This is a genomic window from Janthinobacterium glycogeni (assembly GCF_051380725.1).
In the GTDB taxonomy this organism is placed as follows: Bacteria; Pseudomonadota; Gammaproteobacteria; order Burkholderiales; family Burkholderiaceae_D; genus Janthinobacterium.
On sequence record NZ_JBNYXP010000001.1, the window covers coordinates 624781 to 740123 of the forward strand.

The 115343-nt window shown below is 62.7% G+C and carries 96 protein-coding genes and 1 tRNA gene (1 of these 97 running past the window's edge); 40 read left to right on the plus strand and 57 right to left on the minus strand.

The features are described 5' to 3' along the window. Positions 1 to 102: 102 nt before the first annotated feature. Positions 103 to 1356, plus strand: a complete 1254-nt coding sequence (locus ACQ4W4_RS02940; protein WP_326459312.1) for a DUF2863 family protein — start codon at positions 103 to 105, stop codon at positions 1354 to 1356. A 325-nt stretch (positions 1357 to 1681) separates the two neighbouring features. On the opposite strand, the gene ACQ4W4_RS02945 is transcribed toward ACQ4W4_RS02940, so the two are convergent. Beyond that, entirely contained in the window at positions 1682 to 2146 is a 465-nt protein-coding gene (locus tag ACQ4W4_RS02945) for a CYTH domain-containing protein (RefSeq protein ID WP_436540707.1), read from the minus strand. A gap of 12 nt (positions 2147 to 2158) precedes the next feature. After that, positions 2159 to 3280 (minus strand): M14 family metallopeptidase, encoded by a 1122-nt coding sequence (locus tag ACQ4W4_RS02950; protein WP_436540708.1) that lies wholly within the window; start codon positions 3278 to 3280, stop codon positions 2159 to 2161. 299 nt (positions 3281 to 3579) lie between these two features. Between ACQ4W4_RS02950 and ACQ4W4_RS02955 the strand changes: the two genes are divergently transcribed. Both ACQ4W4_RS02955 and ACQ4W4_RS02960 read left to right on the plus strand, forming a co-directional pair. After that, a complete protein-coding gene (locus ACQ4W4_RS02955; protein ID WP_436540709.1) occupies positions 3580 to 4242 on the plus strand; it encodes a TetR/AcrR family transcriptional regulator in 663 nt (220 codons plus the stop codon). A gap of 97 nt (positions 4243 to 4339) precedes the next feature. Continuing rightward, positions 4340 to 4711, plus strand: a complete 372-nt coding sequence (locus ACQ4W4_RS02960; RefSeq protein WP_436540710.1) for a hypothetical protein — start codon at positions 4340 to 4342, stop codon at positions 4709 to 4711. 60 nt (positions 4712 to 4771) lie between these two features. Here the strand turns inward: ACQ4W4_RS02960 and scpC are convergent, their stop codons facing one another. Beyond that, entirely contained in the window at positions 4772 to 6268 is a 1497-nt protein-coding gene (gene scpC / locus ACQ4W4_RS02965; RefSeq protein ID WP_436540711.1) for a succinyl-CoA:acetate CoA-transferase ScpC, read from the minus strand. Positions 6269 to 6429: 161 nt separating this feature from the next. Between scpC and ACQ4W4_RS02970 the strand changes: the two genes are divergently transcribed. Then, entirely contained in the window at positions 6430 to 7323 is an 894-nt protein-coding gene (locus tag ACQ4W4_RS02970; protein ID WP_436540712.1) for a LysR substrate-binding domain-containing protein, read from the plus strand. A gap of 65 nt (positions 7324 to 7388) precedes the next feature. Here the strand turns inward: ACQ4W4_RS02970 and fucP are convergent, their stop codons facing one another. Beyond that, positions 7389 to 8693, minus strand: a complete 1305-nt coding sequence (fucP, locus tag ACQ4W4_RS02975; RefSeq protein WP_436540713.1) for an L-fucose:H+ symporter permease — start codon at positions 8691 to 8693, stop codon at positions 7389 to 7391. A 436-nt stretch (positions 8694 to 9129) separates the two neighbouring features. On the opposite strand from fucP, the gene ACQ4W4_RS02980 reads away from it, so the two are divergent. Next, positions 9130 to 9363, plus strand: a complete 234-nt coding sequence (locus ACQ4W4_RS02980; RefSeq protein WP_077407407.1) for a DUF3563 family protein — start codon at positions 9130 to 9132, stop codon at positions 9361 to 9363. Positions 9364 to 9460: 97 nt separating this feature from the next. Further along, on the plus strand, positions 9461 to 9988 hold the full coding sequence (locus ACQ4W4_RS02985; RefSeq protein WP_436540714.1) for an NADPH-dependent FMN reductase: 528 nt from the start codon (positions 9461 to 9463) through the stop codon (positions 9986 to 9988). Positions 9989 to 10046: 58 nt separating this feature from the next. Here the strand turns inward: ACQ4W4_RS02985 and ACQ4W4_RS02990 are convergent, their stop codons facing one another. The 4 genes from ACQ4W4_RS02990 to ACQ4W4_RS03005 all read right to left on the minus strand — a co-directional run bounded on the left by ACQ4W4_RS02990 (position 10047) and on the right by ACQ4W4_RS03005 (position 14809). After that, the gene (locus ACQ4W4_RS02990) at positions 10047 to 11753 is read right to left on the minus strand and encodes a lactate permease LctP family transporter (protein WP_436494648.1); all 1707 of its coding nucleotides are present in this window, start codon (positions 11751 to 11753) and stop codon (positions 10047 to 10049) included. Positions 11754 to 11856: 103 nt separating this feature from the next. Then, entirely contained in the window at positions 11857 to 13302 is a 1446-nt protein-coding gene (locus ACQ4W4_RS02995; RefSeq protein ID WP_436540715.1) for a LutB/LldF family L-lactate oxidation iron-sulfur protein, read from the minus strand. Next, entirely contained in the window at positions 13299 to 14015 is a 717-nt protein-coding gene (locus tag ACQ4W4_RS03000) for a LutC/YkgG family protein (protein WP_436540716.1), read from the minus strand. The genes ACQ4W4_RS02995 and ACQ4W4_RS03000 overlap by 4 nt, the downstream gene beginning before the upstream one ends. Beyond that, entirely contained in the window at positions 14012 to 14809 is a 798-nt protein-coding gene (locus tag ACQ4W4_RS03005; RefSeq protein WP_436540717.1) for a (Fe-S)-binding protein, read from the minus strand. Before ACQ4W4_RS03005 ends, ACQ4W4_RS03000 begins: the two co-directional genes overlap by 4 nt. Before the next feature lie 152 nt (positions 14810 to 14961). On the opposite strand from ACQ4W4_RS03005, the gene ACQ4W4_RS03010 reads away from it, so the two are divergent. From ACQ4W4_RS03010 to ACQ4W4_RS03045, 8 genes are all read left to right on the plus strand, one after another. Continuing rightward, positions 14962 to 15663, plus strand: a complete 702-nt coding sequence (locus tag ACQ4W4_RS03010) for a FadR/GntR family transcriptional regulator (protein WP_436540718.1) — start codon at positions 14962 to 14964, stop codon at positions 15661 to 15663. Between the two features lie 81 nt (positions 15664 to 15744). Further along, positions 15745 to 16158 carry a hypothetical protein gene (locus ACQ4W4_RS03015; RefSeq protein WP_436540719.1) on the plus strand — a complete coding sequence of 138 codons (414 nt, stop codon included), beginning with the start codon at positions 15745 to 15747 and terminating at the stop codon, positions 16156 to 16158. Positions 16159 to 16432: 274 nt separating this feature from the next. After that, complete coding sequence (locus ACQ4W4_RS03020) at positions 16433 to 17191, plus strand: TorF family putative porin (RefSeq protein ID WP_436540720.1); 759 nt, start codon at positions 16433 to 16435, stop codon at positions 17189 to 17191. 57 nt (positions 17192 to 17248) lie between these two features. After that, a complete protein-coding gene (locus ACQ4W4_RS03025) occupies positions 17249 to 19339 on the plus strand; it encodes a methyl-accepting chemotaxis protein (protein ID WP_436540721.1) in 2091 nt (696 codons plus the stop codon). A gap of 622 nt (positions 19340 to 19961) precedes the next feature. Further along, complete coding sequence (locus ACQ4W4_RS03030) at positions 19962 to 20321, plus strand: hypothetical protein (RefSeq protein ID WP_436540722.1); 360 nt, start codon at positions 19962 to 19964, stop codon at positions 20319 to 20321. A 216-nt stretch (positions 20322 to 20537) separates the two neighbouring features. After that, complete coding sequence (locus tag ACQ4W4_RS03035) at positions 20538 to 21155, plus strand: hypothetical protein (protein WP_436540723.1); 618 nt, start codon at positions 20538 to 20540, stop codon at positions 21153 to 21155. 116 nt (positions 21156 to 21271) lie between these two features. Continuing rightward, on the plus strand, positions 21272 to 22300 hold the full coding sequence (locus ACQ4W4_RS03040) for an acyl-CoA dehydrogenase family protein (protein ID WP_436540724.1): 1029 nt from the start codon (positions 21272 to 21274) through the stop codon (positions 22298 to 22300). An 84-nt stretch (positions 22301 to 22384) separates the two neighbouring features. Next, positions 22385 to 22546, plus strand: a complete 162-nt coding sequence (locus ACQ4W4_RS03045; RefSeq protein WP_436540725.1) for a hypothetical protein — start codon at positions 22385 to 22387, stop codon at positions 22544 to 22546. Between the two features lie 324 nt (positions 22547 to 22870). Here the strand turns inward: ACQ4W4_RS03045 and ACQ4W4_RS03050 are convergent. From ACQ4W4_RS03050 to ACQ4W4_RS03070, 5 genes are all read right to left on the minus strand, one after another. Further along, positions 22871 to 22947 (minus strand) — tRNA-Pro (locus tag ACQ4W4_RS03050). Between the two features lie 103 nt (positions 22948 to 23050). Further along, entirely contained in the window at positions 23051 to 23665 is a 615-nt protein-coding gene (locus tag ACQ4W4_RS03055) for a TetR/AcrR family transcriptional regulator (RefSeq protein WP_070219162.1), read from the minus strand. Positions 23666 to 23728: 63 nt separating this feature from the next. Beyond that, complete coding sequence (adeC, locus tag ACQ4W4_RS03060) at positions 23729 to 25177, minus strand: AdeC/AdeK/OprM family multidrug efflux complex outer membrane factor (RefSeq protein WP_436540726.1); 1449 nt, start codon at positions 25175 to 25177, stop codon at positions 23729 to 23731. 1 nt (position 25178) lies between these two features. After that, positions 25179 to 28343: an efflux RND transporter permease subunit gene (locus tag ACQ4W4_RS03065; RefSeq protein WP_436540727.1), complete on the minus strand. Its 3165-nt coding sequence runs from the start codon at positions 28341 to 28343 to the stop codon at positions 25179 to 25181. A gap of 15 nt (positions 28344 to 28358) precedes the next feature. Beyond that, positions 28359 to 29579 carry an efflux RND transporter periplasmic adaptor subunit gene (locus ACQ4W4_RS03070; RefSeq protein WP_436540728.1) on the minus strand — a complete coding sequence of 407 codons (1221 nt, stop codon included), beginning with the start codon at positions 29577 to 29579 and terminating at the stop codon, positions 28359 to 28361. A gap of 421 nt (positions 29580 to 30000) precedes the next feature. Between ACQ4W4_RS03070 and ACQ4W4_RS03075 the strand changes: the two genes are divergently transcribed. Together ACQ4W4_RS03075 and ACQ4W4_RS03080 are read left to right on the plus strand one after the other, a co-directional pair. Further along, the gene (locus tag ACQ4W4_RS03075) at positions 30001 to 31515 is read left to right on the plus strand and encodes a DUF7125 family protein (protein WP_436540729.1); all 1515 of its coding nucleotides are present in this window, start codon (positions 30001 to 30003) and stop codon (positions 31513 to 31515) included. A gap of 8 nt (positions 31516 to 31523) precedes the next feature. Then, complete coding sequence (locus ACQ4W4_RS03080; RefSeq protein ID WP_436540730.1) at positions 31524 to 33065, plus strand: hybrid sensor histidine kinase/response regulator; 1542 nt, start codon at positions 31524 to 31526, stop codon at positions 33063 to 33065. Between the two features lie 3 nt (positions 33066 to 33068). Here the strand turns inward: ACQ4W4_RS03080 and ACQ4W4_RS03085 are convergent, their stop codons facing one another. Next, a complete protein-coding gene (locus ACQ4W4_RS03085; RefSeq protein ID WP_436540731.1) occupies positions 33069 to 34955 on the minus strand; it encodes an MFS transporter in 1887 nt (628 codons plus the stop codon). A 245-nt stretch (positions 34956 to 35200) separates the two neighbouring features. Here ACQ4W4_RS03085 and ACQ4W4_RS03090 point away from each other — a divergent pair, with 245 nt between their 5' ends. Both ACQ4W4_RS03090 and ACQ4W4_RS03095 read left to right on the plus strand, forming a co-directional pair. Then, positions 35201 to 38389: a DUF2339 domain-containing protein gene (locus tag ACQ4W4_RS03090; RefSeq protein WP_436540732.1), complete on the plus strand. Its 3189-nt coding sequence runs from the start codon at positions 35201 to 35203 to the stop codon at positions 38387 to 38389. Further along, positions 38386 to 39840, plus strand: coding sequence for a DUF3999 domain-containing protein (locus ACQ4W4_RS03095; RefSeq protein ID WP_436540733.1), 1455 nt, complete (start codon positions 38386 to 38388; stop codon positions 39838 to 39840). Before ACQ4W4_RS03090 ends, ACQ4W4_RS03095 begins: the two co-directional genes overlap by 4 nt. 77 nt (positions 39841 to 39917) lie before the next feature. On the opposite strand, the gene ACQ4W4_RS03100 is transcribed toward ACQ4W4_RS03095, so the two are convergent. Further along, entirely contained in the window at positions 39918 to 40661 is a 744-nt protein-coding gene (locus ACQ4W4_RS03100; protein WP_436540734.1) for a helix-turn-helix domain-containing protein, read from the minus strand. Positions 40662 to 40821: 160 nt separating this feature from the next. Between ACQ4W4_RS03100 and ACQ4W4_RS03105 the strand changes: the two genes are divergently transcribed. The 3 genes from ACQ4W4_RS03105 to ACQ4W4_RS03115 are packed head-to-tail and all read left to right on the plus strand — an operon-like array spanning position 40822 to position 42467. Continuing rightward, entirely contained in the window at positions 40822 to 41244 is a 423-nt protein-coding gene (locus tag ACQ4W4_RS03105; RefSeq protein ID WP_436540735.1) for a hypothetical protein, read from the plus strand. A gap of 19 nt (positions 41245 to 41263) precedes the next feature. Beyond that, on the plus strand, positions 41264 to 41677 hold the full coding sequence (locus tag ACQ4W4_RS03110; protein WP_326456810.1) for a hypothetical protein: 414 nt from the start codon (positions 41264 to 41266) through the stop codon (positions 41675 to 41677). Positions 41678 to 41681: 4 nt separating this feature from the next. Further along, positions 41682 to 42467, plus strand: a complete 786-nt coding sequence (locus ACQ4W4_RS03115; RefSeq protein WP_436540736.1) for a DUF2145 domain-containing protein — start codon at positions 41682 to 41684, stop codon at positions 42465 to 42467. On the opposite strand, the gene ACQ4W4_RS03120 is transcribed toward ACQ4W4_RS03115, so the two are convergent. From ACQ4W4_RS03120 to ACQ4W4_RS03145, 6 genes are all read right to left on the minus strand, one after another. Next, positions 42464 to 43510: an AbrB family transcriptional regulator gene (locus ACQ4W4_RS03120; RefSeq protein ID WP_436540737.1), complete on the minus strand. Its 1047-nt coding sequence runs from the start codon at positions 43508 to 43510 to the stop codon at positions 42464 to 42466. The genes ACQ4W4_RS03115 and ACQ4W4_RS03120 overlap by 4 nt on opposite strands. A gap of 2 nt (positions 43511 to 43512) precedes the next feature. Then, the gene (locus ACQ4W4_RS03125; RefSeq protein WP_436540738.1) at positions 43513 to 44586 is read right to left on the minus strand and encodes an ABC transporter ATP-binding protein; all 1074 of its coding nucleotides are present in this window, start codon (positions 44584 to 44586) and stop codon (positions 43513 to 43515) included. A gap of 20 nt (positions 44587 to 44606) precedes the next feature. Next, the gene (locus ACQ4W4_RS03130) at positions 44607 to 46397 is read right to left on the minus strand and encodes an ABC transporter permease (RefSeq protein WP_436540739.1); all 1791 of its coding nucleotides are present in this window, start codon (positions 46395 to 46397) and stop codon (positions 44607 to 44609) included. A 69-nt stretch (positions 46398 to 46466) separates the two neighbouring features. Next, positions 46467 to 47564 carry an ABC transporter substrate-binding protein gene (locus tag ACQ4W4_RS03135; RefSeq protein ID WP_436540740.1) on the minus strand — a complete coding sequence of 366 codons (1098 nt, stop codon included), beginning with the start codon at positions 47562 to 47564 and terminating at the stop codon, positions 46467 to 46469. A 43-nt stretch (positions 47565 to 47607) separates the two neighbouring features. Continuing rightward, complete coding sequence (locus tag ACQ4W4_RS03140) at positions 47608 to 48603, minus strand: Bug family tripartite tricarboxylate transporter substrate binding protein (protein WP_436540741.1); 996 nt, start codon at positions 48601 to 48603, stop codon at positions 47608 to 47610. Between the two features lie 3 nt (positions 48604 to 48606). Further along, entirely contained in the window at positions 48607 to 49668 is a 1062-nt protein-coding gene (locus tag ACQ4W4_RS03145; protein ID WP_436540742.1) for a porin, read from the minus strand. Positions 49669 to 49882: 214 nt separating this feature from the next. Here ACQ4W4_RS03145 and ACQ4W4_RS03150 point away from each other — a divergent pair, with 214 nt between their 5' ends. The 4 genes from ACQ4W4_RS03150 to ACQ4W4_RS03165 all read left to right on the plus strand — a co-directional run bounded on the left by ACQ4W4_RS03150 (position 49883) and on the right by ACQ4W4_RS03165 (position 53330). Then, positions 49883 to 50605, plus strand: a complete 723-nt coding sequence (locus ACQ4W4_RS03150) for a response regulator (protein ID WP_436540743.1) — start codon at positions 49883 to 49885, stop codon at positions 50603 to 50605. Continuing rightward, a complete protein-coding gene (locus ACQ4W4_RS03155) occupies positions 50602 to 52122 on the plus strand; it encodes a sensor histidine kinase N-terminal domain-containing protein (RefSeq protein ID WP_436540744.1) in 1521 nt (506 codons plus the stop codon). Before ACQ4W4_RS03150 ends, ACQ4W4_RS03155 begins: the two co-directional genes overlap by 4 nt. A 148-nt stretch (positions 52123 to 52270) precedes the next feature. Beyond that, on the plus strand, positions 52271 to 52831 hold the full coding sequence (locus ACQ4W4_RS03160) for an outer membrane beta-barrel protein (RefSeq protein WP_436540745.1): 561 nt from the start codon (positions 52271 to 52273) through the stop codon (positions 52829 to 52831). 145 nt (positions 52832 to 52976) lie between these two features. Continuing rightward, positions 52977 to 53330 (plus strand): ribonuclease E inhibitor RraB, encoded by a 354-nt coding sequence (locus ACQ4W4_RS03165; RefSeq protein WP_436540746.1) that lies wholly within the window; start codon positions 52977 to 52979, stop codon positions 53328 to 53330. A gap of 161 nt (positions 53331 to 53491) precedes the next feature. Here the strand turns inward: ACQ4W4_RS03165 and ACQ4W4_RS03170 are convergent, their stop codons facing one another. Together ACQ4W4_RS03170 and ACQ4W4_RS03175 are read right to left on the minus strand one after the other, a co-directional pair. Next, the gene (locus ACQ4W4_RS03170) at positions 53492 to 54814 is read right to left on the minus strand and encodes a homoserine dehydrogenase (protein WP_436540747.1); all 1323 of its coding nucleotides are present in this window, start codon (positions 54812 to 54814) and stop codon (positions 53492 to 53494) included. A gap of 86 nt (positions 54815 to 54900) precedes the next feature. Then, positions 54901 to 56130, minus strand: a complete 1230-nt coding sequence (locus ACQ4W4_RS03175; protein WP_034750427.1) for a pyridoxal phosphate-dependent aminotransferase — start codon at positions 56128 to 56130, stop codon at positions 54901 to 54903. A gap of 423 nt (positions 56131 to 56553) precedes the next feature. On the opposite strand from ACQ4W4_RS03175, the gene ACQ4W4_RS03180 reads away from it, so the two are divergent. The 10 genes from ACQ4W4_RS03180 to ACQ4W4_RS03225 all read left to right on the plus strand — a co-directional run bounded on the left by ACQ4W4_RS03180 (position 56554) and on the right by ACQ4W4_RS03225 (position 67368). Further along, complete coding sequence (locus tag ACQ4W4_RS03180) at positions 56554 to 56946, plus strand: Mth938-like domain-containing protein (protein ID WP_070260554.1); 393 nt, start codon at positions 56554 to 56556, stop codon at positions 56944 to 56946. Further along, entirely contained in the window at positions 56943 to 58616 is a 1674-nt protein-coding gene (locus ACQ4W4_RS03185; RefSeq protein WP_436540748.1) for a glycosyltransferase family 39 protein, read from the plus strand. Before ACQ4W4_RS03180 ends, ACQ4W4_RS03185 begins: the two co-directional genes overlap by 4 nt. A gap of 205 nt (positions 58617 to 58821) precedes the next feature. Next, positions 58822 to 59958, plus strand: coding sequence for a DegT/DnrJ/EryC1/StrS family aminotransferase (locus tag ACQ4W4_RS03190; protein WP_436540749.1), 1137 nt, complete (start codon positions 58822 to 58824; stop codon positions 59956 to 59958). An 11-nt stretch (positions 59959 to 59969) separates the two neighbouring features. Then, the gene (locus ACQ4W4_RS03195; RefSeq protein ID WP_436540750.1) at positions 59970 to 60965 is read left to right on the plus strand and encodes a glycosyltransferase; all 996 of its coding nucleotides are present in this window, start codon (positions 59970 to 59972) and stop codon (positions 60963 to 60965) included. Continuing rightward, entirely contained in the window at positions 60965 to 61882 is a 918-nt protein-coding gene (locus ACQ4W4_RS03200) for a formyltransferase (RefSeq protein WP_436540751.1), read from the plus strand. Before ACQ4W4_RS03195 ends, ACQ4W4_RS03200 begins: the two co-directional genes overlap by 1 nt. A 21-nt stretch (positions 61883 to 61903) precedes the next feature. After that, a complete protein-coding gene (locus ACQ4W4_RS03205) occupies positions 61904 to 62956 on the plus strand; it encodes a bifunctional UDP-4-keto-pentose/UDP-xylose synthase (protein WP_070290550.1) in 1053 nt (350 codons plus the stop codon). Beyond that, entirely contained in the window at positions 62956 to 63915 is a 960-nt protein-coding gene (locus ACQ4W4_RS03210) for a polysaccharide deacetylase family protein (protein ID WP_436540752.1), read from the plus strand. The genes ACQ4W4_RS03205 and ACQ4W4_RS03210 overlap by 1 nt, the downstream gene beginning before the upstream one ends. A 75-nt stretch (positions 63916 to 63990) precedes the next feature. Then, entirely contained in the window at positions 63991 to 64461 is a 471-nt protein-coding gene (locus ACQ4W4_RS03215) for a peroxiredoxin (RefSeq protein ID WP_034750445.1), read from the plus strand. 289 nt (positions 64462 to 64750) lie between these two features. Then, positions 64751 to 66562: a PhoH family protein gene (locus ACQ4W4_RS03220; RefSeq protein WP_099410066.1), complete on the plus strand. Its 1812-nt coding sequence runs from the start codon at positions 64751 to 64753 to the stop codon at positions 66560 to 66562. A 137-nt stretch (positions 66563 to 66699) separates the two neighbouring features. Then, positions 66700 to 67368: a site-2 protease family protein gene (locus tag ACQ4W4_RS03225; RefSeq protein WP_436540753.1), complete on the plus strand. Its 669-nt coding sequence runs from the start codon at positions 66700 to 66702 to the stop codon at positions 67366 to 67368. Between the two features lie 234 nt (positions 67369 to 67602). On the opposite strand, the gene ACQ4W4_RS03230 is transcribed toward ACQ4W4_RS03225, so the two are convergent. Next, positions 67603 to 69999, minus strand: coding sequence for an NACHT domain-containing protein (locus ACQ4W4_RS03230; protein WP_436540754.1), 2397 nt, complete (start codon positions 69997 to 69999; stop codon positions 67603 to 67605). A 945-nt stretch (positions 70000 to 70944) separates the two neighbouring features. On the opposite strand from ACQ4W4_RS03230, the gene ACQ4W4_RS03235 reads away from it, so the two are divergent. Continuing rightward, complete coding sequence (locus tag ACQ4W4_RS03235; RefSeq protein WP_436540755.1) at positions 70945 to 71886, plus strand: bestrophin family protein; 942 nt, start codon at positions 70945 to 70947, stop codon at positions 71884 to 71886. A gap of 83 nt (positions 71887 to 71969) precedes the next feature. Next, positions 71970 to 72170, plus strand: a complete 201-nt coding sequence (locus tag ACQ4W4_RS03240) for a heavy-metal-associated domain-containing protein (RefSeq protein ID WP_436540756.1) — start codon at positions 71970 to 71972, stop codon at positions 72168 to 72170. A 44-nt stretch (positions 72171 to 72214) separates the two neighbouring features. Here the strand turns inward: ACQ4W4_RS03240 and ACQ4W4_RS03245 are convergent, their stop codons facing one another. The 8 genes from ACQ4W4_RS03245 to ACQ4W4_RS03280 form a co-directional block, all read right to left on the minus strand. Then, positions 72215 to 72943: a glutathione S-transferase gene (locus ACQ4W4_RS03245; RefSeq protein WP_436540757.1), complete on the minus strand. Its 729-nt coding sequence runs from the start codon at positions 72941 to 72943 to the stop codon at positions 72215 to 72217. 21 nt (positions 72944 to 72964) lie between these two features. Beyond that, positions 72965 to 73384: a Cu(I)-responsive transcriptional regulator gene (cueR, locus tag ACQ4W4_RS03250; protein ID WP_070311137.1), complete on the minus strand. Its 420-nt coding sequence runs from the start codon at positions 73382 to 73384 to the stop codon at positions 72965 to 72967. 1 nt (position 73385) lies between these two features. Further along, complete coding sequence (locus ACQ4W4_RS03255; RefSeq protein ID WP_436540758.1) at positions 73386 to 75821, minus strand: heavy metal translocating P-type ATPase; 2436 nt, start codon at positions 75819 to 75821, stop codon at positions 73386 to 73388. 105 nt (positions 75822 to 75926) lie between these two features. Beyond that, positions 75927 to 76682 (minus strand): FecR family protein, encoded by a 756-nt coding sequence (locus ACQ4W4_RS03260; protein ID WP_436540759.1) that lies wholly within the window; start codon positions 76680 to 76682, stop codon positions 75927 to 75929. Then, entirely contained in the window at positions 76651 to 81756 is a 5106-nt protein-coding gene (locus tag ACQ4W4_RS03265; protein WP_436540760.1) for a two-partner secretion domain-containing protein, read from the minus strand. The genes ACQ4W4_RS03260 and ACQ4W4_RS03265 overlap by 32 nt, the downstream gene beginning before the upstream one ends. A 16-nt stretch (positions 81757 to 81772) precedes the next feature. After that, positions 81773 to 83383, minus strand: a complete 1611-nt coding sequence (locus tag ACQ4W4_RS03270) for a ShlB/FhaC/HecB family hemolysin secretion/activation protein (protein ID WP_436540761.1) — start codon at positions 83381 to 83383, stop codon at positions 81773 to 81775. A gap of 209 nt (positions 83384 to 83592) precedes the next feature. Further along, the gene (locus tag ACQ4W4_RS03275; RefSeq protein WP_436540762.1) at positions 83593 to 85848 is read right to left on the minus strand and encodes a CHASE2 domain-containing protein; all 2256 of its coding nucleotides are present in this window, start codon (positions 85846 to 85848) and stop codon (positions 83593 to 83595) included. Further along, the gene (locus tag ACQ4W4_RS03280) at positions 85845 to 87467 is read right to left on the minus strand and encodes a GAF and HD-GYP domain-containing protein (protein ID WP_436540763.1); all 1623 of its coding nucleotides are present in this window, start codon (positions 87465 to 87467) and stop codon (positions 85845 to 85847) included. Before ACQ4W4_RS03280 ends, ACQ4W4_RS03275 begins: the two co-directional genes overlap by 4 nt. A gap of 198 nt (positions 87468 to 87665) precedes the next feature. On the opposite strand from ACQ4W4_RS03280, the gene ACQ4W4_RS03285 reads away from it, so the two are divergent. Beyond that, positions 87666 to 88562 carry an MBL fold metallo-hydrolase gene (locus ACQ4W4_RS03285; RefSeq protein ID WP_070290539.1) on the plus strand — a complete coding sequence of 299 codons (897 nt, stop codon included), beginning with the start codon at positions 87666 to 87668 and terminating at the stop codon, positions 88560 to 88562. Between the two features lie 169 nt (positions 88563 to 88731). Here the strand turns inward: ACQ4W4_RS03285 and ACQ4W4_RS03290 are convergent, their stop codons facing one another. The 8 genes from ACQ4W4_RS03290 to ACQ4W4_RS03325 all read right to left on the minus strand — a co-directional run bounded on the left by ACQ4W4_RS03290 (position 88732) and on the right by ACQ4W4_RS03325 (position 93775). Continuing rightward, on the minus strand, positions 88732 to 89745 hold the full coding sequence (locus tag ACQ4W4_RS03290) for an inorganic phosphate transporter (RefSeq protein WP_099410056.1): 1014 nt from the start codon (positions 89743 to 89745) through the stop codon (positions 88732 to 88734). 39 nt (positions 89746 to 89784) lie between these two features. Then, complete coding sequence (locus ACQ4W4_RS03295) at positions 89785 to 90411, minus strand: DUF47 domain-containing protein (RefSeq protein WP_010400015.1); 627 nt, start codon at positions 90409 to 90411, stop codon at positions 89785 to 89787. A gap of 91 nt (positions 90412 to 90502) precedes the next feature. Continuing rightward, the gene (locus ACQ4W4_RS03300) at positions 90503 to 91888 is read right to left on the minus strand and encodes a replicative DNA helicase (protein ID WP_034750488.1); all 1386 of its coding nucleotides are present in this window, start codon (positions 91886 to 91888) and stop codon (positions 90503 to 90505) included. 135 nt (positions 91889 to 92023) lie between these two features. Next, positions 92024 to 92479, minus strand: a complete 456-nt coding sequence (rplI, locus tag ACQ4W4_RS03305) for a 50S ribosomal protein L9 (RefSeq protein ID WP_034783456.1) — start codon at positions 92477 to 92479, stop codon at positions 92024 to 92026. Positions 92480 to 92506: 27 nt separating this feature from the next. Further along, a complete protein-coding gene (gene rpsR, locus ACQ4W4_RS03310) occupies positions 92507 to 92797 on the minus strand; it encodes a 30S ribosomal protein S18 (protein ID WP_010400024.1) in 291 nt (96 codons plus the stop codon). 25 nt (positions 92798 to 92822) lie between these two features. Continuing rightward, positions 92823 to 93122, minus strand: a complete 300-nt coding sequence (gene priB, locus ACQ4W4_RS03315) for a primosomal replication protein N (RefSeq protein WP_034783455.1) — start codon at positions 93120 to 93122, stop codon at positions 92823 to 92825. 20 nt (positions 93123 to 93142) lie between these two features. Then, positions 93143 to 93532 carry a 30S ribosomal protein S6 gene (gene rpsF / locus ACQ4W4_RS03320; RefSeq protein ID WP_034750499.1) on the minus strand — a complete coding sequence of 130 codons (390 nt, stop codon included), beginning with the start codon at positions 93530 to 93532 and terminating at the stop codon, positions 93143 to 93145. Between the two features lie 42 nt (positions 93533 to 93574). Then, positions 93575 to 93775, minus strand: a complete 201-nt coding sequence (locus tag ACQ4W4_RS03325; protein ID WP_436540764.1) for a hypothetical protein — start codon at positions 93773 to 93775, stop codon at positions 93575 to 93577. A gap of 32 nt (positions 93776 to 93807) precedes the next feature. Here ACQ4W4_RS03325 and lexA point away from each other — a divergent pair, with 32 nt between their 5' ends. After that, on the plus strand, positions 93808 to 94443 hold the full coding sequence (lexA, locus tag ACQ4W4_RS03330; protein WP_034750502.1) for a transcriptional repressor LexA: 636 nt from the start codon (positions 93808 to 93810) through the stop codon (positions 94441 to 94443). Positions 94444 to 94660: 217 nt separating this feature from the next. Here lexA and ACQ4W4_RS03335 read toward each other — a convergent pair whose 3' ends face one another. The 16 genes from ACQ4W4_RS03335 to leuC form a co-directional block, all read right to left on the minus strand. Then, positions 94661 to 95902, minus strand: coding sequence for a cystathionine gamma-synthase family protein (locus tag ACQ4W4_RS03335; protein WP_436540765.1), 1242 nt, complete (start codon positions 95900 to 95902; stop codon positions 94661 to 94663). A 43-nt stretch (positions 95903 to 95945) separates the two neighbouring features. Next, positions 95946 to 97469, minus strand: a complete 1524-nt coding sequence (gene purF / locus ACQ4W4_RS03340; protein ID WP_436540766.1) for an amidophosphoribosyltransferase — start codon at positions 97467 to 97469, stop codon at positions 95946 to 95948. Between the two features lie 38 nt (positions 97470 to 97507). Next, positions 97508 to 97996 (minus strand): CvpA family protein, encoded by a 489-nt coding sequence (locus tag ACQ4W4_RS03345; RefSeq protein ID WP_152250139.1) that lies wholly within the window; start codon positions 97994 to 97996, stop codon positions 97508 to 97510. Positions 97997 to 98016: 20 nt separating this feature from the next. Continuing rightward, positions 98017 to 99009 carry an SPOR domain-containing protein gene (locus tag ACQ4W4_RS03350; protein ID WP_436540767.1) on the minus strand — a complete coding sequence of 331 codons (993 nt, stop codon included), beginning with the start codon at positions 99007 to 99009 and terminating at the stop codon, positions 98017 to 98019. A 24-nt stretch (positions 99010 to 99033) separates the two neighbouring features. After that, positions 99034 to 100332: a bifunctional tetrahydrofolate synthase/dihydrofolate synthase gene (folC, locus tag ACQ4W4_RS03355; protein WP_436540768.1), complete on the minus strand. Its 1299-nt coding sequence runs from the start codon at positions 100330 to 100332 to the stop codon at positions 99034 to 99036. A 101-nt stretch (positions 100333 to 100433) separates the two neighbouring features. Then, positions 100434 to 101306 carry an acetyl-CoA carboxylase, carboxyltransferase subunit beta gene (gene accD / locus ACQ4W4_RS03360; protein ID WP_010400390.1) on the minus strand — a complete coding sequence of 291 codons (873 nt, stop codon included), beginning with the start codon at positions 101304 to 101306 and terminating at the stop codon, positions 100434 to 100436. 197 nt (positions 101307 to 101503) lie between these two features. Further along, positions 101504 to 102301, minus strand: a complete 798-nt coding sequence (gene trpA, locus ACQ4W4_RS03365) for a tryptophan synthase subunit alpha (RefSeq protein WP_436540769.1) — start codon at positions 102299 to 102301, stop codon at positions 101504 to 101506. Positions 102302 to 102386: 85 nt separating this feature from the next. Then, positions 102387 to 103637: a tryptophan synthase subunit beta gene (gene trpB / locus ACQ4W4_RS03370; RefSeq protein ID WP_436540770.1), complete on the minus strand. Its 1251-nt coding sequence runs from the start codon at positions 103635 to 103637 to the stop codon at positions 102387 to 102389. Further along, positions 103630 to 104313 carry a phosphoribosylanthranilate isomerase gene (locus ACQ4W4_RS03375; protein ID WP_436540771.1) on the minus strand — a complete coding sequence of 228 codons (684 nt, stop codon included), beginning with the start codon at positions 104311 to 104313 and terminating at the stop codon, positions 103630 to 103632. Before ACQ4W4_RS03375 ends, trpB begins: the two co-directional genes overlap by 8 nt. A 21-nt stretch (positions 104314 to 104334) precedes the next feature. After that, positions 104335 to 105138, minus strand: a complete 804-nt coding sequence (gene truA / locus ACQ4W4_RS03380) for a tRNA pseudouridine(38-40) synthase TruA (RefSeq protein ID WP_436540772.1) — start codon at positions 105136 to 105138, stop codon at positions 104335 to 104337. 173 nt (positions 105139 to 105311) lie between these two features. Next, entirely contained in the window at positions 105312 to 107777 is a 2466-nt protein-coding gene (locus tag ACQ4W4_RS03385) for a motility hub landmark protein FimV (protein ID WP_436540773.1), read from the minus strand. 255 nt (positions 107778 to 108032) lie between these two features. Further along, complete coding sequence (gene asd / locus ACQ4W4_RS03390) at positions 108033 to 109160, minus strand: aspartate-semialdehyde dehydrogenase (RefSeq protein ID WP_071653756.1); 1128 nt, start codon at positions 109158 to 109160, stop codon at positions 108033 to 108035. A 45-nt stretch (positions 109161 to 109205) separates the two neighbouring features. Then, on the minus strand, positions 109206 to 110276 hold the full coding sequence (leuB, locus tag ACQ4W4_RS03395; protein WP_436540774.1) for a 3-isopropylmalate dehydrogenase: 1071 nt from the start codon (positions 110274 to 110276) through the stop codon (positions 109206 to 109208). A gap of 10 nt (positions 110277 to 110286) precedes the next feature. Beyond that, entirely contained in the window at positions 110287 to 110934 is a 648-nt protein-coding gene (gene leuD / locus ACQ4W4_RS03400) for a 3-isopropylmalate dehydratase small subunit (RefSeq protein WP_436540775.1), read from the minus strand. Positions 110935 to 110985: 51 nt separating this feature from the next. Continuing rightward, entirely contained in the window at positions 110986 to 111108 is a 123-nt protein-coding gene (locus tag ACQ4W4_RS03405) for an entericidin A/B family lipoprotein (protein WP_010400408.1), read from the minus strand. Positions 111109 to 111176: 68 nt separating this feature from the next. Next, positions 111177 to 112580, minus strand: coding sequence for a 3-isopropylmalate dehydratase large subunit (gene leuC, locus ACQ4W4_RS03410; protein ID WP_436540776.1), 1404 nt, complete (start codon positions 112578 to 112580; stop codon positions 111177 to 111179). A gap of 350 nt (positions 112581 to 112930) precedes the next feature. On the opposite strand from leuC, the gene ACQ4W4_RS03415 reads away from it, so the two are divergent. Beyond that, entirely contained in the window at positions 112931 to 114052 is a 1122-nt protein-coding gene (locus tag ACQ4W4_RS03415; RefSeq protein WP_436540777.1) for a S41 family peptidase, read from the plus strand. 35 nt (positions 114053 to 114087) lie between these two features. On the opposite strand, the gene ACQ4W4_RS03420 is transcribed toward ACQ4W4_RS03415, so the two are convergent. Continuing rightward, a protein-coding gene (locus ACQ4W4_RS03420; RefSeq protein ID WP_436540778.1) for a chemotaxis protein CheA crosses the window boundary here: on the minus strand, positions 114088 to 115343 show its 3' portion. The gene runs 631 nt beyond the window's last position; the window shows 1256 of its 1887 coding nt (coding positions 632-1887); its start codon lies beyond the right edge, outside the window — the gene reads right to left on this strand; the stop codon is at positions 114088 to 114090.

The window sequence follows — 115343 nt, forward strand, 5'->3', positions numbered from 1 at the left end:
CTTACGTATTGCGTGCGGCTGAATCCTCTACAATACGGTTATAAGGGTTTATCATTGTTTGACTGATCCATTTTTTTCACTTTCCGAGACTCTTATCCCGCTATGCGTCGTCCTTCCAAAGATTCATCCCATAAACTGACTGCCGACAGCCAGCGCCTGGTCACCTTTGCCCAGGCGATCGTACAGGCAGCCAGCCGTCTCGAAGAGCGGTCCTGGGAACACAGCCTGGATACGCAGCTCCAGAAATTACTCAAAACCGGCCACCAGGACACCATCGACAATACCCTGGGCAGCCTGTTCAAGGAAGACTTGAACGCCTACGACGTGCTGATGGACTGCGTTGAAGCCGTCAGCGAATCGACCGTCATCACGCATGAAGACGTGCGCTACGACGCCCTGCTGGTGGCCGTGCCCATCCTCGCGTGGACGCGCTTTTCCATCGCTTCCGGCCCCATGGCCGGCGACGCGCACGGCGTGCTGTCCGCGCATTTCGCCGCCCACCTGCTGGCCGACGGCACGAAGATGGCCATGGCGCCGACCCTGTATTCGATCGACCAGTTGCCGCGCAGCCACGTCGAAACCTATGCCAAGACGCAGAAGCTGGCGCTGGCCGCCCTGAAAGGCACGGCCGTCAAGCCATCGAGCAAAGAGGCGGAAACGGCACCGTTCCTGGCCGACACGCGCTACCTGCTGGTGGCCGTGGTGGCGCCCGCCGGCGCGCCGCTGTTCCGCTGGCAGACGCCGGCCAGCCAGCTCGACTTCATCGCCGAGCGCAGCGCCGCCCTGGAACAATGGCGCGCGCAGGCCACGCCGACCATCGCCCGCCTGCTGCCTGGCTGCGGCCTGGAATTGCTGCTGCCGGAAGCCTACTACGTGGCTTGCCGCGAAGCGGACAAGCTGATACGCCCCGTCTCCGTGCGCGCGGCCGTGCACTACCTGACGCACACGCTGGCCATCGAGCCGTCGGAACTGCGCGCCGTGATCGCCGGCTTCGGCGAGGAAGCGGCCGACGGCCAGGTCGACGAGTACCGCATCGCCTTCACCCTGCGCCAGGCGCCGGACGTCATCTACGGCATCGTCTGGCCGCTGTACGGCCAGGAAGACGAGGATGGCACGCCGATCGAAGGCCTGATCCAGGTCGGCATCGCCGCGCTGGACAAGCAAAAGACGCCCGTCGATGAAATCATCGAGCACTTGAACGCCGCCGGCGTGACGCAGATCAAGCGCCACGCGGAACGCTTTGTCGGTGAATACTGCGACGACTGCGGCGCGCCCCTGTTTGCCGACCCGGTCGGCGAGCTGGCGCATGCGGAAATGCCGGAAGATACGCCGCAAGGCACCGAGCATTTTCATTGATCCTGTAACGGTGTTGTCGGATTACGCGCTGCGCGCTAATCCGACCTACGCCGCTGGCATAGGCCGTAGGTCGGATTAGCCGGCACGGCGTAATCCGACTACGGTTTGAAGAGGTGTCGATGCAATGGTTGAAGGACAGGCCGTAGGTCGGATTAGCCGGCACGGCGTAATCCGACTACGGTTTGAAGAGGTGTCGATGCAATGGTTGAAGGACAGGCCGTAGGTCGGATTAGCCGGCACGGCGTAATCCGACAACACAGTTGGCGTAAAAAAGGCGGAACCTCGGTTCCGCCTTTTTGCATTGCAGGCCGCGTTTATCGCCTCGTCACCACTGTGAAAACGGATGGCGGATCAGGTTCGCATTGTAGTAGCGGGCGTCGCCCGACACTTCCGCGCCGATCCATTCCGGCTTCTCGAAGGGCTGGTCTTCCGAGGCCAGTTCGATCTCGGCCACCACCAGGCCCGCATTGGCGCCCAGGAACTCGTCGACTTCCCACACCATGCCCGCGTGTTCGATGCGGTGACGGACCTTTTCGATCAGCGGCTGTTCGCACAGGCCGTCGAGCAGTTCGACGGCGTCGGCCAGCGGAATCGGATACTCCCACTCGCCGCGCGTCGCGCCCACGTTGGCGCCTTTGATGGTCAGCATCGCCTGTTCGCCCTCGATGCGCACGCGCACCACGCGCTCGCGCGCGGACGACAGGTAGCCCTGGCGCAGCAGCACCGCCTGCCCCAGGCCGCGCCAGGCGTCGCCGGCCAGCAGGAATTTACGCTCGATCTCGACGCCCATGATCAACGCCGCTCAATCCAGCGACAGCAGGATAGGCTGCAGCATGGCCGCGCCCAGGGCCGCGCTGCGCGCGCCGTTCCAGCCCACGGCTGGATCCGGCAAGTCGGCGTTTTCCTTGAACGGCATTTCCAGGGTCAGCGCCAGGCAGCCGAAATGGTGGCCGATGTATTTCGACGCCAGGGTCAGCATGTCCGACTTGTACTTGCTGGCGGCATAGCCGAACTTGTCCTGGAAGTCGGGGCTGGCCTGCTTGTAGCGCTCGATGAAGGCTTTCTGGTGCGCCGCTTGCGCCGGCGTGAAGTTTTCCAGCATTTCGTTGCCGGCCACAAAGTTGTACGGCAACGCTTCATCGCCGTGGATGTCGAAGAACATGTCGACGCCCGTTTCGTGGATCTTGTTTTTCACGCACAGCACTTCCGGGCTGTTTTCCAGCGATGGCGTCATCCATTCGCGGTTCAGGTTGGCGCCAGCCGCATTCGTGCGCAGGTTGCCGCGGATGGAACCGTCCGGGTTCATGTTCGGCACGATGTGGAACACCGCGCGCTGCAAGAGTTTGCGCGCGATCGGGTTGGCGTCGTCCAGCAGCGAGTCGATCAAGCCTTCGACGAACCATTCGGCCATCGATTCGCCCGGATGCTGGCGCGCGATGACCCAGATTTTCTTTTCCGCCTGCGGATTGCCGATGGTAACCATGTTCATGTCGCGGCCGTCGACCGTGCTGCCCAGGTCCGATACGCGCGCCAGCGGATGCTCGGCCACTTCGCCCAGCAGGCGCAAATGGCGTTCCCACGAGTACGGCTCAAAATAGGCGTAGTACACGCTGTCAAGTTCCGGCGTGTGCGAGATCGTCATGACCTGGCCGTCGAACGAGGTCGGCACGCGGAACCAGTTTTCGCTGTCGTAGCTGGCCACGGCCTGGTAGTCTTCATAGCCGGCCGGATAGGTGGCCTGGCCCGCGTTCAGGAAGCGCAGCGTGCATGCCTGGCCGCGCGCGCCCTGCAGGCGGAAGTGAAACCACTGGTGGATGTCGGCGTGGCTATCCTTGCGCAAGTTCAAGTCGATGGCGCCGGCACTGGTGGCGCTCACCACGTCGATGGCGCCCGAGTCGAAGTTCTGGCTGATTTTAATGGTCATGTAATGATCCCGTCCAAATGTAAGTGTTCCGGCGTTGCCTCGTGGGCGAGCGCCGTTGTGCTAAACGCAGTGTAAGCTATCCCGCTATTTTCCGCCCTTTGCCCCCGTTCGCAAAGCCTGGTCCGGCAATTTATGCACCAATCCGGGGCATCGACGGAAAAGTGCCGGGCAAAAGCGCGAAAAATCGGTCAGCTGTTGCATCCACCGGACAAAAAACTGATTTGTAACAGCGGCGGACACATTGGCACCCGGTCGCCCCCCTATAATTCCTGCTTTCATAGAGTCGCCAGGAAAGAGTCGTGGACAAGAAGTTGACCAACATTCAGGAAAGAAAGTTACGCGAGGCGCAGGCGCGGCGCGAGCACATCATCGACGTCGTCAAAGACCTCATCAAGAAGGGTGGCGCGCGCGCCGTCTCCATCCGCAAGGTGGCCGAGGCGGCAGGGTTTTCCACCACCGTCGTGTACGCCTTGTTCCGCGACAAGGCCACCCTGATCGCCCAGGCCATGGACAAGGATTTGCTGGAACTGGTGCGCGCCATGCGCACGGCGTGCGCCAGCAGCGATGACCCGTGGCAGCGCATCAGCCTGGTCGGCCGCGCCTACATCGAATACGGCTTCCAGCATCCGGACGAGTATTCGCTGATCTTCATGGAATTGCGGCCGCACGCGGAAATCGACGCCGTTGAGGTCGAACACGGCAATATCGAGCAAGACCCGTACGCCTACGCGCTGCACCTGTTTACCGAACTGGCGCAAGCGGGCCAGGTGCGCCAGGACGAGCCGGCGCTGCACACGATGACGCAAGTCTTCTGGCAATCGCTGCACGGCCTCGTCTCGCTGCGCATCGTCATGGATGCGGGCGACCCATGGACACCGCACCCTGAAATGAACGCGCATATCGACGACTTGCTCGCTGTCGTCACGGCAGGCATCCGCTTGCGCTTTGCGCCGGCTGCCTGACGTTTGATCCAGCGCAAACCGTCTCGACGCCAAAAGCGGACAGTGGAGTGACGCCGCCTGCGCTGGTGCAGCCGCGGCCCGCGCGAAGGAGGGCGACATGAACGAAGCCTATGCCACGGACCTGCTTGACAAACAGCAAAGCGCGAACAATGCTGTACGGATGGAAGCGCGGCTGACAAAACTGGAAACGGACCGGGAGCATGACCGGCTATGGTTCAAGACCCTGGAACAGCGCCTGGGCGATGGCCTTGACAATGTGCGCACGGAATTGCGCGACGAATCGCAGCTGTTGCGCGCCGACCTGACGCAGTTTCGCGGCGACTTGCGCGGCGACTGCCACGCCCTGCGCACGGAACTGGGCGACATCCGCAAGCACATGCACACCCACTTCCTGTGGTTCATGGGCATCCAGGCCACCACCACGTTTGCCCTGCTGGGCCTGGGCGCCAAGGCGCTGCATATGTACTGAATAGTGAAAAAGGCAGGCGCGGTGCTGTACCGCCCTGCCCTGTCCTGATGTTGGCGAAGCTTATTCAGCTGCCAGCATGCTCTGCGTTTCCTGGTAGCGCGTATGCCACGACAGCGCCTCTTGCAGGATGTGCGGCGTGTGGCCACCGCGCTGGCATGCCGCGTCGTAATACGCGCGCAATTGATCGCGGTAAGCGGGATGCGTGCACCGCTCGATGATCAACGGCGCCCGTTCGCGCGGCGCCAGACCCCGCAAGTCAGCATAACCCCATTCCGTGACCAGCACGTCGACGTCATGTTCCGTATGATCCACATGCGAGACCATCGGCACGACGCTGGAAATGCGCCCGCCCTTGGCCGCCGATTTCGACACGAACATCGATACCTGCCCATTGCGCGCGAAGTCGCCCGAGCCGCCGATGCCGTTCATCATGTGCGTGCCGCACACGTGCGTGGAATTGACGTTGCCGTAGATATCGAACTCGAGTGCCGTGTTCAGGGCGATGATGCCCAGGCGGCGCACGATCTCGGGATGGTTGCTGATCTCTTGCGGGCGCAGCACGATTTTCGACCGGTAATGGTCGATATTGTCCATCAGCTTCTGGTGCACGGCGGCCGACAGGGTGATCGACGAGGCCGAGGCAAATGCCAGCTGGCCGGAATCGAGCAGCTCGATGGCGCTGTCCTGCAGCACTTCCGAATACATCGTCATGTTGCGGAAGGGCGAACCGATCAGGCCGTGCAGCACGGCGTTGGCGATGGTGCCGATGCCCGCCTGCAGCGGCAGCAATTCCGGCCCCATGCGTCCGGCCGCCACTTCGCCTTCCAGGAAAGCGATCACGTGGCCGGCGATGGCCTGCGTTTCCGCGTCGGGCGGCAAGGCATTCGACGGGCTGTCGGGGCTGTCCGTGATGACGATGGCGGCGATGCGGGCCGGATCGATGGCGATGGCCGTGCTGCCCAGGCGCTGGTCCACGCGCGTGAGAGGTATCGGTTCGCGGCCCGGCAAGGTTTGCGGAATATAAATGTCGTGCAAGCCTTCCAGCGCCAGCGGCGTGGACAGGTTGATCTCGATGATGACTTGGGTGGCCTGCTGGGCGAAGGCGGCGGAGTTGCCCACCGACATGGTCGGAATGATGGCGCCGGCGGCCGTGATGGCCGTCGCCTCGATGACGGCGATGTCGACGGCGGCCAGGTTGCCCGAACGCAGCTGCTCAGCCGTTTCCGACAGATGCTGGTCGATGAACATGACTTCGCCCTTGTTGATCTTACCGCGCAGCACAGGGTCAACCTGGAACGGCATGCGGCGCGCCAGCACGCCCGCCTCGGCCATCAAGCCGTCGCTGCCATTGCCCAGCGAGGCGCCCGTGATCAGGGTCAGGCTCAACGGGTCTTGCAGCGCGCGCTCGGCCAGTGCGCGCGGCAAGGCCTTGGCGTCGCCGGCACGGGTAAAGCCGCTCATGCCGACACGCATGCCGTTGTGGAACAATTTGGCTGCCTCATCGGCGCTCATGATTTTGCTGAGCAAGCCTGGGTGGCGGATACGGTCCTCGTACATCGTGATGCTCCTGATATTCTTAATATTCTCAAACTGGATGGCAGTCATACACCAACCCCATAAGTGGGATTCAGTATAAAATCCCGACCACATGCATGGCATGAATTAATTTCGCCAAACCCAGTCGATATTTTCATGCCCTGCCAACGCCGAGCACCCTCTTGGATATCCGTTCCCTGCGCTATTTCGTCGAAACCGTGCGCCTGTCGAGCTTTACGCAGGCGGCCGAATCGCTGCACCTGACCCAGTCCACCATCAGCAAGATGGTGCGCCAGCTAGAAGACGAGGTGGGCGCGCAATTGCTGGTGCGCGACGGGCGCAAGCTGACGCTCACCGACACGGGCCGCATCGTCTACCAGCACGGCCAGGAAATGCTGGCCAATATGCGCCAGCTGACCCTGGAAGTGCGCGACACCCAGGCCTTGCAGCGCGGCAGCTTGACGGTGGGCATCCCGCCCATGATCAATCTGCTGTTTACTCCAGTATTAAAAGCCTTCCGCGCGCGGCATCCGCACATCAGCCTGACCCTGCAGGAAGACACGGGCCAGCAGATCGAGCGCAAGGTGGCGGCTGGCGAACTGGAAATCGGCATGACGGTGCTGCCGGCCGACCCGGAACTCGACCTCGTGGCCGTGGAAGTGGCCAGCTACCCGATCTGGGCCCTGGCCGAACCGGGCACGTTCCAGAAAAACCGCACGACCTTGCCCTTCAAGGCGCTGGCCGACCTGCCGCTGGTATTACTCAAAGATGATTTCGCGCTCACGCGCAGCCTGCGCCAGCATTTCGCGCAAGCGGGCTTCGAGCCACGCATCGCCGCGCAGAGCGGCCAGTGGGACTGGCTGGTGGCGATGGCGTCGGCGGGCCTGGGCGTGGCCCTGCTGCCCGAGCCCTTCATCCACCGCCTCGCTGGCGAACCTTTCGCGTCGGTGCGCATCGTCGAACCGGAGGTGGCGTGGCAGGTGGCGCATATCTGGAGCGGGCGCTATCTGTCGCACGCGGCGCGCGCCTGGCTCGAGGTATGCCAGGACGTGCTGGGCACGCCGTTCGCGCACTGACGCACGCACTGACGCAAAAAAAGGGTGGCCGAGGCCACCCTTTTGATTGATCGCGACAGCGCGGCTTACTTGGCGGCGGCGTCGTTGTACATGCTGGCGTACTTCCAGCCGAAGTACAAAATGAAGGTATAGCACAGGGCCGGCACGAGGAAGGACAGCTGCAGGTTGATGTGGTCGGCCAGGAAGCCCTGGATGAACGGCACGATGGCGCCGCCGACGATGGCCATGCACAGGATGCCCGAACCTTGCCCCGTCTGCGCGCCCAGCTTGTTCAGGGCCATGCTGAAGATGGTCGGGAACATGATGGAGTTGAACAGGCCGACGGCGATCAATGCCCACATGGCCGTGTGACCGCTGGAGAACACGGCGACGAGGATCAGCGCGATGACGACGGCGGCGTTGAAGGCCAGGGTCTTGCCCGGGCTGACATAGCGCATCACGGCGAAGCCGACGAAGCGGCCCAGCATGGCGCCACCCCAGTAATAGCTGACGAAATACGCGGCGTCGGCGTGGCTGAGGCCCGCGATATGGCTTTCGCCCAGGAAGTTGATCAGGAAGCTGCCGATGCTCACTTCACCGCCCACGTACAGGAAGATGGCCAGCGCGCCCAGCACCAGGTGGCGGTGCGACCAGATCGACACCTTGTGGCCATCCTGCGCCACGGCGGCCGCATCGTCGGCATGCGAAATCTTCGGTAATTTTGCCAGCGCGAACAGCACCGCCAGGATCACCAGCGTGGCGGCCAGCACCAGGTACGGGCCTTGCACGGAAGCGGCTTCCTTGGCGCGGTAAGCCAGCTGCTCGGCCGCCGGCAGCAGGTCGAACTGCTGCACCGTCAGCACGGTGCCCGACAAGATCAGCATGCCGCCCAGGGCTGGCGCCACGGTGGTGCCCAGCGCATTGAACGCCTGCGTCAGGGTCAATCGGCTCGACGCCGTCTGCGGGTCGCCCAGCTCCGTCACGTAGGGATTGGCCGCTACCTGCAGCACGGTGATGCCGGCCGCCAGAATGAAGAAGGACAAGAGGAACAGCGCATAGCTGCCGATGGACGCCGGGTAGAACATGGCGCAGCCGGCGGCGGCGATCAGCAGGCCGGCGACGACGCCGCGCTGGTAGCCGATTTTCTTGATCAGCATGCCGGCGGGCAGCGAGACGATGGCGTAGGCGCCAAAGAAGCAGAACTGCACCAGCATCGCCTGGACATAGGTCAAGGTGTAGATCGAGCGCAGATGGGGAATCAGCACATCATTAAGCGAGGTCAGCAGTCCCCACATGAAAAACAGTACCGTGACAATGATCAGGGCGCCTGTATTGTTTTGCGTGCCGGCCTGTGCGGACTGGACGCCCTGGCCTTGCTTTACGTATTCCATACCTTCTCCATTTTTCAATTCCAAGTTGATCTTGCCAGGCATGGAAGCGTTTCCACCCGGGCAGCACCAGGACGCGCAAGCGCCACGCAGATATCAGCGTGGGCCATGACTGCCATCAACAATACGAGGCGGGCACGGCAATTCTTGCGCGCGGCAGGCGCACGGCCGACCGTTTCTCGCCAGAATGATGTCTTGTGGGCGCGGCACGCCTGCGGGCTGCGTCTGAAAACAACATTCGGAACAAAACCGTCTTGTAGTAAAACTACGATACAGCGCCCGCATTATGCCTTAAAGCCCCGTATTGCGCAGCTTTCCCGCCTGTTATTTAAAAAATGAATAGCTGACATTTGAAATCAAAAGTAGCCTTATAACTTGGAATCGCTATACTTATATTGCAGTGCAGCACAACGCGGCACGCCACTCAAAGGAGTCTGCCATGTCTACCGCATTTACTTACCACACCACGCAAAACAGCAATATCGTCGCCACCCTGGTCCACGCCGCCAAGCGCGTCGGTGCCTGGCTGAACCAAAGCAGCGACCGCCGCGAGCGCGCTTACGAAGAAGCGTACCTGGCCGAATCGACCGACCGTTACGATCTGGAATACCGCATGCGCGAACTGGCCCGTGCCAACCCGCAGCCTACCTGGATGAGCGGCCTGAGCCGTTAAGAGCAACGCAATATCCAGCCACTCTGGCTGTTGCAACAAACGATAGCGCCATCCTGCTCGCCTTGCGCTTGAGCACAGGATGGGCTATACAGGCGGGATGCAAACGCCCATTACCATCCTCGCCATCGCCGGCAGCCTGCGCACCGCCTCGCTGAACACCGCCCTGCTGCGCGCCATTGCCGGACTTGCTCCAGCGCCATTCGACGTCCGCATCTATCCGGGACTCGGTGAATTGCCGCTTTTCAATCCCGACCTCGACGCCGACAGCCTGCCCGCCGTGACGGGTCTGCGCGACGCCATACTGGCGGCCGACGTGCTGCTGCTGGCCAGCCCCGAGTATGCGCACGGCGTGAGCGGGCCCATGAAGAATGCGCTGGACTGGATGGTGGGAAATGAATCGTTCATCGACAAGCCGCTGGTGCTGCTGAACGCCTCGCCGCGCGCCACGCATGCGCAGGCGGCCCTGCGCGAAACGGTGCATACCATGTCGGCGCGCCTGATCGACGAGGCCTGCATCAGCTTGCCCCTGCTGGGGTCGGGCCTGGATGCGGAGGGCATCGCCGCGGACCCGGCATTGCGCCGGGCCATCCTCGCCATGTTGCAGTGCATCAGGTCATTTTCATGACCGTCTGCACGTTTTACTATCCGTTCATCTAGTTTTACTACGTACTTCTACGGACCGCTCAGTGCGGAATCATGCCGGTGAACACATAGGCCTGCAGCATGGTGATGATGCCGATGATGATGGCAAACAGCAGACTGTGCTTCAAGGTAAAGCGGAACAGGTCCGATTCCTTGCCCACCAGACCCGTTGCCGCGCAGGCGACGGCGATCGATTGGGGCGAAATCATCTTCGCCGTCACGCCGCCCGTCGTATTGGCCGCCACCAGCAAGGTGTCGGATACGCCGATCTGGTGCGCCGTGGTGTTTTGCAGGGAGCAGAACAAGGCGTTCGAGGACGTGTCGGAGCCCGTCAGGAAGACGCCCAGCCAGCCCAGGAACGGCGAGAAGAACGGGAAGGCGGCGCCGCTGCCGGCCAGCAGCAGGGCCAGGGTGGACGACATGCCCGAGTAGTTGGCGACGAAGGCAAACGCCAGCACCAGGCCGATCGACAGCACGGGACGGCGCAATTCCACCACGGTTTCCACGAAGGCTTTGGCGCCATCGCGCGGCTTCATGCGCAGCATCAGCATCGACAGCACGGCCGTCAGCAGGATCGCCGTGCCCACGGCCGACAGCAGATCGAGCTTGAACACGGCGTCATAGGCCTTCGGTTCCGCCACGATGGGCATCGTCTTCATCACCAGTTTATCGAGATAGGGCACGTGAATCTTGATGACCAGGCCAGACAAGGCGCCGCCGGCCGCGAACAGGGCCTTGAAACCGGGCAGGCTCCACACGGTGACGATGGCCGTCAACAGGCCGAACGGCGCCCAGGCGCGCATGGTCTGCGCCGTCGTGTAGGGCGAGGCGGCACGGTTGCCGCCGCCGCGCAGCTCCGTGGCACCGCCCGCGCCGCCGAAACCGGACAGCGCGGCCGTGCCGCCGCCGACGGCATGCGCCACTTTCGCATTCTTCGGCTGCCACACCTTCAGGAACAGGGTCAGCGAGACCAGGCTGACGAGGGCCGAGGTGATGTCCGGCAGTTCAGGGCCGATATGGTTGGACGTGAAGTACTGGGTCACGGCAAAACTCAAGCCCGTCACCAGGGCGGCCGGCCACACTTCGCGCACGCCACGGAAACCATCCATCATGAAGACCAGCCAGAACGGCACCAGCAGCGACAACAGCGGCAGCTGGCGGCCCGCCATGGCGCCGATCAGGAAGGGGTCGATGCCCGTCACCTGGCCCGCCACGATGATGGGAATGCCCATGGCGCCGAAGGCCACGGGCGCCGTATTGGCGATCAGGCACAGGCCCGCCGCATACAGCGGGTTGAAACCCAGGCCCACCAGCAGCGCCGACGTGATGGCCACGGGCGCGCCGAAACCGGCCGCCCCTTCCAGGAAGGCGCCGAAGGCAAAGCCGATCAGCAGCACCTGCAGGCGCTGGTCGTCCGTTACCGACAAGACGGAGGCGCGGATGATCTCGATCTGCCCCGTCTTGACGACGATCTTGTACAGGAAGACGGCCGTGACGATGATCCACGCGATGGGCCACAAGCCATATGCAAAACCGTAGCCGGCCGCCGCCAGCGCCTGCGGCACGGGCATGCCGTACGCGAAAATCGCCACGGCCAGCGCCAGCGCCAGGGTGACGGCAGCCGCCACGTGGCCCTTGATGCGCAGCGCCGCCAGGGCGATGAAGAAGAAAATGATGGGAACGGCTGCCGCCAGCGACGACAGCCACAGGCTGCCGAGCGGGGTGTAAAGTTGGGTCCAGGTTTGCATGTCGGGTCTCCTCCGGTGGATGCGGGTTGAGTGAAAAAAACGGCTTTTGATGTAATTGTGTGTAGCGTGTTTTTTGCGGTGCATCGGTGCTGCCGGGGCGTCGCTATTCTTCCTGCCCGCGTGCATTGAGCAAGTCGGCCAGGCTGCGCGGCGCCGGCGTCAACGGCTTGCGGTGCTGCGTCCAGCCCAGTTGCGCGCGCGGCGTCAGCATCCGCAGCCGCGTGGCGGCCCAGCGGAACAGGCGGTAGCTGGCGGGGCGCGCAAAGGCGCCGCTCCAGAAGCGCCAGATCAGGCTTTCACCGCGGCTGAACTTGGCGCCCTGGCCGCGCAGCGGATGCGCCACCTGCTCCGCCGGATTGCGGTTCGCCTCCGTGCGCAGGCGCACCAGCAGCTGCGGAATCGGGATGCGCACGGGGCACACCTCGCCGCAGGCGCCGCACAGGCTCGACGCGGTGGCCAGGTCGGCCGTCGCGTCCAGCCCCAGCAAGTGAGGCGAGATGATCTTGCCGATCGGCCCCGGATACGTGGTGCCGTAGGCGTGGCCGCCGATGCGCGTGTAGACGGGGCAGTGGTTCATGCAGGCGCCGCAGCGTATGCATTGCAGGGTGGCGCGCAGCTGTTCGTCGGCATAGGCCTGGCTGCGGCCGTTGTCGAGCAGCACCAGGTGCACTTCGCGCGGGCCATCCTTCTCACCGGCGCGGCGCGGGCCGGAAATCAGGTTGAAATACGTGGTGATGGCCTGCCCCGTCGCCGAGCGCGTCAGGAGGCTCGCCAGCGGCACGATGTGTTCGAGCTTGGCCACCACTTTTTCCATGCCCATGATGGCGATGTGCACGTCCGGCACGGACGTCGTCAGCCGGCCATTGCCCTCGTTTTCCACCAGCCACAGGGTGCCCGTGTCGGCCGCCGCGAAGTTCACGCCCGACAGGCCGATGTCCGCCTCGACGAAGGCCTGGCGCAGGGCGCGCCGGCCCGTCTGGATCAGGCTGTCGACGTCTTCCGTGTAGGGCGCGTCGGGAATGTGCTCGGCGAACAGGCCGGCGATGTCCGCCTTGGTCTTGTGAATCGCCGGCATGACGATGTGCGACGGCTTTTCGCCGGCCAGCTGCACGATGTACTCGCCCATGTCCGACTCCAGGCAGGTCATGCCGCGCGCTTCCAGGTAGTGATTGAGCTCGATTTCCTCGCTGGCCATCGACTTGCCCTTGATGAAGCGCGTCGCCTTGGCCTTTTCCGCGATGGCGTGGATGATGGCGTTGGCCTGCTCGCCATCGACGGCCCAGTGCACCTGCACGCCGGCCGCCGTCAGCTTGTCTTCCAGTTGCACCAGCAAGTCGGGCAGGCGCGCCAGCGCGTGCCGGCGCACGGCTTCGCCGATGTCGCGCAGGCGTTCGAGCTCGTCTCCATCGGGGAACTGGGCGCTGCGCTTGTCCTGTAAAAAATCCATGGCGCCGCGAAAGCTCTGGCGCAGTTTCGGGTCGTCCAGCGCGGCGCGGGCGCGCGCATGGAAGTCCGCCGGCTTGACGAATTGCAGTGGCTTGGCGTTCATGGCTGGCCTCCTTCCTGGACTGACAAGTCATCGATGATCAGCACCCACAACCAGCGCGGGCCGTGCGCGCCATAGGCGAGGGTTTGCTGGATGTCCGACGTTTTCGAGGGCCCCGACACCAGCACCAGATTGGCCGGCATGCCGTCGGCCCAGCGCTCGGCGCGCGCCGCCGCGTGCAAGTCCACGTGCAGGCTGCTCGCATACACGAGGCAGATGTGCAGCGGTGGCGCCAAGGACACCGTGCGCGGCGTGGCCGCGTCGGGTGCGATGACCAGGGTGCCGGTAGCGGCGATGCCGGAACGGGCGACAGTCAACCCCGCGTCGACGGTGTCGAACAATTCCCCCTTCCACTGCGCCAGCGGACGCGCGAACGCCAGCGCTTCCACGCCCTGTGGCAAGGCGGCGCGCAAGGCCCGCCCTTCGGCGCTGCCCGTATCGAGCAGCAAACGGTGCGCGCCGTGCGCACCGAGGCGCTGCGCCAGCAGGGCCGGCCAGGCGTCCGCGCTCACGCAGTCGACTTGCGCATGCGCGGCGCGCAGGGCGGCCTGCATGGCGGCGATCCTGTCCCGCACCGGCAGCGGGGCTGCGGCGCGGCGCGCCAGGTAGTGCTGGTCGATGGCCGTATCGATGAACTCCACCGCTTCGGGCGCCGAGGGCGCGGCGGCGCGCAGGCGTCCCAGCATGCGTTCGCGGGCGGTCAATGCCGTACTCATGGCGCGCCTCCCGTGCGGCGCCACAAGAAGCTGGCCAGGTGCTCGACGGGCAGCGGCGCGCCCTGGTGCTGCGCGGCGTGGCCGATATTGAGCAGGCAGCCGCAGTCGGCCGAGACGAGCCGGTCGCAGCCCGTGGCGCAGGCCGAGGCGATCTTGTCGCTGACCATGGCGCCGGAAATATCCGGGTGTTTCAATGAAAACGTGCCGCCGAAGCCGCAGCATTCCGATTCGCGCTGGTGCTCGATGCGCGTCACGCCGGGCAAGGCGTCGAGCAGGGCCACGCCGTGGGTGCGCGTGCCCATTTCGCGACGCGCGCCGCACGAGGTATGCAGCACCACGTTTTCCTCCGCCTGCCCGGGGTTAGCCAGGGCCAGGCCGGCCAGGTCGAGTTTCAGCACGCAGACGAGAAATTCGCTCAGTTCATATACGCGTTCGGCCAGTTCCAGCGCCTTGGGACCGGCCACGGGGTCGTCCTGGAACAGCTGCGGCCAGTGGTGGCGCATCATGCCGGCGCAGGAACCGGACGGCACGATCACGGGCCAGGGCTGGGCGAACAGGTCGAGCTGGGCGCGGGCCACGGCGCGTGCCTGTTCCGGGTTGCCGCTGCTGTAGGCGGGCTGGCCGCAGCAGCTCTGGCCGCGCGGATAGTGCACCTGCAAACCTTCCCGTTCCAGCAGGCGCACCGCGTCGAGCCCCGCCTGCGGCACGAACAGATCGACCAGGCAAGTAGCGAACAGGTACACCTGGAGCGGTGCGGGTGGATAGCGGCGTGGCTGGCGCGGGTCTGGCTGCATGAGTGTGTCTCCCCGGCGCTCTGTGTGTTGCTGCGGCGCCGCTGTGTGTTGTTAAGAATGACCGGTTCACGCATAATTCCAGCTTCCGCAAGCCACTTCAAATTGCTCGGACCACTTTAAAACAACACCGGAAGACATCGATGGCGACAGGCATGCAAACGCGGGGCAGGGTCGAGATGGTGATGCGCAGGCTGGAGACGTCCCTGCTGGACGGCAGCTTGCCGGCGGGCGCGCAGCTGCCGGCCGAGCGCCTGCTGGCGCAGCAATATGCAGTCTCGCGCAACACCGTGCGCGAAGCGGTGCAGCGGCTGGCGGCGCGGGGCCTGGTGCGCAGCCGGCGCGGCGCGGGCGTGTTCGTGACGGATCAGCTGCGCACGGGCATGGCGTCGCCGTGGAGCCAGCTGGTGGCCGACCACCCCGCCCTGCGCGACGACATCCTGGAATTTCGCCGGGTGCTGGAAGGGGCGACCGCCTACTTTGCGGCGCAGCGGGCCAGCGGGGACGAGCGCGCGCAGATCATGGCGCTGCTGGCCGAGCTGGAACAGGCGCGCGCCAGCGACGACAAACACGGCGAGGCGCAGGCCGACGCGCGCCTGCATGAAGTCATCGCGCAGGCGTCGCACAACACCATGTTTTTGCACTTGCACACCAGCATCATCGGCATGCTGCGCGAACACATCACCATCAACGGCACGGGCTTGCGCCAGCAGGACGAGGCCACGTCGCTGCAACTGCTGTCGCAGCACCGCACCCTGTGCGAGGCCATCTGCGCCAGCCAGCCCGAGGAAGCGCGCACGGCCATGCAAAGCCACATCGATTTCGTGCGCACGCGCGTCACCAGCGATGACGACTGAGGCCTCTGGTAGGACCAGTCCATGGTCACAGCGGCGGCGAAAGCTGCTACCATCGCGCGCCGCCATTGATTTCGTCCTGCCATGACCGTCCTCGTCCACACCCACCCGCTGGTGCGCCAGCTGGAAAACGACTTGCTGCCCCTGTTCCACGCCGCCCTGCCCACACTCGCGACCGCCGCGCCACGCGCGCTCGCCTCCGTATTCGCGTTTTCCAGCGGCACGGCCAGCGCCTTCCAGGATTATTATTTCGGCATTTCCTGCTTGCTCGAGGACGTGCCTGCCGATGCCCCGGAAGAAGTCGCCCTGCTGGTCAGCGTCACGGGACTCGATACGGGCGCCCGGCTCAGCGTACAGGTCGTCTGGGGCCAGCCTTCGGGCCGGGTGGAAACGCAGGCCGAATTGTCGGCGGGCGACCTGCCTGCCTTGCACGCGGCCCTGCCCGGCCTGCTGTCCAGCTTGCAAGAGGCAGCCAGCCGTGGCGGGCCGGAAGTGTGACAGGCGCATGAAAAAGTGCCGAGAAACAACAACTTACGTTTTCCGTAGCGCAACTTTGTTGACTTCCACTAGTCCCAGCCCCTATCCTTTCAGTTACGTTTAGTGAGAATGTGTGCATGCTCCTGTGAGCATGCAGACGGTGTCGCCTTGCTTGCGCAAAGTCCATTCCGCATCTATTTATCGTAACCATCAAGGCAACGCGCCTGGACGGCCGCTGCCGGCAAATACGGAGCTGACTGCCATGCCATCGCACCACCATTTCCCTGGAACATCCTTGCTCGGCTGCCTCTTCCTGCTGGCCGCCCTGCCAGTGCAGGCGCAGAGCACGGACAGCCCTGCCGCCACCTTCAGCGCCAATGCCAGCCTCACTTCCCAATACATTTCGCGCGGCTTTCGCCAGACCTGGGGCAAGCCGGCGCTGCAGGCGGGGGCCGACTACGCGCACCCGAGCGGCTGGTCGCTCGGCACCTGGGCTTCCACCGTCAGCGACCGCTATATTCAGGATGCGACCGTCGAATGGGACGTGTACGGCGGCTACAGCGGCACGGTTGGCGAACTGGGCTACAGCGTACTCGCGTATTACTACAAGTATCCGGGCGCCGTCTACCGCGCCACGGGCGTCAAGTACGACTATGGCGAACTGTCGCTGGGCCTGACCTACCGCATGCTGTATGCCAAGTACAACCATACCGTCACGCGCGACTTCTTCGGCATCACGCATGCGCGCGGCACGGGCTACCTGGACGTGGGTGCGAATGTCGACCTGGGCAATGCCTGGACCTTGAACCTGCACGCCGGCAATGGCCGCGTGGCGGGCACGGGCAATGCCATCTGGAACTGGCGTGACGCCAAGGTGGGCGTCACCCGGGCCTTCGACGGCGGCTGGAGCGCCAGCGCGGCCGTGACGCGCGCCTGGGGCGCCACCGACGCCTACGACCATTACACGCTGGGCATCCCGAATGGGGCCGGCCAGTTCGACACGTCGAACCCGGCCGCGGCCACGCTGGTCGTGGCCATCAGCAAGACGTTCTAGGCGCGCCACCCGCGACGCCCATGGCACCAATACCCATCCCCATCAAGGAACAGCCTCATGCAACTCTCACTGAACAGTAAAATCTGCGTCGCCGCCACCGCGCTCGCCGTCCTCAGCCTCGGCGTCACGGCGGCGGTGATCGGTTACAAGAGCAGCGCCAGCGCCGAAGCGGCCGCGCTGGACCTGGCGCGCACGTCGGCGCGCGAAGTGGCCGGCGCGCTGCAGGCGCGCATCGCCAGCAACCTGTCCAGCGTGTCCAGCCTGGCCGGCGCCATGCGCGGCACCAAGAGCGCCAGCCTGCCCCTGCAGCGCGAGCAGATCAATGAACTGACCAAGGCCACCCTGACCAGCTCGGAAGACTTGCTGGGCGCGGCCGTGACGTGGGAGCCGAATGCGCTCGACGGCAAGGATGCGGATTTCGCTAACCAGAAACCGTACTACGACGCCAGCGGCCGCTTCATGCCCTACTGGACGCGGGGCGCCGGCGGCAAGCTGCAAGTCGAATCCATCGTCTTCGACCCGAAACCGGGCGCCAACGACTGGTATGACGTGCCCAAGCGCACGGGCAAGACCTACTTTACGGAACCGTACATCTACCCCGTCGACGGCAAGAATGTGCTGATGGCCTCGCTGGTGGCGCCCATCATGATCGACGGCGGCTTCAAGGGCGTGGCCAGCGCCGACTTCATGCTCACGCGCCTGGCGAAAATCCTGGCCGACCTGAAAGTGATCGAGGGCGGCAAGCTGGCCCTGATCTCGAACGGCGGACTGTACGCCAGCCATCCCGTGCCTGAGCGGCTGGGCAAGAAGGCCGACGACGTGCCTGCGGCCGGCCTGGAAAAGGTGCGCCAGGGCCAGCCGTACGAATATGAAGATGGCCAGGGCTACATCCATTTGCTGCAGCCGCTGCAGATCCACCCCGATATCGCGCCCTGGAGCGTGGAACTGAACTTCCCGAAAAGCGTGGCCATCGCCTCGGCGCGCGACCTGATGATCTATACCCTGATCGTCGCCCTGCTGTGCGCGGCGGCCACGGCCGGTATTTTGATCCTCGTCGTCAACCAGCTGACGCGTCCGTTGCGCACCCTGGGCCGCACCATGACGGACCTGTCGAGCGGCGACGCCGACCTGCGCGTCAAACTGGAAGTCAAGGGGACCGACGAGCTGGCCGTCATCGGCAAGGGTTTCAACGCCTTCGTGGAAAAGATCCACGCCGTGCTGCTGCAAGTACAGGCCAGCGCCGACAACGTGGCGCGCGCCAGCGCGGAAATTGCGCAAGGCAATAACGACCTGTCGGCCCGCACGGAACAGCAAGCCAGTTCGCTCGAAGAAACGGCCGCTTCGGTGGAAGAACTGACGGGCACCGTCAAGGAAAACGCCGACCATGCGCGCCAGGCGAATCAACTGGCCGCCTCCGCATCGAGCGTGGCACAGAAGAGCGGCGAAGTGGTCGGCAAGGTGATAGCAACGATGACGTCGATCAATGACTCGTCGAACAAGATCGTCGACATCATCAGCGTCATCGACGGCATTGCCTTCCAGACGAATATCCTGGCCCTGAATGCGGCCGTGGAAGCGGCGCGCGCGGGCGAACAAGGCCGCGGTTTCGCCGTCGTCGCCACGGAAGTGCGCAACCTGGCGCAACGCTCGGCCGCCGCGGCCAAGGAAATCAAGCTGCTGATCGACGATTCGGTGGGCAAGGTCGCGGCCGGCAGCAAGCTCGTCGATGAAGCGGGCGCCACCATGGAGCAAGTGGTCGACAGCGTGCGCAAGGTGACCGCCATCATGGCCGACATCAGCGTCGCCACCACAGAGCAAAGCGACGGCATCGCCCAGGTCAACCAGGCGCTGGCGCAGATGGATGGCGTGACGCAGCAGAATGCGGCCCTGGTCGAGGAAGCGGCAGCGGCCGCCGAAAGCCTGCAAGACCAGGCCAGCCATCTGGCCGAAGTGGTCAGCGTGTTCAAGCTGGGCGAACAGGTAGGGCAGAAAGCGCCGACTGCAACGCCGGCGGCAGCCGTGGCAACGCCGCGCGCCGCGCCGCAAAAGACAGCACCTCCCGCCAAGCGCCTGGCCGTTGCCAAGCCGCAAGCGGCACAGCACGCGCCGGCCAAGGCACCGGCAGGAGATGACTGGGAAGAGTTTTAAGCCGGCCATTTCTGGCGGCGGCCGGCGCCATTCTCAGGCGCCGGCATTATCTCCCACTGCTCTCCATGCGCCAATCCATCGCGTTCTTTATAAACGGCCATATCAAACCATCCCCACGCTGCATAAGGTGCGGCGCCTCGCCGTTTCTCCTCGTCGCGATGGAAGGGCGCAGCTTGAGATGACCGTCATTTATCTCCCGCCGCATCGGAACCCGGAAATGATCCATCGCTCCTGACATCAATTATCCAATGGCCAGGCGCAATGCAGGCATTCCGGCCAATTAGCTGTTTAGCAAAAACAAAATAGCCGTGCACCTTATAATATCGCCGCACATATGGCACGGCTTCCAGCCGGTTGATGATTTATAGGGATTCCGCACGAAAAAGGTATTGGCTTTATTAATGGTATCGAGCACGGTCGTATTGGTTGGCTGTGGCGGTGGCAGCGGTGGCAACAGCAATGGCAATAGCGCCAGCGGTGACGCGGTCGTCCCGCCAGTGGCGGTCGCGCCTCCGCCCCCACGCCGGCACTGGCCGCTTATGTTGGCACTGGGCAACCCGCTTGTGAAAACCAAGCGCGCCAGCGCCTCGTCGTCGCCCTCAAAAGCGATGGCAGCGGCCCCGTGCAATTTACGCAAACCACGAGTGAAAAGATTACCGCGACACCGGATGGCGCGGGCAAATTCCAGGTCAAGCTGACGGCGGACAGCCCCGCCTCGAACATCCGCATCGACAAGGTCGTATCGACGCTGCCGGCCCACACCATCCAGTTTACGGGCCCGGCCGTCACCACGGTCATGGTCGATGGCAAACCTTACTGGCGCATCACTGATGGCAGTGGCGACACCACGGACATCCCCGATACCGGCTTGCAAAAAGCAGTCAGTGGCAAGGGCGACTTTTATCTGCACGGCAATGAATTATTTACCGTGATGAAAAAAGACGGCGCTTACGTGCTCGATATGCGCTATGTAAAACAATAAAGTGGCCAATACAATAGGTATTGCGCCGCGTGGTCGGCGCAATGCGCACCAATTAGGCCGCCTATTTCCTTCAGTCCAGCAACTCATTTCAGCACCTTTCCGCGACATGATCCATATCAAGTCAGCGATAGATTCGGTGAGAATTTCCTCATATCAATACTTTATAATCAGGCCGCGTTGACGGCACGCACCGCTGCCGGATGAAAAGGACTCTGAATGAAAAAATTATTGGCAGTATTGGTCGGCTCGGCTGCGGCACTCCTGACCGGCTGCGGCGGCGGCGGCGGTTCGACACAGCAGCTTGCCGGCGATTCCGGCGCCACTTCGCCACTGGCCGCGTATATCGGCACGTGGCAATCGGCCTGCGACAGCCACGACCGTCAAATGCTCGTCATCGCATTCAAGAGCGATGGCAGCGGATCGCTGGAACTGACGCCGACCAGCGAAACCTACTTCAAGGCCGATTGCTCCGGCCCCGTGATAGCGACGGACGGCATGAACGCGAAAATCACCGGCAAGCCCGATGGTACGGCCGACATGCTGATCAAGCTGGCGGACAACGCCGCGGCAACGACCTTGCGCGTCGATAAGATTACCTCGTCGGTTCCGGCCTATTCCTTCCAGCGCAGCGGCGCCACCGTGAAATATGTATTGCGCGATGGCAAGCAGCAATGGTGCGTCGACGTGGACAATGGCGAATCGTGCATGTGGGACGAAGGCATGCAGCCGGCATTAAGCGTCCCCGGCGGCCTGTCCTTGCGCGGCAACGACCTGTACACGGTAATGCTGGACAAGGGTGTGTATGTCCTGGACCTGCACTACGTAAAAAAGTAAGCGCATGATTTGCTCCGGCCACGTGATGAACTCGTGGCCGTTCGAGGGTATCTGTGTAAAATCAAACAGACATTGCAAAAATAAAAAGCTATCCTGTTGAAAAACAGGAGCTTGCCATGTCTCAGCATACCTTCTCCCTGCCCTCCCACGCCGCGCTGGCCACCCTGCTGCAGCCTCAGGACAGCGTCTTTCTCCCCATCGAAGGCTTGCGGCGCCTGCGCGACGCGGGACTGGACCAGCTGCCCCTGCCCGGCCACGGCGCTACCCTGCAGCGCTGGCAAATGCTGGCCGCCGTCGCCGCCATCGACCTGTCCCTGTTCAAACTGTATGAAAGCCATACGGATGCACTCGCCATCCTGGCGGAAATCGGCGCTCCCGGCGTGCCGGCTGGCAGCAGCTGGGGCGTCTGGTGCGCGGACCTGCCGGGCGCGCGCGTGCGCTTGCGGCAGATGGCCGATGGCCGCCATGTACTAGACGGGCGCAAGGCCTGGTGTGCCGGCGCGCATGGCCTCAGCCATGCCCTGATCAGCTGCTGGAACGATGATCACCAGGCTTGCCTGGTCTCGGCGACCCTGTCGCAACCTGGCGTGCACGTCACGGACGAAGGCTGGCAAGCCGTCGGCATGCGCGCCTGCGCCAGCGTCGACGTGACCTTTTCCGCCGCGCGCGCCTTTCCCGTCGGCGCGCCAGGCGCCTACCTGGAGCGTCCCGGCTTCTGGCATGGCGGCGCCGGCATCGCGGCGGCCTGGTATGGCGCGGCCTGCGCCATCGCCAGCCACCTGCATGCGCGCGCGCAGCACGCCGCGCCCGATCCCGTGCGTCTGGCGCAGCTGGGCCAGATCGACTGCACCCTGCGTGCGGCCGGCGCCCTGCTGCGCGAAGGCGCCGCCGAGATCGACCGGCACCCGCAAAGCGATGCGATGGCCCTGGCGCTGCGCCTGCGCCTGGCCGTGGAAGACGCGGCCACACTGGTGCTGCACCTGGCCACGCGCGCGCTGGGCGCCGGCCCCCTGTGCCGCGATGCCCATTTCGCGCGCCTGGCGACCGACCTGCCCGTCTTCCTGCGCCAGAGCCATGCCGAACGCGACCAGGCCGTGCTGGGCGGCATCGTCGCCGGCGCGGAAGAACATCCGTGGATGCTGTGACGCGCGCGGGCAAAAAATTGCCGGACCGGATTGCTTCCGGGCCGGCGAACAGAGCAAACTTGACTACGTGATGACTTGAGCGGCATGGCGATACCGGACAGCACCGACTGGGTGCGCCCGCTCGCCGCGCTGCTGGGCAGTCCGCAACTTGCCGAAGGCTCGCTGCCACATGCCTGCGTGGAGTTCAAGGAAAATAAGCTGGGCAACGACGGCAAGGATACGCAAGATGGCGTTATCTGGACGTGATCGCCGACGAATTCGAAGAATTCCGCGCATCCCAGATGACCACCAAGAACTGCGCCGGCTTCTTGCGCGACAACTTCAAAAACACGCCGAACACAGCGAAGAAATACGCTGCACTGATGGGCCGCCTGTTCAAGTTCATCACCGGCGAGCTGGGCCTGCGCCAGGACAAGCCCATCGATCAACTCGACATGCATAGTGCGTTTTTTTTCAAGCTCCTCCGTGAAACCCCGACCCAACGGAAAAACCCAGCACCGATATTATACAAACGTATAATATACAGTACTGGGTTTCTATACAGCTTGCGCTGTAACTCCTTGAATCTAATGGTCGGGGCGAGAAGATTCGAACTTCCGACCCCATGCACCCCATGCATGTACGCTACCAGGCTGCGCTACGCCCCGACGAGGTGGGAATTATAGCAGACGCTTTTAGGTTTTTGCCATGCTTTTGCGCGCGATTCATGTCGATCTGCGCAAACTTTCTTGCATGCCCCGGCCAGACGCCCTATTCGCTCAGCAGCAGCGCCGTCAGGACGATGCGAAAGCCCGCGATCAGCGGTTCGACCTTCACGTCCGGATGGTGAATGAAGCGCACGGGCAAGCCCTGATACAGCGCCACCAGGGCATCGAGGCGCCCTTGCAGCATTTCCTCGTCGGCCGGCAAGCCGCGCTTGATGCGCGCATCGCGGATGATGGAGAGAAATAACTGGCGCGAACGCCGGTCAGAGCATTGCAGCATTTCCGCGATCGCCGGATTGCGCGACGCTTCGGCAAAGATTTCCAGCGGCATCATCCACGTGGTCGGGTCCAGCGCTTCGAGCACATGCTCGCCCGCATTGTCGATCACGGCCTGCAGCGGGTCTTCGCGCTGCGCCAGGTCCTGCATCAGGTTCGACACCCGCTCCGTATTCTGCATGACGAAGGCGGCGATGATCGCATCCTTGCTGTCAAAATAATTATAGATGTGGCCCGCACTCATGCCGGCCGCCTTGGATATCTCGGCCATGCTGGCGCCGTGAAAGCCGCGGCGGCTGAAACAGCTCTCGGCCGCATCGAGGACCTGCTTGCGCCGCGTGTTGGCGCGCTCGGGATCCGGATGCTTCTTTTCAACTTGGTTCATGACTTTTCCAGTAGCGCGCCGGCCCTGCCCTTGCGGGCAAGGCCGGCGTCGGCGTCCCCGTGATTATTGGGCGCCGCCAGCCGCCGCGACGGCTGTCTGCTCAGGCTGCCAACCACCGCCCAGCACCTTGTACAAGGTGACCAGGTTGGTCGATTTGGCCAGGCGCGCCGTGATCAGGCTTTGCTGCGCCGTGTACAGCGCGCGCTGGGCCACCAGGGCGTTCAGGTAGGACTCGGCGCCCTGCTTGTAACGCGCATCGTGGATGGTGTAGCTCTTCGTCGACGCCTCGACCAGCGAGACCTGCGATTGCAGGCGCTCGTCGATGGTGCCGCGCTGGGCCAGCGCATCGGACACTTCGCGGAAGGCGACCTGGATCGCCTTTTCGTATTGCGCCACGGAGATTTCACGCTGCACCTTGGCGATATCGAGGTTGGCGCGGTTCACGCCGCCATCGAAGATCGGCAAGCTGATCTGCGGCAAAAAGCTCCAGGTGCCGCTGCCGCCCTTGAACAGGCCCGACAGGTTGTCGCTGACCGAACCGGCCGTGGCCGTCAGCGAAATGCGCGGGAAGAAGGCTGCGCGCGCCGCGCCAATGTTGGCATTCGCGGCGCGCAGGGTGCGCTCGGCCGCCAGCACGTCGGGACGGCGTTGCAGCACGTCCGACGGCACGCCGGACGGAATATCCGCCAGGGCCGTCACGGCGCCGAACTCGGCTGGCGGCAGCAGGTCGGCCGGCACGGGGCCGCCCACCAGCAGGACCAGCGCGTTCTGATCGAGCGCCACCTGACTCGTGTAGACAGCCACGTCGGAACGGGCCGACTCGACACTGGTCTGGGCATCGTACTTGTCCAGGCCGGACGTGGCGCCGGCGCTGAAGCGGCGCACGGCCAGGTCGTACGAGGACTGCTGGCTCTTCAGGGTGTCCTGCGCCACGCGCAGGCGCTGCTGGTCAGCCACCAGGTTCAGATAGGTGCTGGCCACTTCGGCCACCAGGCTGATCTGTTGTGCACGGCGTGCTTCTTCCGTGCCCAGGTATTGCTCCAGCGCGCTGTCGGACAGGCTGCGCACGCGGCCGAAGAAGTCCAGCTCGTAGGCCGACACGCCCAGGTTCGCCGTGTACTGGCGGTTGATGGACGCTTCGCCCGTCGGGCTGGCATTTTTCGAAATGCGCGTGGCCGACTGGCCGCCCGACGCCGACAGGGTCGGAATCAGGGCGGCGCGTTCGATGCCGTAGGTGGCGCGCGCCTTCTCGATGTTCAGGATCGAGACGCGCAGGTCGCGGTTGTTGGCCAGCGCCAGTTCCAGTACCTGGCGCAGGCGCGCATTGGCAAAGAACTCGCGCCAGGCGACGTCCGCCACCGGCTTGGCGTCGGCGGCGGCCGTGTCGGCCTTGTAGGAAGGGCCCGTTGGCCACGCCGTGGGCGCCGGCGCTGCCGGACGCTCGTACGTGGGAGCCAGGCTGCAACCGGCCAGCAAGGCCAGTGCCGCCATGGAGAGTAGCGATTTTTTCATATTAATGTGCATCCTTGGAAAGCGTGACGGCTGGCGAGCCAGGCGTCGCCGGCGTGGCGGGCGCGTCCGGCTTCGAGAAGAAGCCGCGCACCAGCACGAAGAACACCGGCACGAAGAAGATACCGAGGAACGTGGCCGTCAACATACCGCCCAGCACGCCGATACCGATGGCGTTCTGGCTGCCGGAACCGGCGCCGCTGGAAATGGCCAGTGGCAACACGCCCAGGCCGAAGGCAATCGAGGTCATCAGAATTGGACGCAGGCGCAGACGCACCGCATGCAAGGTCGCGTCCAGCAGCGACATGCCCGATTCCTGCATTTCCTTGGCAAATTCCACGATCAGAATCGCGTTCTTCGCCGACAGGCCCACCACCGTGAGCAAGCCCACCTGGAAGTACACGTCGTTCGACAGGCCGAACAGCCAGGTACCGAGCACGGCGCCGATCACGCCCAGCGGCACGACCAGCAGCACGGAGAATGGAATCGACCAGCTTTCATACAGCGCGGCCAGGCACAGGAACACGATCAGCAGGGACAGCGCGTACAGCTGCGGCGTCTGCGAACCGGATTCGCGCTCTTCCAGCGACACGCCGGTCCAGCTCATGCCGATGCCAGGCGGCAGCTTGGCCACCATTTCTTCCATCGCGTTCATGGCGGCGCCCGTGCTCTGGCCCGGCGCCGGCGTACCGAGGATCTCGACCGACGGCAAGCCTTCGTAGCGTTCCAGGCGTGGCGACGCGTAGATCCACTTGCCGGTGGCAAAGGCCGAGAACGGCACCATCTGACCGGCGGCATTGCGCACGAACCACTTGTTCAAGTCTTCCGGCAGCATGCGCGAACTGGCATCGCCCTGGATGAACACTTTCTTCACGCGACCACGGTCGAGGAAATCGTTGACATAGGAACTACCCCAGCCCACGCTCAGCACGCGGTTGATTTCCGAGATCTGCAAGCCCAGCGCGGTGGCTTTCTGCTGGTCGATGTCGATCTTGTACTGCGGCGTATCTTCCTGGCCGTTCGGGCGCACGCCCACCATGACGGGGTTTTGCGACGCCATGCCCAGCAGCTGGTTACGCGCCGCCATCAAGGCGTCGTGGCCGACACCGCCGATATCCTGCAGCTGCATGTCGAAACCGGTGGCGTTACCCAGTTCCAGCACGGCGGGAGGCGCAAACGTAAACACCATCGCATCCTTGATCTGCAACAACTTGCCCATGGCGCGACCGGCCACGGCAGGCGCTTTCTGTGACACGTCCTTGCGCAGCGCCCAGTCCTTCAGGCGCACGAAGGCGATACCCGTGTTCTGGCCGTTACCGCCGAAGCTGAAACCGGCCACGGCAAACACGGAAGCGACGTTGTCTTTCTCGCTGTTCATGAAGTGGTCTTCGACCTGTTCGATCACTTTCAGGGTGCGCTCTTGCGTGGCGCCCGTCGGCAACTGAATCTGCGTAAACAGGATGCCCTGGTCTTCTTCCGGCAGGAAGGAGGTCGGCAGGCGCATGAAGATGAACACGAGGCCGGCCAGCAACAGCACGTACAGCAGCATCGAGCGGGCGCGGTGCGTGATCATGGCGCCGACCCAGCCCTGGTATTTATTGCTGCTGCTGTCGAAACTGCGGTTGAACCAGCCGAAGAAGCCCTTGTTGGTGGCGTGGTGGCCCTTCTCTACCGGTTTCAGCAAAGTGGCGCACAAGGCTGGCGTAAACACCAGCGCGACGATAACGGACAGCACCATCGACGACACGATCGTGATCGAGAACTGGCGGTAAATCACGCCCGTCGAACCGCCGAAGAAGGCCATCGGCACGAACACGGCCGACAGCACCATGGCGATACCGACCAACGCGCCCGTGATCTGCGTCATGGACTTGCGCGTCGCTTCCAGCGGCGACAAGCCCTCTTCGCTCATCACGCGCTCGACGTTTTCCACCACCACGATCGCATCATCGACCAAGAGGCCGATGGCCAGCACCATGGCGAACATGGTCAAGGTGTTGATCGAATAACCGAACGCGTTCAGGATGCCGAAGGTACCGAGCAGCACGACCGGCACGGCCATGGTCGGGATCAGGGTGGCGCGGAAGTTCTGCAGGAACAGATACATCACCAGGAATACCAGGATGATCGCCTCGACCAGGGTTTTGACCACTTCTTCGATGGACAGTTTCACGAACGGGGTCGTGTCGAACGCCACCTGATAAGTCATGCCTTCAGGGAATTGCTTGCTCAGCTTGCTCAGCATGGCTTTCGCCGCGTTGGCCGTGTCGAGCGCGTTGGCGCCCGTCGCCAGCTTGATCGCCACGCCCGTTGCCGCATGGCCGTTGTAGCGGGCCACGGTGTTGTAATTCTCGCGGCCCAGTTCCATGGTCGCCACGTCCTTCAGGTACACCATGGCGCCGTCGGTGGTGGTTTTCAGCAAGATGGCGCCGAACTGCTCGACCGTCTGCAGACGGCTCTGGGCCGACACGGTGGCGTTCAGCTGCTGGCCCTTGACGGACGGCGTGCCGCCCAGTTCACCGGCCGACACTTCCGCATTCTGCGCCTGCACGGCCGTGATCACGTCCGCCGGAGTCAGGTTAAAGCTTTGCAGCTTGGCCGGATTGAGCCAGATGCGCATGGCGTACTGCGAACCGAACAGGGTCACATCGCCCACGCCGGCGGCACGGCTGAGCGGATCGACGACGTTGGCGGCCACATAGTCGCTCAAGTCGGTCTGATCCATCTTGCCGTTTTCGGAAATGAAGCCGAACACCATCAGGAAGTTCTTCGTCGCTTTCGACACGACGAGACCCTGTTGCGTGACAGCCGTCGGCAGCAGCGGTGTGGCCAGCTGCAGCTTGTTCTGTACCTGCACCTGGGCGATGTCGGGATTGGTGCCGCTGGTAAACGTCAGCGTGATGCTGATGCCGCCAGTCGCATCGCTCGACGAAGCCATGTAGCGCAAGCCGTCGATACCCTTCATCTTTTGTTCGATGACCTGGGTGACCGCATCTTCCACGGTCTTGGCGGAGGCGCCAGGGTAGGAGCCGCTGATCGAAATCGACGGCGGGGCGATGCTCGGATACTGCGCGATCGGCAGGCTGAGGATCGAAATCACGCCGGCAAGCATGATGACGATCGCGACCACCCAGGCAAAAATCGGGCGGTCAATGAAAAAACGGGCCATTAATATTCTCCTGAATTAGTGGGCGCTGGCAGCCGATGCGGCGGCAGAAGCGGCAGCGGCGGGCGCAGGCGCAGGAGCAGCTTCGGCCTTGGCCGGCACGGCAACGGCTGGCGCGCCTGGCTTGACTTTTTGCAAGCCTTCCACGATCACGCGATCGCCTGCGGCCAGGCCGGACGTCACCAGCCAGTTGGTGCCGACGGTGCCGCTGGTGGTCAGCACGCGCTGCTCGACCTTGTTTTCCTTGTTCAGGATCAGGGCGGTGGCCTGGCCCTTCTGGTTGCGCGTCACGCCCACTTGCGGCACGGTGATGGCTTTTTCATCGACGCCCGTTTCCAGCTGGGCACGTACGTACATGCCAGGCAGCAATTCGCCTTTCGGGTTCGGGAACAGCGCGCGCAAGACCACGTTGCCGGTAGTCGGATCGACCGTCACGCCGGCGAACTGCAGCTTGCCCGATGCGCCGTACTTGCTGCCGTCCGGCAAGATCAGGTCGACCTTGGCCTGGCCTTCGCCCACTTTCTTCAGCGAGCCGTCGGCCATCTGGCGTTTCAGGCGCAGCAGGTCGGTGCTCGACTGGGTCACATCGACATAGATCGGATCGAGTTGCTGCACGGTGGTCAGCGCTTCGGCCTGGCCCGCCGTGACCAGCGCGCCGGCCGTCACGGTCGAGCGGCTGGTGCGGCCGCTGATCGGCGCCGTCACGGTGCTGTAGCGCAGGTTGATGTTCGCCGATTCCAGCGCCGCGTTGGCGGACTCGACGTCTGCCTTGGCTTGCTCGAAGGCGGCGACGGCATCATCGTACTCTTGACGGCTGACGCCTTCGATGGCTACCAGTTCCTTGTAGCGCGATGCTTTCGGACCGGCCGTCAGCAGATTGGCCTTGGCTTTCGACAGCGCGGCCTTGGCCGAGTTGTAGGCGGCCTGGTAGGTGGCCGGGTCGATCTGATACAGGGCCGTGCCCGCTTTCACATCGCTGCCCTCGACGAACAGGCGCTTCTGGATCAAGCCGCCGACTTGCGGGCGCACATCGGCGACCTGGTAGGCATTCGTGCGGCCGGGCAATTCGGCGCTCATCGGCAACGCGGCCGGATTAACAGTAAACACGACCACCTGCGGCGCTTGCTGCGCGTGAGGTGCTTCCTGTTTTTTACTGCAGCCGGCCATGATTACAGTGGCGCACAGAACGGCAATAGCGCCGCTCGTACGCGGCGACGTCAGGGAAAAGGTTGGTTGCATCTTGGACTTTCTGAAAAAGAAGCTGGCTAGTGTCGTTAGAAATGACTAAATTTATTAACGCAGATCAAAGAATGAACGATCATTCTAAAATCGTCAAGCAGCGTTACAATTGAAACAAAGTAACCTTTAAGCGTGATTTATTGCTAATGATGCAATTAAATGGCGACAACAACAGCAGGCGCGCACCAGCAGGATCCATCGAAATACGGGCTGGCGGCGGCAAAAACGGCAAAGCGGGAGAGTTGGGTTGAGTCAATACTTTAGCAGGGTCAAGATTTATTTGCTGAACCTGCGAACAAGTGTGCAACATTGCCGGCCCCGGTTCGCCTGGCGGCCGTGATTATTTACCAATGGTATCGAAAAGACATGCTACGGCGGACGCGCTACTATATTGGCCACAGCGTGGCGAAGCGAGGACGCGATGACGACAGCACAGGCGCAAGGAAAGGCGCAAGACGATGGCGCGGGCGGCCTGGACGCGCCGCCACTGCTGTCGACAGGCATCCCCGGCCTCGACACCATACTGACGGGCGGCTTGCTGGCCGAGCGCCTGTACCTGCTCGAAGGCGTGCCAGGCACAGGCAAGACCACCCTGGCGCTGCAGTTTCTGGCCGAAGGGGCGCGCAACGGCACGCCCGTGCTGTATATCGCCCTGGCCGAATCCGAAATCGAGCTGCGCGGCGCGGCCCTGTCGCATGGCTGGGACCTGGCCGGCATCGCCATCGAAGAGGTGGCGCCCGGCGACGACATGCTCGATCCCGAGCGCCAGTACACGATCTTCCACCCGTCGGAAATCGAACTGGCCTCGACCAACCAGCGCATCCTGGCCGCCATCGAAAAGCACCGCCCGGCCCGCCTCGTGCTCGATTCGCTGTCCGAACTGCAGCTGCTGGCGGAAAACCCCTTGCGCTACCGGCGCCAGGTCGTGGCGTTGAAACAATACCTGGCCAGCCGGCACTGCACCACCGTGCTGATCGACGACCGTTCCGCGCTGGACGACGGCTTGCAAGTGCGTAGCGTGGCCCACTGCGTGATCTCGCTGGAGCTGCAAAACCAGGACTATGGCAATGACCGGCGCCGCGTGCGGGTAGTCAAATACCGGGGCGTACCGTTCCGCAGCGGCACGCACGACTACAAGATCGCCCATGACGGCCTGGTCGTCTATCCCCGTCTGGTGGCGGCCGATACGCGCCGCGATGGCGGCCACCGGCGCCTGTCGAGCGGCTTGCCCGAACTCGACGCCATGATAGGCGGCGGCCTGGAAGAAGGCATGAGCACGCTCCTTTCCGGCCCCGCCGGCAGCGGCAAGTCCACCCTGGCGGCGCAATTCGTGCACGCGGCGACAAAGCGCGGCGAACCGTGCGCCATGTTCCTGTTCGAGGAAGCGCGCAGCAAGCTGCTGAACCGGACCGACAACGTGGGCATGCGTCTGCAGGCGGCGCTCGACACCGGGTTGCTGAGCGTGCAGCAAGTCGACCCGGCCGAGCTGACCCCGGGCGAATTCGCCCAGGCCGTGGTCGACGCGGCGCAGCGGGGCGCCAAGGTGATCGTCATCGATAGTCTGAACGGCTACATGCACGCCGTACCCGACGAGCGCTTCCAGAGCACCTATCTGCACGAACTGCTCAATTACCTGAGCCAGCGCGGCGTGGCCACCCTGCTCGTCGGGGTGCAGCAGAACATGCTGGGCACCTCGATGACGACGGCGGCCGACGCCAGCTACCTGGCCGACAGCGTCATCATGCTGCGCTATTACGAAGCGGAAGGCGAGGTGCGGCAAGCCATTTCCGTCTTCAAGAAGCGCGGCAGCGCGCACGAACGCAGCATCCGCCCTTTCCAGATCAGCCCGCAAGGCATCCGCATCGGCCCGCCCCTGGCCGGCTTTCACGGCATCCTGTCGGGCTTGCCCACCATCGGCGGCACGCCCTTCCCCTAGGAATCATCATGGAGCAGCGCATCCTGATCTACGCGCCTGCCGGCCAAGATGCCGTCCTGGCCGGCACGGTATTGGCGGGCAGCGCCATCGCCAGCCACGCCTGCCGCTCGCCCGGCGAACTGGCCGAGCAGCTGGCGTTGGGCGCCGGCGGCGTGCTGACGGTGGAAGAGGCGCTGCATGCTGGGGTCTACTCCGTGCTCGACGCTTATGCCCGGCAGCAGCCGGACTGGTCCGACTTGCCCATCATCCTGCTGACGCACGCGGGACTCGATTCCCTGCCCGTGCGGCAGGCTATCTCCACCCTGGGCAACCTGACCCTGCTGGAACGCCCCGTGCACATCCTGACCCTGATCACCTCGGCGCACGCCATGCTGCGCGCGCGCCAGCGCCAGTACCAGTTGCGCGAGACGCAGCGGCGCAAGGACGAATTCATTGCCAGCCTCGGCCATGAACTGCGCAATCCGCTGGCGCCCATCAAGTCGTCGGTGGCCCTGCTCAAGCACCTGTTTCCGGCATCGGCGCAGGTCGGCAAGGTGAGCGACGTGATCGAGCGCCAGGTGACGCACCTGACGCGGCTGGTGGACGACTTGCTCGACGTGGCGCGCATCACCAGCGGCAAGGTCCTGCTGCAGCGCAAGGAGTTTAAGTTACAGCAAGTGCTCGAGCATGTCATCGAACTATGCCAGCCCGCGGCCAGCAGCCGGCACATCCGCATCACCGTCGATCTCCCGCCGCATGCCGTGACATTACACGCCGACTATGCCCGGGTGGTGCAGATCTTTGCCAATATCGTCTCGAATGCCGTGAAATTCACGCCGGACGGCGGGCTCATCCACATTTCGGCACGCCTGGCGCAGGGCCAGTTGCAGGTGATGATCGAAGACAATGGCATCGGCATCGACGCGGACACCATCGCACGCATCTTTTCCATGTTCGAACAGGGACGCACGCTGGCGGGCGAGATGACCAGCGGCCTGGGCATCGGCCTGAGCCTGGCGCGCCAATTTGCCGAAATGCATGGCGGCAGCATCGAGGCCTACAGCGACGGCCCCGGGCGTGGCAGCCGCTTCATCGTCACCCTGCCGGCCAGCGCCGTTGGCCTCCCGTCCGCCACGCCGCCCGCCGCCGGAAGCGACACGCCCGCCGGCGCGGGCCAGCCTGTGCAAGTGCTGGTGGTGGACGACAACCGCGACGCAGCCGATTCCCTGCAAAGCCTGTTCCAGCTTGATGGCTATGCCGCCAAGGTCGCGTATGGCGGCGCGCAGGCGCTGGCGGCAGTCGATAGGGTATGGCCGCAACTGGTCGTGATGGATCTGGGCATGCCGGACATGGATGGCTACGAAGCGGCGCGCCAGATCCGCCAGCGCGCGCAGGGGCGCGACGTGCTGATGATCGCCTTGACGGGCTGGGGCCAGGGCGAGGCGCGCGCGCGCACGGAGCAAGCCGGTTTCGACCATCACCTGACAAAGCCCGTGGATTTCGACGCCATCGCCGTCCTGCTGCGCGCCCACCTGGCGCGCCAGAAAGGGACGCCTACGCCAACGCCATAGTGCTTATTTCCACTTGCCGCGCAGTTCCTGCACCTTTTGCTGCAGCAGTTCCGGCGTGGCGGCCTCGGGCGGCACGGGCATGCCCACGGCCAGCGACAGACGCGAGCGCAAGCCCGCCTTGAAGGCGCGCTCAAACAAATGGCCATTGCGGTGGCTCAACAGATGTCCCCACAAGCCGCGCAGCGCCAGCGGAATCACGGGCACCTTGCTGCGCTCGACGATCTTGGCGATGCCGCCCTTGAATTCGCTGATCTGGCCCGTGCGCGTCAGCTTGCCCTCGGGGAAGATGCACACCAGCTCGCCTTCGTGCAGCGCTTGCGCGATATCGATGAAGGCCTTTTCCATCAGGAATGGATCTTCCTTGGCCGGCGCAATGGGGATGGCCTTGGCGGTGCGGAAGATCCAGCCCATCAGCGGCATCTTGAAGATGCGGTGGTCCATGACGAAGCGGATGGGGCGCGGGCTGGCCGCCATGATGACGATGGCGTCCACATAGCTGACGTGGTTGCACACCAGCACGGCAGCGCCTTCCGTGGGGATGCGCTCGCCATCGACGACTTTGACGCGATGCACGGTCTGGATCAATATCCATGCCAGGAAGCGCATGAGGAATTCCGGCACCAGCGAGAAGATATACGCCGCCACCAGCGCATTCAGAATCGCCGTGACGAGGAACAGCTGGGGTATGCTAAAGCCCTTTCCCAGCAACACGATGGCCACGCCGGCCGCCGCCACCATGAACAGGGCGTTCAGGATATTCATGCCGGCAATGGTGCGCGAAATGTGTTTCGGGTCGCAGCGCGTCTGGATCAGGGCGAACAGGGGCACGATGAAAAAGCCGCCGAACACGCCGATCATGACGATGTCGAGCAGAATGCGCGGCACGCCCGCCTGGCCCACAAACGCCAGGGCGTCGACCACTTGCGTATTCGCATATGCATTGCTGGCGAAATACAGGTCGATGCCGAACAGCGACAGGCCGATGGAGCCGAACGGCACCAGGCCGATCTCGATCTTGTGGCCGGACAGGCGTTCGCACAGCAGGGAACCCGTGCCGATGCCGACGGAAAACACGGTCAGCAGCAGCACAAACACGCTGTGGTCGCCATGCAGGAAATCCTTCGAATACACGGGAAATTGCGCCAGGATCAGGGCGCCGTAAAACCAGAACCATGAATTGCCCAGCATGGCCAGGAAGACAGGACGGTTCTTGCGCGAAAAATTCAGGTTGCGGAACGATTCGGCAACGAAGTTCAAGCTCACCTTCAAGTCCGGCTCCGGCGCGGGCGTGCGCGGCACACGGTAGCTGGCGACCAGGCCGAAGACGGCCACGGCGATCGTCGCGCCAGCCACCAGTTCCACGCCCAGCGGCTTGTGTACGATCAATACGGCGCCGAGGATTTCACCGAGCAAGATGCCGACGAAGGTGCCCATCTCGATCAAGCCATTGCCGCCGACCAGCTCCTCGGGTTTGAGCTGCTGCGGCAGGTAGGCATACTTGACGGGGCCGAACAGGGTCGAATGCACGCCCATGCCGACCACGGCGGCCACCAGCAACCACAGGGTATGCGTCATCCAGCCGGCGGCGGCCACGGCCATGATGGCCAGTTCCATCCATTTCACGAAGCGGGCCAGGCCCGCCTTTTCAAACTTGTCGGCCAGCTGGCCGGCCGTGGCCGAAAACACGACGTAGGGCAGGATGAACAGGCCGGGAATCAGGTTGGTGATGGTGGACGGGTCGAGCGTGGTCCAGCTCAGCGCATCGTAGGCGAGGATCACCATCAGGGCCGTCTTGAACAGATTGTCGTTGAAGGCGCCAAAGAACTGGGTCCAGAAGAAGGGCCCGAAACGGCGCTGCGACAATAAGGAAAACTGGCTGCTTTGACTCATGGCATGGGGAACCGGCAATTAAGGAATTGCTAAAATACAGCACTATCCTGCGCGCGACAATCTGAATGTCGTCATCTTGCTTGGCGTCAATACGGAAAACAGCCAGCCACGCCATGCTGGCCATGTCTTCCTGATGCCGCCCCGGTACTTGCCCTGACACAACAGAAATCGCCAGTCTCTTGATAATAAGGTAATGTGCGCATACGTCGGGCACCTTCGCCCTGCCCTTCCAGGAAAGCTACTCCATGTTTGGATTGATCACGCTGTTCATCCTAGGCTTGCTGATTACCGCCTTCGTGCTGGCATTGCAATACCGCAGAAAGGTGGCCGATCTGGAGCTGCTGACGGCGCGCCTGCGCAAGGAAGTCAACGGCATCCAGCAGCGGCTGCAAGCGCTGGAAGGCCAGGCACAAGCACCACTTGCCCCGCCCGCCGAAGAGAGGGTTGTGCCGGTGCCTGTACCTGTGTCTGCGTCCCCGCCGCCAACGGCTCCGGTGCCGCAAGCGACCATGACCGAGCCGGTCGCACTGGCAAAGGCCGCACCGGCAGTGCCGGCGGCAGCCCCGCCCAAGCCTGCGCCGTCCGCCGCGCCGGCTCCCGCCAAACCCGTCCCCGCCGCCCCCAACACCCCTTCCTGGATCGCGCGCCCGGATGGCCTGTTTGCCAAGGCGAAGAACTGGCTGTTTACCGGCAACCTGGTCGCCAAGCTGGGCTTGCTGATCCTCTTCCTCGGCGTCAGCTTCCTGCTCAAGTATGTGTCGGCGCAGGTCACGCTGCCCATCGAGCTGCGCCTGGCCGGCATCGCGCTGGCCGACATCGCCCTGCTGGCCTGGGCCTGGCGCATCCGCCTCAGCCGTCCCGGCATCAGCTTGCCGCTGCATGGCACGGCGCTGGCGATCTTGATGCTGGTGACGTTCGGCGCCTTCCGCCTGTATGAACTGATCCCGGCGGGCCTGGCGTTTGCCGTGCTGTTCGTGCTGACGGCGTTCACGTGTTTGCTGGCCGTGCTGCAAAACGCCGTCTGGCTGGCCGTCTTCGGCATCGTCGGCGGCTTTGCCGTGCCCCTGCTCGTGTCGACGGGCAGCGGCAACCATATCGGCCTGTTCAGCTATTACGCGCTGCTCAATGCGGGCGTCTTCGCCATCGCCCTGAAACGCGCCTGGCGCGTGCTGAATGTGCTGAGCTTTGGCTTCACCTTCGTCGTCGCCACCACCTGGGGCCTGCTGCGCTACAGTCCGGACAACTACCTGTCGACACAGCTGTTCCTGATCCTGTTCGTGCTGTTCTATATCGGCATCGCGATTGCCTACTGCGCGCGCCAGGCGCCGCGCCTGAAACACTATGTGGATGGCACGCTCGTGTTCGGCACGCCGCTGGCGGCCATGGGCCTGCAGTACGGCCTGGTCCGGCACTTTGACTTCGGCCTGGCGTTTTCCGCCCTGGTCGCCGGTTTGACCTACACGGGCCTGGCCGTGGCCCTGTGGCGCAGGAACGGCTTCAAACTGCTGGCCGAAGCCTTCCTCGCGCTGGGCATCGTCTTCGGCACCCTGGCCATTCCGTTCGCCCTCGACGGCCGCTGGACGTCGGCCGCCTGGGCGCTGGAAGGCGCGGGCATCGTCTGGGTCGGCTTGCGCCAGCGCCAGACCCTGGCCTGGGCCTTCGGCCTGCTGGTGCAGGGGGCCGCCTGGCTTGCCTTCCTCGGCGCCATGCAGGGACTCGATACGGCGGCGGCCCTGCACGCCAATATCTGGCTCGGCTGCGCGCTGCTGGCCGCCGCGGCGCTGGTGATGGCCTACAATTTCCGCCGCCATGGCAGCCCCTTGCATCCGGAGTTCATGGGCAGCCTGTCGGTGCTGTTCCTGACGGCCGCCACGGCCTGGCTGCTGGGCGGCATCTGGAGCGAAATCCTGCTGCGCACGGATGCCGCCACGCAATTGAACCTGCTGACGATCAGCGCGCTGGCAGTGGCCGCCCTGCTGGCGGCGCTGGCGCGGCGCGAACAATGGCATGCGCCGCGCGCGCTGCTGCTGGCCGTGCAGGTACTGGCCGGCATGATATTGCTCAGCCACGCCAGCTGGGCCTGGGACCAGCATCCGGCCAGCCTGTTCGGCGGCTCCTTCCTCAGCGCCCTGCTGCTGGGCGCCGCCGCCTTTGCCAGCGCCCGCTTCCTTGCGTTGCGCGCGCGCGGCGGCGACGAGCTGCTGGCCCTGGTGGCGCGCCCCCTGCTGGTCTGGAGCGGCCTGCTGTGGTTTGCCGCCATCCTCGTGCCGCTCGTCAGCTGGCTGCTGCGCCTGATCGATGGCGACCTGTCCCTGCAGCCGCACGCGGGCGAACACTGGCTGGCGCTGTACCTGCTCGCCGTGTCCGTCACGACACCTGCGTTCGCCATCCTGGCGCGGCGCCTCGATTGGCCGCAACTGCGCTGGTTGACCGTGGCCGCCTGGCTCGGCCTGGGCCTGTGGAGCGCCAACCTGCTGCTGGCGCTGTACCTGCGCGACTACCTGCCGACGGGCTTGAGCTGGCTGGCCCTGGCCGGCGCGCTGGCGGCCGGCGAATACCTGCTGCGGGCCTGGCCGCAAGCGGGCTGGCAACTCGACGTGCGGGCGCTGCGCCTGCTGCATACGCTGCGCACGGCCGCGCCATGGCTGATGCTGTGGCCCGTGGGCGCCATCCATGTCGGCGCCTGGCTGGCGCGCCACGAAGGCGGCGTCAGCCCCGCCTGGGCCCGCTACTTGCCGGCCTGGGCCATGATGCTGCTACTGACCTGGCTGATCCGCCGCTGCCGCGCAGGCGCCTGGCCGGTGGCGCCGATCGCCGCGTGGTACCAGCGCACCCTGATACCGCTGGGCGCGCTGTGGTCGCTGTTGCTGATCGCCGCGTGGAACATCCTCGACGACGGCGCCATGGCGCCCCTGCCCTACTTGCCGCTGCTCAATCCGCTGGACCTGAGCACGGGCTTTGCCGTCCTGCTGGCCATTGCCAGCTACCGCCTGCTGCCGGCGAAGCAGTTACCGTTGCCCGCCCTGTGGCAAGCGCGCGTGCCCGTCGTGGCCGCGTGCCTGCTGTATGGCTGGTTCAACCTGATGCTGCTGCGCACGGTCTCGCATTACATGGGCGTGCCATACCAGTTCGAGGATTTGTTTGAGTCGCAATTTGTACAAGCGTTGCTGTCGCTGGTGTGGAGCGTGACGGCCCTGCTGCTGATGCGCCACGCGGCCCGCCGGCAGCTGCGCCAGCAATGGAGCCTGGGCGCCGTGCTGCTGGGGCTGGTTGTCGTGAAACTGTTCCTGATCGACCTGTCGAACGTGGGCGGCATCGAACGTATCGTTTCCTTCGTGGGCGTGGGCTTGCTGATGGTCTTGATCGGCTACCTGGCGCCCTTCCCCAAGGCTGCCGCGCCCGCTTCAGCCGAACCTCAGCAAGGAGCCGCATGAAAGCCTCATTGATCTGCTGCAGCCTGCTGGCGGCAGGCGCCGCGCTGGCAGCGCCTGGCCAGGACCGGCCGCAGGACTATGCCTGGAGCATGTCCATCCAGTCGCCGGCCGGCGCGGGCATCGTCCAGCTGTCGTTGCCCAGGGAAGTATACCTGCACGCCCGCTCGGCCAGCCTGGCGGACGTGCGCCTGTTCGACGCCGACGGCAAGCGCCTGGCCTACGCCATCGGCGTCCCCCCCGCGCAATCGGCCACGCAGCGAACAGCCATTCCCGCCCGCATTTTCCCCGTGACGGGCGCGCCGGCAACGGGCGATGGCTTGCAAGGCATCGATATCCGCACGGCCGACGATGGCCGCTTGCTGTCGGTCAGCACCCGCGCGGGCGCGGCAGCGGCCACGACGGCACTGCAGGCGCTGATCCTCGACCTGGGCAAGCAATCGGAAGACAAACGCATCGCCGCCTTGCGCTTCACGCCGCCGGCCCGCACGGACAATTACAGTGCGCAAGTGCTGCTGGAAGTGAGCGATGACCTGAAGCAATGGGACGCCATCGGCACCACCACCTTGAATTGGCTCAGCAACAGCGACACGCAAACCCTGGCCAACGACAGCATCGCCTTTGCGCCACGCGCCTTCCGCTATGCACGCCTGAGCTGGCAAGCGGGCGAACCGCTGGCCTTTGCGGCGATCACGGCGCAAGCCGTCAGCGAAACGGACATCGCCGCGCCCCGCGCCAGCGTTGTGCTGCAAGGCGCACCCGGCAAGCAGGCGAATGAATGGCGCTACGCCACGCCCCACGCCCTTCCCGCCGACAGCATCGGCCTGCAATTGACGCAGACCAATACGGTGCTGCCCGTGACTCTCGGCGTGTATCGCCAGAGCAGCTATGTTCCCCGACACCGGCTGCACCTGCGCCACCAGGCGCGTCCCGCGCAAGGCGCATATTTCGATCCTCTGCTGAGCACGACGTTTTACCGCATCGGCGTCGATGGCAAGGAAAGGATTTCGGGCGACCTGGCCATGCCCGTGACGCAAACCGGCGAATGGGTGCTGCAGACATCCCCGGAGCAGCCAGTCGCCGCCGGCAATGCGCCCGCCCTGCGTCTGGGTTGGACGCCAGCCACCGTCGTTTTCCTGGCCAGCGGCAAGCCGCCCTATCAACTGGCATTTGGCAACAGCAACGCCGCCGCCGTCGCGCAGCCGCTGTCGCAGGTGGCGCCCGGATTCAAGACGGACGAACTGCTGGCGCTGAAGGCGGCCAGCGCCGGTTCCCTCCAGGCCAACGGGAGCGCAGCGGCGCCCACACCCGTTGCCAAGGATGGGGCACCGTGGCGCCTGGCCGCGCTGTGGGCGGCACTGCTGCTGGGCGTGGGCGTGCTGGGCTTTTTTGCCTGGCGTTTACTGTCGCAGATGAAAGAGGAACAAGGCAGTACCGACAAGCAGGAGCATTAGCCGCTCGGGCGCGACATCGCGCTGTACCGCTGACTTGCTTTACGCTGACGTGCTTTAGCTTTGCTCTATCCGCTGCCTCACTGCCGCAGCAGCGCCTTGAACGTCTGCGGCATCCACGGACGCGCCGCCAGCATGAAGCTGATGGCCAAACGCTCGTCGCCGGGCAGGCGCGCGTCTTCCTGGTGCCGCTGCGAAAATTCCACCGCCACTTGCTTCAGGCGCTCCAGCAAGGCGGCCGTGGATTTCTTCGACAGCATCACGTTCACCAGGCGCAGCAATTCCGTCTCGCCATCGAATTGCGAATTCAAATAGTCGCCATAGGCTTCCTTTTTGAAATACGTGTGAATGGGACCGTTCGGTATCCACGCAAACGTGCGCGCCACCAACAGTTTGACCCGGTTATTCGGCAGCAGTTCCAGAAAGCCGATCTTGTCGAGGCGCAGCAGATATTTCACGGCTTGCGCTTCGCTGATGTCGTAGATGGCGACGATCTGTTCCAGCGGCAGCAGGTTCAGGGCGGAGACAGCCACCACGAACAGCCGGGTGTCCTCGATGATTTCCTTTTCCTGCGCATACGTCAGTCCCGTGATCAGGGTGGGCGCGGCCTGGGCTGACTGCACGGCCAGCGCCAGCTGCTGGAAATCGCTGCCGATGGCCACCAGGATCTGGTCCAGCCGTTGCAGGGTAAATTGCTTCTGCGAAAACATCCGCTTGACGCTGGCTTCGGACACGCCGATGCGCTGGGCCAGTTCGGCATACGTGACGGCGCGCGCCTTCAACAGGCGTTTCAGGGCTTCGATCAAGGCGTGGGTTTGCGGCATGCACTTCCTTTATAAAAATAGCATCGGTTCCGGCAGCAAAAAAGTAGCGCAATACGCTACCTGCGGTATGCCTGCCCGCTACGAGTAGCGTTTTCATTGACCAATTGCCCACAGTCTACAATGATGGCGTTGCCACTTGGCACATTTGAAGGAGAAACACATGAAACGCCTGCTGCCCCTCTGCCTGTCCCTGTCGCTGCTGACACTCTCCGTGGCCGCCCCCGGCCTGGTCCACGCCGCCGCCTCGGAGAACCTGTCGCAAGGCTCGCAAAACCTGAGCCAGGGTTCCGCCATCGTCGTCGCCGGGTCCATGTCGATGCTGGTCGCCTCCGGGCAGGTCGTCGTTGCCAGCGTGGAAACGGTGGGCGAAGGCATCGTCATCGTGCTGAAAGGCGCTTCCGAAGCGGGCGGCGCGTCCATCCAGATGAGCACGCAAGCGGCCAAGGGCCTGTCGCTAGCGGCCGGCACCGTGGTCAATGTGGTGGCGCTGTCCACCGGCCACATGCTGGTCCTGTCCGGCAAGGCCATCGCCTTCATCCCGAACGAATTGGGCAAGGCGCTGCTGCACCACTCCAAAGCGTAATACCGACAAAAGGACCTCCATGAAACACATACTCGCCATGACCCTGCTGTGCGCCGCCGCCATGGCGCCGCTGGCCCAGGCCAACTCCGATACCACCAACGCCTCCGACAATGCCAGCATGGCCTCGGCCATCGTGCTGGTCGGCTCCATGTCGGTGCTGGCCGCCGCCGGTGAAATCGTCATCGACAAGGTGGAAGACGCGGCCGACGGCAGCGTGCTCGTGCTCAAAAGCGCGGCCAAGGGCGCATCGTCCGCCGCCACGGCTTCCGTCAAGCTGAGCCAGAAGGCCATGCAAGGCCTGTCGCTGGCGGCCGGCACGGTGGTCAAGGTAGTGGCCGTCTCGACGGGCCACATGCTGATGCTGTCGGGCAAAGCCATCGCCTATGTGCCAAACGCGGCCGGCAATGCCATCCTTCACCATTCGAAAGCGTAAACCCATGAAACGCCTGACCGTAGTTGTTTTCAGCCTGGCCCTGGCCGGCGCCGCCCATGCGGGGCGCTCGTGCGAGGAAAAGCAAACGGATGCCTCCACCCTCGTCAAATCGATGGACCTGGCGCAAAAGACCCTGCAGGCGCTCGACGCTTCGGGCGCGCAGGTGGCGCTGGTGGCGCGCGCCGGGCAAGACTTGTCGAAGTACAATTTGCGCTATTCACACATGGCGCTGGCCTGGCGCGACCATCCGAAGGGGCGCTGGCTGGTGGTGCATGAACTCAATGAATGCGGCACGGCGCAGTCGTCGCTGTACAACGAAGGCTTGGGCAATTTCTTCATGGACGATGTGTTCATGTATGAAACCCTGATCCTGATTCCCGGCCAGGATACGCAGCAGCAACTGGTGCGCCTGCTGACCAGCAACACGCCCAAGCGTCTGCATGAACCGCACTACAATATGCTGGCCTACCCGTTTTCCACCAAGTACCAGAACTCGAACCAGTGGGTGCTGGAAACCCTGGCCGCCGCCAGCAACGAGCCGGGCAAGATCGAGACGCGCACCGAAGCGCAAGGCTGGCTGCGCAGCGCCAGCTACGCGCCGCAGACGCTGAGCATTCCCGCCGCCACGCGCCTGGGCGCGCGCATGTTCCGCGCCAATATCGCCTTTGACGATCACCCGTTCGAGCGCCGCATGACGCGCCAGATCGACGTCGTCACCGTCGACTCCATCGTGCGCTTCATGCGCCAGCGCGAACCAAAGGTGCAGGAAATCGTCGTACGGGGGAATTAAGGACGCTGCAGCAGGCGGAACAGCGGCCCGATCGTCAGCACCAGCACCACCATGCGCGCCACGTGGAAAGCCGTGACGATGGGCACGCCCAGATGCAGGGCCTTGGCCGTCAGCGACATTTCCGCGATGCCGCCGGGCGACGTGGCCAGGATGGCCGTGCCGGGGTGAATCTCCAGCCAGTGCGCCAGGCCCAGTCCGAAGGCGGCCGCCAGCAGCAGCATCAGGAAGCTGCACAGGGCCACGCCGGCCAGGTAGCGCGGGGCCGCATGCAGGAAGGCGGGGCTGAAGCGCGTGCCCAGGGCGATGCCGATGAACAGCTGGCCCGCGCGTATCATCCACTCGGGCAGGCGCGTCAGATGGATGCCGCAGGCCGTCAGCAGCAAGGCCGCCAGCAGCGGGCCGATGACCCAGGCGTTGGGCACCTGGCCCCGTTTCAATGCGAGGGCCGCCAGCACCGTGATGCCGACCAGCAGCGCCAGCCCGCCATAGTCGACCAGCGCGGCGCCGGGCACGAAGTTTTCATGTCCCAGCGCCAGGCCATGGCTGCCCCAGTAGCGCACGCCGAACGGAATCGTCGCCACCACCAGCATCATGCGCAGGCTGTGCGCGGCCGCCACCTTGCCCACGTCGGCGCCATGGCGCTCGCTCTGCACGGCCATCTCCGAGGCGCCGCCGACGGCCATGGCAAAGAAGGCGGTGGCCTGGTCGACGCCGGAGAGGCGCCGCAGCAGCATGGCGCCAGCAGCGCCCAGCGCCAGCGCGAACAGCACGGCGCCGGCGATCCACGGCGTATAGACTATCAGGACGGCCAGCACGGGCGCCGTGAAATACAGGCCCAGGGCAGTGCCGATGGCCCACTGGCCCGCCTCGCGCACGCGCACGGGGCAAGCCAGTTCGCGCCCCGCCAGGCGCAGCGCGGCCGTGGCGAACAGGGGGCCGATCATCCACGGCAGCGGCGTGTGCAGCCACAGGCAGATGGCGGCGCCCGCCAGCCCGGCGGCCAGCGCGGCGCCGACGGCGCGCCAGCGCGGCCACCACTGCACCGTTAAAACACCCAGAGCTTATCGGCCGGCATATGCAGCCAGTACTTGCCCGCCTCGAGCTTTTGGCGCGAATACGCGCGCAGGCTGATGTTCTCGGCGCCGCCGCGCTCGAACAGGCATTCCCAGCGGTCGCCCAGGTACATGCAGGTCAGCAGCGGCAGCTCGATGGCGTTCTCCACCTGCGTGGCGCTGATCTTCACTTCCTCGACGCGTATCATGGTCGTCACTTCCGTCCCCACGTTGGCGCCGCGCGCCACGCCCTGCATGGGCGCGCCGTCGACCAGCAGGCGCACCTGATTGCCTTCGCGCTGCACCACCTTGCCGGGCAGGCGGTTGTTGCTGCCCATGAATTCGGCCGTAAACAGGGTGTCCGGCGTTTCATACATGCTTTGCGGCGTGCCCTGCTGCTCGATCTTGCCGTTATTGAGCAGCAAGATACGGTCGGAAATGGCCATCGCCTCGCCCTGGTCATGCGTCACCATCAGGGCCGACAGGCCCAGTCGCACGATCAGTTCGCGCAGGAAGGCGCGCGCTTCCTCGCGCAGCTTGGCGTCCAGGTTCGACAGCGGTTCGTCGAGCAGGATCACGGGCGGGTTGTACACCAGCGCGCGGGCGATGGCCACGCGCTGCTGCTGGCCGCCGGACAGCTGGTGCGGATAGCGCTCGCCCAGGTGCCCCAGGCCCAGCTGCGTCAGCACTTCCTTGATGCGCGCGGCGATTTCCGTGCTGCCCATCTTGCGCAACTTGAGGCCGTAGGCGACGTTGTCGAACACGGTCTTGTGCGGCCACAGCGCGTACGACTGGAACACCAGTCCCAGGTTGCGGTGCTCGGCCGGCATCTCGAACTGCTGCGCGCCGTCGAAAACATTGCGCTCGCCGATCTGGATCGTGCCCGCCTTCGGACTTTCCAGCCCGGCGACGGCGCGCAGCAAGGTGGTCTTGCCGCTGCCCGAAGGCCCCAGCAGGGCGACCACTTCGCCTTTTTGCAGGTGCATCGAGACACCCTTCAGGATCTGGTTGGCGGCAGCGCCCGTGCCGTAGTCCAGGTACAGCTCATTGACGGTCAATTCATTCATGATGTGGTCTCAGTCTTCTATTAATTATGGAGTTTCACGCCGAAACGCAAGGCGATGCCCAGGCCGATGGCCACCAGGGTGATATTGATGAAGGACAGCGCCGCCACCAGGTCGGTCGACCCGCCCGCCCACAGCGACACCAGCATGGCGCCGATCACTTCCGTGCCCGGCGAGAGCAGGTACACGCCCGTCGAATATTCGCGCTCGAAGATCAGGAACACCATCAGCCAGGCGCCCAGCAAGCCGTATTTGATCAGCGGCAGGGTCACGTCGCGCGTCACCTGGCCGCGGCTGGCGCCGACGGCGCGCGCCGCCTCTTCCAGCTCCGGTCCCACCTGCAGCAGCGCGGTGGAAATGAGGCGCATGCCGTAGGCCATCCACACCACCGAATACGCGAGCCACAGGGCGAAAATCGTCGAGCGCACTTCGCGCAGCACGGGGATCACATGCCCGCTCAGCCACAGGGCCACGCCGTTGTCCATGCCTTTCAATATGCCGTCCAGCCAGGCCGGCACGAACAGGAACACCCACAGGAACGACAGGCCGGCCAGCAGGCCCGGCACGGCGCGCGGCACCAGCACGCTGTAGTCGAGCAGGCGCGTGATGCCGTCCTGCTTGCGGTGCATGGCCAGCGCGATGAAGCTGTAGCAGCCCACGGCCAGGGCGCCGCCGACGACGCCGATCAGGATGGTGTTGACGATGCCGCGCACCAGCGAAGGCTGATCGAAAATGTCGCGGAAATGCTGCAAGGTCAATACGTCGGCCAGGTGCACGCCCTCGCCCCAGTACTGCACGAAGGAGCGCAGCACGATGCCCGTCAACGGCAGGATGATGGTGAAGATCAGCCAGCCGGCCAGCAAGGCAAACGCCAGCCACTTCCAGCGGCCCAGCGGCATCGCCTTGCTGCGCGCGCCCTTGCCCTTGATCGACACATACTTGTTGGCGGACTTGAGCAGCCAGCGCTGTATCATCACCAGCGGCATGGTCACCATCACCAGGCAGACGGCGACGGCGGCCATCAGGTGATACGACGGCGTACCGAGCTTGTTCGTCAGCTTGTACAGATAGGTCGGCAGCACCAGATGGCCTTCCGGATCGCCGAGCACCAGCACCAGGCCGAACACCTCGAAGCCGAGGAAGAACACCAGCACGCCCGCATACGCCAGCGCCGGCATGATCATCGGCAGCGACACGTTCAGCATCACCTGGATCGGCGAGGCGCCGGCCACGCGGGCCGCTTCCTCGACGTCCGAACCCAGGCTTTTCAGGGCCGACGAGGCATACAGGTAGACGTGCGGCACGTGCGTCAGGCCGGCGATGATGACGATGCTGGTGAAGGAATAAATATTCCAGGGCACGAAGCCGAACAGCTCCTTGGCCCAGATCGAGTAGAAGCCCACGGGGCCCATCGACACGACGTAGCCAAAGCCCATCACCATCGGCGAGACAAAGATCGGCACCAGCAGCATCGGGGCCACCCAGCCGCGGCCAGGCAAATCGGTGCGCACCATCAGGAAGGCCAGCATGCCGCCCAGCGGCACGGCGATGACGGTCAGACCCAGGGCCAGCATCAGGCCATTCTTGAAGGCCATCGAAAAATCGGGATCATCGAAGATGAAACGGTAGGAATCAAAGCCGAATTCGCGCACGGGCATGAAAAACGGCGCGTTCAAAAAGCTCTGATAAAAAATCAGGAACAGCGGCAGGAAGATGGCGACCAGCGTGATCGCCACGACCACGCCGCGCGGCCAGTTCAGGCGCGACAAGGGAGAGCGCGACCGTGCAGGCAGCGGCAAGATGGCAGTTTGCATGATGAATCCAATGAATGAAGGGTGCGGCATCCGTCCGCGGGCACGCGCCTGCGGACGGCCAGGACGGCATTATTTTTTGCCGGCTGTCTCTTTCCACTGCTTCAGGAACGCCATGCGCTTGGCAGGTCCCAAAAACTGCAGGATGATCGGGTGCACGGGAATCGGCTTGACGTTGGCCGCGCCGATTTCCTTGATCAGGTCCGCCGACGTGGTCTCGCCCGTGACGTCGGCGCGGATGGCGAACAGCTTGGCGCCGTTGGCGATGATGGTCTGGCCGCGGTGCGACAGGACATAATCGAGCCACAGCTTGCTGGCGTTGACGTTCTTCGCGTTCTTGTTGATGAACTGCACGCGCGACAGGATCAGGGTGTAATCCTTGGGCAGCACCACGCCGATCGACGGGTCGGTCTTGGCGCGCACCAGCGCGTAGGAACCGAGCACGTTGTAGCCGATCAGGTTTTCACCCGACGAGATACGCTCCATCATGGTACCGGTCGACGACTGCACGCGCACCTTGGCCGTGCCAAACGCGTTTTCCAGCGCCAGGAATTGCGGATACTCCTTGGTATCCTGCGCCATGAACATGAAGCCCACGCCCGATTTTTCGATGTCGTAGGTGGTGACCTTGTCCTTGAATTTCGGCGTGGCGATCAGCTTGACGAAGTCGTCGTGGTTCTTCGGCACTTCCTTCGGATCGAGCAGGCGCTTGTTGTAGACGATGGCGGCCGGCTCGAACGTGGTGCCGTAAGCCTGGTCATCCCACATGGCCCAGCCGGGGATCTTCGCCGCTTCGACCGACTTGTATTTCAGGGCGTAGCCGTCCGAGGCCAGGCGCATCTGCAAGTCCATCGCCGACGACCACATCACGTCGGCCGTGTTGCCGCCGGCGGCCACTTCGGAAATGAAGCGGTTGTACACTTCCGTCGAATTCATGTCGTTGTATTCGACCGAGATGCCCGGATACAGGGCGCTGAAATCCTTGATCAGCGGCGCGGCGGCCTTGCTGTCGGTGGCGCTGTAGATCACCACCTTGCCTTCCTTCTTGGCCGCGTCGATGATCTTCTGGTAGTCGGCCGGATAGCCTGCCGGTACCTGGGCGAAGGCGGCGCCGGCGGTACCCGCGAAAGCGGCTGCCAGGGCGATGGCGAGTATGGTCTTGGTTTGCATGGTTTGTCTCCGTCTGTGATTGTTGTATGGTTTGCTATTGGCTTCAGCGCATCAGGCCCAGTTCGGCGGCCTGCCTGGAATAGCGTTCGACCGCCTGGTTCACGTACTGCGTCAATTTGTCGCCCGTCAGCGCGAACGGATACATACCCGCCTGCGTGCGCCACTGGGCAAACTGCGGCGTGGCCATGGCGCGGTCAAAACTTGCCACCCAGCGCTGGTAGTCCGCTTCGGGGACTTGCGGCCCCATCCACACGCCGCGGATGATGGGCCACACCACGTCGATGCCCTGCTCGCGCGCCGTCGGCACGTTCGCCAGCACGCCGGGCAGGCGCTTTTCCGACAGCACCGCCAGCACGCGCGCATGGCTGTCGCCCGCATTCAGGGTCGCTTCCGAGGTGTCGCCCGACATCACCTGCACGTAATCGGCCTGCATCGCCGTGAATATCTCGCCGCCGCCTTCCAGCGCCACGAAGCGCAGCACTTTCGGGTCGATGCCGGCCTTGCGCGCCACCAGCGCCATCTTCAGCCAATCCTGGCTGCCGATGGTGCCGGACACGCCGATCAGCACCTTGTCGGGGTGGCGCTTGAGCGCGGCGATCAGGTCGGCCAGGGTCTTGTAGGGCGAATCGCTGCGCACGGCGATCATGCCGTAGTCGGCGCCCAGCGCCGCCACCCAGCGCACGTCGCCCGTCTTGGCGTTGCCGAACTTGCCTTGCGCCAGGTTCAGCAGCGAGCCGCCCGAAAACACCACCAGCGTGTTGGCTTCGGCGCGCCGGCGCTGCGAGCCCATCGAACGCCACGCCACCGCGCCGATGCCGCCGGGCAGATAGCTGATGCGCACCGAGGACGCGAACGGCGCTGCCGCCGCCGGATCGGGCTGCAGCAGCCCTTTCTGCGCCAGCTTGCAGGTCAGGTCCATGGCGCCGCCCGGTTTGGACGGCACCACGCAATCGACTTCAGGCGCGGCGGCTGTTGCCGGCGCAGGCAACAGCGCGGACAACAGCAGCAGCGACAGGAACGCGGTGCGCAGCATCGTCATGCCTTAGAAGCGGTGCTGGATGCCGGCGATCAGGCCGCGCTGGGTGTCGCCGAAACCGGCATCGTCGCGCGACAGGCTGACCAGCTGGTTGTGCTTGGCCTTGGCATAGGCGCCCGCCACGTACAGGTCCGTGCGCTTGGACAGGGCATAGCGCACGCGCGCCACGTACATGATCGGATCGGCATCGAGGTTGGCGGCCACGTTTTTCACGTCCTGATAGTAGATCACGCCCGTCAGGGTGATGACCGGCGTGGTCTTGTAGCTGACGCCGCCCCAGTACAGGGTGCCGCGCACGTCGGCCTTGCCGGCTGCCGCCGGATCGAGCTTGTAGTCGCGCGCCGCCGCCTGCACTTTCCACGGGCCGTCGTCGTACATGGCGCCCAGGTGGTACACGGTGGTCTTGTCGCGCGCGCCGCCGGCGATGGCATTGCCGTTCACCTGTTCATACGTGGCCAGCAGGCTGACGGGACCCGTCGTATAGGTGACGGCGGTCGACAGCTTGGCGCTGTCCGAATTGCCCGTCGACTGTTCGCCGAAGCCGTACGATGCGCCGTAGCTGAAGCCCCCCGTCTTGCCAGAGTACTTGACCATGTTGTCGAAGGCCGTCGTCATGCCGTACTTGCTCGGGCCCGTCGCATTGGCCGAGGTGGCCCACGAGTAGAACGGCGCATAGGCCATCGGATCGAACGGCAGCACGAAGTCGTACACGGTGGTGAACGAGCGGCCCAGCACGACGCGGCCGAAGGCGCCTTCCAGGCCCACATTGGCCTGGCGCTTGAACAGCGCGCCGTCGGCCGCGCCCGTGTCGACCAGGATGCCGCCTTCCAGATTGAAGACGGCTTTCAGGCCGCCGCCCAGGTCTTCGCTGCCCAGGATGCCCCAGCGCGACGTGTTCATGCCGCCGGAACTGACTTGCGTCATCGAGCTTTTGTTCGGACCGGCGTTGCTGGTGTTGCTGATGCCGGCGTCCAGGCGGCCGTACAGGGTGACGTTTGACTGGGCGTGGGCGCTGCCAGCGGTGGCGAGTACCGCCATGGCGGCCAGCGAGAATGCAGTTTTCTTCATGTAGAGTGTCTCCCTTAGATATAGTTATTAGTGATATGCCTGATCAATTTCATGAATCAGGATCACACTATATGATCGCGATCCTTTCAATTGGCTTTCAGACTGACAGGTGTCGCCGGCCAGCCACAGGCAATACCAACAAATTCATTGCGGCCCCTGTCGGCGGCGTGCCGGGAGGCTTACACTGCACCCATTCAAACGAATGGCGGAGACCATGCGCATATTATTAGTGGAAGACCATCTGGAGCTGTCGCACTGGCTGGCAAAGGCCCTGCGCGACGCGCACCTGACGGTGGAGACCGCCCACAACGGCGCCGATGCCGACGCCCTGCTGCATACGCAGGAATATTCCCTCGTGCTGCTCGACCTCTCCCTGCCGAAGATGGATGGCCTGGACGTGCTGCGCCGCCTGCGCGCGCGCGGCGGCACGCGCGGCAAGACTCCCGTCATGATACTCACGGCGCGCGGCGGCCTCGATGACAAGGTGCAGGGCCTGAACCTGGGCGCGGACGACTACATGGCCAAGCCGTTCGAACTGGCCGAGCTGGAAGCGCGCGTAAAGGCCCTGCTGCGCCGCAGCCAGGGCAACGAAGCGCTCGTGCACACCTGCGGCGCCCTCAGTTTCGACACCGTCACGCGCATGTTCAGCTATGCCGGCGCGGCGCTGGCCCTGACGCCGCGCGAACACGCGGTGCTCGAAGCGCTGATCACGCGCTCGGGCCGCGCCGTGTCGAAGGAAAAGCTGTTCGACGAAGTCTTCGCGCTGGCCGACGACGCCAACCTGGACGCCATCGAACTGTATATCCACCGCGTGCGCAAGAAGCTGGAAAGCGGCGTGGAGACCGGTTCGCCCGACGGCGCCGTCATCACCACCCTGCGCGGCATCGGCTACCTGCTGCAGCCGCGCAGCGCCATGGCGCCGGCCGCGCCAAAATGAACGCGCCCCGCCTGCCACTGGCCGAACGCCTGCGCCGGCGCTGGACGCAGGGCCGGCCGCTGGGCAGCCTGCGCAGCCAGCTGCTGCGCTGGCTGCTCATCCCGCTGGTGATGCTGGTGCTGCTCGATGCCGTTTTCGTCTACCGCAACGCGCTCGACGCGGCCGACATGGCCTACGACCGCTCCTTGCTGGCGTCGACGCGGGCGCTGGCCGAGCGCGTCTCCATCGTCGGCGGCAAGGTCGTGGCCGAAGTGCCCTACGTGGCGCTCGACAGCTTCGAGACCGATACCCTGGGCCGCATCTACTACAAGGTGACGGGCATCAACGGCGAACTGGTGTCGGGCTATGGCGACTTGCCGCCCGTGCCGAAGAACGTGCCCCGCTCGCAGAATTATCCGGCCCTGGTGCGCTTCTACCACGCCGATTACCACGGCAAACCGATCCGCATCGCCGCCCTGCTGCAACCCGTGTACGACGACTCGATGCGCGGCATCGCCCTGATCCAGGTGGCCGAGACGCTGGACGCGCGGCGCGGCCTGTCGAACCAGATCCTGTTCGATACCCTGAGCTGGCAGGCGGCGATGATACTGGTGATGGGCGCCCTCGTGTGGTTTGCCGTGCGCCTGGTGCTGCGCCCGCTGATGCGTTTGAAAACGGAAGTCGAGACGCGCACCCTGTCCGACCTGTCCGACGTCGATCCCACGCTGGTGCACAAGGAAATGCGCCCGCTGGTGAGCGCCATGAACGGCGCCATGTCGCGCCTGCAGCAGCTGATCGCCAGCCAGCGCCGCTTCATCGCCGACGCCTCGCACCAGCTGCGCACGCCGTTGACGGTGCTGAAAACCCAGGCCGAACTGGCCATGCGCGAGTGCGACCGCCAGGCGGGCGCGCCGCCGGACATCGCCGCCCTGCGCGACATCGTGCGCTCGATCGCCGCCACCACCGATTCGACGGTGCTGCTGGCCAACCGCCTGCTGACCCTGGCGCGCATCGAGCATGGCGGCGACAGCCTGACCATGGACACCGTCGCGCTGCGCGACGTGGCGCAGCAGGTGGGGCTGGAAATGGCCATGGCCGCCGTCGGCAAGCATATCGATCTGTCGCTGGAAGCGCCCGATGAAGCGCCCGTGCATGGCCAGGCCCTGCTGCTGCACGAACTGGTGGCCAACCTGGTCGACAATGCGCTGCGCTACACGCCGCAGGGCGGCAACGTCATCCTGCGCGTGCGCGCGGCGCAAACGGGGAACGGCCACGACCACGGCGCCGTGCTGGAAGTGGAAGACAGCGGCAAGGGCATCCCGCCGGCCGAGCACGAGCGCGTGTTTACGCCGTTCTACCGTGTCGGTGCGGCGCTCGAGAGCAACCCTGGCGGCGCGGGGCTAGGTTTAGCCATCGTGCGCGACATCGCCGCCCTGCACGGCGCGCACCTGGAACTGGCGACGGCGGCCAATGGGCATGGACTGAAAGTCAGCGTGCATTTCGGCCGCCGCTGCATGACAATTTGCAACGCTATTTAATCGATATTAAATGTTGCTTAAAAACAACGCGTGATTTATTTCTAATATTTTTTAAATAATTGCCTTACATAAACATATTCTTCCCTATACAATTCGGCTCCCATTAAGCGGTGAGGCAGTCTCTCCGCGTTAATTATCTAGGATTAATATGAAAAAGCAATTGTTTGCAGCAGTCGTCGGCGCCGCCCTGGCATTCCCTTTGTTCGCACAAGCAGAAGGCGCTTACATCGGCGCTAACGTCGGCCGTTCGGAATTGAAATTGTCGGGTGATGAAGTTTCGGGCAAAGAAAACAAAACCGGCTACAAAGCTTACGCCGGCTACGACTTCACGCCTAACTTCGGCGCAGAAGCCGGCTACGTCAATTTCGGCAAACTGAAAGAAAGCGAAGGCAAGGAATCGCTGAGCATGGAAACCAGCGCTTTCTATGTAGCAGCCACGGGCACGTTGCCACTGAACGAACAATTCTCGCTGTTCGCAAAAGCTGGCGTAACGCAAAACCGCACCAAAGCTAAATTGAACCTGATCGGTTTCAACGCCAGCGAATCGAAAAACAAAACCGCCGCCCTGTTTGGCATCGGCGCTGCTTATAACATCAATAAAAACCTGTCGGCTGTTGCTGAATATGAGAACTTCGGCAAAACGCTGAGCCAGGATGGCATGAAACTGAAAGCCGACCTGCTGTCGATCGGCCTGCGTTACAAGTTCTAATTCACGCTTGCGCGAATCAGAATCGAGCCGTTTTAACGGCGGATAGAAAAACCGGCTGCAAAGCCGGTTTTTTTATGCGCGCATGGCGCGTCAGCGGCACCGATGTTAAGATCGCGCCCTGAGATTTTAATGAAAGCCTGCCGTCATGATGACCAAAGAAGACGTAAGCGAACTGTTCGCCAATATCGCCGAAAACGCGCCCTGGGACCTGTCCCAGCCGCTGCTGTGGGGCTATTACTTCACCAATCCGACTTCCGAACCGCTGGAACAGGCCGCCGCCCTGCTGGCGCTGCAGGGCTACCGCCCGGTGGAACTGTACCAGCCGGAGCTCGATGACCCGGCCGCCGCCCCTGTCTGGGTGCTGCACGTGGAAAAGGCCGAAGTGCATGGCGTTGACAGCCTGCACGCGCGCAATGGCGAACTGATGACGTTTGCGCAGGAAAACCAGCTGGCCAGCTATGACGGCATGGACGTGGGCCCGGTCGGTACGGCGGCGTAGGTCGGATGAGGTCCGAAGGACCGTAATCCGACAACATTGTTGGCACGGCCGGTGGTGATGTCCGATTACGCTGCACCTCGGCGGCCCCGCTAATCCGACCTACATCACAAACGAAAAACGGCGCCCGCGGGCGCCGTTTTGCATGGGTCGATTGAAAACGCTCAGCTGAGGTTTTCCAGGCGGATCTTGGTGACCGTGCCCACCACGCTGCTCAACGCTTCCATCTTCTCGATGGCGGCCGTGACGTTCTTTTCCTGCGTCTGGTGCGTCAGCATGATGATGTCCGTATGCGTCTCGCCCTCGGCCGGCTCTTTTTGCAGCATGGCGTCGATCGAGATGCCGCGCTCGGCCAGGATGCGCGTCAGGTCGGCCAGCACGCCCGGCTGGTCGGCCACGTGCATGCGCAGGTAGTAGCTGGTGGTGATTTCCGACATCGGCAAGATCGCGATATCGGTCATCGCGTTCGGCTGGAACGCCAGGTGCGGCACGCGGTGTTCCGGGTCGGCCGTGGCCAGGCGCGTGATATCGACCAGGTCGGCGATCACCGACGAAGCGGTCGGCTCGGCGCCCGCGCCGCGGCCCGAATACAGACTGGCGCCGACGGCGTCGCCATGCACCAGCACCGCGTTCATGGCGCCTTCCACGTTGGCGATAAGGCGCTTGGCCGGGATCAGGGTCGGATGTACGCGCAGCTCGATGCCTTCCACGCCGTTGACGGTGGCGCGCTTGGTAATGCCCAGCAGTTTGATGCGGTAGCCCAGCTGCTCGGCGTAGCGGATGTCGACGGCATTGAGGTTGCTGATGCCTTCCACGTAGGCCTTGTCGAACTGCACCGGGATGCCGAAGGCGATGGCCGACATGATGGTGGCCTTGTGCGCGGCGTCGACGCCTTCGATGTCGAAGGTGGGATCGGCTTCCGCGTAACCGAGTTCCTGCGCCTGTTTCAGCACGGTGGCGAAATCGAGGCCCTTGTCGCGCATCTCGGACAGGATGAAATTGGTGGTGCCGTTGATGATGCCGGCGATCCATTCGATGCGGTTGGCCGTCAAGCCTTCGCGCAGCGCCTTGATGATGGGGATGCCGCCGGCGACGGCCGCCTCGAAGGCTACCATTACGCCCTTTTCCTGGGCGGCGGCGAAGATTTCGTTGCCGTGCACGGCCAGCAGGGCCTTGTTGGCCGTGACTACGTGCTTGCCGTTGGCGATCGCCTGCATCACCAAGGTTTTCGACAGGTCGTAGCCGCCGATCAGTTCGACGACGATGTCGATCTCGGGATCGTTGACGATGAGCATCGGGTCATTGACGACCTTGCAGCCGCCGGCGACCAGCGCTTCGGCGCGCGCCACGTCGCGCACGGCGACGGCGACGACTTCAATGCCGCGGCCCGCGCGGCGCTTGATTTCTTCCTGGTTGCGTTTCAGGACGCTGAACGTGCCGTAACCGACATTGCCCAGGCCCAGCAGGCCGATCTTGATGGATTTCATAGTTGTGCTTGACTGCTCATAAGTGGCGCCCCCTTGGGCGGCGCCAGGTTGATCGGTATGGTTGATCGAGATTGCCGCTGTCTGCGTCAGCCCCGGCCGTGACGCTTGCGATAGCCTTCGAGGAAGCGCGCAATGCGCCCCATGGCCTCGGTCAGGTCATCGGAATTCGGCAGGAAGACGACGCGGAAATGGTCGGGCGCGATCCAGTTGAAGCCCGTGCCTTGCACGATCAGGACCTTGGCTTCGGCCAGTAATTCATAGGCAAACTGCTGGTCGTCGGCGATCGGGTAGATCTCCGGGTCCAGGCGCGGGAACATGTACAGCGCGGCCTTCGGCTTGACACAGGTGACGCCCGGAATATCGGTCAGCAGCTTGTGCGCCAGATCGCGCTGTTTCAACAGGCGCCCGCCGGGCCCCACCAGGTCTTGTATGCTCTGGTAGCCGCCAAGCGCCGTCTGGATGGCAAACTGCCCCGGCGCATTGGCGCATAGCCGCATCGAGGCCAGCATGTTGAGGCCCTCGATGTAATCTTTGGCGTGGCGCTTTTCGCCCGAAACCACCATCCAGCCGGAACGGTAGCCGCAGGAGCGGTAATTCTTCGACAGGCCGTTCATGGTGATGAACAGCACGTCGTCGGCCAGCGAGGCGATCGACACGTGCTCGGCTTCGTCGTACAGCACCTTGTCGTAGATCTCGTCGGCGAAAATGATCAATTGGTGCTGGCGCGCCAGTTCGACGATCTGCAGCAGCACGGAAACCGGGTACAGCGCGCCGGTGGGATTGTTCGGGTTGATGACGACGATCGCTTTGGTTTGCGGCGTGATCTTGCGGCGCATGTCCTCGATGTCGGGATACCATTCGTTCTGCTCGTCGCACACGTAATGCACGGGATTGCCGCCCGACAGGCTGACGGCCGCCGTCCACAGCGGATAATCGGGCGCCGGCACCAGCACTTCGTCGCCACTGTTGAGCAAGGCGTTCATCGACATGACGATCAGTTCGGAAGCGCCATTGCCCAGGTAAATGTCATCGATGGTCACGCCGGCGATATTCTTGCCCTGCGTGTAGTGCATGACGGCCTTGCGCGGCGCGAACATGCCTTTCGAGTCCGTATAGCCGGCCGCATTCTGCAGATTGAGCATCATGTCGCGCACGATCTCGTCGGGCGGATCGAAGCCGAATACGGCCAGATTGCCGATATTGAGCTTGGTGATCTTGTGGCCTTCTTCTTCCATTTGCCTGGATTTTTCCAGGACCGGGCCGCGGATGTCGTAGCAGACATCCGCCAATTTATTCGATTTCTGAATCGGTCGCAAAATAAATCCCTGTCGTGATGCGGCGCGGAGACTTGAGCTTGCAGCGTGGCCGCCGCGCCAGAACTATGAACCCGTGAAACTGCGATGCGAAAGACTGCAAGGCGAAAACAACCATTCTCGCCGAAAACAGGCCATTTTATCAAATTAAACATGGCGAACTGCAGCATTTGACGCCGATTCTGCCACGCCGGCGCATCCGGACGACCATCGGGCGGGCGCCATCTTCATCTTCCCTTAATCTTGCAGCATTACCATGGCGCAAGCATGCAGCGCCACTATGGCGTCGAACATTGCAATTTGGAAAGGAAATTGCTTTTCAGTCGCTCTTTTCTGTCATTTATGGCATGCTTACGCCCTTGGCCGCGGCACCCAGTTTGGCCGCGCGCGTACCGATCAACCGACACGACCAGCCCCGATATCGCCATGAAACTCCACGCCAGCAGCACCCAACAATACCAGACTGTCACCGGCTATGACGAAAACGGCGTCGAGATCAATGCCCAGCCATACAACTACAGCCTGATCGTCATGCCGGAAATGCCGCCACGCGCGTGGGAGGTGGACAGTTTCGAGCAATTGAACGAGGCGCATTTCGCGCAAATCCTGGCCGATGCGCCCGACGTGGTCATCCTCGGCACGGGCGAGCGCCAGCGCTTCGTGCATCCGAAGCTGACGGCCGCGCTGACCATGCGCCGCATCGGCGTCGAGTGCATGGATAGCCAGGCTGCCTGCCGTACCTACAATATCCTCATGGGCGAAGGCCGCAAAGTCACGCTGGCCCTGATCCTGGCCCCGGCCGCAGGCAAGGCCGCATGAAAATCAATGTCAACGAACTGCACTCGTCGCGGGTGCTGATGTGGTCCCTGCTGGGCATCTTCATCGTCGTCACCCTGTATGCGCTGGGCGTGCGCACCCTGGTGCCGCCCGACGAGGGCCGCTACGCCGAGATGGCGCGCGAAATGTTCGTCACGGGCGACTGGATCACCACGCGCCTGAACGGCATCAAGTACTTTGAAAAGCCGCCGCTGCAAACGTGGATGAATGCGCTGACCTTCGCCGCCTTCGGCCTGGGCGAGTGGCAGGCGCGCCTGTGGACCGGCCTGTGCGGCATCATCGGCGTGTGCATGACGGCCTACGCGGGCAAGAAGGTCTTCGGCCCGCGCGTGGGCCTGTATGCGGGCCTGGTGCTGGCGTCGAGCCTGTTCTGGCTCGCTTCCGGCCAGATCAACTCGCTGGACATGGGCCTGTCGGGCATGATGACCCTCACCCTGGGCAGCCTGCTGATCGCCCAGCGCGACGACGCCACGGCGATGGAGCGGCGCAACTGGATGCTGGCCTGCTGGGCCGCCATGGCGCTGGCCGTGCTGGCCAAGGGCCTGATCGGCATCGTCCTGCCGGGCGCCGTGCTGGTGCTGTATTCGCTGTGCGCGCGCGACTGGCGCATCTGGACCCGCCTGCACCTGGTCAAGGGCTTGCTGCTGTTCTTTGCCATCGCCACGCCGTGGTTCGTGCTGGTCGCCCTGCGCAATCCGGAACAGCCGCATTTCTTCTTCATCCACGAGCATTTCCAGCGCTTCCTGATGAAGGGCCACAAGCGCGAAGGCGCCTGGTACTACTTCCTCGTGCTGCTCATTCCCGGCATCCTGCCATGGATAGGCCTGCTGCCGCAAAGCCTGGCCGCCGCCTTCCAGCGCCAGGAAGGCGCCTTCCAGCCCCGCTTGATGCTGCTGGTCTGGGCCGTCTTCATTTTCTTCTTTTTCAGCTATTCGACCTCGAAGCTGCCCGGCTATATCGTGCCCATCTTCCCGGCGCTGGCCTTGCTGGTGGCGCTGTACCTGGAAACGGCGTCGCGCCGCCAGCGCCTGTTCGCCGCCGGCCTGCTGTGCGTGCTGGGCGCGGCCATCCTGATCGGCGGACCGATCGGCTTCAGCAAGGCCAGCGCGCGCGATCCGGCAGCACTGATCGCATTGAAAGGCTACCAGCCATGGCTGATGGCGGCCGGTTTCTTCGCCCTGGCCGGCGGCGCCCTGGCCTTGCTGCATGCGCGCCAGCTGCGCCGCGACATGACGGTGCTGACGATCGCCGGCGCCGGCTTCCTGGCCACGCACTGCATCCTGGCCGGCTCCGAACTGTATGGCCAGAACCGCGCAGGCACCGACATGCTGCCGCAGATCCAGGCCGAACTGACGGCCGATACCAAGCTCTATTCGGTCGGCATCTATGAACAGTCGCTGACCTATTATCTGCAGCGGCCCGTGATCCTCGTCGATTACTGGGATGAATTCACGTTTGGCCTGAAACAGCAGCCCGAGCTGTCCATCCCGAACATCGAACCTTTCATCACGCAGTGGACGAACGATGCCAACGCCGGCGTGCGCGACATGGCCATTATCAGCCTGGACCGCTACAAGGAATTGCAACAACGTGGCGTGCCCATGCGTGTCATTGCCGAGGACGCGCGCCGCATGGTCATTGCCAACAAATAATGTTTAACTGGGGCGCGAGACAGCACGGATCGCGCCCCCGGCCAGCTTGCCCCGCCCCCGCATCGGCAGGATTTTTCACCGCTGAAGGGGCTGCACCGCCATACTGACGATATAAAATAGCCATGCCTGCCGACCGCTTTTCACCGTACGGCAGCCTCGGCAACACAGATACCCTGACACAATACCGACTCAAGAACCGCGCCCCATGACCTCTACCCTGCCCTTTTTGCCTTTTTCCAAACCCACCATCGATGAGGCGACCATCGCCGCCGTCGGCGAAGTGCTGCGCTCGGGCTGGATAACCAGCGGCCCGAAAGTGCAGGCATTCGAAGCACAGCTGTCCGAGTATTTCGGCGGGCGTCCCGTGCGCACCTTCAATTCGGGCACGTGCACCATGGAAATCGCGCTGCGCATCGCCGGCATTGGCCCCGGCGACGAAGTCATCACCACACCCGTGTCGTGGGTCGCGACGGCCAACGTCATCATCGAAGTGGGCGCCACGCCCGTGTTCGCCGATATCGACCCCGTCACCCGGAATATCGACCTCGACAAACTGGAAGCGGCCATCACCCCGCGGACGAAAGCCATCATCCCCGTCTACCTGTCCGGCCTGCCGGTCGACATGGACCGCCTGTACGCGATTGCTGACAAGTACAATTTGCGGGTAGTCGAAGACGCGGCGCAAGCGTTCGGTTCCACCTGGAAAGGCAAGCGCATCGGCGCGTTTGGCGACTTCGTCTCGTTCAGCTTCCAGGCCAACAAGAACATCACCACGGGCGAAGGCGGCTGCCTCGTCCTGAACAACCTGGAAGAAGCGAAGCTGGCCGAGAAATACCGGCTGCAGGGCGTCACGCGCAGCGGCGTCGACGGCATCGACGTCGATGTGCTGGGCGGCAAATACAATATGAGCGACATCATGGCCGCCATCGGTCTGGGCCAGTTCGCCAATATCGACGCCATCACGGCCCACCGCCGCGCGCTGGCGCGCCACTATTTCGCGCAATTCGGCAGCGACTTCGAAGCGCAGAGCGGCGCCCGGCTGCCCGTGCAGGACTTTGAAAACAGCAACTGGCATCTGTTCCAGATCATCCTGCCCGACAACGGCCCCGGCACGCGCGCCGCGTTCATGCAGCAGATGGCGCAGCAAAACGTGGGAACGGGCTATCATTACGCACCGATCCACCTGTTTACCATGTACCGTGAACGCGGCTTTACCGAGGGCATGTTCCCCGTCGCGGAACAGATCGGCCGCCTGACCGTGACCTTGCCGATGTTCTACGCCATGACGACACAGGACGTGGAACGCGCCGTCGCCACCGTCAAATCCATTCTCATCAAATGAGCAGCGCGCCGATGAAACCTGAACTGTCCGTAATCATTCCGATCTACAACGAGCAGGATGGCCTGGCCAGCCTGTTCGCCCGCCTGTATCCGGCCCTCGATGCCTTGCAGACGAGCTACGAGATCATCTTCATCAATGATGGCAGCCGCGACAATTCGGTGGCCATCCTGGCGGAACAGTTCCGCCAGCGCCCCGACGTCACGCGCGTGATCTTATTCAACGGCAATTATGGCCAGCACATGGCCATCCTGGCCGGTTTTGAAGCCTCGCGCGGGCAGATCATGGTCACGCTCGACGCCGACCTGCAGAATCCGCCCGAAGAAATCGGCAACCTGGTGGCGAAGATGCGCGAAGGCTACGATTACGTGGGCTCGATCCGGCGCAAGCGGCAAGATTCCGCCTGGCGCACGCTGGCCTCGAAGATGATGAACCGCCTGCGCGAACGCATCACAAACATCAAGATCACGGACCAGGGCAACATGCTGCGCGCCTACGGCCGCAACGTGATCGACCTGGTCAACCAGTGCGCCGAGGTCAACACCTTCGTTCCCGCCCTCGCCTACACGTTCGCCCGCAAACCGACGGAAATCACCGTCGAGCACGAGGAACGGGCCGCCGGCGAGTCGAAATATTCGCTGTACAGCCTGATCCGCCTCAATTTCGACCTGGTCACGGGCTTTTCGCTGATTCCCCTGCAAATCTTTTCCATGCTGGGCATGGCGATGTCGCTGGGTTCGGCGCTGCTGGTGATCTTCCTGCTGGTACGCCGCTTCCTGCTGGGCGCGGAGGCCGAAGGCGTGTTCACCCTGTTCGCCATCGCCTTCTTCTTCATGGGCGTGATCCTGTTCGGCATCGGCCTGGTGGGCGAATACGTGGGCCGCATCTTCCAGCAGGTGCGCGCCCGTCCCCGCTATGTGGTGCAAACCATCTTGCAGGACGGCATGACCCAGGCGGAAGCCGAGGCGCCATCGTATGTGCGCCTGGAAAAACGCCAGGTGAGCCGCTGATGGGCGCGCCACGCGCCGTCGTCTTCGGCTACCACAATGTGGGCGTGCGCTGCATCAAGGTGCTGCTGGCCGGCGGCGTCGATATCGCCCTCGTCGTCACGCACGAAGACAGCCCCACGGAAAACCTGTGGTTCGAGTCCGTCGCCAGCCTGTGCCAGGCCGAAGGCATCCCGTACATCACGCCTGCGGACGCGCGCGCGCCCGAGCTGCTGGCGCAGGTGCAGGAGGCAAAGCCGGACATGCTGTTCAGCTTTTACTACCGCCACATGCTGCCGGCCAGCATCCTGGAAGTCGCGCCCGCCTACAATATGCACGGCTCGCTGCTGCCGCAGTTCCGCGGCCGCGCGCCTGTCAACTGGGCCGTGCTGCATGGCGCCACGGAGACGGGCGCCACCCTGCATGAAATGACGGTCAAGCCGGACGCGGGCGCCATCGTGGCGCAAACGGCCGTGCCCATCCTGCCCGACGACACGGCCTTCGAAGTGTTCGGCAAGGTCACCGTAGCGGCGGAACAGACGCTGTGGGGCGTGCTGCCGGCCTTGCTGGACGGCACGGCGCCGCGCCATCTCAACGATTTGCGCCAGGGCGGCTACTTTGGCGGACGTACGCCCGAAGACGGCAGGATCGACTGGAAGTTACCCGCGCAGCAGGTCTACAACCTGCACCGGGCCGTCGCGCCCCCCTATCCCGGCGCCTTCACCGAAGTCAACAATGTCATTTACACCATCGAAAAAGCCCGTTTGAGCAAGCTTTCCGCAGGAAGTTTGCCACCGGGCTTGGCGGTAGTGGATAATTGCATCTTTGGCGTCTGCGGAGACGGCCACATGCTGGCCATTTCCGCGCTGAGGGCTGCCGGGGAGCCGATTTCGGCTCAGCAATTGCAAGCAAGTCTGACCGCCCGCGTCAGCACACACTGATATCACTCAAGAGAATCTCATATGAAAAAAGTCCTCATCTTAGGCGTCAACGGTTTCATCGGCCACCACCTGTCCAAGCGCATCCTGGAAACCACCGACTGGCATGTCTACGGCATGGACATGAACACGGACCGCATCACGGAATTGCTGGAAGATGACAACTACAAGTCGCGCATGCACTTCTTCGAAGGCGACATCACGATCAACAAGGAATGGGTCGAGTACCACGTCAAGAAATGCGACGTGATCCTGCCGCTGGTGGCCATCGCCACGCCGTCGACCTACGTCAAGCAGCCGCTGCGCGTGTTCGAACTGGACTTCGAAGCCAACCTGCCGATCGTGCGCTCGGCCGCCAAGTACGGCAAGCACCTGGTCTTCCCGTCGACCTCGGAAGTGTATGGCATGTGCCATGACGAGGAATTCGATCCGGAAAACTCGGAACTGATCTGCGGCCCGATCAACAAGCCGCGCTGGATCTATTCCAACGCCAAGCAGCTGATGGACCGCGTGATCTGGGGCTACGGCATGGAAGGCTTGAACTTCACCCTGTTCCGTCCATTCAACTGGATCGGCGCCGGCCTGGACTCGATCCACACGCCAAAAGAAGGTTCCTCGCGCGTGGTGACGCAATTCTTCGGCCATATCGTGCGCGGCGAGAACATCTCGCTGGTCGACGGCGGCGCGCAGAAACGCGCGTTCACCTACATCGACGACGGCATCGATGCGCTGATCCGCATCATCGCCAACAAGAACGGCATCGCCAGCGGCAAGATCTACAACATTGGCAATCCGACCAATAACTATTCGATCCGCGACCTGGCCGGCATGATGCTGACCCTGGCCGCCGAATACCCGGAATACGCCGAAGGCGCGAAACACGTGAAAATCGTGGAAACGACCTCGGGCGCCTACTACGGCGCCGGCTACCAGGACGTGCAGAACCGCGTGCCGAAAATCACGAATACCTGCGAAGAGCTCGGCTGGGCGCCGACCACCACCATGGCCGATTCCCTGCGCAATATTTTCGACGCCTACCGCAGCCAGGTAGCCCAAGCCAAAGCCCTGATGGATTAATGTTGAGCAAGCCGTTCCTGACCCTGAAAATCGACGTCGATACCTATCGCGGCACCCGTGAAGGCATGGGCAATCTGGTGCGCATGCTGGCCGCGCACCAGGCCAAGGCCACCTTTCTGTTCTCGCTGGGCCCCGACCATACGGGCTGGGCCCTGCGGCGCGCCTTGCGGCCCGGCTTTTTCAGCAAGGTGTCGCGCACCTCGGTAGTCGAGCACTACGGCTTGAAAACTTTGATGTACGGCACCTTGCTGCCGGGACCCGATATCGGCAAGCAGTGCGCGGCGCAAATGCGCGCCGTGCGCGATGCCGGTTTCGAGTGCGGCATCCACACCTGGGATCACACCCTGTGGCAAGACAATGTGGCCAAGCGCAACGCCGCCTGGACCATGACCATGATGCGCAAGGCCGCCAACCGCTACGAACAGGTGTTCGGCACCAGGCCGCACACGCACGGCGCGGCCGGCTGGCAAATGAATGTCAGCGCGTTTGTCGAGCACGACACGGCCGGCTACCGCTTTGCCTCCGATGGCCGCGCCATGCTTGACGCGCGCGGCGCCATGGTGCATCCGGGCAATGGCCCGCACCGCGTGCGCAATGGCAACACCATCCTGCGCTGCGTGCAACTGCCCACTACGCTGCCCACCCTGGATGAATTGCTGGGCTGCGAAATCGACGGCAAGCTGATCACGACCGGCAATGTTGCCGCGCATATCCTGTCACTGACGGCCGACAATCCCCGCGATCATGTGTATACCTTGCATGCGGAACTTGAAGGACAGAAACTCGCCCCCATTTTCGAACAACTGCTGGCTGGCTGGAAAGCCCAGGGCTACCAGTTTGCAGCGATGGGCGATTATTATGAAAAGATAAAAGATGCGGACTTGCCAATTTGCCCCATCACCTGGGATGAGTTGCCCGGGCGTTCGGGACGCCTGATTGTGCAGGGCAAAGCGGCCTGAATGCTGTATTGTTGCACCTGGATGCGTTGCCAGATTAAAAACCAGCGCTGATGATCACCGTTCAGGAGAGAACCTGTGGCTGATAGCCAATCCCTCGTTAGCATACCCGACTTTAGTGCCGCCATGACCAGCGGCAAGACCTTTCAGTTGCTGGGCCGCCCGGCCAAGGCCACGGTGCTGTTTTTCTATCCGAAGGACAACACTCCTGGCTGCACCACTGAAAACATCGCCTTCCGTGACGCCTATCCGCAATTTGTCGCCGCCGGCGTGGAAATCTACGGCATCAGCCGCGATTCCCTGCGCTCGCACGAAAGCTTCAAAGCCAAGCTGGAACTGCCGTTCGAGCTCATTTCCGACCCGGACGAAGCCGTTTGCCTGCTGTTTAACGTCATGAAGATGAAACAGATGTACGGCAAGACGGTCCGCGGCGTCGAGCGCAGTACGTTTGTGATTGACGCCCAGGGCCGATTGGTGAAAGAATGGAGAGGCGTGAAGGTCGCAACTCACGTGGAAGAAGTGCTGGAATTCGTAGCGCATCTGAATTGATCGTTCATTTTGATCCAATGCGCGTTGTCGGCTTCCAGCAAGCCTGGTTCAACCGCAGTTCAGTTCACGGTACCTATCGCCATTTTGAGTCAACGAAGCGCCTCCATACACTCCGCCAGACGGGCCTGCAGCCCGCCGATGGCGTCCATGACCGGCCATGCTGCCGGCCTTCCGGCAGTTTCTCGTCTTGTAGCATTGTTGTTCCCCCGCATCCACCCCATGAGAAGTGCCGCCAGAAGCTGGCTGCCCATGGGCGATTCATTCCAGAAATTTTTTGATTGAGATCCTGATGCCACTGCCAAAATTACCGAGCAAGCCAGCCACCATCCTGGCCACCCAAGATTACCCAACCGCAGGCGCAGCGCGCCCGGCCACCAAAACCCCGGCAGCCAAGAAAGTGGCTGCACCGATCATTGAAGCGGCGATCGCCGAAGTTGCCAAGCCGGTCCGCAATGCGGCCACGAAGATCAAGCAAGTGGCGGCCCTGATGGTCGCCAAGCCTGCGCCTGCACCTGCGCCGGTTGCGGCCGCACCTGCCGCCGTTGCCGCGCCTGCAGCGAAAGCCAAGCCGGCGGCAAAAGGCAAGGTCACGCCGATCAAGCCCGTCAAGCAGGCCGAGCAGCCGCATCCGGCCAAGCACAAGCCTGTGGAAGTGCAGCTCAAGTCGTCCGCCAGCCGCGCCGCCGATCAGCGCGGCATCAGCAAGCTGTTCGTTCTCGACACGAACGTGCTGATGCACGATCCATCGTCGCTGTTCCGCTTCGAGGAACACGATGTATACCTGCCGATGATGACGCTGGAAGAGCTGGACAACCATAAAAAGGGCATGACGGAAGTGGCGCGCAATGCGCGCCAGGTTTCGCGTACCCTGGACGCCCTGATCAGCAACACGGATGACGACGCCATCGAGCACGGCATCCTGCTGTCCAAGCTGGGCAACAAGGACGCCAAGGGCCGCCTGTTCTTCCAGACGCGCCTGCAAAGCGCCGACCTCCCAGCTGGCTTGCCAGTGGGCAAGGCCGACAACCAGATCCTCGCCGTCGTGCGTTCGCTCGAGTCGGAACAGGAAGGCCGTCCCGTCGTGCTGGTGTCGAAAGACATCAACATGCGCATCAAGGCGCGCGCCCTCGGCTTGCCAGCCGAAGACTACTTCAACGACCATGTGCTGGAAGACACGGACTTGCTGTACTCGGGCATCGTGCAATTGCCGGACGACTTCTGGAACAAGCACGGCAAGGACATGGAGTCGTGGCAGGAAAGCAAGAACGGCTACAGCTCCACCTTCTACCGCGTGACGGGCCCGTTCATTCCCTCGCTGCTGGTCAACCAGTTCATCTACCTGGAACCGAAAAACGGCGAAACGCCGTTCTACGGCCAGGTAAAGCAGATCAACGGCAAGACGGCCGTGCTGCAAACCCTGCGCGACTTCAGCCACACGAAGAACAATGTGTGGGGCGTGACGGCGCGCAACCGCGAGCAGAACTTCGCGCTGAACCTGCTGATGAATCCGGAGTGCGACTTCGTCACCCTGCTGGGCCAGGCCGGTACCGGCAAGACCCTGCTGGCCCTGGCCGCCGGCCTGGCGCAAGTGCTGGAAACCAAGCTCTACAATGAAATCATCGTCACCCGCGTGACGGTGCCTGTGGGCGAAGACATCGGTTTCCTGCCCGGTACGGAAGAGGAAAAGATGTCGCCATGGATGGGCGCTTTCGACGACAACCTGGAAGTGCTGAACAAGTCCGACTCCGATGGCGGCGAATGGGGCCGTGCGGCAACGCAAGACCTGATCCGCTCGCGCATCAAGATCAAGTCGCTCAACTTCATGCGCGGCCGCACCTTCGTCAACAAGTTCCTCATCATCGATGAAGCGCAAAACTTGACGCCGAAACAGGTCAAGACCCTCGTCACGCGCGCCGGTCCCGGCACGAAGATCCTGTGCCTGGGCAACATCGCGCAGATCGACACCCCGTACCTGACGGAAGGCTCGAGCGGCCTGACCTACGTGGTCGACCGCTTCAAGGGCTGGACCCACAGCGGCCACGTCACCCTGGCACGCGGCGAGCGCTCGCGCCTGGCCGATCACGCCAGCGAAGTGTTGTAAGTTCCAGCGGGCGGCGCGAGCTGCCCGGTCATTCGAAGCCCCGGCTGCAGCGATGCAGGCGGGGCTTTTTCATGTGCGCGTCATTTTCTTTGCGTCATGCTTTAATACCGGTCATTTCCTTCAGGACACGCTATCCGATGCCTCCCGCCTTGCAGTTGCTGCTCTGCTCCATCCTCTTCATGCTCCTCCACATTTCCGTCATGGCGGCCTGCGCCAGGCTGTTCGGCATCACGGTGCGCAGCATCAGCTATGGCGTCGGTCCCACCCTGCTAACTTGGGGCAAAGTGCGCGTCAAGCTGCTGCCCCTGGCCGGCAATGTGGTGCTGAAAGATACGCGCGAGGAAACCTTGTATGACGACGATCCCTGCCTCGATGCCTACAACTTCCAGCCGCTATGGAAGCAGGTGCTGCTGCCATTGAGCGGCGTGGCCGTGCTGCTGGCCTTGTCGCTGGGCATCATGGGCGCCTCGGGCTGGGAGCGATTTATCGCCGCCTTCGGGCAAATCATCGATGGGGCGCTGGCGCCATTGTCGGGGGCGCAGGCATCGCTGGGTGCAGGAGAAATGTTTGCCCGCACGCATGGCTTTGCGCCCGTGTTCGCCCTGTTTTCGTTGAAACTGTGCGCGTTCAACCTGCTGCCATTCGCCGGCCTGAACGGTGGCCAGGCGCTGCTGGCCATCGCGCGCGGCGGCAAGCCATATGTCGCGTGGGAAGAGCCCGTGGCGAAATGGCTGCTGCTGCCGGGGCTGGCGATCTTGCTGGCGTGGGCAGCGGCGTTCGGCTGGTATGGCTGGACTGAACTATAGGCACTGAACTATAGGCACTGAACATAATATCAAAGTGAAAATTCTTAAAAAATTGATGTAGTCGACATAAAATATCATTGAATAATATTAATTTATTTTTTCAAAATGAAATATTTTCATATTAAAAATATGCCACGTTTTTTAAAATCTCCACTTCAACACCCCGAAATTACATAAATTTATGGGTAAAATCGGGAAATCTCAAAACGTCAAATAGTTACTTGCAATTTTCACTCACTTTAACGTAGCCATCTGCAACCACAAAGGATCAGTACTTAGCGTCAATTGATCTTTAATTGCCTTCATTCTAGCGGTGTATTCCCTTTTAGGGTTGTATATAAATACAGATCCGTCCTTACTCTTCTCCACGAATTTTTGGTTCACCAAAATCCCCAGTATTTCCTCTATTATCTTTCTATCAAATTGCTGCCCAAACCCACCTTTATATAAAGAACTCTCTTTTCTTCCGCCGCCATGTTGGAAAAATATTTTATGAATTACAGACAAAAATAGCTTCTGTGATGAAGGCAATGAGCTAGATTTAATCCTAGAAGAATTAGATACACTCTCAGTGGCATCGATCGAAGTTCCTTTTATCCATGATGGTAATGCATCAATCGAAGTCAAACCAATAGCCATAGATATTGTTGAGTCAGTAACTTTCACCAACGAATTCTCATTTATTTTACAATTTGCAAAAGAAACAACTCCAAATTGGCATTCGGAAAATGATAAATTCAATAAATTATTAACACCAAACTCTATCTGACAAATTTCCGCATCTTTTATGACAACGCCATGATAATCTATAGTATCGTTCTCAAACATCGTTAACGCTGCGGCAAGCTCGCCAACCGCCTGCGAGTTAATTGGCGTACTATCTCTCTGTATCATGGAAATCGCATCAGAGCTAGATCCGTATATTTCCATCCATTGAGCCAAAAAATACAAACCCATTGGCTGCAAAGCTTGTCTCCACTTCTGATCAAGAATTAAGAAACTTTTATTTGAAATATCTTCAACAAGACAATCCGCAAAAAGAAGTTGAACTATATAAGGATCGACAAATTGTCTATCTGGCGATTCCGGTTCAATTCTCCCCAAGGTACATAGCCTAGATAACATAAGTTGACCTGATTCATCAGGAACAAATCCAGTGGCAATTTCATATGCTTGATTCACGTCTTTCGGAGTTAATCGTCCAAGAGGACGATCACTTTGCCTTGTAACTCTTGCCAAATTAGTTAATACCAGTCGAACGGATGCAGGATCAATAGAACTATGAATTTTTGCTTCTCGCTCACACACTGTGTCAATGAATTGCCCCCAAAAACCGACCTCTCCGGATTTACTACCCAATATTCTCTCGGCATCTGCGGCGTCAATAGCTGCTAAAACCAGAAACATTAATGGCTTTTTTGGCAGCCAAGCTGGAACTTTTGCATTAACACCAATTTTCTCCAGATAAGTCTGTGCTTGCTTTTCATTAAATTCATCTGCACATTGCAAAGATAAAACTTCTGAGTTCTTCTTTGAAAACCCCAAGCAATCATTCATTTCAGCCACACTATTAAAATAATGTGGCCGACCAGTTATCAGAAGGCCCGCTGAATTCATTGATATTAATTCGCGTATACCTTGCAGAGCCTCTCTCCGCACAGTAATTCTTTTATTTTGATTTGTACCGAAAGTTTGAGTCCCAACCTCATCAAAACCATCCAATAAAAGTATTATATGTCCAGAATTTAAAAGTTGCATAGCACGGTCTATTGAAGTTGACAGCCCTAACCTTTTCAAATGCCCGGATATTATTTCAACAGCAGAACCTGCCCCCCAATGCTCGCGGAGATTGATTGCAAAAACAAAGGCAGATGATAAACTAACATCGCTTGCCAATTCATGAAATGCCTCCCTAACACATCGACTCTTCCCAGTTCCATAATCACCCAGCAAAAGAATTTTTTCATTATTCCGCAACTTAACAACTATTTCAGAGACGGAAAACTCCTTACCTTTCTCTGCATCTGTATAATATACCGGAACATATTCATGATGATCAGACTCTCCAGTATTTGGGTTAATAGAACTACCAAAAGCTATTTTACTCCTGAGCGCCTCATAACCAGAAAAATTAAACGCTTGCTTCGAGAAGCTAGAAACTGATAAAACTGATATTTTATTAGATTTCCCCAAATCAACCATACCAGGAGTTGGCTCATCCTTTAGAATTATATAGGCTCGAGCAATGATCATTTGAGCTGCAAAACGCATTTTTACAGCCAAAATTTTTGCTATATCGGCTCTAATTTTCGCCAAATTATGCTCTTCAGTGACTTCGATCAGAATAATTTCCTCATCTGATATCCGAATAACACCGTCAAAATTTACACCATCTATACGCTCAGGAATTGCCTCTTTAAACCATATAATAGAAGCAATAGAGCGTGCGTAGGCTTCCAAATTCGACCAACTATTTCCCATAAAAATCTTTCCAAACATTAATGTAAAATATTGAAAACTATCATCTAAAATTATTTCACCAAAATCAGCTACGCCACTTGATATATATTTTAGAAATCCCCATAAAAACCCGCATTGACGCGATGAACATATACGGGAAACTACAGACATGCATATCACTTAACCAGAAAAATAAGCAAGCCTAGCCACGCTCTTGATGACGGCTATGGGCGCACAATTTTTATTGGAAAATATTCCAATAACTCATTCAGCCTAACAGACGTACTGCGCGCAATTCTCTCCATTTATCACGTTTACAAATTACAACTGCTAAATGCCGCTCTTTAGGCCAATTTTTTGCACGGTCAAGCAATGCTTACAACAATCCGCAAAGGATCCGCCATTTTCATATTCGATATTTTTAGCACAAGCCTCCCCTATTGGAGATTCGTGCATACCAGCATTATTTGTCGCTACTGAAAGGTTTTTCCTGTGGCGACGCTGTGCTGACAAGAAAAAATAGTAGCTCCGTGTATGGCTACAGGGTGATCGTCCGCCATTGCTTGCGCATGGGCTTACCATGGTGAAGTGCCGCCTGAATAAATGCAGCAAACCGCATCGCCAGCACCTTGCCAGTATGCCCATGGCCGTAACGTGCGCCTGCAGGCGCAGGCACTACCAGGGACCGATTGGCGGGGTGTACCTGCGACTGCACAGACGTGACCAGCCTGGCTGATTGCTCCCAACCGGGCCGCAGCAAGACGTGATTCCGCAACGACTATACAGCCAGTGCCGCACTGAAACGGCAGCAGGAAGAACGCCGCAAGAAGATACGGCAGGGACAGACCTCGGAAAGCTAAAATTCACATAAATACTTATAAATGAAATATTCATTCATGAAATGAATAACATCTATCGCCACTGTGAATTGGCTGGAAACGGACCGGCGGCCTATACTCAAGCCGTCTCCCCTACACTGTTTCCCATGCACACCCAGCTCAGCCCGCACACACCGCGGGCTTTTTGTTCCCGGCCATTGCCACTCTGTCTTTCCCCTCTTACCAATCACCGGGCCCGCGTTTCCCCGCCAGCCCAGCCCCCGGCAGGGAGCGCGGCATGATCGTGCGCGAGCGTCCTTCGGCGCTAAGGCTGTTCCTCGTGGTGCGCGGCTCCGTCCTGCCGCGCATCCGCACCACGCTCATCGTCAATACCCTGATCGCCACCCTCGTCACTTGGTGCCACGGCACCTTGTTCGACCACAAGGTGATCTTGACCACCATCCCGTTTACGCTGATCGGCTTGCCGCTGGCCATCTTCCTGGGCTTTCGCAACACGGCCGCCTATGACCGCTACTGGGAAGCGCGCAAGCTGTGGGGCGAACTGGTCTTGCGCAGCCGTAATTTCTCGCGCCAGTGCCAGACGATGATACGCGGCGACACGCCGGCCCACGCCGGGCTGGGTCTGGAAGACGTGCGCGTGCGCATGATCTACCGCACCATCGCTTTTTGCCACGCCCTGCGCCACCAGCTGCGCGACACGCGCGGACCGGCCGACTTGCAGCCGCTGCTGCGCCCGGCCGAATGGGAAGCGGCTTGCCAGGCATCGAATCCATCGGACTACCTGATGCTGCAGATGGGCCACGACCTGGCCGACTGCGTCCGGCAAGGCCGCATCGACAGCATCCTCACAGCACAGATCGATAACACGGTCTCGGCCATGGTAGCGGCGGGCGCTTCGTGCGAACGCATCCGCAGCACGCCCATCCCCTTCTCGTATTCGCTGCTGCTGCACCGCACAGCCTATCTGTACTGCTTCCTGCTGCCCTTCGGCCTCGTCGACTCGCTCGGCTTCATGACGCCGTTCGTCGTCGCCATCGTCGCCTACACTTTCTTTGGCCTCGATGCGCTGGGCGACGAGATCGAGGAGCCGTTCGGCGAAGACGCCAACGATCTGCCGCTGTCGGCCATGTGCCGCGCCATCGAAATCAGCTTGCGCGAATCCGTGCAGGACGAGAACGTGCCGCCGCCCATGCAAGCGGACGATTTCCTGCTGAATTGATGCGCACGCCAGCTTTCCCCTTGACCTTACCATCGGGGGAAGGCTTACAGTGGACGTACCTAATCATTCAAGGAGTGCTTGCCATGTATCAGTTACAAGTTGAAAACATGAGCTGCGGCCATTGCGTCGGCTCGGTCACGAAAGCGGTGCAGGCGATCGATCCTGCGGCACAGGTGCAGATCGACCTGGCCAGCAAGCGCGTCACGGTGGAATCATCGAGCGCACTGGGCGCCATCAGCGCCGCTATCGTCGAGGCGGGCTACCCCGTTACCAGCGCGCAATAAGCGTCAGACACGGACAACAGCCGGCCTTTGCGCCGGCTGTTTTTTTATCCGTCCAGCTCGGGGTAGTGGCGGAAGATGCCTTCCTCATTGAACGCAATTCTGCGCTTCGACTTCAGGTAGCGGGCGACGTTCGGCCGCGCCGCCACCATATCGTGCAGCTCAGACAGGAAGGGATATTCGGGCGCCAGGCGCGCCATTGCTTTCGGAAACGCATAACGCAAGCCGGCCAGCATCTGGAACAGCGACAGGTCGCCATACGTGAGCCTTGCGCCCACCAGATAATGACCGCGGCTGCGATTATTCAGCAGGACCTGGGTGAAATAATCGAGGAATTTCGGCAGGCGCGTGCTGCGGAAATCGGCGCTGCGCAGCATGGCCGCCTGTTTCTGTTCCTCATAATATTGATTCATCGACAGCGGGTGATGCGTGTCGTGCACTTCCGTCAGCCAATCGGCCATCGTCAGTTGCAGCTGGTTCAGCCACAAACGGCCGCTTTCCGCGCGCGGCGCCAGGCCCAGGCGCCGGCCCAGGTACAGCAAGATATTGCTGGTCTGGCCGATCAGCAAGTCGCCGTCGCGCAGCACGGGCGGCGCGTAGGCAGCCTGTGGCGTAGTACCGCCATCGAGGCAGGCCAGCATGGCGGGAACGCCTTGCCCCCTGCGTTCAGGCAAACGGGCGATATCGCGGTAGTCGGCGCCCGCCTCTTCCAGGGCCAGGCGGATGAATTCGCCGCGTCCCTGTATCGTGGGCCAGTAATACAGTTCATACGCCATACGCACCTCCGTTGGGTTACCTCAATGGCAGCAAGCCTTCGCTTCCGTATCGCTGGCCAGCCCCAGGCTTTGCAGGATGGGGCAATCGGGCTTGTCGTCGCCGTGGCACGACTGCGCCAGATGGGCCAGGGTATCGCGCATTTCCGTCAATTCGGCGATGCGCTTGTTGAGCTCGGCGACGTGGGCCAGGGCGATGCCTTTCACGTCCGCGCTGGCGCGCTGGTCGTTTTGCCACAGCGACAGCAGCTCGCGGATCTGCTCCAGCGAAAAGCCCAGCCCCCGCCCGCGCTTGATAAAACGCAGCGCGTGCAAGTCGTTCGGCGTGTAGATGCGGTAGCCGGCGTCGCTGCGCGCGCTGGGTTTTAACAATGAAATACTCTCGTAGTAGCGTATCATTTTTGCCGATACGCCCGTTTCACTGGCTGCCTGACCGATATTCATCCTATGACTCCTTGGTATGCGCGCGGCCTGAATGACTGCGGGCTTTCCAGCGGCGCAGCAACAGGGCATTGCTGATCACGCTGACGGAACTGAAGGCCATCGCCGCGCCCGCCACCATGGGGTTGAGCAAGCCGAAGGCGGCCAGCGGAATGCCGATCAGGTTGTAAATGAAAGCCCAGAACAGATTCTGCCGTATCTTGCTGTAGGTGCGGCGCGAGATATCGATGGCGTCCGCCACCAGGGCCGGATCGCCGCGCATCAGCGTGATGCCGGCCGCATGCATGGCAACGTCCGTGCCCGTCGACATGGCGATGCCCACGTCCGCAGCGGCAAGCGCGGGCGCATCGTTGATGCCGTCGCCCACCATGGCCACTTTCGCGCCTTCGCCTTTCAGCGCGACAATTTTAGCGGTTTTATCGGCCGGCAGCATTTTCGCCGCCACCGTGTCGATGCCCAAGAGCTTGCCGACGGCGTCGGCGCTGCCCTGGTTATCCCCCGTCAACATCACCGTGCGGATGCCCAGGCTGTGCAGATGGGCTATGGCCGCCTGCGCGTTCGGCTTGACCTGGTCGCTGAAGGCAAACAGGCCCAGCAGTTCCGATCCCGCCGCCAGCCACGAGATCGTATTGCCCGTGTTTTCCAGCGATACCGCCTGTGCCGCCAGCGGCGTCATATCCACGTTTAACTCCTGCATCAGGCGCGTGCTGCCCAGTTTCAGGTCCAGGCCGTCGACAGTCGCCGCCAGGCCGCGGCCCGGCAAGGCCGACAGGCCCGTGGCCGGCAAGGGCTCGATGTGGCGCGCGCTGGCAGCATCGAGCACGGCCGTAGCCAGGCTGTGCTCGCTGCCACGCTGGATGCTGGCCGCCAGCTGCAGCAGCCGCGCGTCGTCGATGCCGTGCGCATGCAGGGCCGCCAGCGCAGGCTTGCCCACCGTCAGGGTGCCCGTCTTGTCGAACACGACGGTATTGACGGCGTGCGCAACCTCCAGCGCTTCCGCATCCTTGATCAGGATGCCGTAGCGGGCGGCCACGCCCGTGCCGGCCATGATGGCCGTCGGCGTGGCCAGGCCCAGCGCGCACGGACAGGCGATGACCAGCACGGCCACGGCATTGATGATGGCATTTTCCAGCTCGCCGGTAGCGAACCACCAGCCCAGCATGGTCAGCAGCGCCAGCAGCAGTACCACGGGTACAAAGATGGCGCTGACCTTGTCGACCAGGTGCTGGATCGGCGCCTTGGCCGCCTGCGCATCTTCCACCAGGCGGATGATGCGCGACAGGGTCGTCTCGCCGCCCACGGCCTGCGTGCGCACCAGCAACAAGCCGTCGGCATTGATGGCGCCGCCCGTGACCTTGTCGCCCGGATGCTTATCGACCGGCAAGCTTTCACCGGTGATCAGCGATTCATTGATCTGGCTGGCGCCTTCCACCACCACGCCATCGACGGCCACCCGCTCACCAGGGCGGATGACCACCAAGTCGCCCACTTTGACCTGTTCCACGGGCAAGTCGATCTCGACGCCGTCGCGGCGCACGCGGGCCGATTCCGGACGCAAGACTTGCAGCGCGCGGATAGCCGAGGCCGTTTGGCGCTTGGCGCGGCTTTCCAGCCATTTGCCCAGCAGCACCAGGGTGATGACGACGGCCGAAGCCTCGAAGTACAGGTGCGGCAACATTTCACCGGCCGTCAGCCACTGGTAGACGGACAAGCCGTACGCGGCGCTCGTGCCCAGCGCCACCAGCAGATCCATATTGCCGCTGCCGGCGCGGGCCGCCTTCCAGCCCGCCTTGTAGAAACGCGCGCCAAAGTAAAACTGCACGGGCGTGGCCAGGGCGAATTGCAGAGCGCCGGGCAGCATCAGGTGGATGCCGGCCCACTCGAGCAGCATGGGCAGCATCAGGGGGAAGGCCAGCACGGCCGCGAACGCCACTTTCATGCCGTCGCGGTTGGGCGCCGCAGCGGGCGCGCTGGCCTGGCTGGCGGCGGGCACCGTGGCGGCATAGCCGGCCTTGTCGATGGCGGCGATCAGGGTGGCCGCATCGGCCTCGCCCGTCACCTTGACGCGCGCGCTTTCCGTGGCCAGGTTGACGCTGGCGGCCAGCACGCCCGGCACTTTCAGCAAGGCTTTTTCCACCCTGCCCACGCACGAGGCGCACGTCATGCCGGCGACGTTCAGGTCGATTTCGCGCTGCGCCACCGTGTAGCCGGCTTTTTCCACGGCTGCCTGCAAGGCGGCCAGGGGAATCGGCGTGTCGGAACTGATTCTGGCCACTTCGGTGGCAAGGTTGACGCTGGCCTGGGTCACGCCCGGCACGGCGGCCAGGGCTTTTTCCACGCGGCCCACGCACGAGGCGCAGCTCATGCCTTCGATGGCCAGCGCCTGCGCGTGCGCGGCGGCGGGAGGGGAAGCGGCGGGAGCGAGTGCAGCCTGATTCATGGCAGATCCTGTACGAAAAATGAACGAATACGAACAGGATCTGCTATCCCATGATGGGAAGGTCAAGCCCTATTTGCACGGTGTGCCGGGCTTGTTTGACGATGCTTAACGCACGATGCAATCGATGGCGGCCGGCTTGCTCCCGTTGGAAGAAGCGCCCGTGCTGGACAGTGGCGTCGAAAACACCGGCGGCGGCGTGAACGGGATGCCGGGATTGGCCGGCAGCATCACGGGCGGCTGCCTGAAGCTGGGCGTATAGCCGAACTGGCCGGCGGCAAAGTTTTGCGAACCAGCAGGATTGGTGACATGAATCAAGCCATCGAGCACCTGCACATACATGCCCGGCGCCTTCGCCGCCCCGACTGGCGGCGATACCGTTGGCACCGCCGGTGCCGAGGGCGGCACATAGGTGGCGACAAACGTCGTGCCGCGAATGCCGATGGTGGCGGCCGGCGTCTTCATCTCGAAGCGCTCCTTGTTGCGCTTGCCCAGCAAGCCCGTGACGGAGCGCAAGCCCCCCTTGAGCAGGCTGAAGACGGCGTGGTCGCCATCGGGCTGCTCGGCCGTGTAGCTGAATTGCTCGATCACGAAACTGGTATTCGGTTTCAAGGTGATTTCGCTATTGTCGATCAGCTTGATCAAGGCATAGGTTTCCTTTTCCGTCAGCAAGGTGTCCCCCTGCTCGACTTCGGACTTGATGGCCAGGATTTTCATCTTGCCATCGGCCTTCTTGGCCATCAAGGGGCCGCTCAATTGCATGACGGTACCGGCAACCTGTCCGGCCCAGGCGTGCGCGCCCACGCACATCAGGGCCAGCCACAGCAAGGCCTTAATTGCAGTACATTTTTTTAGTAGGGTCATCGAATTTGTATCCTGTAGGTTTATCTGCGGCATCGGCAACATCCTTGCTGTCCGGTTTCTTGTCGTCCAGCTTGGCTGGCGGCGTGGACGCGAGCGTATCGTTGGCACGGTCAGCCTGCTTGATGATGCGCAAGGCATCGTCGATGGCCGTGTTCAGGCCAGGATTGATGACGGGCGGATCGATGGTCGTGGCGGGCAGGAAGATGGCGTCCGCCATGCTCACCGCGCCATTCGGCGCCAGCAGGGTCACGCCGCTGCGCTGGCGATTGATGCGCACGCCCGACGTCCCCGTGATGCCGCCCGTTTTCGCCAGCACGCTCATGCTGGCCGCCGCCGGCAAGGCGACGCTGGCCGTATCCGCAAAGCGCACATGACCTTCCGCGCTGGCGGCAAAATTGCCGCCGCTAACAATCTTCGCATTGCCGCCGACATGTATGTCGCGACCCGCCGTCAAACTGACATGGCGCGCCGCTGCCAACTGCGCGCCATCGCCCAGCAGTACGTCCGTGCTGGCATTGAGGGCGATATCATTGCCCTCGATCTTGCCGTTGACAGTGACGGGGCTGTGCGCCGTCACGCTGACGTTGCCGCCATGCGCATCGATATTGCCGGCCGTCACACCGCCCGTGTTATCGATGGCGATATCGCCCGCGCCAGTGCTCAGCGTTCCCAGGGTCAAGCTGCCCGGCGCCGAGGTATTGTTCAGCGTAATGCCGCCCCCCGCGCTGTTGCTGGCGGAAAAACTGCTTACCTGGTTGCCCTCGTTGCCCAGCACGATGCCGTTTTGCGCCTGCGCCGTCAGGCTGCCGGCGAGCAGCGCGCCATCCTGGCCGATGGCGCCGCTCAGGGCGCTCAAGCGCACTTCCTTCGCCGCCAGGCTGGCGAAGCGCAAGTCGCCGGCCGCTTGCGTGATGGCCAGCTGGCCCGCCAGCCGAATGGCGCCGGCCGTCTGATTAAAACTATTGGCGACAAGCAAGTTGCCGTTGCCGCTCAGCACACCGCCGCCTTGCGCATAGCGGTCGGCCGACAGGCTGCCGTTCAGCAGCAAGCTGCCGCCATTGATTTCCAGGCCGGCCAGGCCGCCCAGCACGGAACGGTCCAGCGCGCTTTCACCTAGGGTCAGGCTACCGCCCGTCAACAGCAAGCCCGTCGCGGAATGCAGGGTTTTCAGGATGGTGCTGCCGGCCGCCGCGCTGTAGGTGACGACGCCCCTGCTGTTGCTAAAATCGACAGCCAGCACGTTCGCGCCTTCCGGCACCACGCCGCCGTCCCAGTTGGCCGCATCGCTCCACAAGCCGCTGCCGCTGCCTACCCAGGTCGACAATTGTTTTTGCGCAATCGTCGCCTGCGTCGTGCCGCCCGTCGAGGTCAGCAGGTAATTACCCGCATCGGCGCCGCCCAGGCTCAGGTTCGTCACGAATACCGTCTTGCCCGCGCCCGCATTCTTGTCGCTGAAGCTGGCCAGGGCCGACAAGTCCAGGCGGTCACCGGCAATCCGGTCATCGCCGAAACCCAGCGCGGCGCCCGTCGTGCCGTCATAGACCTTGTTGACGCCGTTAAATTGCACGTTGAGGGTGCGCGGCGTGATGGCGAAAGTCGTCGTGCCGCCGAAGCTGATGTCGTACTTGGTCGACCACAGGCCCGTCGCTGCATAGCTGCCCACATTGCGCGCGCTGCTGCCGTAGCCGAGGCTGCCATTCACGCCCGTGTCGCCGTCGATCAACCCCACATAGGCGATCGAACCGAGGAAGGCGGCCAGCTGGCCATCGTAGACCTTGCCCGTGGCATTGCCCGACAGGTTTACTTGCAGCGGCTTGAGGAAAGCCTTCAGCATCGGCGTCGTGTAGCCTTCGTAAATGCGCCACACGCTGCTGAAATTGTAGTCGCCGAAGCTACCCTGCTGCTGCATCTGCGCCGTGCTGCGGCGGCTGGAACCGCCGCCATCGGTCTGCACCAGCGAGGTTTCATAATTGAAAAAACCATAGCTGAACGGGGAACCGGCCGACACGCGGCCGGCCACCGCGCCCACGGCCGCATAGCCGTCGCCGCTCACGGCGCCGCTGCTGAAGACATGGCTGACGCTGCCCGTGCTTTCACCGACCAGCCCGCCCATGTTTTCCATGGACAGGATGGGATCGGCAGTAACGGCCCGGCCCACGGCGCCGCTGGCATAGGCGTCATTGATGCTGCCGCCGTTCAAGCCCGCCAGGCCGCCGATGCTGCGCGCGCCAGTGACATTGCCGGTAGCATAAGACTGGCTCAGCGCGCCCTGGTTGTTGCCGACCAGGCCGCCGATCATCTCGCGCGCGCCCGTCACCACGCCGGTGGCGTACGAGGTCGCGATGCTGGCGCCGGACGCATTCGATCCCGCCAGCCCGCCGATGGCGCCGCCGTTGTCGGCATTGACGCCGGTGACGGCGCCACTGCTGGCCGACAGCGTGATGGCGCCCCCGTTGCTGCCCACCAGGCCGCCGACATTGCGCTGGCCGCTGACGGCTACGCTGCTGTTCACGCCGGAGATAGTGCCACTGACGACCTCGCCTGCCAGCGCGCCCACGTTCGCCCTGCCGGCGACGCTGCCGCCGCTCAGGGTCAGGTTGCGCAAGGTGCCGCCCTGCACGCTGCCGAACAGGCCAGCCGCCGAACCTGGCGCCAGGCTGCGGTCGATTTTCAAATTACTGAGCGTAAATCCGCCGCCATCGAAGACGCCGGAAAAACCGCTGCCGTTGCCGGCGATCGGCACAAAGCCCTGGCCATCGTTCCAGTTCACGGTGCCGCTGGCGTCGATATTGCCGGCCAGGCGGTAGTTGTTGCCGAGACCCAGGCTGGCGATGCCTTGCAAGCCATAGATATCGGCCAGCAGATACGGTGTCGCGCCACCGTCGCCGCCGGCCACGCGCAGGAAGCCGGCGCCGCCGCCGATGGTAAAGCTGCGGGCGCTGAATCCTGGCAGGGCCGCCGCGTTCTGCACCCAGATGCCGCCATCCAGCACAAAGCTGCCGTCCACCGTCACGGCAGCCGTGGCCGTGATGGCGGAACCTGAATTGAGGTGCAGATCGCCGGTCCTGGCGAGCGCATCCGATATCCGCATGCCGCCCGTGTTCGTGCCGTCGCCGATGGTCAGCGACGCGGCCGAGATGCCGGCCAGCTCAACCGCGTTCAAACTCAGGGCCGTACCCGATTTGGTGCCCAGGTCGATGCTGCGCGAACTGCTCAGGGGCTTGATGATGACATTTGCGCCGCCGGCCGCGCCGCCGAAGTTGACCTTGCCGTTAATGCCGATATTATCTGCCTGCAAGGTCACCGTCTGGTCGGCGATTCCGCTGCCCAGCAACTGATCTCCGCTACCGGTCAGGTCGATAGCGCCGCCCTGGAAATTGCTGATCAGGCTCAGATGGCCGCTGCCGACGTCGACCACGCCGGCGCCACCCACGCTGGCGCCGGAAAGATAGACGTTACCGCCATTGCTGGTGATCGGCGCGGCCAGATTCACCTGCGAGCCAACGGCCCCGACGCTGCCGCTGCTGGCATCATTGGCCATTAATCTGACGGCTCCGCCATTCGTGGCGATGGAGGCGTTAACGTTGATCGTTTCGCCCGCCTGCGCCGTCAAGCCCACGCCTTGCTGCGTGATGTTGATGGCGCTGTTGAAATTGATGCGATGCGTTGCCTGCAAGGTGACGTTGCTGCTGGCGCCAGAAATCAGGTCGGCGCCGAGATTGGTGTTGCCGGTGGACGGCGCGTCGGCGAACTGGTCGACGTCACTCAGCCCGCCGTCGGAACCGGCGACCACGGTGATATCGTAAGGATCGAGCAGCCAGTTGCCGCGCTTGCCGCGCGCCGCGCTGGTATTGACGCGGATGCCGTCGACGGCCAGGGAATGGCCGGACGTTTCCACGAAGCCGCCGTCGCCGCCCTGAGCGCCGCCGCGCGCGGAAATGCTGCCGTGCACCTGGGCCGACTCGTTGCCCCAGGCGATGACCTTGCCGCCGTTGCCGCTGACAATCGCATCGGCATTGACGCTGGCATCCTTGCCGACGAGTACTTGCCGCGCATTCTGCACGGCCGCGTTCTTGCCCTGGTAGTCGCCGCCCAGCAAGACCGTGCCGCCGCCCGTGGCCCCGCTGGCGTCGATTGCCGCATTGCCCAGCAAGCCCACCTGTTCGCCCAGCACCTGGATCTCGCCGCCCTTGCCCGCCGCACCCGTGGCGCTGGTGACGCTGCCCGCCTCGAGCAGCGCCTTGCCGCTGGCCTTGAGCACGATCCTGCCGTTGTCGCCGACGACGGCGCTGTTCGCGTTGAGCACGCCGCGCTGGCTGACCAGCGCGCCGGCCATGCCGATGCTGCCGCCCTGGGCGATGATCTGCCCCAGGTTCAGCGCCTGGTCGTTCGGCGCCGAGACCAGCACGCGCAATTGCGGATTGCCGGGGTCGGCCAGCTGCACGCTGCGTCCGGCCGCCAGGATCACTTCGCCGTTTGGCGCCGTGATGAGGCCCGTGTTTTCCACGTTCGGCGCGATCAACAGCACTTGTCCGCCCTTGCCCGCGTTAATCTGGCCCGCATTGGCGAGGCCGCCAGCCACGCCGCCGGCCGTGAACTGGCGCTTGCCGGACAGGAAATCCTCATTCGTCATGCCCAGGCTGGAGGCGACCAGCCCGTTCACGTCCACTTTCGCCCCCTGGCCAAAAACGATGCCGTTCGGGTTGATCAGGAAGACCTTGCCGTTCGATTCGAGCGCGCCCAGGATCTTGCTGGGGTCCTGTCCCGTAATGCGGTTGAGTACGGCGCTATTGCCGTTTTGCTGGATGAAGCGCGTGATTTCGCCCGCATGAATGGAAAAGCTCTGCCAGTTGATGATGGTGTTGGGCGTGTTCGTGATCGAGAAGATATTGCCCTGCTGGCTGAACGTCGCCTGTCCGTTGACCACCTGCGGCAAGGCGGGGTTGGCCTGCGCGGCGCCGAAACAGCCGGCCAGCAGCAGCGCCAGCGCCGTGCGGCGCAGGGGTGGCGCAAGCGGTGACGAAAAGGCCGGCGTCTGGATGAAAGCCGAGGCGTGCTGGACGTGGTTGTGCATGGTGTTCATCCTGATGCTAGTAGGCCAAGGCGAGGCGGAAATGCAGGCGGTTGGCGCCCCGCTGTCCCGTGTCGCCGCCATTGACGACATGGGCGTAATCGAGTTGCAGATTGGCGTAGCGGCTCAGCAGCAAACGCAGGCCGAGGCCGCCGCTGCTGATGCCTTGCGACGCGCTTTCGCCGGGCAGCGCATGGTTGCGGCGCAGCCAGGCCGTGTCATAGAACGCCAGCGCGCGGCACTGGTAGCCGAGCGCCTGGCCGCACCAGTTCGGCGTGTACAGCTCCAGGTTCAGGTTGACGCCCGAATCGTTCGATACCTCGCGCTCGGCAAAGCCCCGCACGGACGCGGCGCCGCCGGCGCCGAACTGCTCGCCCGGCACCAGCGCGTCGGGCGTGACTTGCGCATTGACGAGCGCGCGCCATTGCCAGTCGCCGGCCAGCACGCGTCCCGTGCTGGCGCTCAGGCGAAGGGTGTTGTAGGCCGCCTTGGCATGCGCGCGCACGCGGTCGAAATCGGCTTGCGCGCCGTGCTTGCCGCCAGGGATATTGTGCGCGAAGGTGAGCGCCACGCTGGTCTCGCCCGTGGGCAGGGTCCAGTTGCCGATGTAGCTGACGCTGAGCGGATGCACGGTGACGTCGGCGCCCAGTTCCATGCCGAACAGCTGCACGCTGTTGCGGTAAGCCTTGTAGTCGATGCCGTACACGAGCTTGGGTTCGAAATCGTCGCGGCGGGCAAAGTTCTGGTTGTAGCGGATGCCGGCCATGCTACCCTGGCCGCTGACGGCCAGGTCGAAAATGCCGGCCGAGACGCTGCCCGAATCGACGTTCGAATAGCTGGCAAAAAAATCCATCGAGTCGCCCAGCGCATACAGCGGCAAGTGGTAGCCGGCGCCATACACGCCCACCTTGTCCGGCTTTTCCAGGCTGCTCGTGTATTGCAGGCTGGCGACATGATCGAGGCCGAACAGATTGGCATGCTGCAGCACCACACCCACGTGCGTCTTGCCCGTTTGCGCATTGCCCGTATTGTCCACGTTGAGCATGGCTTTCCAGGGTTTTTCATCGACCACCGTGACGATGGCGTCGATGGCGCCCGCCGGTTCATCGGCTTGCAGCCGCACTTCGATCTTGCGCGCCGGGTTTTCATTGGCCAGCATCAGGCTTTGCGACAGGGCCGGCAAGTTCGGCGTCTCGCCTTCGCGAAGAGACGGCAAGGCGCGCCGCACATTGGCCTCGTCCACATGCGCATTGCCGCTGATGGTCAGCTTGCCCAGCGGCGTTTGCAGCACACTCAGGCGCACCACGCCGCGCTCCAGTTCCTGCTCGGGCAGTTGCACCTGCACGGCGCTGTAACCGCGCTCGCGGTAAGCCCCCTCCAGCGCCTCGACGGCGCGCGCGATGTCGGAAAAATCGCGCTGCGCTCCCGTAAAGGGCGCCAGCAGGGCTTGCACCTGCGCGGACGTGAGCAGGGTATTTCCCTGAACATCGAAGCGGCGGATCTCGAAGCGCGGCACGCCGTCTTCCTGCAGCGCAGGCGCCGCGTCATCCATAGGAACGGCAGCGCCGGCGGCGCCGACGGCGAACAGCAGCGCGGAACCCGCAAGCAGGTGCACCAAACGATATGTCATGTGAAGGATTTCTTGTGTAACCGGACAAGCGCGCGGCCCGCAGGCGCCTGCATGTCCGGCAATGGATTGAAGACAAATTTTAGACGGCTTTTAGTTTCCAGTCAGAAATTTCTAACATTTCTCCCTGATTTTTATCGCAATGCAACAAACAATGCGCACGCAATGGTGAAAAATGCCGCAATCGCTTGCCTTTTCCGGCGAATGGCGGGCTATTTGCTGTGCAATTCTGTCACGCCATCCCAGTCCAGTGGCGGCGGCGCATTGCGGTACTGCTCCAGGCGCGCCGCGTACAGCCGGTACAGGCCATCGTCGGGAAAGTCCGCCTGCAAATGGGCCAGCTGCGCACCTGCCTGCGCCCAGTCGCGCGCGCGCATCCGGGCCAGCACGGCGTGCCAGCGCTCGAGCTGCGCCAGTTCGGCCGCTGCGGCGCAGGCCAGCAGGCAGCGCGGCTCGAAGATGGCCACCGCTTCCTGCTTGCCCAGCACCCTGATCCGGTCAAGCTCGCGGTACAGGAAATCCGGGGCGGCCGCGCGCGTGGCCTCGCCCGCCACGATGCCCACGCCATACAGCTTGCTGGCGCCTTCCAGGCGCGCGGCCAGGTTGACGCTGTCGCCCATCACGGTATAGGCGCGGCGGATTCGCGAGCCCATGTCGCCCACATGCATGGGCCCCGTATTGATGCCGATGCCGATGCGCAGCGCGGGCCAGCCGCGCGCGCAAAACTGCTGGTTCAGCCGCGCCGCGCTGGCCTGCATCAGCAGGGCGCTGGCCACAGCCCGGCTGGCGTGATCGCCAAAGGCGACGGGCGCTCCCCAGAACGCCATCACGGCGTCGCCGATGTATTTGTCCAGGGTGCCGCCGTGGCTGTCGCGGATATCTTCCGACATCGCCGTCAGGTATGTGTTGATGTATTCGCGCAGCGCGGCCGGGGCCAGCTGCTCGGAAATGGCCGTGAAACCGCGCACGTCGGCAAACAGCACCGTCAGTTCGCGGTTCTCGCCCTCCATCGTGTAGCGGCGCGGATCGTCGGCCATCTCGGCCACCAGCTCGGGCGCCACGTACTCGCCGAAACGGGCCACCAGCGCGCGTCCATTGCGCACCTCGAAAAAGTAACCCCACGCCAGGTTGGCGATGAATAGCGCAAGGATCAGCAGCAACAGCACGGCAACGCCCAGCACCAGGTCGTGCGCGGCGTACAGGTACAGGTTGATGCCGATGGCGGCGGCCAGCGCGGCCACGGCGGCCAGCATCACGCCGGCCGGCGGCAGCACGGCCAGGGCGCCCGCCAGCAGCAGGCCAAACAGCACGATCTGCACCAGTTCCAGCGCCAGCGCGTAGTCGGGCCGCGCCTTGAAGCGCCCGTCGAGCATGGACTTGATCAGGTTGGCGTGCACCTCCACCCCCGGATATTCGGCATTCACGGGCGTGGCGCGGATATCGTTCAAGCCGGGCGCCGTGGTGCCCACCAGCACGATGGTCCCCTTGAGCAGTGCCGCCGGCACCGTACCGGCCAGCACATCGGACGCCGACACATAGCGGAAGGCGCCGCCATCGGGGCCGCCCGCGCCGCGATACTGCACCGTGGTGGTCAAGGCTTCGCCGACGGGGATCGCCATCGCGCCGCGCGGCGTGAACAGCATGATGTGTTCGAGGCCGGCGTTTTCCAGCTGGCGCGCCGACAGGGTATCGGCCGTGCCCGTGAAGCGGGGAGCGATGGCGCGCGCCTGCAGGTAGACGGCGACGGTGGCCAGCGACAGCGACGGATAATAGCCGTCGCCGATGCGCTGCAACAGGGTCGAGGAACGCACGACGCCGTCGGCATCGGTCAGCGCCGTGAAGATGCCGGCGCCCTGCGCGGCCGCCTGCAGGGGCGCGATATTGGCTTCGTAGCCGCGCGCCACGTAGGCCGTGACGCTGCGCCCGTTCAAATCGGCGACGGTAAAGGCGGGCCTGGGCAGCACGCCCTTTCTTTGCTGCTCCGAGACGCTGTAGCCGAGCACCACGGGCTGGCCGCGCATGGCCTCGGCGAACAGGCCGTCGTAGTCCATGGCCGGGCGCAGTTTTTCCAGCTGCGCCGGCAAGCCGGTCACGCCGGCCAGTTCGCCGCGCGCCAGTCCTTGCAGCACGGCGTAGCCGGAACTGGTGTCCGCTTCGGGAAACGAGATATCGAAGCCCAGCGCGGCGACGCCGTAATGGCCGGTGAGCTGGCGCACCAGGCGCGCCTGGATATCGCGGCTCCAGGGAAAGCGGCCCACCTTGGCCAGGCTGTGCTCGTCGATGTCGACGATGACGATGCGCCGGTCGAGCTGCGGCGCATCAAGACGCATGCGCCAGTCGCCCAGCATGGCGTCCAGCCGCGCGATATTCTCATTGCCGGCCAGGCACACGATGGCGGCCGCCACGCTCAAGAACACGCCCAGCAAAAAGCGCGCCCCATGCTTGCGCCAGGCCGGCGACAGCTTCAAGGGGTATAGCCCGGAATGGCCGCCTCGTCGACGGCATCGATCTGGCTCGGATGCATGTGCTTTTCAGCGAAGGTCAGATAGACTTTGCTGCGGATGAAAACGTCGAACAGCTCCGGGTCGATATGGCCGTTCAGGCTGAAATTGCCGAGGATGCGCAGCGATTCGGACAACGACTTGCCCTTTTTGTAGGGACGGTCGCGCGCCGTCAGCGCCTCGAAAATGTCGGCGATGGCCATCAGCCGCGCCGGCACCGACATCTGTTCTTTCGTCAGCCCGCGCGGATAGCCCTTGCCATCCATGCGCTCGTGGTGGCCGCCCGCATATTCGGGCACCTTCTGCAGGTGCTTGGGCCACGGCAGCGCTTCGAGCATGCGGATCGACACGCTGATATGGTTGTTGACGATGGCCCGCTCGGCCGCCGTCAGGGTGCCGGCGCGGATGGTCAGGTTTTCCGTCTCGTCGGCGTCGAGAAAGTCGCGCAGTTCGCCGTCGGCCGCGCGCCAGCGGCGCCGGGCGATCTGCCGCACCCTTTCCTGGTCGGCCTGCGCCATGCTTTCGCCGCCGATGTTGACCGTGCGGATGAAGTCGCGCTCCTCGCGCAGCGCCGCCTGCTCCTGCTCCAGCGCGCGGACGATGGCGTCCTTCCGCTGCGGCTGCGCGGCCTGCAGGCGCAGGGCCTCGATCTCGGCGTCGCGCAGCAGCACTTCGTAGCGCGTGTCGATCAGAGCGATGCGATCGAAAATGGTTTCCAGCTTGGTGGCCTTGTCGACCACGTGCACGGGCGTGGTGATCTTGCCGCAATCGTGCAGCAGGCCGGCCAGCCAGAGCTGCTTGCGCTCGTTGTCGCTGAGCCGGAAATCGGCCAGCGGCCCCGTTTGCGTCGCATGCGCGGCATCGGCCAGCAACATCGTCAGTTCGGGCACGAACTGGCAGTGCCGTCCCGTGTACGGCGACTTTTCATCGATGCCGATATTGATCAGGGTAACGAGCGACTCGAGCAGCTCTTCCAGCTGCGCAATGAGCAGCTGATTCGTCAGCGCCACGCCCGCCTGCGCGGCCAGTGCCTCGATGAAGCGCTGGTCGGTGGAGGAAAAGGCGCGCACCTGCCCCGTCTCGCTATCCTTGGCATTGACCAGCTGCAGCACGCCGATCAGGTCGCCCTCGTGATCGCTCATGGGCACCGTCAGGATCGATTGCGTGTGGTAGCCATGGTGACGGTCAAACTCGCGCATGCCGGAAAAATTGAAGACCTCGTCGCGGTAGACGTCGGCGATATTCACGCTGCGGCGCATGTTCGCCGCATACGCGGCCACCGACGCCAGGTTGGGCTGGCCGGCGCCATCGAACAGCGGCACGCCGGGCAAGCCCATGTCCGCGCCCTGCGCGATGCCCAGGCTGTCGTTGACGCTGATGTCGAACGCCAGTTGGCGGCCCTCCAGCGCGGGCCGGTACAGGGTGGCGCCGTCGGCGCCGCTCATGCTTTTCGCCAGCAGCACGATGCGCTGCAGCAGCGCGCCAATGTCGCGCCCCTCACCGCCCAGGCCATGGCCGAGCGCGACGCTGAGTTCGGTCAATTGCTCCAGTCTGTGGGCGATTTTCTCAGGGTGCAGCTGAGGCATATTGGTGGCAATCAGGTAATGGGCAAGCAAAAAAGAGGAAGTCGGCAAGCGCCAGTGTAACGGCGACCCTGCGCACTGTACATTACTTAGTCACAACAAAATGAAATTACTTTCCGTATCGCAACACACATAAATGTTGCCGCCAATCTCATTAATTAGAATAGAATCAACAATAATTACACTGTAACAAGGTACTGAATGAAATTCACATTCAGGGGCGTGCGCGGCTCCATCCCCTCCCCCGGCCCGCGCACGGCGCGCTATGGCGGCAACACCACGTGCATCGAGGTGCGCACGGACAACGACAGCCTGATCATTCTCGATGCCGGCAGCGGCATCTTCGCGCTGGCGCAGCAACTGCCGCCGGGCCAGCCCGTCGACGCGCACGTCTTCATCACGCACAGCCACTGGGACCATATCCACGGCTTGCCCATGTTCTCGCCCCTGTTCGTGGCCGGCAACCGCATGCGCCTGCATGGCGCCCTGGACGGCAACAGCGGGCGCGGCATCGAGCACGTGATGGCGGTGCAGCTGCAGGGCAGCTATTTCCCCGTCAGCGAAGCGGCCATGGCGGCCTGCATCGAGTACCGCACCTTGGCGCCCGGCGAAGCCGTCGAGGTGGGCGGCGCGCGCGTGCGCGGCGCGGAAATGAACCATCCGGTGGTCAACCTCGGCTACCGCATCGACTGCGGCGGCGCTTCGCTGTTTTTCAGCGGCGACCATGAACCGTTCTACAACCTGCATCCGCCCGGCCACGCCGAGCATGCGGCCTGCGCGGCGCGCAATGCGCAGCGCCAGGCCGGCATCGATGCGCTCGTCGCGGGCGTCGATGCGCTGATCATGGATTGCTCGTACACGCGCGAAGAATACCCGGGCAAGCAGGGCTGGGGCCACGGCACCTTCGACGCCGCCTTCGACCTGGCCCTGCGCTGCGGCGCGCGGCACCTGTACTGCACCCACCACGAACCGACCCGCAGCGACGAGCAGCTCGAAGCCGTATTTGCCGACGTGATGGGCCGCTATGCGAGCCGCCTGGCCGGCCTGCAGGTGTTCCTCGCCAGCGAGGGGCTGACGGTGGAACTGGCCGGCGCATAAAAAAAAGGAACCTTGCGGTTCCTTTTTTTGAATGTGCCCAATTGGCCCAAGGCCCTCTGAAAACCGTAGCGAGCAAGCCCGATATCGGATTGAGTAGCGGAACTGTACTTTAGTACAGTGAGCAACGGAGATTCGATAGGGGGCTGCGCAGTAGGTTTGCAGAGGCGCCTTACATGATGTGGTGGCCAATCCACCAGGCGACTGCGGCAACAAACGCGGAAGCGGGAATCGTGAAGATCCAGGCCCAGACGATATTGCCCGCCACGCCCCAGCGCACGGCCGACATCTTTTGCGCCGAGCCGACGCCGACGATGGCGCCCGTGATCGTGTGCGTGGTCGACACGGGAATGCCCAGCGCCGTCGAGACGAACAGGGTGATCGCGCCGCCCGTTTCGGCGCAGAAGCCGCCGACCGGTTTGAGCTTGGTGATCTTCTGGCCCATGGTCTTGACGATGCGCCAGCCGCCGAACAGGGTGCCGAAGCTGATGGCCGTGTAGCACGAGATGATGACCCACATCGGCGGCATGGCATCGGCCGCGCTCGAGTAGCCGGCGGCGATCAGCAGCATCCAGATGATGCCGATGGTTTTTTGCGCATCGTTGCCGCCGTGGCCCAGGCTGTAGGCAGCCGCCGATGCCAGCTGCAAACGGCGGAACCATTTGTCGACCTTGCGCGGCGTCGAACGCACGAAGATCCACGACACGATCAGCATCATGATGGAGCCGAACACGAAGCCCAGCACGGGGGCGATGACGATGAAGGCCACGGTTTTCCACAGGCCGGCCGCGACCAGCGCGCCCGTGCCGGACTTGGCGACGGCGGCGCCCACCAGGCCGCCGATCAGGGCGTGCGAGGACGACGAAGGAATGCCGTAGTACCAGGTAAACAAATTCCAGAAGATGGCGCCCATCAGCGCGCCGAAGATCACGTACTGGTCGATCACGGCCGGGTCGATGGTGCCCTTGCCCACTGTGGCGGCCACGGTCAGCTGGTGAAACACGAAGATGGCGACGAAGTTGAACGTGGCGGCCATGGCAACCGCGGTCTGCGGTTTCAATACGCCCGTCGAGACCACCGTGGCGATCGCGTTGGCGGCATCGTGGAAGCCGTTCATGAAGTCAAACAGCAGCGCGAGGACGATCAACAGGCCTAGCACGTAGATGCTGATTTGTATGGTCATTATAGTTTCTTTTCTGATTCTGGTTCAGGACAGGCCCAACGCTTATGCGTTTTCGACGATGATGCCTTCGATAATATTGGACACATCTTCGCAACGGTCGGTCACGGTTTCCAGAATTTCGTAGATCGCTTTCAGCTTGATCAGATTGCGCACGTCCGGCTCGTCGCGGAACAGCTTGGACATGGCGGCGCGCATCACGTGGTCGGCGTCCGATTCCAGGCGGTCGATCTCTTCGCAGATGGCGACGATCTTGCGCGAGTTGTCCATGTTGTGCAGCATGGCGACGGCGTCGCGCACTTTTTCGGTACAGGCCAGCACCAGTTCGGCCAGGCGCTTGGCTTCCGGCGTGACGGCTTTCAGGTCGTACAGCGAGACGGTTTGCGCCGCATCTTCCAGCAGGTCGAGGATGTCGTCCTGGCGCGTGATCAGCTGATGGATGTCGTCGCGGTCGATCGGCGTGATGAAGGTCTTGTGCAGCATTTCCACGGTGGCGTAGGTGACTTTGTCCGCCTGTTTCTCGATGCTTTCGATCGCATGCACGCGGTTTTCCAGGTCGTCGAAATTGGTCATCAGGCCGAGCATCTCTTTGGCGCCCTTGACGCACAGTTCCGCGTGCTGGTTAAACAATTCAAAAAACTTGCCCTCAGTGGGCATCAAGCGTCCAAACATGTCATTCTCCGTTAAGCATTGAGTCGTGTTATTTACTACAGAAAGCCGCCCCGTTGTCGGGGGCGGCCAATGGAATATCAGTGCTGCTGTGTTAGTCGCCTTGGTAAAGCGCCAGGCCACCACTGTAATTGCCAAATTTGGTGTACTGCCCCATGAAGGTGAGGCGGATGCTGCCGATTGGACCGTTACGTTGTTTACCGATGATGATTTCGGCCGTTCCCTTGTCTGGCGAGTCGGGGTTATACACTTCGTCGCGGTAAATGAACAGGATCACGTCGGCATCCTGCTCGATAGCGCCCGATTCGCGCAAGTCGGACATGACAGGACGTTTGTTCGGGCGTTGCTCCAGCGAGCGGTTCAGCTGGGACAGCGCGATCACGGGGCAACCGAGTTCTTTCGCCAGGCCTTTCAAGCCCCGTGAAATCTCGGAAATCTCCGTGGCGCGGTTGTCGCCCGGCGTATTGGCCGACATCAGCTGCAAGTAATCGACGATGATCAGGCCCAGCTTGCCGCACTGGCGCGACAGACGGCGCGAGCGGGCGCGCAATTCGATCGAGTTGAGCGCCGGCGTTTCATCGATGTACAACTGCGCGTCGTTCATCTTCTGGATCGCATTCGTCAGGCGCGGCCAGTCTTCGTCGTTCAGGCGGCCCGTGCGCAGGCGGTGCTGGTCGAGCTGTCCGACGGAGCCGAGCATACGCATGGCCAGCTGGGCGCCGCCCATCTCCATCGAGAACACGGCCACGGGCAAGCCGCTGTCGATGGCCACGTTTTCGCCGATATTGACGGAAAACGCCGTCTTGCCCATCGACGGACGGCCCGCCACGATCACCAGGTCGCCCGGCTGCAGACCGGAGGTCATGCGGTCGAGGTCGATGAAACCGGTGGGCACGCCCGTGATTTCACTCTGGTTGTCGCGGCTGTACAGTTCGTCGATGCGCTCGACCACCTGCGTCAGCAGGGGCTGGATGGCGGTCCAGCCCTGGGCGCCGCGCGCGCCTTCTTCGGCGATGGCAAAAATCTTCGATTCGGCCTCGTCAAGCATCTGCTTGACTTCCTTGCCTTGCGGGCTGAAGGCCGTGCCGGAGATATCGTCGGCGACGGTGATGAGCTTGCGCAGCACGCCGCGGTCGCGCACGATCTCGGCGTAACGCCGGATGTTCGCGGCCGATGGCGTGTTTTGCGCCATGGCGTTCAGGTAAGCGAGTCCGCCCACATCATCGGCCTTGCCGAGCTGGGTCAGGGTTTCAAAAACAGTAATGACATCGGCTGGCTTGGAAGCGTTAACCATCTTGACGATTTGCTCGAAGATGATGCGATGGTCATAGCGATAGAAATCCTCCGCATGCATGAAGTCGGCGATGCGGTCATACGCGGCATTGTCGCGCAGCAGACCACCGATAACGGATTGTTCTGCTTCGATCGAATGCGGCGGTATACGGAGGGAATCCAGTTGCGGATCAGAGGGGGCGTTCATGGCGCGAATTATACCCGCTTCGGCGTGCTGGCAAAAATAAAGGGCTGAAAATGAGCGAAAAAAAGGCCACAAAAAAGCCGGGCGAACCCGGCTTTTCATAGTGCGGCAGCGCTTGCGGGCCAGGCCCGCAGACGATTACGCGTTCGCGTCTGGAACGACAGCGATAACAACTTCCACGACCACGTCGGTGTGCAGAGCAACCGAAACGTTGTGCTCGCCAACGATCTTCAGCGGGCCGGTAGGCATGCGGATTTGTGCTTTTTCAACAGCAAAACCTTGCTTGGTCAGCGCTTCAGCGATGTCGAAGTTGGTGACGGAACCGAACAGACGGCCATCGACGCCAGCTTTTTGAGCAACTTGAACGGTCAGACCGCTCAGTTTTTCGCCCTGGGCTTGCGATGCGGCCAGTTTGGCGGCAGCAGCTTTTTCCAGTTCGGCGCGCTTGACTTCGAATTCAGCCACAGCGGTTGCCGTGGCACGACGTGCCAGGCGTTGCGGGATCAGGAAGTTACGTGCGTAACCGTCTTTGACTTTAACGACTTCGCCGAGGTTACCGACGTTTACAACTTTTTCTAACAGAATGATTTGCATAGTTCTTCTCCAGGAATATCTGACCGATTAAGCGTGGTGCAGATCGGTGTATGGCAGCAGCGCGAGGAAGCGAGCGCGCTTGATTGCGGTGTCGACTTGGCGCTGGTAGTGCGCTTTGGTACCGGTCAGGCGTGCTGGCATGATCTTGCCGTTTTCCTGGACGAAGTCTTTCAGCGTGTCGACGTCTTTGTAGTCGACTTGTTCAACGTGCGCTGCGGTGAAGCGGCAGAACTTCTTACGTTTGAACAATGGGTTTTGCTGTTTGCGTTTTTCTTTAAGCTTGAGCTTATTTTTGTCGAACTTTTTACCGAATGCCATGTCAGGCTCCTGTATCTAAAATGCGCTAGTCAGAATTGACTGCACTAAAATCAATGATGTGAAACACCAAACTTTTGCTGTTGCGGCTCTTCCTGGCCAGGAAACCCGTGAACTGATAGACCCCGCCCAAGCTTGCCTGACTGAACCGGCCTGAAATTTCGCCAGCGGCTAGCGCGGCGACATCAAACTCGGTCAAACGGGCAATCCCTGCTTCCATCTGCTGCGAACTGTGTTGCAATACTGCATTCACAATCGGCAGTCCTGCCGGGGTATAGCGCAGTATTTCGCGCTCGGCAATGATGGCGGTAACTTGTAGCTGGTTCAGCGCACGATCCTGGTCAAGAATTAAGCTGCTGCTGCGGCTGGAGCGGCTGCTGGTGCTTCGGTGCGGTGGCTTTTGGCCGCGTCTTCGCGTTGTACCGATTTCATCATCGGCGAAGGAGCTGTTTCAGCTTTCTTCATTTTAACGGTCAGGTGACGCAACACGGCATCATTGAATTTGAATGCTGTTTCCAACTCGACCAGGGTCTCGTTGTCGCATTCGATGTTCAGGCAGATGTAGTGTGCTTTAGGCAGCTTTTGGATCGAGTAAGCCATTTGACGGCGGCCCCAATCTTCCACGCGGTGAACCGAACCGCCGCGGGTGGTTACGCTGGCTTTGTAGCGTTCGATCATCGCGGGCACTTGCTCGCTTTGGTCCGGATGGACGATAAAGACTATTTCATAATGACGCATGCAAACTCCTTCAGGTCGGATTGATAATCGCCCACCCCGGCGTCAAGACGGGTGTGGGAAGGTCAGCCGAAGATTATAACCGCCTTTTGCAAACGTTTCAATCATTCCTTCCACCAGCGCCTGAAAAGCCCGCGCACCGCCGCGCTTTCCGCCTCTGGACAAGTATTTCTTGCGAAATTCGCCGAAAACACGGAAATCCCCTTGCATAGTGGGCGATACTGTACAAAAATACAGACTGTTCATATAGACAGCATTTTAGTATGCACCCACCGCTCATGATCAAGCTGACAGCACGACAAGAACAAATCCTGAACCTGATCAAGGACGCGATTGAAAACACGGGCTTTCCTCCCACCCGTGCCGAAATCGCCAATGAACTGGGTTTCAAATCGGCCAATGCGGCCGAAGAGCATTTGCAGGCCCTGGCGCGCAAGGGCGCGATCGAGATTTCACCCGGCACCTCGCGCGGCATCCGCCTGATCGGCGCGGCGGCCGAAGCGCCGCCATCGAAAGTGCCGGCAGCCCTGTTGATGTCGCTGCCCCTGATCGGCAGGGTGGCGGCCGGTTCGCCCATCCTGGCCCAGGAAAACCTGGAAGCGAGCTACAACGTGGACCCGGCCCTGTTCTCGGCCAAGCCCGACTTCCTGCTGAAGGTGCGCGGCTGGTCCATGCGCGACGCCGGCATCATGGATGGCGATTTACTGGCCGTCAAGAAGGTCGACAGCGCCAAGAATGGCCAGATCGTCGTCGCCCGCATCGGCGACGAAGTCACCGTCAAGCGCTACAAGAAGACGGGTTCCGTCATCGAACTGCTGCCGGAAAATCCCGATTTCAAGGTCATTACCGTGTCGCCGGAAGATGAATTCGCCCTGGAAGGTTTGGCGGTGGGCTTGATGCGCAGCTGGCATTGATTGAGCGCGCCCTCATAAACCTACTGCGCAGCCCACTCTCGGGCATCCGTTGCTCGCTAGCTGGGCGCCCCCGTACAATGTACAGCTCCGCTACTCAACCCGATATTGGGCTTGCTCGCTACGGTTTCTGAAGGCACGAAGACATTACCATTGAACGGCGAAAAACAAAGGGCCGCAACAGCATGACTGTTGCGGCCCTTTTCATTTGTCCGGCGACTTATACATCGAGTGCCTGGCGGAAATCCTCGAGCAGATCCACCTCGTCCTCGATGCCGACGGAAACGCGGATCAGCGATTCGGCGATACCCATGCTGGCGCGCCGTTCGGCGCCCATCTCATAGAAGATCGTGTGGGCGACGGGAATGACCAGGGTGCGCGTGTCGCCGAGGTTGCTCGCTGGAATGGCCAGATTCAAACGATTGAGGAAATCGAAGCAGTCGATGCCATCCTTCAATTCAAAGCTGAACAGCGAACCATAGCTGCGGAACAGGTCGCTCGCCAGCGCGTGCTGCGGGTGCGACGCCAGGCCCGGGTAGTGCACGGCGGCCACGCGCGGGTCGGCGGCCAGCATGGTGGCCAGCGCCAGGGCGTTCGAGCAGGTGCGATCCATGCGCAAGGCCATGGTTTCCGCGCCAACGGCGATATGGTGCGCCGCTTCCGGGCCCAGCGAGGCGCCGAAGTCGCGCAAGGCCTTGGCGCGGATTTGCGCGATGCCCCACTGGGCCGGCGCCGCCTTCTTGTAGTTATCGAAGATGTTCGGATACTGCGTCCAGTCGAACACGCCCGTGTCCGTCAAGCTGCCGCCCAACGCATTGCCGTGGCCGCCGATGGATTTCGTCAAGGCATTGACCACCAGGCCCGCGCCCACGGCTTTCGGGCGGAACAGATACGGCGTCGTCATCGTGTTGTCGACGATGTACAGGATGCCCTTTTCGCGGCACAAGTCGCCGATCTTTTTCAGGTCGGCGATCTGCGTGCGCGGATTGGCGATGGTTTCCACGAACACGATGCGCGTGGCCGGCGTGATGGCGGCCGCCACGTTGGCCACCTCGGTGGCGTCGACGAAGGACACGCCGATGCCCTGCCCCGTCACCGTTTGCCACAGGCTGTTGGTATTACCGAACAAAAAGGCCGACGACACGACATGGTCGCCCGCGCGCAAGAGCGCCTGCACCACGGCGCCGATGGCGCCCATGCCGGTAGCGAAGCACAGGGTCGCGACGCCGTCTTCCATCTTGTTGACCTTGTCTTCCAGCGCGGACACGGTCGGATTGCCCTGGCGGCCGTAGCGGAAGCCCGGCTCCTTGCCCTGGAACACGGAAGCGAGCTGGCGCGCATCGGCGTAGCCGAAGGCAACGGAAGTATGCACGGGCTTGTGCAGGGAACCGTGCTCGATGCCCTTGCGGCGGTCGTTATGCAGGATGTTGGTGGTAAAGCCGTAGTTTTTTTTATCGTTCATGATCGCGGAGCAAAAAAAGCCCGGCGCTAGCCGGGCAAGATAATTACGCTTCTGTCGTTGCCAGGTTCAGGTTCAGCTGGGAACGGGGCGTATCTTCCGGCGCTGCCGCCTTCGGATGGTGGCGCGCATATTCCAGGCGGTCCAGGTATTCCTGCGACACGTCGCCCGTCACGTAGACGCCGTCGAAGCACGAAGCCTCGAAGTTGGTCAGGGCCGGGTTGACGTCGGCGATCGCCTGCTTCAGCGCGCCGATATCCTGGTACACGAGGTAGTCGGCCGTGATTTCGCGGCACACTTCTTCCGTCGTCCGGCCGTAGGCGATCAGCTCGTCGCGTGTCGGCATGTCGATGCCGTACACGTTCGGGTAGATCACCGGTGGCGCGGCCGAGGCGAAGATGACCTTCGTCGCGCCCGCTTCACGCGCCATCTGTACGATTTCACGGCTGGTGGTGCCGCGCACGATGGAATCGTCGACCAGCAGCACGACTTTATCCTTGAATTCGGACGGGATGGCGTTGAGCTTCTGGCGCACGGATTTCTTGCGCGCCGCCTGGCCCGGCATGATGAAGGTACGGCCGATGTAGCGGTTCTTGATGAAGCCTTCGCGGTACTCGATATTCAGCGCCATGGCCAGCTGTATGGCGGCCGGACGCGAGGAATCGGGAATTGGCATGACCACGTCGATATGCACGCCTGGCAATTCGGCGCGGATCTTCTCGGCCAGGTATTCGCCCATTTTCAGGCGCGTGGCGTACACGGAGGCGCCGTCGATGACGGAGTCGGGACGGGCCAGGTAGACGAATTCGAACACACACGGGTTCAGGGTGGCATTGTCGGCGCACTGGGCGCTGTGCAATTTCTTATCGGCATCGATGAAGACGGCTTCGCCGGGACCGATGTCGCGCACGAAGCGGAAGCCCATGCCTTCCAGGGCCACGGATTCGGAAGCGATCAGGTATTCGGGACCCTGCTCCGTTTCATTGATGCCCAGGCACAGCGGACGGATGCCGTGCGGGTCGCGGAAAGCCAGCAAGCCCACGCCGGCGATCTGCGCGACGGCGGCATAGCCGCCCTTGACGCGGCGGTTCAGCACGGTCACGGCCTTGAAGATGGCTTCCGGGTCCAGGTTCAGGCCCGTCGTCGCTTCCTGGATTTCATGCGCCAGCACGTTGAGCAGCACTTCCGAATCGGAATCGGTATTGATGTGGCGGCGGTCGTTCTTGAACATTTCCAGCTTCAACTGTTCCCAGTTGGTCAGGTTGCCATTGTGCGCCAGGGTGATGCCGAACGGCGCATTCACATAGAACGGCTGTGCTTCCTCTTCGCTCGACGAACCGGCCGTCGGGTAGCGGCAATGGCCGATGCCCGTCGTGCCTTGCAGCGAACGCATGTTGCGCGTACGGAAGACGTCACGCACGAGGCCATTGGCCTTGTGCATGGAAAACATACTGCTGTGATTGGTCGCAATCCCTGCCGCGTCCTGACCGCGATGTTGCAGGAGCAACAATGCATCATAGAGCAATTGATTGACAGGTTGATGGGAAACGACGCCGACGATGCCACACATGGTGTGCTCCTAAACTGTGCTACTGATTTTAAAAAAATTCAAAATTTCACATGCTGCGCGTAAGCGGCAGGCAGATAAGGCTTGATGGCGCGCGCGCCCTGCTCCGCGAACGGGCTGAGCAGCGCGTTTTTCCAGAATGGCTGCTGCGGTATGGACGTCATGCCACACAAGATGACGGCGGTCAGCACGATCACAAGACCCCGCGCCACGCCGAACAGGCTGCCCAGGGTGCGGTCGGCCAGGCTCAGGCCCGTCACCTTGACGAGCGCGTCGACCGTCATGGACAGCAATCCCATCAAAATGCGCACGCCGATGAACAGCACCACGAAGGCCAGCAATAAACGGATCGCTTCGCCCGGCACGGCTTCAGGCAGGAATTTCGCCAGGGTGGCGCCATAGGCATTGGCGATGACGAACGCCACGATCCAGCTGACCAATGACAGTATTTCCTTGACCAGGCCGCGCATCATGCTGATCAGCACGGACGTCACCAGCACGAACAGCACCAGGTAATCGAAGATCGTCACGCGCGTTCAGCCTTGCAACATCACGCCGGTACCAGGCTGCCGCCCAGGCCCAGCTTTTGCAGCTTGGCGCGCGTCTTTTCCGCGTCTTCGCGGCTGCCGAACGGGCCCACGCGCACGCGGATGCGCTCGCCCGCCGGGCTGGACACTTTCTGCGTGTACGACTTGATGCCCGCTTCGCGCAGCTTGTCCTGCAATTCATCGACCTTGTCCTGTGTCGCCAGCGCCGCCACCTGCACCACGAACTTGCCGCTGCCGGCGTCGTGCGCTTTTTCTTGCGGCTTGTCCTGCACCTTCTCTTGCGGCTTGCCTTCCAGAATCGCCAGCGCGCGCGCGGCATCGTCGGCCGATTGCGCCGGCTTGGCAGGCTTGGCCTCAGGCTTGGCTTCGGGCTTTACCTCATGCTTGGGTTCAGGCTTGGACTCGTGTTTCGGCTCCGGCTTGGCTTCGTGCTTCGGCTCGGGTTTAGACTCCGGTTTCGGCTCCACCTTGACAGGTTTCGGTTCGGGCTTGGGCTCGGGCTTCGGTTCCACATAGGCCGGCTTGACCGGTGCAGGCTGGGCGGCGGCCAGTACGGGGGCCGGTGTGGGCGCGGGCTTGGCCGCAGGCGGCAGCGGCGCGTCGACGATTTCCTCGGACTGGTCCAGGCCATTCGATGCGGCCTGAACCGGAACGGCCGGCACGGGCGCCGGTGCAGGCGCCGCCTTTTCCTTCGACGGAATGTCGATGGCGATGTCGTTGAACGGTGCCTTCGGCTCGGAATCGAGCAGCATCGGCAAGCCGACGGCGACACCCAGCGCCAGGGCGACGGCCCCGACCAGGCGGCGGCGTGCGCGCTTTTTTTCAGGCAAGACCGGATCCGGCGCTTCCTTGCCGCCACGGCGCGATCCGCCGCCACCGGAGGTGTTGGCGGCGCGCTTGCGGGTCGGCGACTGTGCTTCGCCAGGGACATAAAAGCCGCTGTCTTCGCCAGAGGATTCTTGCTTGTTTTTAAACAGTTTCGAGAACAAGCCCATGCGTGATTTTCAGTCGAGTGCGTTTCAGTGAAGTGAGGATTTTCGGGCCTTCATCACGCCGGCGACGGTGAGGAAAGAACCAAAGACCACAATTCTATCATTCTCACCGGCCCGGCTCATTGCATTTGCAAAAGCTTGTGCCGGATCATCGAAAATAGACACAGTATGCTCGCTGCTGTCGGGCTTATCTTCGAGCATGATCTGCACCTTGGCGGCCAGCTCGGAAGCCGTGGCCGCGCGCGGCGAAGGCAGGCCCGTCAGGCACCAATGGTCGACGTGTTCGCCCATCGCGGCCAGCACGCCATCGATATCCTTGTCCTGCATGGAACCGAACACGGCATAGGTGTACGGATGGAAACCCATATTGCCCAGGTTCTGGTTCAGCGCCGACGCCGCGTGCGGGTTGTGCGCCACGTCGAGGATCACGCTGGGGCGGCCAGGCAAGACCTGGAAGCGGCCCGGCAGTTCCACCGTCACGAGGCCCGTGCGCACTTCCTGCGCGCCCACGGGCAGTTTCAGCTTCAGCACTTCCAGCGCGGCCAGCACGGCCGTCGCATTGAGGATCTGGTTGGCGCCGCGCAAGCTTGGATACGCGAGCGAATTGCGGCGCTGCTCGCGCCCGCCGTAGTTCCACTGCTGCTTGTCGCCCGAATAGTTGAAATCGCGGCCCATCAGCCACAGGTCGGCGCCGATGGCCTCGGCATGGTCGATCAACGATTGCGGCGGCACGGGGTCGCTGCAGATGGCCGCCTTGCCCGGACGGAAGATGCCGGCCTTTTCAAAGCCGATCGCTTCACGCGTATCGCCCAGGTAATCCGTGTGGTCGATATCGACGCTGGTGACGATGGCCACGTCCGCGTCGATCACGTTGACGGCGTCCAGACGCCCGCCCAGGCCCACTTCCAGGATGGCCACATCGAGCTTGGCTTGCGACAGCAGATGCAAAATCGCCAGGGTGGTGAATTCGAAATACGTGAGCGGCGTGTCGCCGCGCACGGCCTCGACGGCCTGGAAGCTGGCGACAAGCTGCTCGTCGCTGGCCATCTCGCCCAGCACGCGCGCGCGCTCGTTAAAATCGAGGAAATGCGGCTTGATGTACAAGCCCACTTTGTAGCCGGCGCGCAACAGCACGGATTCCAGCATGGCGCAGGTGGAGCCCTTGCCGTTCGTGCCCGCCACCATGATTACGGGGCAAGTAAAAGCGAGCTGCATGCGCGCCTTGACGGCTTGCACGCGGTCCAGGCCCATGTTGATCTGGGTTTCCGAATGGCGGGTTTCCAGCATGGCGAGCCAGTCCGGCAAGGTGGTGGGGAGCTTGTGCATGGGAGACTTCTTGATGAGGAGACAGTGCGCGAGGCGCGGAGACGGTGTGGCGTGGCAACCGGGCGTGTCCTGCGGACGCCGCCCGGCCTGTTACGTTGGCGTTACGCCAAGACTTCGACAGCCTGGTTTTGCAACAAGGCCAGCAGACGGGCGATTTCTTCGCGCATCTTGCGGCGGTCGACGATCATGTCGACGGCGCCCTTGGTGACGAGGAACTCGGCGCGCTGGAAGCCTTCCGGCAGTTTTTCGCGCACGGTGTTTTCAATCACGCGCGGGCCGGCAAAACCGATCAGCGCTTTCGGCTCGGCGATGACGACGTCGCCCATGAAGGCGAACGAGGCGGACACGCCGCCCATGGTCGGGTCGGTCAGCACGCTGATGAATGGCAATTTCTTTTCCGACAGCTTGGTCAGCATGGCCGTGGTTTTCGCCATCTGCATCAAGGAGAGCAAGCCTTCCTGCATGCGCGCGCCGCCGGTGGCGGTGATGCAAATGAACGGCACCTTCTGTTCCAGCGCGATCTGCGCGCCGCGCACGAAGCGCTCGCCCACGACGGAGCCCATGGAGCCGCCCATGAATTCGAATTCGAAGCACGCCACGACCACTGGCAGGCTCATGATGGCGCCGCCCATGACGACCATCGCATCCGTCTCGCCCGTCGCTTCCATGGCGGATTTCAGGCGGTCCGGGTATTTCTTGCTGTCCTTGAACTTCAGGGTATCGACGGGCAGGATTTCCTGGCCGATTTCATAGCGGCCGCCCGCGTCGAGCAGGCTGTCGAGGCGTTCGCGCGCGCGGATGCGCATGTGGTGGTCGCATTTCGGACACACGTGCAGATTCGATTCCAGGTCCGTGCGGTACAGCACGGCTTCGCACGACGGGCACTTGACCCACAGGCCTTCCGGCATGGTCTTGCGCGCGGCGGCGTCCGAACGCTGGATGCGCGGTGGCAGCAGTTTTTCCAACCAACTCATATTTTCTCCTTGGGCCCTTGTAGGGGTAGCGTCGGTGGACGCCCCCGGCAGACGGTCAACGGCGACGCCCCGCAGGACGCCGCCAAAAATTTTATCTATTGCACAATAACAGGCAAATCAGTGGCCGAAGTGTAGCCGTTTATCGCCGGGCTGTCGAACTTTGCCGTCAACGCATCTTGCGTAAACGGCAAGCTTGCTCAGGCGTCCAGAGCGGCGCGGATGCCGGCCGTAAAGCTGCGCACGGCGTCGACGGCGCCACCTTCCGGGGCATTTTCTATCTCCTGGATGATGCGGCTGCCGATCACGACGGCATCGGCCACCTTGGCAACGGCCTTGGCCGTGGCGCCATCGCGGATGCCGAAGCCCACGCCGATAGGTAATTTTACATGCTGGCGGATGGCCGCGAGGCGTTCCGCCACCTGTTCCGTATCAATGTTACCGGCGCCTGTGACGCCCTTGAGCGACACGTAATAGCTGAAGCCGCCGCCAACCTTGGCCACTTGCGCGATGCGCTCTTCGGTCGAAGTGGGCGCCAGGAGAAAAATCAGGTCGAGGCCGGCTGCGCGCATGGCGGCGCCGAACTCCTCGCACTCTTCCGGCGGATAGTCGACAACGATGGCGCCATCGGCGCCGGCCGCTTGCGCCGCTGCAATGAAGGCGGCGCTGCCGATGCGCTCGATGGGATTGGCGTAGCCCATCAGCACCACGGGCGTCGTCTGGTTGGTCTCGCGGAACTGGCGCACATAGCCGAACACGTCGTGGATGCCGACATTGAATTTCAAGGCCCGTTCGCAGGCGCGCTGGATGACGGGGCCTTCGGCCATGGGGTCGGAAAACGGCACGCCCAGCTCGAGCACGTCGGCGCCGCCCTCGACGAGCGCGTGCATCAGCGGTACGGTGGCGTCCGGGCCGGGGTCGCCGGCGGTAATGAAGGTGACCAGGCCGGTCTTGTTGTTCGATTTGAGATTGGCAAAGGTGGTGGCGATACGGGACATGGTGAGCTTTCTTTATCGGTGGAGGATGTCGGATTACGCGCTTGCGCGCTAATCCGACCTACGCGTTACTGGGGTTGTCAGTTGTTTAACTGAAATTCAATCCCATGCGCTCCGCCACGGTATGCATGTCCTTGTCGCCACGGCCCGACAGGTTGGCCAGCACGATCTGGTCTTTCGGCAGGGTGGCCGCCAGCTTGGCCGCGTAGGCCAGTGCGTGCGACGATTCCAGGGCCGGGATGATGCCTTCGATATGGCAGCAGTCGTGGAAAGCCTGCAGCGCCTCGTCATCGGTGATGGACACGTACTGCGCGCGGCCCGAATCTTTCAGCCACGCGTGTTCCGGGCCGACGCCAGGGTAGTCGAGGCCGGCCGAGACGGAATGCGTCTCGATGATCTGGCCGTTGTCATCCTGCAGCAGATAGGTGCGGTTGCCGTGCAACACGCCCGGGAAACCGGCCGTCAGCGAAGCCGAATGCTTGCCCGTGTCCAGCCCTTCGCCGGCCGCTTCCACGCCGATCAGCTTGACGTCCTTCTGATCGATGTACGGGTAAAAGATGCCCATGGCGTTCGAGCCGCCGCCGATGCAGGCGAGCACGTAGTCGGGCTGGCGGCCCGTCATTTCCGGCATCTGCACCAGGCATTCCTCGCCGATCACGGACTGGAAGTCGCGCACCATCATCGGATACGGATGGGGGCCGGCCACGGTGCCGATGATATAAAAGGTGTTTTCGATGTTGGTGACCCAGTCGCGCATGGCTTCGTTCAGCGCATCCTTGAGAGTCTTGGAACCGGATTCAACCGGCACGACGGTCGCGCCCAGCAATTTCATGCGGTACACGTTCTGCGCCTGGCGCTTGACGTCTTCGCTGCCCATGTAGACCACGCATTCGAGGCCGAAGCGGGCGCAGATGGTGGCCGTGGCCACACCGTGCTGGCCGGCGCCCGTCTCGGCGATGATGCGCGGCTTGCCCATGCGCTTGGCCAGCAGGGCCTGGCCGATCACGTTGTTGATCTTGTGCGCACCCGTGTGGTTCAGGTCTTCGCGCTTGAAATAGATTTGCGCGCCGCCGGCCAGCTCGGACCAGCGCTTGGCGTGGTAGATGGGCGATGGGCGTCCCACGAAGTGTTTCAGCTCGTAGCGGAATTCTTCGAGGAATTCCGGGTCGACGCTGTAGCGGGCGTAAGCGTCCTTCAGCTCGGCCAGCGCATGCGTAAGCGTTTCGGCCACGAAGGAGCCGCCGTAGGGGCCAAAGTGGCCGCGCACGTCGGGAAACGGGTAATCGGTGGCGTGGAACAATGCGGCGGCTGCGCCGGGCGCTATGGTGTGGTCATTCATGGTGATTTCCTCTGGCAATGATGGCATCGGCATCCTGCACCGCGGCGATAAACGCGCGAACACGGGATGCGTCCTTGATGCCCTTGGACGCTTCGACACCACTGCTGATGTCGACGGCGTAAGGGCGCACGCGCACCACTGCGTCAGTCGCGTTTTGTACGCTCAAGCCACCACTTAAAACGACCCGAGGCGCGAGTTCTTCTGGAATGAGGGACCAATCGAATACCTTTCCTGCACCGCCGTAGGCATCCACATAGGTGTCCAGCAAGAGGCTGGAGAACAAGGGACTGGCGGCGCGATAGCGCTGTTCGTATTCTAGCAAATCTTCAAAGGAGGTGTCGGGTTTGACGCGGAACACCTGCGTAAACGGCGTATTCACGGCGCCAGCGAGCGCGGCGCTGTGCTCGGGCGTCTCGTCGCCATGAAATTGCAGCAGGGACAATGGCGCCACAGCCCTGGCGGCCCGCACGTCTTCCAGCGTGGCATTGACAAACAGGCCCACCGTCGTCACGTACGGGGGAATGGCGGCGATCAGGCCCGCGGCCTGCTGCGGCGTGACGTAACGGGGGCTTTTCGGATAAAACACGAAACCGATGGCGTCGGCGCCTGCCGCCACGACCGCCTGGATGTCTTCGACGCGGGTCAGGCCGCAGATCTTGATGCGTGTGCGTGGCATGTTGTTCCTCGAGGTAAAACGTCAGAACCAGGGCAAGGCACTGCTGCTGTCTTGCGGCAAGGCCCATTTCGGGTCGTAATCGATCTGCGCCAGGTACAGGCCATCCGGCATGAAGGTGGGCGCGGCCGCGTGGCGGTTTTTACTTTCCAGCAAGTGTCCGAGCCAGTCCGGCTTTTCGCGTCCCGTGCCGATGTAGACGAGCGAACCGACGAGGTTGCGCACCATGTGGTGCAGGAAGGCATTGGCCGTAATCGTAAAAATCACGCAATCGCCGCGCCGTTCGATGCGGATGTCGTGCATGAGCTTGACGGGCGACTTGGCCTGGCATTGCGCGGCGCGGAAGGCCGTGAAATCGTGCCAGCCCAAGAGCGGCTGCACGGCCTGGCGCATCAGTTCCACGTCCAGCGGACGGAAAAAGAAACCGGCGCGCCCTTCCACCAGCGGCGAACGGGTGGCGTTGTTATACAACACATAATGATAGGTGCGCGCGCGCGCGCTGAAACGGGCGTGGAAGAAGTCATTGACCGTCGGATCGCCTTCGAGTTCCCTGGCCCAGCGCACGGCGATGGATTTCGGCAGGAAGGCGTTGACGCCGCGCACCCACGAGTGCACATCGCGGTTCAGTTCCGTATCGAAATGCACGACTTGCTCGAGCGCATGCACGCCCGTGTCCGTGCGGCCGGCGCAGGTGGTGGCCAGACGCACGCGGGCAAACTGCTCGAGCGCGTTTTCCAGCTGGTCCTGCACCGTTTGCCCATCTTCCTGTTTCTGGTATCCATGCCAGGCCGTGCCGTCATACTGCAGGCCGAGGACGATACGCTTCAATGGCGTTGCTGTCGTAATATTTTGCATCGAAGCATTATACCGGCGCAAAGGCGGCCCCGCCTTCCTGCCACACAAGCGCCTGAGACGGCGTTCAGGGCAAGGCGCGCGGTCGAAGACAGTACGAATAGTACGGCGAGACCGTGCAACGCAGCCATGGACGTCGTATCAGGTGCTTAGCTCAGAAGTGCCTTCATTGTATTCGCCTTGGCAACCTGCTCCTCGCTGCCGCCCTTGATGACCTCATCGATCAGCTCGCGCGCGCCTTCCTTGTCGCCGATTTCCTGGTATGCGATGGCCAGGTCCAGTTTGGTATCCATTTCCATGTGGATGGCCGACAACGGGTCGTCGACGCCCACGCTGGCCGTCTTGCCATCGTGGAGGTCCAGGTCGATGCCGGACAGATCGAATTCCTGTGCCGGCGGTATGGCTTCCGGCAAGGTGGCCGGCGCTTGCGCATCGTCGAACAGGCTGTCGAGGGAAGGCTCGGCCGCCGCGACGGGCGCGGCAGCGGGCGCCACCGGTTCGTCGAGGTCGAAATGGGCCAGGTCGACATCCTTCAATGGATCAGGCAATGGCGTCAAACCGGCGCCCACGCCATTGACGGGGCCGGCAGGCGGCTCCAGGTCCAGACCGAAATCCATGCTGGCGTCATAGTGCACATCGTGCGCATCCTGCGCGGCAGGGACCGGCTTGCTGTCCGGCCCCGGCATGACAATCGGTTCGCTCGTGGAGACAGGTTCGAAATCGAGGCTGTCGAGGTCAAAATCGAGGGGGTCGCGCGCATCGCGGGCCGTCACGGAAGACACCGGCTCGGCCGGTGCCAGGTCGGCCAGCGGCGCGGGCTGCTCGTCGGGCAAGTCCATGCTCTGGCCATGCGCGTCGTCCCCGGCTGCCTTGCTCAGGCTGACCACGGCGTCGTCTTCCGTATCGCCATACAAGGGATTGGTGGGATCGAGCGCCAGTCCCAGCGCGGCCGCCTGCGGCCACTCCTCGCCCTGGCCCCGCGTCAGGCTGTAGAGCTCGCTGGCCTGGTCTTCAAACGCGCGCACGTCGTTGCGGGCCGAATAGATTTCCAGCAGCTTCAGGCGGGCCGCATGGCGTTCCGGGTGGATGCGCAAAGCTTCCTTGAGGATATCTTCCGCCTGACCATCGCGGCCGTAAGCGATATACACGTCCGCTTCGGCGACGGGGTCCGTTTCATTCGCATCGAGCATGCTGGCGCCCGCGGCGGCGGCCACGCCGGCAGCGGCCGCGCCCGTACCGAACAGGTGATTGCTCGCTTCAGACTGCTGGTCTTCCGGCGCCAGGCCGGACGGCGGCGTCACCGGCGCTTCCGGCTCGACCACGGGGGCGATATCGCCCTGGGCTGGCGGCGGCGTCTCCTTGCGGCGCCGCGCGACCACCAGAGCGGCCACGGCCGCCAGCAGCGCGGCGATGCCGATGCCGATGGCGCCCAAGTGATCATTGATCTTGTCGGTAATCGTCGGCTCCAGCGGCGATGGTTTTTTCACCAGCGGCACCGGTTTGGCCTTGGGTACGGGTGGCTGCGCCTCTGCCGGCGCGCTGGCCGGTGCGCTGGCAGCGACCTCGGCCGGCTTGGCGGGTGCCGGGGCGCTCTTGTCGGCCATGGCCTTGCTCTTGACCGCCATCAGCTTTTCCAGGTCGCTGACGTTCTTTTCCAGCTCCTTGACGCGTGCAGCCGCTTCATCGACCTGTTTCGCCTTGGCGATCTTGTCTTCCTCGCTGGCGACGGCGCTCTTGCCGGCCGACTTGGCCGCCGGCTCCGCCTTCGACAGTTTCAGCTTGTCTTGCGACTCGCTCACGGCCGTCGGCTTTTCCTGCACCTTGGTCGCGCCGATCTTGCCGGCCGTGCTTTGCGTCGCTTGCGCGGCCTTGGCCGGCTTGCTTTGCGACACCTGGCCCGCCAGCTTGTTGCGGTAGGCTTCGAAATCGATGGCGTGCGCCGTCACGATGCCCTTCGCTTCAGCCGCACCGGTGGCGCGCACGGCGTCAGCGCCAGGCACAGCCAGGATGCGCCCGGCCTGCATGCGGTTCATGTTCTCGCCCTTGAAGGCGTCGGGATTGGCGCGGTACAGGGCGACGAGCATCATGTCGAGCGACACGCCAGAAGGCTTCAGTTCGCTTGCGATGCGGCTCAGGGTGTCGCCCGTCTTGACCTTGTATTCCCCGGCCGGTTTTTTCGCTGCAGCTGGAGCAGCATCGGCCGCCGCCTTGCCTTTGCCCGGTTCGGCCGGCGCCGTCACTTGCGCGCCGCGCGTCTGGCGCGCTTCCGGCGTGTCGAGCACGAACGCATATTCGCGCACCTGGCGACCGCTCTTGCCGCTCAGTTCCAGCAAAAGATCCACCATCGGTTCGGCCACCGGCTGCGCCGAGCTGATGCGGATGAAGGGCTTGCCATTGCGGTTTTCCACGGCAAACGTCAAGGCGTTCAACGCGGGGTTGAATTCCACGTTGGCCTGGCGGTAGGCATCCGGCGGCGCCAGCTTGGCCAGCAGGGTCGACGCCTCGCCTGGCTTAATGGCCGATAATTCGACCTCGGCGCGCAGCGGCTGGCCGGCGGCGGACAGCACCGTAATCTTGCCCAGCTCGGCTGCGGATGCCGCCGGTGACAATAACACCGCACAGGCGACAGCGCTGCTGAGTGTTTGAATGGCAAGGGAGGCGACCCGGGGACGAGTGTGTACAGGCATAGTTGGCGGCATCTTAGTTGACATGGGAAAACTGTTACTTTTCCAGAGGTATCAACATATCATCATGCCCAGAGCTATGCAAGCTCCGCATGGTTGAGCCTTGACGGGCTCAGGACGAAAAAAAAGCCGGGAAAACCACCCCGGCTTGATATGCATCAGCAATTGATTGCTGATTTATTGCTGTTACGCGTCGAGCAAAATGCGCAGCATGCGGCGCAGCGGCTCGGCCGCGCCCCACAGCAACTGGTCGCCCACGGTGAACGCGGACAGGTATTCGCCGCCCATGCTCATCTTGCGCACGCGGCCGACGGGAATCGTCAGGCTGCCCGTGACGGCTGCCGGCGACAGATCGCGCACGGACGCTTCGCGCGTGTTCGGCACGAATTTCACCCATTGGTTGTTGCTGGCGATGATGTCGTTGATTTCATCGAGCGGCACGTCTTTCTTCAGCTTGATGGTCAGCGCCTGCGAATGGCAGCGCATGGCGCCGATGCGCACGCACAGGCCGTCGACGGGAATTTCCTTGGTGCCGAAATCGATGCCGCGGCCGAGGATCTTGTTCGTTTCCGCGCCCGCCTTCCACTCTTCCTTCGACTGGCCGTTGCCCAGGTCCTTGTCGATCCACGGGATCAGGTTGCCGGCCAGCGGCGCGCCGAATTGCTTGATTTCATCCGGGGAATAGCCGTGCTGGGTGGCCAGCACCTGGCGGTCGATTTCCAGGATGGCAGAAGCGGGGTTGTCCAGCAGCGCCTTGACGGAACCGTTGATGGTGCCAAATTGCGTCAGCAGTTCGCGCATGTGCTGCGCGCCGCCGCCCGATGCCGCCTGGTACGTCATCGACGTCATCCAGTCGATCAGGTCGTGCTGGAACAGGCCGCCCAGGCCCATCATCATGCACGACACGGTGCAATTGCCGCCGATGTAGTTCTTGACGCCCTTGCCCAGCGCATCCTTGATGACGTGCAGGTTGACAGGGTCGAGCACGATGACGGCGTCTTTTTCCATGCGCAAGGTCGAGGCCGCATCGATCCAGTAACCGTTCCAGCCCGCTGCGCGCAGCTGCGGGAAGACGGCGCTCGTGTAGTCGCCGCCCTGGCAGGAAATGATGATGTCGCACTTGGACAGTTCGGCGATGTTGTTGGCATCCTTGAGGATGGTTTCATTCTTCGCCATGGCCGGCGCCGCGCCGCCCGTGTTCGACGTCGTGAAAAACACCGGTTCGATGTGGGCGAAATCGCCCTCTTCCTGCATGCGCTGCATCAGGACCGAACCGACCATACCGCGCCAACCTACCAAGCCAACTAATTTCATTACCATTCCTCAAGATGAGACGGCGACTGCCGTCATTGAAATATTTTATCCTAATGCCTTGACGACCGCATCGCCCATGGCCTCGGTACCGACCAAAGTCGTGCCCGCCTCGTGGATGTCGGCCGTGCGCAGCCCCTGCGCCAGCACCTGCTTGACAGCGCCTTCGATGCGGTTTGCCTGCTCTTCGCGGTTGAGCGAATAGCGCAGCATCATGGCGGCCGACAGGATCGTCGCCAGCGGATTGGCGATGCCCTTGCCCGCGATATCGGGCGCCGAACCGTGCGACGGCTCGTACAAGCCCTTGTTGTTGGTGTCCAGCGAGGCCGACGGCAACATGCCGATCGAGCCCGTCAGCATGGCGGCCGCGTCCGACAGGATGTCGCCGAACATATTGCCGGTCACCATGACGTCGAATTTCTTCGGCGCCCGCACCAGCTGCATGGCCGCGTTGTCGACATACATATGATCGAGCGCCACGTCCGGGTATTCCTTGTGGACGTCGGTGACGATGTCTTTCCAGAACTGGAAAGTTTCCAGCACGTTCGCCTTGTCCACGCTGGTGAGCCGCTTGTCGCGCTTTTGCGCGGCCTGGAAAGCCACATGGGCGATGCGGCGGATTTCGCCTTCCGCGTAGCGCATGGTGTCAAAGCCTTCGCGCTGGCCCTTGAACGGACCGTCCGGGCACTCGCGCACGCCGCGGGGCTGGCCGAAATAAATGTCGCCCGTCAATTCACGGATGATCAGGATATCCAGACCGGACACCACTTCCGGCTTCAGGGTCGAGGCGCCCGCCAGTTCCGGGTACAGAATGGCCGGACGCAGGTTGGCGAACAGGCCCAGGTTCTTGCGCAAGCCCAGGATCGCCTGTTCCGGACGGAACTGGCGCTCCAGCGTATCGTATTTGTAGTCGCCCACGGCGCCGAACAGTACGGCATCGGCCGCCTTCGCCAGGGCCAGCGTGCCTTCCGGCAACGGATGGCCATGGGCCGCATAGCCGGCGCCGCCCACGGGCGCCGTTTCCAGTTCGAACGATTCGCCCAGTACATTCAAGACCTTGACGGCTTGCGCGATGATTTCAGGACCGATGCCGTCGCCGGGTAAGATTGCAATTTTCATGGAATAATCTTTAGATAACGTTCGCCAGCCAAGGCTGATTGTTCAAATGACGCTCTTCGAAGGCGCGGATATCATCCGCATGGCGCAGAGTCAGGCCGATATCGTCGAGCCCGTTCATCAGGCAATATTTGCGGAAGGCGTCGATCTCGAATGGATACGAGACGGAGCCATTGCTGGTACGCACGCATTGCTGTTCCAGGTCCACCACCAGCTTGAAGCCGGGGAAGGCCTTGACTTCATTGAACAGGTGCTCAACCTGGCTTTCCGACAGCACGATGGGCAGCAAGCCGTTCTTGTAGCAGTTATTGAAGAAGATGTCGGCAAACGACGGCGCGATGATGGCCCGGAAGCCGTATTGATCGAGTGCCCACGGCGCGTGTTCGCGCGAGGAGCCGCAGCCGAAGTTCTTGCGCGTGAGCAAAATCGAGGCGCCCTGGTAGCGCGGCTCGTTGAGCACGAACCCGGGGTTCAGCGGACGGCGGCTGTTGTCCTGGCCCGGTTCACCATGGTCGAGGTAGCGCCATTCGTCGAACAGGTTGGGGCCGAAGCCGCTGCGGTGGATCGATTTCAGGAATTGCTTGGGAATAATCGCGTCGGTGTCGACGTTGGCACGGTCCAGCGGGGCGACCAGGCCTTCGTAAATCGTAAATTTATCCATGCTGTTTCTACTCGGTAAGACGGACGGCGCGGGGCGCCGGCACGTCACGGTTTATTTTCCGCCGGCGCCGGTGACGACCTGGCCGACTTTCTGCACATCGCGGCCGATGCCGGAGACGGTGTTGCAGCCGGACAGGATGACGGTGGCGATGAGGAGGGCGAAGAGTTTTTTCATGATGATTTCTCGATAATCAATAAGGGACTGAAGGCGCTAGTGTAAACCAGCGGCGCCAGTCCCTGCCGTCATCGCAAGCCCCGCACGTCGACAAAGTGGCCGGCGATGCCCGCCGCCGCCGCCATCGCTGGCGACACCAGGTGGGTACGTCCGCCCTGCCCTTGCCGGCCCTCGAAGTTGCGGTTCGAGGTCGAGGCGCAGCGTTCGCCCGGTTCCAGGCGGTCCGCATTCATGGCCAGACACATGGAGCAGCCCGGCTCGCGCCATTCGAAGCCGGCATCCTTGAAGATGCGGTCCAGTCCCTCGCGCTCGGCCTGGTCTTTCACCAGCCCGGAACCGGGCACGACCAGCGCCAGGGTGACGTTCGATGCGCGGTACTTGCCGCGCACCACGGCGGCCGCCGCGCGCAAATCCTCGATGCGCGAATTGGTGCAGGAACCGATGAAGACCTTGTCGATGCGGATGTCTTCGATGGCGGTGTTGGGCTTGAGGTTCATGTAGACCAGCGCCTTTTCCATCGCATCGCGCTTGACGCTGTCCTTTTCCAGGTCGGGGTCGGGCACGCGGCCATCGACGCCGGTCACCATCTCGGGTGACGTGCCCCACGTCACTTGCGGCACGATGTCTTGCGCGTTGAGCGTGACGACGAGGTCGAAGCGGGCGCCCGGGTCCGAATGCAGGGTGCGCCAGTAGGCGACGGCGCGTTCCCAGTGCGGACCGGCCGGCGAAAACGGACGGCCCTTGACGTAATTGATGGTGGTGTCGTCCACGCCGATGATGCCGGCGCGCGCGCCCGCTTCGATGGCCATATTGCACACCGTCATGCGGCCTTCCATCGACAGGGCGCGGATGGCCGAGCCGCCGAACTCGATACAGTAGCCCGTGCCGCCGGCCGTGCCGATCTTGCCGATGATGGCCAGCACGATATCTTTCGCCGTCACGCCGGCCGGCAAGGCGCCGTCGACCTGCACCAGCATCGATTTCGATTTCTTTTGCAGCAAGGTTTGCGTGGCCAGCACGTGCTCCACTTCCGAGGTGCCAATGCCGTGCGCCAGCGCGCCGAACGCACCATGGGTCGAGGTGTGCGAATCGCCGCACACGACCGTCATGCCGGGCAGGGTCGCGCCCTGTTCGGGGCCGATCACGTGCACGATGCCCTGGCGCTTGTCGTTCATGTTGAAGTAGGTCAAGCCGTAGTGCCTGGCATTCTTGTCCAGCGTTTCGACCTGCAGGCGCGAAACCGGGTCGGCAATGCCGTCGGCGCGGCTGGTGGTCGGCACGTTATGGTCGGCCACGGCCAGGTTGGCGGATACGCGCCACGGCTGGCGGCCTGCCACGCTGAGGCCATCGAATGCTTGCGGGCTGGTCACTTCGTGCAGCAGGTGACGGTCGATATACAGAATGGTCGTGCCGTCTTCTTCGGCCCGCACCACATGGGATTCCCAGAGTTTGTCGTAAAGCGTCTTCATCATGATTTATGCAGCGTTGCCACAGCCTGTAGTAAGTGATCAAGTGAACCAGGTCATACGGTGATCCACAAGGATTATGCCATATATTGCACGGCACAGAACCAAAACAGGAAAAAGCGTGGGATTGACGATACAAAGTTTGGCAACCCTGTTGGATATGAGCTAGAAATTGCCGATATCAGCATATCGGCGACATGGTGGCCTCATCTGCCGGCAGGCCGCCGAACGAGCCACGGCGCGGCCAGAAATCGATACTTTTTCTTTAATCTTTCGTGTATTGTATTTCGACAACAATTTCAGGAAAGATTGCATTGATGAGACTGTGTTTTTTTGCCGCCACACTCCTGGCTACGTTGACAGTCAGCCATACGCAGGCGGCCACACCGGGCGAGACCTGCCTGCAGGACTTGCGCGTCCTTCCCGCCTTTTTGCTGGAAAACGATACTGGCGCGCGCCAGCATCTGGCACAAAAAGGCCAAGCGTATTTCGATCAGGCATTGGCCAGCGCCAGCACCGCGGCGGCCAGGGCGAACGATGAGGCTGCCTGCAATACGGTACTGTCCGGTTACCTGAGCCAGTGGCGCAAAGGCCACCTGCAGATCATGCCGACCGGCGCGCTGAAACATGAGACAGCAACTGCAGCATCATCCTCAACCGCCGCGCCAGCGGCCACCATCGATGACAGGGCGCCATCGCTGCAGCTGCTGTCGCCGCACACGGCGCTGCTGACCTTACCCAGTTTTTTTCCGGGGTACGCCGGGCTCCTCACTGATTTACTGGAAAGCAAGCGCGACGAACTGGCCAGCCGTCGAAACTGGATTATCGATGTGCGGCGCAACAACGGCGGCAGCGACAGCACGTATGCGCCCTTGCTGCCATGGCTAGCGTCAGGCGAGAGCGTCAATATCGGCGGTGAATGGCTGTCCACGCCGGCCAATATCGCCAGCCAGCAAAACATCTGCGCACTGTACGCTCCCGGCGACGCCACCTGCACGACATACATGGCACAGGCCGTCACCCGCATGCGCAGCGTGCAGCCCGGCCAGTTCGTGGCGCAAGGCAGCAACGGGCCTGTCAGCTATGCGAGTGTGTCTGGCCAGGCAGTACAGCCGTCCAGGGTGGCGGTGCTGGTCGACCGCGATTGCGGCAGTTCCTGCGAACAGTTTCTGCTGGAAGCGCGACAAAGCTTTCACGTCAAGCTGATCGGACGCAACAGCGGCGGCGCGCTCGATTATTCGAATCTGCGCATGCACCCCCTGCCCTCGGGACTGCGCCAGCTGGCCTACGCCACCTCGCGCTCGGCCCGCTTGCCAGATCTGCAGGTCGATCTCGACGGCATCATGCCCGACATCTATCTGCCGCCACCGAAGGACGAGGCGGAGCGCGCCGCGGAGATCGTGCGCGTGCAGCGCTGGCTGGAAGGCGGCACGCTGCGCCCCGACGGCGCCCAGGCGAAAAAAAACCCGCGGCAGTAACGCTGCCGCGGGCTTGATATGGTGGCGCGGAAAAACTATGCGGCCAGGCGCACGCTGCCGCGGCAGCCATCCATCAGGAAGGACAGGCCCACCACCAGCACCAGCTCGCCTTCGGCCGAGCGCGCGGTACCGGTAATGCCTTCCACGGTGATGGCCGTCATCGGCTTGATCACGAGATCCGCCGTGCCATCGACGGCTTCCACCGCCAGGATGTACGGCTGCGGCGCGGCGACGACGATGCCGACGCGTTCGCTGCACGATTCATAGCCCAGGGCGCCGGCCAGCGACCGCACGGGCAATGGACGGCCCTGGTCTTTCAGCACGGGCGCGCCGCCCACTTCCATGAAGGTTTCCGGCAATTCGACAACGCGCTGCACCACCGCCATCGGCAGCGCCAGCGCGGCGCCCGAGGTCGACACGAGCATGGTCGGCACGATCGACAGTTCGATCGGCAGGCGGATGGCGAACTTCGTGCCCTTGCCCAGCGTCGACTCGATGTGGATGGCGCCGCGGTTTTTCTCCACGGCCGTTTTCACCACGTCCATGCCCACGCCGCGTCCGGAGACGCTGGACGCCACTTCCTTGGTCGAGAAGCCCGGCAGGAACACCAGCTGGAAGCATTCGTCGTTGCTCAATTGCGCGTTTTCGCTGATCAGGCCCTTTTGCTGGGCCTTGCTGCGCAAGAAGACCGGATCCATGCCCTTGCCGTCATCCTGCAGCACGATCATGACGCTGTTCGCTTCCTGCCATGCTTTGAGCGAAATATACGATTTGGCGGGCTTGCCGGCGGCCAGGCGCGCTTCCGGCGATTCGACGCCATGGTCGAGCGAGTTGCGCAGCATGTGCACGAGCGGATCGTACAGGCTGTCCACGACGACGCGGTCGACTTCCGTCTCCGCGCCTTCGATGGTCAGCTCGACATCCTTGCCCAGGTCTTTCGCCAGCTCGCGCACCAGGCGCGGGAATTTCTGGAACAGGCGGCCGACAGGCTGCATGCGCGTGGCCAGGGTGGCCCGCTGCAGTTCCGTCGAGTAGCGCGAGGCGCGCTCCAGGGTTTCCGCCAGGGTCGCCATCAAGGTGGCGGCCTGGCCTTCGAATTTGAATTGCAACAAGCGCTCGAGCAGCACGGCAGCCTGGTTGGCGGCCTGCACGGATTCGCCCGCCACTTCCAGCAGCGCGTCGAGCTTGACGGCGTCGACGCGGATGCTGTCTTCCTTGACGGGCGCGGCATGGCGCACTTCCGGACGCTCTTCGCGTCGTTCGGCGCCATCCCAGGCCTTGGCGGCTGGCT

Coding starts and splice junctions, on each gene's coding strand:
- ACQ4W4_RS03295 (WP_010400015.1), bottom strand. CDS start 90,411: ATGTTTGGACGCTTGATGCCCACTGAGGGCAAGTTTTTTGAATTGTTT.
- ACQ4W4_RS03085 (WP_436540731.1), bottom strand. CDS start 34,955: ATGAGTCAAAGCAGCCAGTTTTCCTTATTGTCGCAGCGCCGTTTCGGG.
- ACQ4W4_RS03140 (WP_436540741.1), bottom strand. CDS start 48,603: ATGACGATGCTGCGCACCGCGTTCCTGTCGCTGCTGCTGTTGTCCGCG.
- ACQ4W4_RS02940 (WP_326459312.1), top strand. CDS start 103: ATGCGTCGTCCTTCCAAAGATTCATCCCATAAACTGACTGCCGACAGC.
- ACQ4W4_RS03170 (WP_436540747.1), bottom strand. CDS start 54,814: ATGAAATCCATCAAGATCGGCCTGCTGGGCCTGGGCAATGTCGGTTAC.
- ACQ4W4_RS03240 (WP_436540756.1), top strand. CDS start 71,970: ATGTATCAGTTACAAGTTGAAAACATGAGCTGCGGCCATTGCGTCGGC.
- leuB (WP_436540774.1), bottom strand. CDS start 110,276: ATGAAAATTGCAATCTTACCCGGCGACGGCATCGGTCCTGAAATCATC.
- ACQ4W4_RS03195 (WP_436540750.1), top strand. CDS start 59,970: ATGAAACCTGAACTGTCCGTAATCATTCCGATCTACAACGAGCAGGAT.
- ACQ4W4_RS03035 (WP_436540723.1), top strand. CDS start 20,538: ATGAAAAAATTATTGGCAGTATTGGTCGGCTCGGCTGCGGCACTCCTG.
- cueR (WP_070311137.1), bottom strand. CDS start 73,384: ATGAATATCGGTCAGGCAGCCAGTGAAACGGGCGTATCGGCAAAAATG.
- ACQ4W4_RS03230 (WP_436540754.1), bottom strand. CDS start 69,999: ATGTCTGTAGTTTCCCGTATATGTTCATCGCGTCAATGCGGGTTTTTA.
- ACQ4W4_RS03015 (WP_436540719.1), top strand. CDS start 15,745: ATGACCGTCCTCGTCCACACCCACCCGCTGGTGCGCCAGCTGGAAAAC.
- ACQ4W4_RS03150 (WP_436540743.1), top strand. CDS start 49,883: ATGCGCATATTATTAGTGGAAGACCATCTGGAGCTGTCGCACTGGCTG.
- adeC (WP_436540726.1), bottom strand. CDS start 25,177: ATGAAAAAATCGCTACTCTCCATGGCGGCACTGGCCTTGCTGGCCGGT.
- ACQ4W4_RS03130 (WP_436540739.1), bottom strand. CDS start 46,397: ATGCAAACTGCCATCTTGCCGCTGCCTGCACGGTCGCGCTCTCCCTTG.
- ACQ4W4_RS03180 (WP_070260554.1), top strand. CDS start 56,554: ATGAAACTCCACGCCAGCAGCACCCAACAATACCAGACTGTCACCGGC.
- fucP (WP_436540713.1), bottom strand. CDS start 8,693: ATGGAATACGTAAAGCAAGGCCAGGGCGTCCAGTCCGCACAGGCCGGC.
- ACQ4W4_RS03285 (WP_070290539.1), top strand. CDS start 87,666: ATGAAATTCACATTCAGGGGCGTGCGCGGCTCCATCCCCTCCCCCGGC.
- ACQ4W4_RS03105 (WP_436540735.1), top strand. CDS start 40,822: ATGAAACGCCTGCTGCCCCTCTGCCTGTCCCTGTCGCTGCTGACACTC.
- ACQ4W4_RS03125 (WP_436540738.1), bottom strand. CDS start 44,586: ATGAATGAATTGACCGTCAATGAGCTGTACCTGGACTACGGCACGGGC.
- ACQ4W4_RS03070 (WP_436540728.1), bottom strand. CDS start 29,579: ATGCAACCAACCTTTTCCCTGACGTCGCCGCGTACGAGCGGCGCTATT.
- ACQ4W4_RS03205 (WP_070290550.1), top strand. CDS start 61,904: ATGAAAAAAGTCCTCATCTTAGGCGTCAACGGTTTCATCGGCCACCAC.
- ACQ4W4_RS02950 (WP_436540708.1), bottom strand. CDS start 3,280: ATGACCATTAAAATCAGCCAGAACTTCGACTCGGGCGCCATCGACGTG.
- ACQ4W4_RS03265 (WP_436540760.1), bottom strand. CDS start 81,756: ATGCACAACCACGTCCAGCACGCCTCGGCTTTCATCCAGACGCCGGCC.
- scpC (WP_436540711.1), bottom strand. CDS start 6,268: ATGTACGAGGACCGTATCCGCCACCCAGGCTTGCTCAGCAAAATCATG.
- trpB (WP_436540770.1), bottom strand. CDS start 103,637: ATGAATGACCACACCATAGCGCCCGGCGCAGCCGCCGCATTGTTCCAC.
- folC (WP_436540768.1), bottom strand. CDS start 100,332: ATGCACAAGCTCCCCACCACCTTGCCGGACTGGCTCGCCATGCTGGAA.
- ACQ4W4_RS03075 (WP_436540729.1), top strand. CDS start 30,001: ATGACGACAGCACAGGCGCAAGGAAAGGCGCAAGACGATGGCGCGGGC.
- ACQ4W4_RS03090 (WP_436540732.1), top strand. CDS start 35,201: ATGTTTGGATTGATCACGCTGTTCATCCTAGGCTTGCTGATTACCGCC.
- leuC (WP_436540776.1), bottom strand. CDS start 112,580: ATGATGAAGACGCTTTACGACAAACTCTGGGAATCCCATGTGGTGCGG.
- ACQ4W4_RS03210 (WP_436540752.1), top strand. CDS start 62,956: ATGTTGAGCAAGCCGTTCCTGACCCTGAAAATCGACGTCGATACCTAT.
- ACQ4W4_RS03185 (WP_436540748.1), top strand. CDS start 56,943: ATGAAAATCAATGTCAACGAACTGCACTCGTCGCGGGTGCTGATGTGG.
- ACQ4W4_RS03225 (WP_436540753.1), top strand. CDS start 66,700: ATGCCTCCCGCCTTGCAGTTGCTGCTCTGCTCCATCCTCTTCATGCTC.
- ACQ4W4_RS02960 (WP_436540710.1), top strand. CDS start 4,340: ATGAACGAAGCCTATGCCACGGACCTGCTTGACAAACAGCAAAGCGCG.
- ACQ4W4_RS02945 (WP_436540707.1), bottom strand. CDS start 2,146: ATGGGCGTCGAGATCGAGCGTAAATTCCTGCTGGCCGGCGACGCCTGG.
- purF (WP_436540766.1), bottom strand. CDS start 97,469: ATGTGTGGCATCGTCGGCGTCGTTTCCCATCAACCTGTCAATCAATTG.
- ACQ4W4_RS03260 (WP_436540759.1), bottom strand. CDS start 76,682: ATGACCCTACTAAAAAAATGTACTGCAATTAAGGCCTTGCTGTGGCTG.
- ACQ4W4_RS03245 (WP_436540757.1), bottom strand. CDS start 72,943: ATGGCGTATGAACTGTATTACTGGCCCACGATACAGGGACGCGGCGAA.
- ACQ4W4_RS02980 (WP_077407407.1), top strand. CDS start 9,130: ATGTCTACCGCATTTACTTACCACACCACGCAAAACAGCAATATCGTC.
- ACQ4W4_RS03115 (WP_436540736.1), top strand. CDS start 41,682: ATGAAACGCCTGACCGTAGTTGTTTTCAGCCTGGCCCTGGCCGGCGCC.
- ACQ4W4_RS03005 (WP_436540717.1), bottom strand. CDS start 14,809: ATGCAGCCAGACCCGCGCCAGCCACGCCGCTATCCACCCGCACCGCTC.
- ACQ4W4_RS03135 (WP_436540740.1), bottom strand. CDS start 47,564: ATGCAAACCAAGACCATACTCGCCATCGCCCTGGCAGCCGCTTTCGCG.
- ACQ4W4_RS03055 (WP_070219162.1), bottom strand. CDS start 23,665: ATGAACCAAGTTGAAAAGAAGCATCCGGATCCCGAGCGCGCCAACACG.
- ACQ4W4_RS03270 (WP_436540761.1), bottom strand. CDS start 83,383: ATGACATATCGTTTGGTGCACCTGCTTGCGGGTTCCGCGCTGCTGTTC.
- ACQ4W4_RS03100 (WP_436540734.1), bottom strand. CDS start 40,661: ATGCCGCAAACCCACGCCTTGATCGAAGCCCTGAAACGCCTGTTGAAG.
- ACQ4W4_RS03160 (WP_436540745.1), top strand. CDS start 52,271: ATGAAAAAGCAATTGTTTGCAGCAGTCGTCGGCGCCGCCCTGGCATTC.
- ACQ4W4_RS03235 (WP_436540755.1), top strand. CDS start 70,945: ATGATCGTGCGCGAGCGTCCTTCGGCGCTAAGGCTGTTCCTCGTGGTG.
- lexA (WP_034750502.1), top strand. CDS start 93,808: ATGATCAAGCTGACAGCACGACAAGAACAAATCCTGAACCTGATCAAG.
- ACQ4W4_RS03255 (WP_436540758.1), bottom strand. CDS start 75,821: ATGAATCAGGCTGCACTCGCTCCCGCCGCTTCCCCTCCCGCCGCCGCG.
- ACQ4W4_RS03375 (WP_436540771.1), bottom strand. CDS start 104,313: ATGCCACGCACACGCATCAAGATCTGCGGCCTGACCCGCGTCGAAGAC.
- ACQ4W4_RS03190 (WP_436540749.1), top strand. CDS start 58,822: ATGACCTCTACCCTGCCCTTTTTGCCTTTTTCCAAACCCACCATCGAT.
- ACQ4W4_RS03080 (WP_436540730.1), top strand. CDS start 31,524: ATGGAGCAGCGCATCCTGATCTACGCGCCTGCCGGCCAAGATGCCGTC.
- ACQ4W4_RS03065 (WP_436540727.1), bottom strand. CDS start 28,343: ATGGCCCGTTTTTTCATTGACCGCCCGATTTTTGCCTGGGTGGTCGCG.
- rpsF (WP_034750499.1), bottom strand. CDS start 93,532: ATGCGTCATTATGAAATAGTCTTTATCGTCCATCCGGACCAAAGCGAG.
- ACQ4W4_RS03405 (WP_010400408.1), bottom strand. CDS start 111,108: ATGAAAAAACTCTTCGCCCTCCTCATCGCCACCGTCATCCTGTCCGGC.
- trpA (WP_436540769.1), bottom strand. CDS start 102,301: ATGTCCCGTATCGCCACCACCTTTGCCAATCTCAAATCGAACAACAAG.
- ACQ4W4_RS03325 (WP_436540764.1), bottom strand. CDS start 93,775: ATGAACAGTCTGTATTTTTGTACAGTATCGCCCACTATGCAAGGGGAT.
- ACQ4W4_RS03095 (WP_436540733.1), top strand. CDS start 38,386: ATGAAAGCCTCATTGATCTGCTGCAGCCTGCTGGCGGCAGGCGCCGCG.
- ACQ4W4_RS03155 (WP_436540744.1), top strand. CDS start 50,602: ATGAACGCGCCCCGCCTGCCACTGGCCGAACGCCTGCGCCGGCGCTGG.
- accD (WP_010400390.1), bottom strand. CDS start 101,306: ATGAGTTGGTTGGAAAAACTGCTGCCACCGCGCATCCAGCGTTCGGAC.
- ACQ4W4_RS03000 (WP_436540716.1), bottom strand. CDS start 14,015: ATGAGTACGGCATTGACCGCCCGCGAACGCATGCTGGGACGCCTGCGC.
- ACQ4W4_RS03350 (WP_436540767.1), bottom strand. CDS start 99,009: ATGGGCTTGTTCTCGAAACTGTTTAAAAACAAGCAAGAATCCTCTGGC.
- ACQ4W4_RS02995 (WP_436540715.1), bottom strand. CDS start 13,302: ATGAACGCCAAGCCACTGCAATTCGTCAAGCCGGCGGACTTCCATGCG.
- ACQ4W4_RS03220 (WP_099410066.1), top strand. CDS start 64,751: ATGCCACTGCCAAAATTACCGAGCAAGCCAGCCACCATCCTGGCCACC.
- ACQ4W4_RS03025 (WP_436540721.1), top strand. CDS start 17,249: ATGCAACTCTCACTGAACAGTAAAATCTGCGTCGCCGCCACCGCGCTC.
- ACQ4W4_RS03110 (WP_326456810.1), top strand. CDS start 41,264: ATGAAACACATACTCGCCATGACCCTGCTGTGCGCCGCCGCCATGGCG.
- ACQ4W4_RS03335 (WP_436540765.1), bottom strand. CDS start 95,902: ATGAACGATAAAAAAAACTACGGCTTTACCACCAACATCCTGCATAAC.
- ACQ4W4_RS03045 (WP_436540725.1), top strand. CDS start 22,385: ATGGCGATACCGGACAGCACCGACTGGGTGCGCCCGCTCGCCGCGCTG.
- rpsR (WP_010400024.1), bottom strand. CDS start 92,797: ATGGCATTCGGTAAAAAGTTCGACAAAAATAAGCTCAAGCTTAAAGAA.
- leuD (WP_436540775.1), bottom strand. CDS start 110,934: ATGGATAAATTTACGATTTACGAAGGCCTGGTCGCCCCGCTGGACCGT.
- ACQ4W4_RS02985 (WP_436540714.1), top strand. CDS start 9,461: ATGCAAACGCCCATTACCATCCTCGCCATCGCCGGCAGCCTGCGCACC.
- rplI (WP_034783456.1), bottom strand. CDS start 92,479: ATGCAAATCATTCTGTTAGAAAAAGTTGTAAACGTCGGTAACCTCGGC.
- ACQ4W4_RS03040 (WP_436540724.1), top strand. CDS start 21,272: ATGTCTCAGCATACCTTCTCCCTGCCCTCCCACGCCGCGCTGGCCACC.
- ACQ4W4_RS03165 (WP_436540746.1), top strand. CDS start 52,977: ATGATGACCAAAGAAGACGTAAGCGAACTGTTCGCCAATATCGCCGAA.
- ACQ4W4_RS03145 (WP_436540742.1), bottom strand. CDS start 49,668: ATGAAGAAAACTGCATTCTCGCTGGCCGCCATGGCGGTACTCGCCACC.
- ACQ4W4_RS03280 (WP_436540763.1), bottom strand. CDS start 87,467: ATGCCTCAGCTGCACCCTGAGAAAATCGCCCACAGACTGGAGCAATTG.
- ACQ4W4_RS03010 (WP_436540718.1), top strand. CDS start 14,962: ATGCAAACGCGGGGCAGGGTCGAGATGGTGATGCGCAGGCTGGAGACG.
- ACQ4W4_RS02990 (WP_436494648.1), bottom strand. CDS start 11,753: ATGCAAACCTGGACCCAACTTTACACCCCGCTCGGCAGCCTGTGGCTG.
- ACQ4W4_RS03200 (WP_436540751.1), top strand. CDS start 60,965: ATGGGCGCGCCACGCGCCGTCGTCTTCGGCTACCACAATGTGGGCGTG.
- ACQ4W4_RS03300 (WP_034750488.1), bottom strand. CDS start 91,888: ATGAACGCCCCCTCTGATCCGCAACTGGATTCCCTCCGTATACCGCCG.
- asd (WP_071653756.1), bottom strand. CDS start 109,160: ATGAAATTAGTTGGCTTGGTAGGTTGGCGCGGTATGGTCGGTTCGGTC.